The sequence below is a fragment of the Clostridium sp. chh4-2 genome (genome assembly GCF_002899675.1).
Taxonomy (GTDB): domain Bacteria; phylum Bacillota; class Clostridia; order Lachnospirales; family Lachnospiraceae; genus CHH4-2.
The window spans coordinates 57,672-173,014 of the sequence record NZ_PKUU01000013.1 but is presented as its reverse complement, the minus strand read 5'-3'; the positions used below and the strand labels follow the sequence as shown (position 1 = coordinate 173,014).

Genomic DNA, 115,343 nt, shown 5'->3' with positions numbered 1-115,343 from the left:
TTAACAGCTTCCTGGAACCGTTCTTTCTCTTCAGGAGACAATTCTGTGATCTCGCTGCCGGCTGCACGCACTTTTTCTTCCGAAGTTTTTTCTCTTTCAGCCCAAAGCTGTTTTTCATACTTTGCTGATTCCAATGCGCATTCTTTAATGATAGCCTGGTCCTCCGGTGACAGTTTATCCCATGTGGACCGGGACACTAATTGAAGTTCCGGAACACGGTTGTGCTCATCTATTGTGAAATATTTTGCTACTTCATAATGATTGGTTGACTCATAAGACGGCCAGTTGTTTTCGGCGCCGTCGATAGCGCCCGTCTGCAATGCGGAATAAACATCTGCATAAGCCATAGGAACCGGATTCGCGTCAAGAGCTTCGATCATGCCCCTCATCATCTCAGATTCCTGAACACGGATCTTTAATCCTTTCATATCCTCCAGTTTTTCGATCGGACGAACGGAGTTATAGAAGTTTCTGGCGCCGCCGTCATACCAGGATAAGGCTGTCAGATCGGAACCGTCAAAGGAATTGATGAAATCTTCTCCGATTTCACCGTCCAGGACTGCCCACATATGATCTGCGTCACGATACAGATAGGGGAGAAGGAGAACATTTAACTTAGGTACCAATTCTGCCAAAGGGGATAAGGACATGCGCGCAAAATCAATCCCGCCAAACTGAAGCTGTTCACAAACTGATTTCTCATCGCCCAGCACACCGCCTGCCTGTATATCAATCTGTATTCTTCCATTTGTCTTCTCATTGATTAATTCTGCAAATTTATAGGCGCCTTGTGTGGTAGGATAATCTTCTGCCTGGTTTTCCGCATATGTAAATACAAATTCAGGCGTTCCAGATGCTTTTTCAGATTGAGTTCCCACCTGCTTACCGGAACCTACGCAGCTTGTCAGTAATACCGCCATAGCCGCCCATAACGCAGTGCTTAAAAGTTTTTTTCTCATGAAAACATTTCCCCTTTACCCTTCAGTATACCACACCAGCTTCAATCAGTCACCTACACCGAAATCTGTATTTTCGTACAGCACTTCCACAGAAGGATCTTCCTTCAGCCAGCTATATTCCTCTATAAACCATTTTACCAACTCAGGGTCCTGCTTAACCGGGGTCGTATTGTTCGTAAACACATTTATGGTTCCCAGCTTAAAATGCTTTTTCACCATTCGGATATCATAATCAATCATTTCCTTAGTCTGCCCCTTGATTCCAACCATAATACATGGAGAATCAAAATATCGGGCAACTTCTTCCGGCGAACGGAAATCCGCATGTTTATTCAGCACTTTTTCCCGAAATTCTTCATTAAAGGTTTCCACTCCTATTTTAAATGTGATGGGAACGCCCATAAACTCTTTCATCCATTCCAGCTTGTTCCGGTAAATCCAGTGGCTTTCAAAGAATAATCTTCCGATCTTCTTTTCTTTTACAATTCTCCTGATTTCTTCCAGCGTAGCCTTTGGCAGTTCGAAACAGCTGCCGGAATTAATCACTTCCAAAACTCCGGTTTCTCCTGTAACATGGGACAGAATCTCTGAGTTTAAGGATATCATTTCCTCCTCATTTTTAGAGTTGTCGTCTATATAATCGCAAAAGGTACATTTTCCCCATGCGCAGGGAAATGCTTTCAGCAGAACAATTTCCCTCTGATTTTTATCTGTAATAATGTTATACCGTTCCACGGGAACGCCCTCCTCTCAAATAAGCCTTCATGTCGCTTGTCATGCAGGACAGAAATACTAACACAAGGGCCGCCGAAATAAACCGGTCCGCATATTCCGTCACAATCTGTACCACAAATGCGCTCACCACCAGATTGCAGCCCAGATGCTTCAGGCCCTGGACAATAATCGAAGAGCCGGAAGAGGTGACACCTCCAAAAACATAAGCAGAAATAACCGAACTCACCATCGTTCCGGGCAAAGTAATGGCTGCTGTTCCAAACGGCATCTTCATTCCGCGAAATGCGGATGTCTTAAACAGCAGTCCTGCCATCATTCCTGTAATCATCCCGGACGGCATGAAATAAAGGGCGTACACATCAGAAGTAATCCCGCTGATAAATGCCCCTCCGGCCGCTACAGCCATGCCATACCAGGGACCCAGAAGGGCTCCGGCCAGAATTGTTCCAATGCTGTCCAAGTACACCGGGAGTTTCATACAAAGGGCAATATAAGCTCCAATGATGTTGAGCGCAATGCAAAATGCCCCAACCGATAACTGCATAACACGGCTTTTTTTCATCACAGGCCACCTCCTGTCACCATGATCTGATCCAGTACCCGCCGTATTTCTTCATCTTTTCCTTTAAAGACCCGGCTCAGAAACATGGTCATAAACTCTTTTTCATCCACCTCAGTCAATATGCGGCTGTTGGGACCCTTATGCCAGAAATCCATAGCATCCACCACAGTCTGTCCGATACACATCCCTTCGGTTTCCACTGCCGTGTAACTGTCAAATCCTCCGCATATATCAGGGTTGATAAAATAGACCACCGCCAAAGGATCATTGATCACACAACCGATTACACGCTCATATTTCCAATGGAAATCAAAATAAAAACGGGTTATCGATTCGACCAGCTCTCCGGTTCTTTTATCCAGAACCTTCATATATTCCAATATATTAGGTGTTAATACAATCTTTCGGGTCACATCCAGACCGATCATATGAATCTTTTTTCCCAGTTTTTCATAAACATAACCGGCCGCATGGGGATCACACCAGTAGTTGTATTCCGCCACCGGCGAGCAATTGCCATGGCTCTTATAACTTCCTCCCATGGAAACAAACGTATCCAGCCGTTCAAATGCCGCCGGATCTTTCATAAGCGCCTTGGCAACGTTGGTCAAAGGCCCGATGGCGATGATGGATAAATTTTCCTCATTTTGAAGAGTCTCCAAAATGAAATCCACCGCTCCCATTTTCCATTCCTTTTCTGCTTCAAGCTTCAAACCGGATTCTCCCAGTCCGTCCATTCCATGTGTATCCTGCGCGCTCACATATTCCCTGGCTAAAGGCTTTTCTTCACCGCAGTATACCGGAATATCTGTCCTGTCCATAAATTCCAATATTTTCAAAGCATTTACCGCCCCTATATCCGGCGGCACGTTACCGCAAACCGTAGTGATTCCTACTACGTCCAGTTCCGCTGAAGACAAAGCCAGCATAAGAGCCAGGCTATCGTCGATTCCGGGGTCACAGTCAATTATTATCTTTCTTTTTTGCATTGTTGTCTCTCCTTTTCATCTTCATTCTGACGGACATTTCTGCCCATAATTAAGAAAAGAAAAGCAGCAGGCAAGAATTCCATGTACAGGATTCTCCGCCTGAGGCGGGCCGTTTATCGGTATTATGCTTAACATAGTTGATATAAAAAAACCGCATCCTCTAAGGATGCGGCAATCAAGCACGCCGTATTTCTCCGGCCACCTATTTTTCTGCATACACAAAATACTATGTAGGCAAAATACTTTCTGCATACATAGACTGATTTTTGCGTTTCAATCCTTAGTTTTTTATACTGGGAAGTTTTCGAACCAGTCCAGAGCATTGCCCTGATTTTCAATGCAGAGAAAGTATATCAAAATTTATTCTGTTTTGCAAGCATATTGCTCAACCTGGCAACGATAATGTAACCGTTCAGCCGGCGCAGATATCGGAAGGCGGAACGGTTACGTTTTATCATATAGAGCTAAATATTCACCGATATTTTCAATCTCACCAATAATTGAAACAAATGTAAGTTTCAAGTACCATTCTGGAAATATATCTGAACGGAAATGCAGCATTTCAAAACCATTGATTGTAAAACAATTCTTCTTTTCATCAACAAGAGTATCTTTCATTCGTAACTTTAATCCTGAATCCAAAGCCGCAACCGATATTATTTTATTCGTTTGGAGTTGAAATAACTGAATTATTTTATAAAATTTCATCCCATTAATTTCTACTATTGCTTCCGGGTCATCGATATATTTTTGGTATATGACCTCTAAGGACTCTGTATTTTCCGGATCATAAGGATTTTTCAAAATCTCAAAATGTGAATGTTTCTTTTCCTTCATCTGGTATTCCCTACTTTAATTCCACTCAACTGCAGCTTAGAATTTTTACAGCACAATTTTTTCCGTTTCCCAAAGTGCCCCATAATACGGCTTGGAACAGGCAGCCTCTTTCTCTATTCGACCGACTGCTAAACATAATGCTGTCTCAGCAAGTTTGTCATCAAAAAACTGATATTCAACAACAGGAACAGCCCATTCCATATCCCGGATAATATATATGATAAAGCCGTTAGAGTTACCATACCAGCCCAAATCTAATATATAATTTTCCGGAAACTTGACTCGCAGTATATCTTCATCATCCATACATCCGGAACAAAACCGCACTTTCCCAGATTTAAAATTTACGGATTCAAACATCATTTCACCCTCACGTAAGTGCCTCAATTACAGAGTTTCTCTGTCAAGTCCGCCTGCGAATTGTCACTTAATAAGCTAAGATCTCATATCCATCTTCCGTAACCGCCACAGTCACTTCCCACTGCGCGGACATGGAGCCGTCTTCCGTATATACAATCCAGCCATTGTCATCGTCCACAAACACCTCATCCGTCCCCATATTCACCATCGGTTCAATGGTGAATACCATTCCGGGAACCATAAGCATCTCCGTGCCTCTGGGCGTCACATAGCTCACATAAGGTTCCTCATGGAATTCCAGCCCGACACCGTGGCCTCCGATATCCGCTACCACAGAATATCCGTTTTTCACCGCATGTTCATGGACCGCCTGGCCCATATCGCCCAGAAATCCCCATGGCTTTACTTCCTTTAATCCTAATTCCACACATTCCTTCGTCACATCCACCAGCTTCTTCAACTCCGGATGAACTTCTCCGATACAGAACATTCTGGACGAATCTGAAAAATATCCTTTATAAATGGTGGAAACGTCCACATTGACGATATCCCCCTCTTCCAATATGTCCTCTTCCGACGGAATCCCGTGACACACCTGATTATTGATCGAGGTACAGACGCTTTTCGGAAATCCTTCAAAATTAAGGGGCGCCGGAATTCCTCCAAGCTCCGTGGTCTTTTCATACACCATCCGGTCGATCTCTTCTGTAGACATTCCCGGCTTTATATTCTGTGCCACATAATCCAGCACCGCAATATTGACTTTTCCGCTTTCCCGGATTCCGTCAATCTGTTCTTTTGTCTTAATGATGCGGTGAGACGGCACGATATGTCCCTGTCTCTTATATTCCTTAATCTTCTCATCAAATTCCGCATGGCAGATTTTATATTTTTTCCCGCTGCCACACCAGCACTTATCATTCCGTCCTAATACTTTCAGCATAGTTTCCTCTCTTTTCATTCGATACTACTATAGTATCACTTTTCCCTTCAATTGCAACCATGCTTTTTCTCATCCATCTTCCCTTTTTATAGAAGCCAAATGACAGAACGGTTCCGATCACCCATCCGATCGGCCAGGACATCCAGATTCCATTGGTCCCAAACGGAATCATCAGAACATAGGCCAGAATCACCCTTAAAATCAGATCGCTGAAGGTGGCGATCATAAACTCTTTCATGGATTCCGATCCTCTCAGCACACCATCCGCCAACAGTTTTATGGAAATAATAAAATAAAACGGCGAAACAATTTTCAAAAACGCGGCCCCTGTCTCCATGGCCAGCTCACTGTCCCGATTCATAAATAATCCCAGCATCCCTCTGCTGAACAGGAAAAATGCCGCAAAAAACGGAACTGCAATCGTAAATGCCAGCTTCATTCCGGCTCCCAGCCCCTTCTTCACCCGGTCGTAACATCCGGCTCCCATATTCTGAGCGGTAAAACTGGAAATACCGTTTCCAAGCGTAGTAAAGCTGGTAATGGTAAATGTATTCAGCTTCGTTGCCGCAGAATATCCTGCGATCACAGAAGAGCCGCAGGAATTAACAAGACTCTGTACGAAAATATTTCCAACAGATATGAAACTCTGCTGCAAAATGCTGGGAACTGCGATCAAGCTGATCTTTTTCAGCATCATAAAGGAAAACTTAGGCACTTCTCCCTCCGTTTTCACCATTTTTAACCGACTTCCTAAAGTGACGAGCGCCAGCACACACGCCGCTCCCTGCGCTGCAAAAGTAGCCCAGGCCACACCGGCCACTCCCCAGTGAAATACGGCCACAAATAAGGTATCCAGCACGATATTTCCTATAGAAGAACCGATCAGAAAATAGAGGGGAGTTTTGGAATCCCCCAACGACGTGAAGATACCGGTGGCCACGTTATATAAAAACAGGAACAGGAATCCTCCGATATAGATTCTAAGATACAAGTCTCCATCCGCAAATATGTTCCCCGGCGTGTTAACCATAATCATCAAGCTTCTGCTGCCCAAAAGCCCTGCCACAGAAAGCGCTGCTGAGAGAACTAAAGAGGCAATCAGCGTGGTAAAAACCGCTGTTTTCATCTGCTTATACTGCTTTGCCCCGAACAACTGGGAAATCACCACCGAACAGCCGATATTGCTTCCCACCGCTACCGCCATGAAAATCATGGTGATCGGATAAGATGCCCCTACTGCCGCCAGCGCGTCCTCGCCCGCAAATTTTCCTGCGATGACGCTGTCTGCGATGTTGTAAAGCTGCTGGAAAATGACGCTGACAAACATTGGAATGGTAAATTGCCACAACACTCTTTGAGGATTTCCCTCCGTAAGATCCTTTATCATACTTTCCTCTCTTTCGCCGCCATAGGCGGCATTTAATCTGGGAGTTTGGACTGCTTTTTATCCAAACTCTGCGAGTGAAAGAATGTCCCTTCTTTCACTCTGCCCTCTCTTTCGCCGCCATAGGCGGCATTTAATCCTTAATTGCTTTTTAATCCGAAATGGATTATACTATGAATCAATCAATAAATAAAATCAATGGTTTCTATATACTCCATAGATATTATCGATGATATTTGCTGCCATTCACAGTCCCTGCAAAACTTCCCAAACCCAAACGAACGACATCGGCCGCCGGGACTGTGAACAGTAACTGATATTTTCATGAATTACAGAAAGGAATAATCATGGCCGTCAATTTCGAGCTATACCGCACCTTCTATTTTGTAGCTAAACATAAAAATATCACCGCTGCCGCCAAGTCCCTCTATGTGACCCAGCCAACGGTAACCCATGCAATTCAGCTTTTAGAGCGGGAATTGGGCTGCACCTTATTTCTCCGTTCCCAAAAAGGGGTCACGCTGACCCCGGAAGCAAAGATACTTTTTGACCATGTCTCCGCGGCCTATGAACATTTAATGGAAGCGGAAGAACGCTTAAACGCCTTAAAGGAACTGTCCACAGGAACGCTCTCCATCGGAGCCAGCGAAACCACACTCCACAATTATCTGATCCCTTATTTAGTCCGCTACAGAAAAACATTTCCTCAGATACATCTCAGAATCTCCAATTCCAACACCCCGGAAACAATCAATGCAATCCGGTCCGGAACTCTGGATGTTGCCGTCCTCGTGATGCCAAAGGGAGATCAGAATCCGGAGCTGGACGTCACGCACCTGTCCGGCTTTACTGACATCATTGTGGCAAATAACGATTATAAAGAGCTGAAGGGCCGCCTTGTTTCACTGAAAGAGCTGCTTTCCTATCCGCTGGTCTGCATGGGAAACGGCACCGTCACCCGGGATTATTTAAACCAGCTGTTTGCCGATCATCATCTGGAACTGAGGCCAGATATCGAACTGGCCACTTCCGATCTGATCGTTCCTATGGTGCTAAACGGGCTAGGCATCGGCTTCGTCCCCGAAACCTTTGCAGACAACTATCTGACAGATAACTCCCTGTTCCAGATAAACCTAAAAGAAACGCTTCCCAAACGGGAAATCTGCCTGATCAGCAAACCGGATGCCCCCCTGTCCATTGCAACAGAAAACTTCAAAAAAATGCTGTGCGGATAAACGCACAGCATTCTAAACGATCAGCAACACATCATCTATATTTCTTTAAATTCTTTTACTCTCTCAAATTCCGCCTGAATCTCCTCAGACGGCTCCTTCGTCGCCAGACTTACAACCGCAATCACCGCGCAGCTGATGGCGAAACCAACTACCAAAGAATACAATCCTGTCGCAGTACCAAGAGTCGATCCGTTGACAAGAGGTATGTAATCCCAGATGATTACAGTCAGACCGCCGCTGACCATACCGGCAATTGCACCTGCCCGGTTGCAGCGTTTCCAAAACAGGGATAAAAGCACCAGCGGGCCAAACGCCGCTCCAAAACCTGCCCATGCATTTGACACCAGCCCCATAATGCTGTTGTTCGGGTTCAATGCGATAAAATAAGCGAGCACAGCCACGATGATAACCGTAAAACGGCTTAACGTAAGCACTTTTGAATCTTCCGCCTTTGGATTTACCACTCCCTTATAGATGTCTTCAGACACAGAGGCCGCCGTAACAAGCAGCTGGGAATCAGCCGTTGACATAATCGCAGCTAAAATACCGCAGAGGAAAATGCCTCCGATAAAAGGAAAGGCCAAATCTTCCGTAAATAATTTCATAATAATTTTAATAAATACATTTTCAGCCGAACCGGCAGCTTCTGTTCCTAAAATTACAGGCATCAGATATGCGCGGCCGATCACGCCCACCGCACTGGCAAATCCCAATGAAATGGCAACCCACACAATGCCGATCACTCTGGATTTTCTCAACTCCTTCTCAGAACTGATAGCCATGAATCTTGTCAGAATATGAGGCATTCCGCAGTAACCCAGCCCCCATCCAAGGCTTGAGATAATGCTGACCGCGCTCAGGTTTTTACCGCCGCTCTGGAACAGATTCAGATAAGAAGCCGTCCCTCCCGTCACGCCGCTCTCCCCGATCATAGCAACCAGATTAGAAGGAGAAACAATGATCAGCGCCAGAATCGGCACCAAAAACAGTCCGCATAACATCAGCATTCCCTGAATAAAATCAGTCACACAGACAGCCATAAAACCGCCTAAAAACGTATAAACCAGAATAACAATCGCTCCGATAGTAAGCGCTACCTGATAATCAAGGCCGAATACCACATTGAACAGCTTGCCTCCCGCTGCCAGGGCGGATGCCGTATAAACCAGGAAAAAGATTACGATAAATACAGATGAAACCGTTAAGAGAATCTTTGATTTATCCCGAAACCGGTTTTCAAAATAAGCCGGAAGCGTCAATGAATTATTGGCTTCAATCGTATATCTTCTAAGCCTGGAAGATATCAGAGTCCAGTTAAACACCGTACCGATAAAAAGGCCGATGGCAATCCAGCATTCTCCCGTTCCCGCCAGATAGATGGCGCCGGGCAGACCCATTAACAGCCATCCGCTCATATCGGAAGCCTGGGCCGATAAAGCGGCAACCCAGCCGTTCAGTCCTCTTCCTCCTAAAAAATAATCTTCCGTATTTTTAGTCTTTTTTGCATATCCCGCACCGATCATAATCATACCGATCAAGTACACCCCAAAAGCAATCAAGACCCACACAATTGATTTATTACTCATACTGGTTCCTCCTAAAGTGCATTTTAAAACCTATTCTACCATAAGAAAGAAAAAATTTAAACTAAAAATTATTTATGCGTTATAATAGAAGAAACGGAAATAGAAGAAATGCAAATGACACCGACGTAAATATCATCCAACAGAAAGGATCAGACCTATGCCAAATTTCTCACACGAGCTCATTCCCCTCAACACAATATCCGGCTTCTCTGTCCGCCCCGGCCTTTATGAAGAATACGGAGCCCATCTCATCCCAGGAGGAGTCAGTTTTACCATCCATTCCCACCAGGCCACATCCTGCGAACTCCTCCTGTTTCATCACGAGGCCATGACTCCCTATGCCCGGATTCCCATACCGGAATGTTACCGGATCGGCAACGTGTATTCCATCATCGTATTCGATCTGGACATTGAAGATCTGGAATACGCGTTCTGCATCGACGGGCCATACGATCCTGCCAAAGGCCTTATCTTTGACAAGACAAAATACCTGTTAGATCCCTATGCAAAAGCGGTAACCGGACAGGGCACCTGGGGAAGCAAACCCGAAAGCGGATTTCAATACAAGGCCCGGGTTGTGACCAATAATTTTGAGTGGGGCGACTGCAAACAGCCCCAGATACCTTTAGAGGATTTAGTGATCTATGAACTTCATGTGCGGGGTTTTACCAAGCATGAATCCTCCGGCGTGGCTGCGTCCGCCCGCGGTACATTTGCAGGCATTATGGAGAAAATCCCCTATTTAAAAAGCTTGGGAATCAATGCGGTGGAGCTGATGCCCATATTTGAATTCGACGAGATGAGAGATCCCAGGACTTGTGAGGGAGAAGTGCTGCTGGATTACTGGGGATACAACCCGGTCTGTTTCTTCGCGCCCAACACCAGCTATGCTTCCGTAAAGGAATATAACCGGGAAGGCCTGGAATTAAAAGAGATGATTAAAGCGCTGAATCAAAATGGAATCGAAGTTTATCTGGACGTGGTATTTAACCATACGGCGGAAGGCAATGAGCACGGCCCCTTCTTCTCATTTAAAGGATTTGACAATCAGATTTACTACATGCTGACCCCGGAGGGATATTATTATAATTTCAGCGGCTGCGGCAACACCTTAAACTGCAACCACCCGATTGTCCAGCAGATGATCCTGGACTGTCTCCGCTATTGGGTGATCCATTACCGCGTGGACGGCTTCCGGTTCGATCTGGCCTCCATTTTAGGAAGAAGCGAGGACGGAACCCCGCTAAATAAGCCGCCTCTTCTGGAAAGCCTGGCCTATGATCCGATCTTAGGCGAGGTTAAACTGATCGCAGAAGCCTGGGACGCAGGCGGCCTCTATCAGGTGGGCACCTTCCCGTCCTGGAACCGCTGGATCGAATGGAACGGAAAATACAGGGATGATGTCAGAAGTTTCCTAAAAGGGGATGAGAATAAAACCCACGACGCGGTTTTGAGAATTACCGGTTCCCCTGACCTCTATCCCCCAAAACAAAGAGGTTCCAACGCCTCCGTCAATTTCCTGACCTGCCATGACGGCTTCACCCTTTACGATCTGTACAGCTACAACAGGAAACACAACGAGAAAAACGGCTGGAACAACACCGACGGCGACAACAGCCACAACAGCTGGAACTGCGGGGAAGAGGGTGAAACCAATTCCCAGGAAGTAACAAAACTGAGAAAGAAAATGATAAAAAATGCATGTGCAGTCCTCCTCTGCAGCCGCGGAATCCCCATGTTTTTATCCGGAGACGAGTTCTGCAACACCCAGTTTGGCAACAACAACGCCTATTGCCAGGATAATCTTATCTCCTGGCTGGACTGGAACCGCCTGAAAGAACACCAGGATATATTCCTGTTCTTTCAAAAAATGATCGTCTTTCGCAAAAAGCACCCGGTCATCACCCGGGATACTCCGTCCTGCTCCATGGGATTTCCATCCATCAGCATCCACAGCTCTATGCCCTGGCGGCAGCCCGAAAATTACGAGCGCACCTTCGCCGTCCTATACGCCGGGAAAAATGCCTCCGGCACAGACGACGCCGTCTATATGGCCGTCAATGCCTACTGGGAAGAAGTTGCCATCGAACTTCCGGCTCTTCCCAAGGAATACTGCTGGCTGCTGACCGCCAATACCGATACTCAGGAGGAGGAAGACATCAAAGATCCATTGGCCGGACTTTCATTTACAATGCCGCCCAGGTCAGCCGCTGTTTTTTCTATGGCTGAACGCCAGTTTCTTTGATCGACCCGATTATTTCGGAGGTTAACCGCTCGCATAACTCCATTACGGTATGAATCTGTTCCTTGGTGATTCCGTCAATGTGAATACCTCCGGCCACACATACATTACATCCCACAGCCCGACTCAGCCGTTCCGCCATTATCTTCATCACTACCTGGTCTTTATGTTCCGGAAGCGCGGCTTCCCGGACATTTCCACCGGCATCACAGCAGACGGCCGCTCCGATGTGCGGGGTGTCACCTCCGGATAAAAACACAAGCAGATCATTTCCTGCCTCAGTCAGATGTGCTTCTGTTTTTATCCGGCCTTGCTCTGCGGTAAAATCCATTTTCATTTCATCCATATCCTTTCTGTCACAAGGATGGGGCGGCGCGTTATCCTTCCCATCTCACAAAATTTTCATACTCATATCCCATATGATCCATGATCTTCCCAACAATATGGTTAGTGGCGTCTTCGATGGACTCGGGGTGATTATAATAACTGAGCATCGGAGGCAGAATCGTCACTCCCATCCGGCTCAGTTCCAGCATATTTTTCAAATGAATGGTGCTCAAGGGCGCTTCTCTTGCCACCAAAATAAGCGGGCGTCTCTCCTTTATCATCACATCTGCCGCCCGCAGAAGCAGATTTTCACTAAAACCATTCGCAATGCCCGCCACGGTTTTCATGCTGCTTGGGACCACCACCATGCCGCCGCATTTCCAGGAACCGCTGGCCATTGGCGCGCCCAGATCATGATTATCCCAGATCCGGTCCGCCCATTGCCGCAGCTCCTCTTTCTCCATCCCGCATTCCTGTCTGAGGGTCATTTCCCCGCCCTTTGTGATCACCAGATGAATCTCCGCCTCTTTTATCTCTTTCAGCGCTTTTAATAACGCCACGGCTATGGGCGCCCCGCTGGCCCCGCTGATTCCCACCGCCCAACGTTTTCTATCCATACTTATCCCCTCTTTTCCAAACGATTAACTTTACAAAGACTCCAAAAACACCTACAATATATTCCATAATGGAATTAATAGATGAGCAAATACAACAAAACGGAGGTATTCCGAATGAACATTCTCAGGCTGAACTACCTGATAGCGGTTGCGGAAAGCGGCAGTTTTTCAGAAGCTGCACAGCAGCTATATACCACACAGTCATCCGTATCAAAACAGATCATAGCTTTGGAAAAAGAGCTCCATGTCCGCCTTTTTGACCGGACCAGCCGGAAGGTTGAACTGACCGAACAGGGAAAAATCGTTCTTTCCCACGCAAAAAAACTGACCGCAGGCTACAATGACATGATGGCCCAGCTTTCCGCATATGAGCAAAGCTGTCGAGGACACCTGTCCATCGTCTCCATCCCGGTCATGGCACAATATCAGATCACATCCATACTGGCAGATTTTAACCGTCTTTTTCCCGATATCACACTGAACGTGAAAGAGATGGAAACCTTTGAGATGCTTTCCGCCTTAGAAAACGGATCTTACGACCTGGCCTTTATGCGCAGTGAGATGCTGGACGATTCCTACGAAACATCCAACATCTGCAAAGACCGATTTGCCACCGTTCTTCCCCTGAACCACCCGCTGTCATCCAGAGAGGAAATCTCCCTTTGCGAACTGAAAGACGAATCTTTTTTACTCTTAAACAAAGGCACTCTCCTATACTCCTCCTGTATAAATGCCTGCCAAAAAGCGGGATTTTCTCCCAAAGTAACCTATACCGGAACCAGAATTGAAACGATTGTGGAACTGGTCATTCAAAATATGGGCGTTTCCCTCATGATGGAACAGGCCGTTTCCTATCTTCAAAACCAAATGATCCGAATCGTCCCCCTTACGGAACACATTGACAGCTATATTTCCCTCGTCCGGCTGAAAAACCGTACCATGTCTCCGTCCGCCGCCGCATTTTGGAACTATGTAAAAAGCAGGAATTCCTGATTATTCCAGCCACTTTTTATAATCCACCTCTAAAAATTCAGCCCGCTTAAACCGCTCTTTCTGGCCAAATGGAACCGTGCAGTCAAAAATCGTCTTACAGCTGATCCCACGGTCCGCAATGCCGGAATAATACTCCGGGGACTGGGACGGATCTAACGGATGGCATCTGACGCCCGGAATCATAATTGTATCCACATTTCCCTGATACCTTGTATTCAATGCCCAAAGCACATCATTTGTATCGAAGATATCCACATCCTCGTCCACCAGGAATATATGCTTCAGCTCCGGAAACGCGGAAAATGCCAGCAGCGCTGCCTGTCTCTGCCTTCCCTCATCGCTCGGCACGCTCTTTTTAAACTGTAGCACAGCCATGTATTTGCCGCCTCCGGCAGAATGGGCGTAAACATTCAAAACTTTCCCCGGCATCGCCCGTTCCACCAAATCCAGAATGCTGGCCTCCGTAGGAATTCCCGCCATGGTAACATGCTCCTCGCTGGGCCCGATACAGGTCTGCATGATGGGATTCTGTCTGTGTGTCACCGCTTTAACTTTGATCAGCCAACACTCGCTGCTGGCCGGCCCTGTATATCCCGGAAATTCCGGCATGGCATATCCGGTGCGGCTGTTCTGGTCTTCCTGAACCCGGATTCCCGGCTGGACTTCCCCTTCAATCACGTATTCCGCATTGGCGATAGCATGTTCCGCCACAGTAACGCAGGGAGCCAGCTCTACCGCCTTCTTTCTAAGAGCCCCGGCGATTGCCAGCTCATTATAACCCAATGGGGTTGTAGGCGGTTCAAAACAAGAAGCTATTTCTATTGCCGGATCTACCCCGATGCTGACAGAGATCGGCAGCGGTTTTCCCAGCTCTTCCGCCCTCTCTGCCATAGCTCCGATATGCCTTGCTCCCGGCGTGAAGAAAATGCTGAGCTCATCCTTCCCCTGAATACATAAACGGTGAATGGTCACATCTGAAATCCCGGTATCCGGATGGGTTGCATAACACATTCCCATAGTAATATAAGGCCCTGCATCCTGAGGCGTATTGGTAGGAGCAGGCACCAGCTTATTCAAATCAAAATCCGGCTCAGAAGCCAGATGCACAACTTCCTGGCATTTCGGCTTTTCCGATATAACCGCCGGCTGAATGGGATGATTAACGCTGTCTCTTAAAACCCAGCCCAATTCTTCCGGTCTGCATCCTAAAAACATAGCAGCCCTCTGCCGGCTTGCTAAAAGTCCAATGGCCACTCTCGCTCCGGGATGGCCGTTCACCCGGTTAAAAATCATGGCCGGCCCCTGTTTAGTCGGCCGCTTCACCGTCCCTCCCGCCCCAATATAACGGTACACACCGGACAACTCCGCCATAGGCTCCACCGGAACATCAGTTTCCACCAGCTGACCTTCCATCTTTTTCAAATATTCCAATGCGGTTCTCAAATCACAAATCTCTTCCATTATTGCCTCCTGACATTATCTTTTATAGATGTTTTCCTTTAACCTCTATTATAAATTCCCGCCTTCATGGAGACAATTCAGTTTTAGCGCTCATCTATTCCAATATAGAATAGATAAACCCTCGCATTAAAATTGTTGTTTAACTGAGTTGGCGAATGGTACGCACGGAATGGGGAGGCGGAGCCGGGAGAGGCAGGCCGGAGGAGCCGTCCGAACCGGGGAAGGAAGATGCAGCCGTATGGGATTCGGGATTCGCCCCTAAGAACCACTAAGGTCCGTAAGGACAGGACGAGGCAGGCCAGCGCCATTCGCAGTGAACTCTTTATGACTTCGCTGCTCAGAGGCGCTTTAAAAACTGAGACGGAAATCAGTTTTTACCTGCCTCGTTCTGTCCTTACGGGCCTAAGTAGTTCTAAAGGGGTTCCATACGATCCCATACGGCTGCATCTTCCTTCCCCGGTTCGGACGGCTCCTCCGGCCTGCCTCTCCCGGCTCCGCCTCCCCATTCCGTGCTGGTTTTCGCTAGCCTGGTTAAAAGCAATGTTATACATTGGTATTTACGTAAAGCCAAATTTATATAGATCACGAAGAGATTTTCGGAAATGCCTTCAGGTTTTACTTTAATCGTCAAGGCATTTCACAAAATGACCTCACCCTTTACATTAAATGGTGAAGGCATTTCTGAAAAAGCCTTCACCCTTGATGTAAAAATTTACGCTACCATCCACCAAATCTTTTTTTCCTCAGCCAGCCAAGCAACAGCCGGAAAGAAGGGGAAACCTGGGCGGGCGGCGGAACTGGAGAAAGGCAGGGGATCGTGTGCAGACCCTTAGTAATACTTGGTCGGCAAGAGTGGAAAAAGGCAGACAAATACTGAATTCCGAATCAGTATTTGAGGCGCCACTGAACGATGAAGTCATAAAGAGTTCATCGTGAATGGCGCCGCGCTGCCTTTTTTCGCTCTTGTCGGCCTAGTATTACTTAGGGTCGTAACCCGAATCCCCTGCCTTTCTCCAGTTCCGCCGCCCGCCCAGGTTTCCCCTTCTTTCCGGCGTTTCTTAATTAAATAAAAAATTTAATCTTATGCCTCTACAAATACGTCTTTTCCTAAACCGCAGATCGGGCAAACCCAGTCGTCCGGAATATCTTCAAACGCTGTTCCCGGTGCGATACCGCCGTCCGGATCACCTACTTCAGGGTCATACTCATATCCACATGGTTCACAAATATATTTCTTCATATTAAAATACCTCCTGTTATCTATATTTTCTTCTTTTGATGTTTATACTATACCAGAGATCATTCGATCATTCTGTTGCATTTGCAACATTTTTAAAAATTAATGAAAATTTTTTATCACCCTCTAGTATTTGCTCTTTCACTGATTTTATTTATCCTTCTATTCCCACTTTTCTCCAATTCAGCCGTCATTTTTCTATGACACCTCAAATTCATAACGGAGAATGGTCTGATAGATATCCTCTTCCGACCGGCACTGCTCCAGATCATGAATCAGCGGAGTGGTCTTCACCATGCGGACCAGCGTGACCACAGCCGGAATATGCTCCTTAGAATCCTTACTGGCCAGGAAAAATACCACCTTTACCGATTTATCCCCGAACTGCACCGGCTGTTTATTAACCAAAAGGCTTAAACTGGTCTGATGGATTCCTTCATTTCCCTTTCCGTGAAGCAGTGCAAACGCCCCGTCCGACACCGCGTAAAAGCCCTGTTCCTCTATAAAATCAATGGTATTCTGCACATAGCTTTCTTCTATAAAAGACCGGTCCTGCAAAAGCCGTGCGCTCTGTGCCACCGCCTGTTTCCAGGTCAGCTTTAAATCCACCAGGCGGATGCAGTCAAATTTCAGGAAATTGGTAAAATTCTTGGCGCTGTTGACCGATTTCACCGTCTGATACCCCAATTCCTTTTCAATCACTTCCATAACCCGTTTCCGGTTTGCCTCATCCAGAAATGTCAGTTTTTCCTCTATGGAATAATAGCTGGACAAAATCATTTTTCTTGGTATCCCAAGCTTATCGAGAGCCGCGCGGTCCTCCATCTGCAGAATCGGATTCAGCAAAATACACGGTTTCGGCAGTTTATTGTTGAGCTTCACGGTGGTCAGCACATAATCGATGGCCGCCCAATCCGGATAAGAGGTGATCTTATAGAGCGGAATAGTATCAATAATATGGAGCTGGTACTCGCTGAGCAGCGACTCCTTCAGCATCGTCGTGGTGCCGTATCCATGGCCGCAGACCAACAGCACCCGCTTATAGGGCGCTCCCTTCATCCTCTTAATGCTGGCCATAAAACAAATGGTCAGATACACCAGTTCATCTTCGCTGGTGATCTCACACAGCGTATCCAATTCCCTGCAGACTTTTGAAAGGATTCCGTATAACTGCTTCTCTTCCTCACCCATCAGCTGCATCATATTGTCCCTGATATCGATGTGGTTTTCGATCCTCTGAATCAGCGGTACCATGTGGTTTAATAATCCTTCCAAAAGGGTTTTATCCTTATCCAGAGGCATTTCCAATTCCTTAGACATCCGGGAAATGAGGGAAAATGTAACCGATTCCGCCCGGAGCAGATCCACATTTCCGTTTAACCCGGCAAACTTATTGGTGAAATCAAACAGTTTTGCCATGAGCCTGATATTGTTTTCCCCCACCGGCATGCCCAGAATCTGTTCCAGCTTCACCGAAAAACGGTCAAATTTCTCCTTATCATATTCCGTTTCCACGGGAAGATCCAAAGGATATTCCTTATTGTGGATAATAAACCAGATCACGACCATGATATTGGACATATACCAGGAGTAGGACGCCTGGGTCAGCGTGCATTTTAATTCCTCCAACAGGGCATTTACGGCCAAAACCACGTTGGGTATGGAAATCCCTTCAAATGCCTTGTGTATAATATGAATGCAGTAAAATTCATAGGAATTATAATTAGTAAATGGATTGATCAGATAATTGATATATTTCTTAAATTCCTGGTTCAGCAGGCTGGTTCTCTTCTTTCTGGGACCGGCCAGATAAAAATGATCGGAGTACTCAATGCTAAGGCCATCCTTTTTCAGTTCTTCCTCTAAGGCCGCCATATCATTTTTAATGGTGGATCTGGACACCTTAAACAGCTCGCTGAGCTGGTTAATCTTTAAATCTTCATTTCTGAGCATCAGAATAAGAAGCAGAATAGACATCCGCTCCTTGCTCGTATAAACCACTTCCGATTCTTCTTCCAACAGGCTGATATCCAAGTCCTTGGGATAAATCAGCATTCCTTTCGAGCCCTTTTCAATAACAGGAAGTTTTTCCAGAGACAGGGCATCGTTGATCCGGTCAATATCATACCGGATGCTGCGTTCCGACAGCTTCAGCGCCGCCGCCGCTTCCTTATAGGTCGTCTTCCTGCTGATGCTCAAATACCGTACAATGCTAAGCATTCTTCCACTAAACATAAGCCCCCGCCATTCCGAATGTAAATTATGATAGAAAAAGTAATTGTGAAAATACGGAACAATTACCAGAAAGAGGAGAATGCTCCCCATCTCCTCTTTCCAAATACTCCCCTTATTAATGAAACCTTACTGAAATGTATCCTGAATCTTCTTCATTACAGCGTCTGATTTCTTGATTAAATCAGAAACTCCCATTTTCAGAACCTTTTTCCCTTTAAAACGGTCCAGACCTTCCAGCGCCACGTCATTTACCAAAACCACGCATACAGCCTCATCGATATCCTTCTGGGTCAGCTGGTTTTCAACGCCTGCGCCTCCCTGTGTTTCAATCTTCACATCGATTCCAAGCTTCTGTCCTGACAGTTTAAGAGCCTCCGCTGCCATATAAGTGTGTGCTACCCCAGATGGGCAAGATGTAATTCCTACTACTTTCATATATTTTCTCCTTCCGCCATTTCCGGCTTATTATAATTCATCAAATGTGATTTCGTCTAATCCGTCATCGTCTGATTCCACCTTTGCAGGTGAATCGTCCATGTTGTTCTTCTTTAATAAGTTTACCATAAGTGCGGTCACTAATCCACCTGCTAATACGGAAATTACATACCAGATACGTCCTTCTACAACCGGCAGAACGATAATTCCGCCCCAAGGAGCATGATTCAATACTCCGGTTAAGAAAGGAATGATGTTTCCGACAACAGCGCCCACAATCAGAGACGGGATAACGCGCAGCGGATCATTTGCTGCAAATGGGATCGCTCCCTCAGTGATTCCCACACACCCCATGAGGATTGCGGCTTTTCCTGCTTCTTTTTCTTCTGCGTTATATTTTTTAGGTGCTAATAAAGTTGCGATTCCCATACCGATAGGAGGTGTACAGATTGCTACGCCAACGCCGCCCATTAAGTAAGGAAGGGTATCCACCTGTGTCTGTGCAAATAAGGTTGCTACTTTGTTGATAGGGCCGCCCATATCAAATGCCGTCATAGCGCCCAGAATAGATGCTAACGGAACCTTGCCCACGTCGCCAAGACCGGATAACCATGCGGTCAGTGACTGCATAATAAATGCGATCGGAGTACCGATACCCCATACGATAATACCGCCTGTAATAAATGTTCCTACCAACGGGTAGATGAAAATGGAACCCAATGTTTTCAAAGAAATCGGAAGCTGAATTCTCTTTAACTGTTTTACAACCACACCGGCGATTAAACCTGCCGCCATACCGCCCAGGAAACCTGCGCCCATGCTGTTGGCAAGATATGCGCCGATCATACCGGGAGCCAAACCGGGTTTATCCGCTATGGAATAAGCGATGTATCCGCCGAGAACCGGAACGAATAAAGTCAGTCCGCCAAGACCGATCTGTGCCAAACCGGCCAGCCAGCCTTCCGTAGGAGTTGCAGCTCCCGCCGGATTCAGCATAACCGAGATAGAAAATAAAATACCGCCGGCTACAATAAATGGAATCATATGGGACGTACCCGTTAATATATGTTTTTTAAGAATCTTAATCTGCTCTTTCATATTAATTACCCCTCCAAAACTTCTACAAGAATTTTAAATACCTCATCTTTTGTGCTGTTTCTCAGTGATTCCCTGAAATCCTCATGCATCAGCTTTCTGGACAGATTCGCCAGAATCTTCATGTGGGTATCCCCTGCTTCTTTGGCCGGAACTGCGATCAGGATCACCAGATCGGCCGTTTCCCCGCTCTCCTCATTCCAGATCACCGGCTTAACCGTTCTTCCAAAACAAACGGAAGCTTCCAGCACATGATCGGTCTTTCCATGAGGCAGACCCATTTCAAATCCTACGTAAGTCGGCGCGATGGCTTCCCTTGCCAGCACATCCTCAAAAAATACTTCTTCATCCGTAATCTTTCCCGCCGCGTGAAGTTCCTTCACAAGAGCTCTGATTACATCCTTTTTCTCTGCTGCGTCAATATCAAATACAATACAATTTTCACTGATTAACTGATTCATACCTTACCTCCAACCTATTTCTTTCCAAGCGCTTTGGTTTCTCTCGTTCTTACATGTCTTATCATAAACTCCCCGGGCCCATTTGAACAGATAGAACATTTGCAAAAAATTTTTACACAAATTTACCCCCTGCCCGCTGCAAATAAGAACGCGCCGGCGGCCGAAAACCATTCCCTGATTTTCAACCGCCGGCGCGCCCGGCTTACAGACAGGCTCCTGTATCCCGCCTATCTCTCCTCTTCCCAGATAAAATTTTCCCGGGTCATATCATTTAACATATCGTCAATATCCGTCCTATACCTGTGATCCGGCCGATTCCTCTCCCACAGCCGGTATGCGCTGCTTCTCCTCACTTCCTTAGCATCCACAGCCTCGCCGCGGCAGTAATCATAATAAATATCCGCATACAGCCCGGTCATGGCTTCCCGGTGTTCTTCCGGCAGGTTTTCAAGCTCCCGATCCACCTTTCCCGCCATCACCTCTTTTAAAAACCAGCGGCTGTATTCATTAAAATGGAGCAGGTTCTCATCGATTTCCCCTTCCTGCCGCCTGGCCCATGCTTCCACATCCACAGATTTCACATGATAGCTGAGGCTTCCATCCTCCCCCCATTTCATCACGCCGTACTGGCAGGGAGGCATGGCAAAGGAGGTATTGATGATCTCACTGATTCCATATGCGTCCACATCCGCTCCCGGCTCCGGCCTATGCTTTTTTATCCTCTGTAAATGCATATGTCCGCTTAAAAACACCGGAACATCATTGGCCTCTAAAAGATCCACCACATCCATATTATCGTCCATCTTGCACTCGGTGGTATACAAACGGCTTTGATCCAGAATGTTGTGATGGGCGGCCGGTATCACCTGAATCCCCAGCTCTTTGGCCGCATCAAACTGCTCCTGCATCCACAAAAGTGTCTCCGGCTTTATCCTTCCCACCACCAGATTTTTCGGCTCATACTGACAGGAATCCAGCATCATCAGCCAGTTTTTATCATCCAGCTCCCATATATAACTCAAAGAATTTTCATCCCTGGCCAAAGCTTCCTCATAACCGAATTCGCCATAGATTTCCGCAAATTCCTCCGGCCCGATGTCTTCCGCCTTCCCGGCCTCTTTCCCTATGTAAGATTTCGCATTTTTCGTATTGATATCATGATTTCCCGGAATCACGACTACGTCAATTCCCGCTTCCTCCACACGTTTCAGCTTCTCAGCCAGCTGCAGATGGCTTTCCTTTTCCCCATAAAAAGTCAGATCGCCTCCCAAAACCAGCGCCGTAGGCTCTGCCTCAATCACTTCATCTAAAAATGCATCAATAATAGGAGAAACATAAGGAATAATCTTGCCGTCGTCCGCCGCAACTCTCTTTTTAAACGCCTCGCCGTCATCGAATAAAGAATCCGCAAGCAGATGCAGATCGCTGGCAAATATAATCTCCGGCGGCCCTTTCGGCTCCTCTTCCACCTGTTCCGGTTCCGCTTTTTCTGTCCTATGCCACCCCTTTTTCCATGCAGGAATCGTTTCCTGCGGGGCCGTCTCCTCCTTTCCATCGGAAGGAGTTGCCTCTTTCGTCTCTTCCTCCGCCTCAGAAGGCGTAGCCTCCTCATATCCGCCCGTTTCCGTAGTTTCCTCTATCACAACCGGATGATTCGGCTCCGCAAGCTTAGATACGATATATACGATTCCAAAACAGCCCGCCAACAGAAGAATATAGGTGAGCAGAGTTAAAAATCTATGTAATTTCATATTTTACCTTTCCATCGTTCAATTCCAAGGTATTATCTTAGCATACAACTATGGGTTAGTCAAAAAATATGGAGGGTTTAAAACTTAATATTTGATTAAGATTCATGTAAGCATTTATGCGGCTTTCCGGGAGTATTTGTTGCTATCGTGTTGCTAACGGATTAATTACCTTTACTGAAACCTTGGTGATGTCTTCCATTGCGTTTCTGCATGTTTGAATTCAGCCAGCAGCCGTACGGCGCATATTCCCTATAGGATAACTATATTATTGAATAGTTGAATATTTATTAATAAATTAGTAACCGTTCATCCTGCCGGAGCAGGCGCAGGTATCAGAAGGCTGAACGCTTACATAAATTATTGTATTAAATAATAAGAATATTGAATTTGTATGAAAAATAAGGTATAATGTAGTACAAACTTATATAAAAATATTGAATAGCCTGATATTTTCTTCCAAGAGGATATTATAGGCACATAAAAGTAGGGGGGAAAGTTATGGCTTTAATAAAATGTCCTGAATGCGGGAAACAAATATCGGATCAAGCAGAAAGTTGCCCTAATTGCGGATATCCTATTCACGGCTCGAAGGATCTTAAAGAAGTAGTTGAAATACAAAAAACAATACAAAAGATAGAGAAGGCCAAAAAAACTAAAAATATTTTGATTGGCTCACTCATTGCAGCAATACTCATAATAGTGATAGGCGTTTCATATTATCAGTCTACTTCGTTAGAGAGAAGCAAAAAGAGATTGGAAGATTCAAAACAGCGGTTTGAAAATTCGGTTCAAGAATTAGACGAACTGGAAAGACAGCTGGACGAAAATCAAAGACTGATAGATCAATATAACAATAGTAATTAAGCCGCCATTCATGAAGCATTGGAAGGCGCAGATCCGGCGCAATCGCCAGATCGTACAATAATACTGCAGCCAATGTTGGGATACAGAGTTACAAGGTTAGTTTTTGGGGAGGTCATAATGGCTTCCCATTTTTTATTTTTCCCCTGATCCCGGATACTGGAGTGCTCATCCCGTTCTAAAGTAAACGTAACCGGCACTATAATCATACGGGTACCATATTTATTCTCCAAACAAAACTTTAAATATTATTAAAAAAAGTGAGAATTTGTACTATTTTTGTTATATAATTAATAGATAAAATAGGAAAGGAAAAGTATGAATACATTTTTCATACAGGAAATATTATGCCCTTTGTTCCAGGCATCTGTACTCAATGCGGTGCCACCATATCTGTAGATAATGAAAGTGATTGTATGGTATGTCCATACTGTAAAACACCGTTTATTTCTGAGAAAGCTATTCACAATTTTAATAATATATACAATATTAACGCACAAAATGTATATATACAAAATGGCTCAGCAAATAATGATTTTGATATAGTCGCCGGCGTTTTAAATAGCTATAAAGGGAAAAGCAGAGATATCATCATTCCACAGGAGGTATTTGAAATTGAAGACCACTGCTTTCCTAGCAATATAAAAAATGTTGAATTTCCAAATAACCTGGAAAAAATCGGATCTGCTGCCTTTGATCAATGTTATATGCTGGAAAAGGTAGAACTTCCTAATAGCGTTAAGTTTATAGGAAGTTATGCATTTAGAGGCTGTACAAGTCTGACTGATATTTCACTCCCTAATACTTTAAAAGAGATAGGAGCAGGCGCTTTTGAAAATTGTACCAGCCTGCTGAGCATTACGATTCCCAATAGCGTAATCCGGATCGGAGAATCTGCATTTCGTAATTGCAGAAATTTAAAGACCATAACTATTTTAGGTGATTTAAAAACAGATATCAGACACATCTTTCCTAAATGTGAAAATGTTACGAAAATAGTGATCGAGGGTGAAATGATACGCGGTTCTTTCGGTGAATATGATAGTTTTCCCAAACTTCAGGCAATTACCAGCAGCAAAAAGCAAATAGAGGTAATGGCCCTTAATAATCCCAGTTCGCCTATCTATAGCGTATTCTTCTCAAAATTAACGGAAGAACAAAAAGAAAATCTGGCCTTAGAGTACCTGGGATCAAAATTTTCTATGGATTATCTGCGCTTTCATAAGAGATGTATTCATTGTGGCGGTAATATCGCAAAGTTTCGTGGTTATTGTAAAATATGTGGTAAACCGGTTGAATAGGATAGCAGATCATAATTAAGAAACAGATATGAACTATATTTTTAAGCAAAATTTATTTATATCACCTGAACTGAACGTTTTACTGAATAAACGAAAAACACCTTATCGTTCAACGCTTCCTTTCTCAGCTTTCTGAATCAATTCCATCATTTTTTCTACATCAAAAAATCAGGTCTGGTAAACCCAGACCTGATAACTTATAATATTACATCTTCTTATTACTCTTCCAATTCCACTACCCAATCAGCCTGTTCAAACAAACCGCTCCATACGGGCGAATGCTCATCCGGTATGCATTATTTTCTCCAATGGCTTTTTCCATATAAGCCACATATTCATCCACAACCTCGTTAGGAAGCATAGCCATAATAACGCCAGCAAAACCGCCTCCATGAACCCGGCACGCTCCAACCTGCTTTTCTGCGATAAACAGTTCTGTCAAAGCGAGAGCGACTGTAATCCCCTGCTCCTGGTAATTGCTGTTGGTAAAGCAGTTCTGAAGCCATTTCCAGGAAGAATTTCCGGATGCCGTGATATTTTTAAGGAAATCATCAAAGCGGTTTTCTTTCAATGCCGCCACTTCCGCCTCTACCCTTTTGTTTTCCTCGAAGAAATGAAGAGCACGTAAAACAGAACGATCACCTGCAAATTCACGCACTTTCTGAAGATTTTCAATAACATCCTGTTCCGATATTTCCGAACAATATTCTTTTCCAAAGTATTCAGCCACCTTTTTCATCTCTATAGGTACAGAAGAATAATCCTCGCTCAAATCCGCATGGCCTTTTCCCGTATTCACGATAATCAGGCTGTGATTATGAGCTTCGAAATCAAATGCGATCTTTTCCACCACCGGAACCGCCGGTTCCATGAAATCAATGGTGATTAAGCCGCCTACCGCACAGGCCATCTGGTCTAACAGGCCTGACGCCTTATTCCAGTATTTATTCTCCGCATATTTTCCGATATGGGCATATGCAACCGTGTCAATTCGTCCTTCATTAAAGAACTCATTAATCATGGAACAGAGAAGCATCTCAAATGCCGCCGAAGAACTCACTCCCGCAGAGCTGATCACATTACTGGTAATATAAGCGTCAAATCCGCCAATCTCATACCCCGTATCCTTAAAGCCTGCCAGCAGCCCCTTAACCAAATCAATGGTTCCCGCCATCTTTTCGCTGGGTTCCAAATGGTTTAAATCAATGCTGAAACTCTGATTAAATGTTTCGCTTATAATATTCACCTTAGAAGAATTGTTCTTCGCCGCCACCCCGACACAATCCAGATTAATACTTCCGGCCAGAACCTTTCCATGATTATGGTCCGTATGATTGCCGCTAATCTCTGTACGGCCAGGTGAACTAAACAAAAGCATATCCCGAGAAGCAAATGCTTTCGCAAATTTATGTATCAGATCTTCATAGCGTGCTAAGTTATCGGCAATCTTGTTTTCCCCGTACAACTCCGCCATCAAAGCCTTCGCCTTATCCTCCTGCAATAACTGGATCAACTCATTTTCTTTCATGATCGTATTCTCCTTTTCCCTGAATGCCAACTGTATTGAGCCACTCGTCCGGCCAACCAGTCATTGACAAAAGTATATCACAGCCAGCCATACAAGGACAATATAATATTCTCCGAAAATGTTATATTTTTTAATCATCTATCCCCCCCCAACTGGCTAAAGCTTTAAATTGTTATTTAACGGGGTTGGCGAGAGGGACGCACAGAATCGGGAGGCGGAGCCGGGAAAGGAAGAGCACAGGGGCCGTCCGGGCCGGGGGAAGGAAGATGCAGCCAAATGGGATTCGGGATTCGCCCCTAAGAGCTACTAAGGCCCGTAAGGACAGAACGAGGCAGGCCAGCGCCATTCGCAGTGAACTCTTGATGACTTCGCTGCTCAGCGGCGCTTTAGAAACTGAGGCGGAAATCAGTTTCTACCTGCCTCGTTCTGTCCTTACGGACCTAAGTAGCACTACAGGGGTTCCATACGATCCCATTTGGCTGCATCTTCCTTCCCCCGGCCCGGACGGCCCCTGTGCTCTTCCTTTCCCGGCCCCGCCTCCCGATTCCGTGCTGATTTTCGCTAGCCCAGTTAAAAACAATGTTATTGAATTGGTATTTATGTAACGCCTAATTTACATAGATGATGAAGGGATTTTCAGAAACAACTTCGGGTTTTACTTTAAACGTCAAGGCATTTCGCAAAATGACCTCACCCTTTACATTAAATGGTGAAGGCATTTCAGAAAAAGCCTTCACCCTTGATGTAAAAACTTACTCTCCCATCCATCAAATCTTTTTTCCTCAGCTAGCCAAGCAACAGCCGGAAAGAAGGGAGCATCCGGGCGGCCGGCAGAAATGAAAAGGCATAGGGGATCGTGTGCAGACCCTTAGTGATACTTGGTCGGCAAGAGCGGAAAAAGACAGACAAATACTGAATTCCGAATCAGTATTTGAGGCGCCCTTGAGCGATGAAGTCATAAAGAGTTCACCGCGAATGGCGCCGCGCTGCCTTTTTCCGCTCTTGGCGGCCTAGTATCACTTAGGGTCGTAACCCGAATCCCCTATGCCTTTTCATTTCTGCCGGCCGCCCGGGTGCTCCCTTCTTTCCGGCGTTTCTCAGTTAAATAAAGATTTCCTCATAATTTCTTAATCAATTTTATTTTTTGTTTATAGCGTGGTCAAACTTTCGCCACAATTTCAGGCTATACTTATAAATGTAATAAGGAAGCCAATCCTTTTCATTTATATAAGCTTCGGTGCATGAGTAATCAGACCCCAGCCGAAGCCCCTTATCTTCAATGAAGATAAACTTTTTCATACTCAGCCCGCAAAGTTCCCCCACTTTGCGGGCCCTCCTTATGTTTAGGGTACTTTTTTGTTAGGAACGAATTTTGCCTGGTTCATGACTGGGTGCTGCAGTTTTATGGCTCCTTTGTTTGGACAGGCCATCACGCAGCTTCCGCAGTAATAGCATTCTCCCGGATAGACGACAATCGGATGTTTTCCCTTTTCAGGGTTTGGAAGGAAGATATCCACCTGGCACACGTTGGCGCACTGATTGCAGCCTATACATAAGCTGTCATCAAATACAATGGGCCTGGCGCTGCAGGGAACTACGGATGCTTCAAATTCTTTCATTCTGACTTTTCCTCCTTACCTATATAATCCTGATTTCTCTTTTCATACTCCGTTTCCACATCACCGAAATATCCCAACGGCACGCGTCCCCGCACCGGCTTTCCGTCTTCCATGCGGATGGTGTAAAAACAGCGGTCCTCTTCAGGGTCTTCCTGAGGGAAATCGCTTCTTTGGAAGCAAAGCGGTTTCGAACTGGATTCCCGGAACAGACAGGCCTGCAGGATCATCCTGGAAACTTCCAGAATATCCAGCACCTCGTGGGTTCTCATCAGATCATGAGGATTTTTGCAGGAAAGCTGGGGCACAATCTCCTCTTCATAGCCGTTCAGCACGTTTAAGCCTTCCTCCAGCAGCTCTCTGCATTTGATTTCGCCGCAGTAATTCTGCATCGCTTTGGAGATTGCCATGTTCAGTTCTCTCCACTCCAAACCGTCTTCCACATTCAAAGGCGCATAAAGACGGGCTTTTTCCTTTTCAACCACTTCCCGGTCCGCCTCAGTGATATCCACATTTTCTATGGCGTCGGCCGCCTTTCTTCCCGCATAATATCCGGTGGCCGCAGCAAAACCGCAGCAGTCGGATGCGAACAGCTGGTCTCCGGCCGCATAGATACCGTCGATATTCGTCTTCAAATCCCAGTCATGCATGATGCCGCCCGGTGCTCCGAACAGCTGTCTCTCTTGTCCTAAAAAGCTGGCCGACTGCCATCCGGTTCCATAGCTCTGAAGCATATGCCTGGTGGGGTCAAATCCGCGTTCCGTGTAATTTTCCAGAATCGGAATCTTCGTCTTTCCTTCCTCTCCCACCATCATGCCCCAGATCACTTTCCGTTCCATTTCCGGCATACGGCTTAAATCCGCATAAAATGGGAGCTTATACCCCCGTTTCATCAGTTCTTCAAAGTCCAATGTCTCTGGTCCGCGGTACTCGTATTTGGCCTCGTCAATCACTCCGCCTTTTAAGAAAAATTTCTGTCCGGGAGCCGGGTAGTACCGTTCCGACACGGTTTTTAATTCATTTCCATCCCGGTCAACGTAAGGAATCTCCACGCCTCTGGCATCCACCATGGTAGCCGCATACCATGTATTATGGTTATTTCCGGCCCCGTAAGGAGGAAAACTTCTGCCTGCTGCGGAAAATTCCCCTTTTACGGATTTTTCCATCATCGTAAATTCGATTCCTGCCCGGTATCCCATGGCATGACCGCTTCCGATACTTTGGGTCGGCCGGAATTCACATAATCCGACCAGATCCGGGTTGAACAGCCACACTCGGGCAGGACGTGACATGGTGAGTATGGTGGCCTTGGATTGGAAAATCATAAATTTTCCGGTGCGGACATTCATTCCCATAGCTCCGGTTCCACGCTTCTTTCCGCCGATCACTGCCGTCAAAAGTCCGGTAGCCTCCGTCCGGTCATAGACCTTCACGCCCAGACGCAGCAGTTCCTTATAAAGCGCCGGTTTAAACGTGCTCCCCCACACTCTCAGGGTGAAACGGTTTTTATAATCATAGGCAAACATCAGCTTTGTTTCATCATCCCTGAATTCAGCGCCTTTAAACTCATCTTCCGTATCCCGGATTTTGCCACCAAAGGATTCCATATCCAGAAGGCGGTCATATCCTTCCCTGCATTCAATATAATGGGCGATTCCATTGCTGTAATAATCCTGTTCTTCTATATATGCTTCCGCGATTTCCTTGGGCGTTACTTTGGAACAGGGATTGCTGCAGGCGGATTCCCAATGGTCAAATCCGCTTCCCGCAGAACCGCTTCTCACCGTAGCTCCCTTTTCCACCAAAACAACGGATTTTCCCTTTCTGGCCGCCGCGATCGCCGCATAACAGCCTGCCAGGCCGCCGCCAAGCACCAGCACGTCGCTGTTGACAACCTCTTCCTGATCCGTTTCATTGCCATAAGGCCATTTGTATGTACTCATTGATTTTCGTCAACTCCTGTTTTTCTATTTTCTGATTTTTGCCCCTTTATCATTGAGGCTGACCACCACCAGCACAACCGTGGATACCGCATAGGCGATCATCAAGGATAAATCCACATTGATAATTCCATATAAAGGACCTGGAATACCGATGAAAAATGATACCACACCCACGATACCGCCTGCAACCGCCGCCGCAAATGCCCCTTTTCTCGTAGCCCCTTTCCAGAGCAGACCGCCTAAAAGAGGAATTAAAAGACTTCCCATATAAGGATAGTTAAATATAATCATAGCGTCCAGAATATCCGTCATCTTAAATGCAAATAAAATTCCCGCAATGCTTCCGCCAAACACGGCAATCTGAGAAATCGTCTTAGCCTTTGGAAGTTCATCTAAATTCTCCACCTCAGGATGCAGAAACTTATTATACAAATCCCTGGAAAATGAAGCCCCTAATGACAGGATCACACAGTTTGCACTGGACATAGCCGCTGAAAGAATGGCCGCAATCACGATTCCTGCCAGCACTGGAGGTAAAACTCCGGTAGCCGCTATGGTAAAGATTCCATCCGTTACGCCCGGGAACAGTTTAACCGCCGCAGCTCCCACGGTAGAACACAAGGTTCCGATGATGATAACAATAATTCCTCCGCCGATGCAGCCTTTGGTAGCCGTTTTCGCATCCTTAGCCGACTGTATCCTGGCATAAGCGTCGTAAGACACTGAGATGGAAAGGAAAAACGGCAGTACAAGATAGATAAATTTCGTAAACATGCCGGAAGGAATAAATGGCGTCGCATAGATTTCCCCAATGCTTCCCCCCGCATGCACATACTGGATCAGAGTCGCAATAGCCAAGATCGGAATGCCGATCACAATGATGGTAGTCTGGATCACATCGGTGAGAACCACGCCCCACATACCTCCGATGGTGCAGTAAATCAGGATTACCACTGCGGTAATCACAACGCCCACTTTAAACGGAATGCCAAAACCCGCCAAAATTCCTCCACAGGCCAAAAGCTGAGCGATAAAAATACCGAGAAGGCTGGGAACATTGCTGAGCCATGCCCACAGACGGATTCCCTTGCTGTCGCCATACCGCTGTGCAAAGAAATCCAGGGGCACATACCCTTCCTGCTCCCGCAGCCTTCTAGTCGTTAAAAGCCCGGCCAGAATCAGGCCGCCGCCACAGCCGATGGAATAATAGATTCCAGGCCAAATTCCATAGTTATAACCATTTGTCGCACTGCTCAGCACAATTCCAACCCCGATTTGTACTGCCGCCAGTGTAATGGCTGTCATAATACTGTTCAGATTCCGGCCCGCTACCAGAAAATCCGATGCCTTTTTATTTTTTCTGCTGGCATAGATTCCTGTGCCTATCATGGATAACAGGTAAATGGCACAAACAGTCACAATAATTGTATTGCTGCTCATAAAAAAATCCCTCCTAAAGTTTTTAAAATTATGCTGCAATTCACAGCCATAGTGGGCACTGCCGTCAGTCCAGGCCCGGGCTGTGAATTGCAACATAATTTTACCATTTAACGCGTTAAATTGCAATAGACATTTTGCAAAATGCAAAACGCAAAATGCATAATACCTCAGTCATCAAAAGTAAAATCCGTCTCAGCGCATGATATGATCCGCTTGAACCGCGTATTTCTGTATGTTACAATAAATGCAGACAACCATTTTATCACCAAATGTAACGATTCAGAGGGGTATCTTCTTGCATGGCCCATGGCCATACAAGAAGCATCGGAGGTTCCTCCGATGTGAATATTGATACAAAAATCCGCTTACAAGCAAGCTTGACACTGATTTTTGTATCAATATTCCCGTCCTCTAAACCGTTATCACTGAATTACACAAAACTTGCTGAAATGAGGAATTCTATGGCATTAAATAAAAGCACACTATCAGAACAGATCTATCAGATTTTAAGAGATGATATTTTAAAACAGAACATCCGCTGTGGGGAAAAGCTGACCTTAAAGCTTTTGATGGAACGTTTCCAGGTAAGCTCCACCCCTATCCGGGAAGCCCTGACCCGCCTTTCCCAGGATCATTTAGTCAGCTACTATTCCAATATCGGGGTCAATGTCATCGATTTGAAGCCAAAAGATTTAAAAGAGATTTATGAATTTATGGGCGATTTAGACGGGCTTGCGATCCGCTATGCCCATGCACATTCCCATCATGACCAGGTAGCCGAAGCGGTCAGACTGGTGTTAGATAAGGCCGGAAAAGCCATAAAAGAAGATGATGCGGATAACTGGTGCTTCTATTCCGACCAGTTCCACCTGGAATTTTACGAATTCTGTCAAAACTCCCATCTGAAAGAATCGGCGGCGCGGATGCGCAGCCAGCTGACCATCTTCTCCAATCAGTATGGAAAGGATGCCGGAATTCAGGCTGATATTCAAAAAGAACACGAAGCTATTTTTCAGAAATATCTGGATGGAGACGTTGAAGCCGCGGTCCAAATGATGAAGACGCATCTGGAAAATTCTTTAAAACATGCGCTGGCGCTGGTCTGACCCGCCGGCGCTCTCAATTTTCACACCCAAAAAGGAGACTTCCCGATGAACTGGAACGGAAAACCCTACTATTCCCTGGACTGCTATTTGAAACAGACATTTGGTGAAAAAGTATATAAGCTGGCCTTAGACGGCGGCATGACCTGCCCCAACCGTGACGGCTCCATAGGCACCGGCGGCTGCATCTTCTGCAGCGAAGGCGGTTCCGGTGATTTTGCAGAGAAGATGGCTTTCCCCGGACTTACCGCCCCGGATATCACCCGTCAGATCGAAGCAGCCAAAGAACGTGTCAAAAACAAAATAAAAAGCGGGCGTTATATCGCCTATTTTCAGTCTTACACCAATACCTATGCTCCCGTAGAATATCTGGAGCAGATTTTTACAGCGGCCATCCTTCATCCGGATATCGCCGCTATCTCCATTGCCACCAGACCGGACTGCCTTCCGCCTGAAACCATCCGTCTTTTAGCCCGTTTAAACCGCATAAAACCAGTATGGGTGGAACTTGGGTTACAAACCATTCATGAAAAAACCGTAGACTTTATCCACCGGGGATATCCTCTTTCCTGCTTTGAAGCTTCCTTAAAAGAGTTAAAATCCGCAGAGCTCACCGTCATCGTCCATGTGATCCTGGGCCTTCCGGGCGAGACAAGGGAGATGATGTTGGACACGGTCCGCTATCTCAGCAATGCCGGAATCGATGGAATCAAGCTTCAGCTCCTTCATATATTAAAGGGTACAAAGCTGGCAGAACTCTATGAGCAGTCTCCATTTCCAACCTTTTCCATGGACGAATATATCGACCTGGTTATCGACTGCATCTCCATTCTTCCGGAAGATATAGTCATTCACCGGCTCACAGGCGACGGACCAAAATCCCTGCTGATCGCCCCTCTTTGGAGCGCAAATAAGCGCCTGGTCTTAAATACAATGACCAGACGCTTTAAAGAACGCAATATCCGTCAGGGCTGTATGCTGTGAACCCCTCCATCTTCATCAATTGATATGTCAAACGAAATGCTTTCCATATAGTTATAAAATTCCCGGTGCTTCGACGCATCCAAGGTCCGCGTATATCCGGCGCTGGATGTGCCGGGAATCAGCGACAGAGAAACATCTCCGTCTGAAAGTTCTGCCTGCAAAAGCATGGTTTTCGGAATGCTGCTTCCAAACACGAAATTTCCCATGCTGTAGACTATCGGCTTTCCATTATAGTATTCAATGCCCTGAAGCACATGAGGATGGCTTCCGATCACCAGGTCCGCCCCGGCATCTATATACTGCCTGCCCATGGTTTTCTGATAGGTTTCCGGCTTTTCATTCCGCTCAATTCCCCAGTGCACATATACAACCAGATAATCGCACTGTTCTTTGGCGCTCTCTATCTCCTTTAAAAGCTGTGTCGGATCATAAGTCAGGAACAGTCCGCTTCTATTCTCCGTGGCCGTCCAGTCCCCATAGGGCACAACTCTTGACGCGCCAAGAAATCCTATCTTTTTCCCCTGAACTTCCATGACCTCCAGCTGTTTGGCGCGGTTTAAATCATTTCCCGCTCCCACATACCGGATTCCGGCCTCATCAAGCGTCAGACAGGAATCCTCCAGCGCTTCTCTTCCGTAATCCAAAGTGTGATTATTGGCTAAAGTCACAATATCAATTCCCATCTCATGAAACATGGAAATCTTTTCAGGCGGAAGGCGGAACGTATATGTCTTATCCGCAGCCGTCCCTCTTGAACTGAAAGGAAATTCTTCATTTACCATAAATATATCCGCCTCAGCGATGCGGTCCAAATAATTCTGATCCAGAACCCCGCTGATCCCTCCGGCCTTATTATATGCGTTCAGCACATGATCCGACAGATAGATATCTCCGGCAAACAAAAGCTTTATGTCTTCCGGCGGCGCCTCTGTTTCCGGTTCCGTCGGTTCCGGTTTTGTCGTCTCCGGCTCTGTAATCATAAGAACGGGAGCATCCGTTGAAGACAGCTCTCCTAACGTACCCTCCTGCTCCTTTGCAGGCGTTTCCCCGCCTATGGGAGAAGTTTCAATCTTATCATAAGAAGGTGTGGTTTCCATAACCAAACCGGCGGCTGCCCAGATCACTCCGACAGCCGCCAATATAAGGACAATCCCTATTATTAATGTTTTAACTCTATTATTCTCTCTCATAATTCCTATTCTATGGCCAGAACGATTCCGCCGTCTCCGGCATATACGGTGGCAACTCCGGCAGTTTCCGTGATCACAACCTCTTTAAAAGAAGCTTTGCCGCACAATTCCTCTTTCACCGCTTCCGCGCGCCGGGCATTATTGCAGTGGGCGATGACCGCCCGTTTCTCTGTGGTATCTCCCGCATCCTTAACCGCGATCTCGACCATGCGGGACAACGCTTTATTAATTCCGCGCGCCTGATCCAGCTTAATGATGGTTCCCTTATCAGCTCCCATCACCGGCTTAATATTGAGCGCCGTTGCGAAAAATGCCTGGAGCCCAGTCAAACGTCCGTTTTTCCTGAGAAATTCCAGGGTTTCCAGAACAAAATAAGTGTTCATCTGGTCTCTGGTCCTGCTGACCTCGTCCACCACCTCTTCAAAGCTCTTACCGGCTTCGCACAATTCCCTGATCTTGAGGGCCAGCAAAAGTTCACCGGAAGATGCGGATAAAGAATCGATCACTGCGATGTTCTTAGAACCATGCTCTTCCACATACAGCTCTTTTGCCAATGCGGCGCTGTTATAGCTTCCGCTCAAATGATTGGATAAGGTGAGCACGAATACCCATTCCTCATCGCACTCATAGGCCTCTTTAAAGCTCTCCGGAGAAGGGCAAGCCGTCTTAGGACAATTCGGGCTTTCCTTCACCAATTTTAAAAATGCTTTCTGGTCAAATGTCTGGTCATCTATTACCTGGGTATCATCCACCTGTAAAGTTAATGGAATCATCTGAAAACGAGGATCTTTTTTAAGTTCTGCAGTCAGATCCAGACAGCTGTCCCCAATAATTTTATATGCCATGTTTACCTCTCATTCTGCCGCCATCGGCGACGTCTTACTTATTCATCCGAGGAGACAGCACAATCTCTGTAAATGAAAGATATCACACTTCCTTCACGCTTCCCCTTATATGCAACTACGATTGTATGTAGTTTTGATTACTATATATCATTATAAGGAGAATAGATCAGAAAGTCAAGCCATATTCATCATCATGATTTCGTTGCTTCTGGCAATAAATTTGGTCATACGTTCCGGAGTTAAGCTGCCATGGCTGAGAAGGGCCAAATCATACAGCTGTTCGCAGATTTTAGAAGTATTCTCTCCCTCTTCATGAGATAAAACATACTGTACCAATTTATTGTTGGCATTTAACACAAGGGTCTCGCCTGCGCCGCCGAACATGGACGGGTCCATTCCGTACATATTGTACATCTTCATCATATCCTGCATACGTCTGCTTTCTTCCGATACGGTGATCATGGAAGACGTCTCTTCATTTTTCAGTTTCTCCACTTTGATTTCCAGCTTGTCATTGTTCAGCGCTTTCTTAAAGATTTCAGAAAGTTTTTCGGAATTGGCTTTAAATTCCTCATCGTCTTCCTTCACTTCTTCTTTGAAGTTATCATTTAAATCAGCGTCGATGCGCAGGAACTTGAGGCCTTCATTCTTCTGCTCCAGATGGCCGATAAACGGGCTGTCGATATTGTGTTTCATCATAACCGCGTCTAAGCCTTCTTCTTTAAACATGTTGATATACTGGCTCTGTTCTTTTTCATCGGTCACATAGAAAATGGTATTTTCATGCTTTTCCTTATTCTCTTCCAGGCAGTCTTTTAAGGTCAGGTATTTGCCGTCCAGATTTTTGAACAGGATGTAATCATTCATCTTCTCGGCAAATTTCTCGTCCTTTAAGCATCCGAATTTGATAAACGGGCTGATATCATCCCAGTATTTTTCATATGCTTCACGGTCTGTTTTGCACATGCCGGACAACTTGTCGGCAACTTTTTTCGTAATGTAATCGGAAATCTTCTTCACAAATCCGTCATTCTGAAGCGCGCTTCTGGACACATTTAACGGCAGGTCCGGACAATCGATTACGCCCTTTAACAGCATCAGGAATTCAGGGATAACTTCTTTAATATTATCTGCGATAAATACCTGGTTATTGTAAAGCTTAATGGTTCCTTCGATGGAATCGTACTCGGTGTTGATCTTAGGGAAGTACAGAATTCCCTTTAAATTAAACGGATAATCCATGTTCAGGTGAATCCAGAACAGCGGTTCTTTATAATCCATAAATACCTTGCGGTAAAATGCTTTATATTCTTCTTCCGTGCATTCATTCGGATGTTTATTCCAAAGAGGATTCACGTCATTTAACGCTACGGGACGTTTTAAAATCTTGTATTTATCCTTGGCAGGAGAAATTTCCACAACTTCTTTTTCGCCGTTTTCATTCTCCTTTTCCTCTGTTTTGGCTTCCTCGTGAATGGTTTCCACGATTGTATCTTTCTCTGTCAGTTCATCCGTTTCAATGGTTTCGTACTCCGGTTCTCCGGCCGCATTGTTAAGGAAGATCGGCACCGGCATAAAGGAACAGTATTTCTGGATCACTTCTCTTGCGCGGTATTCGTTGGCAAACTCATAGCTGTCTTCGTTGAGATACAGGGTAACCGTGGTTCCGCAGGTTTCCTTATCCCCTTCGCCCATGGTAAATTCGGTTCCGCCTTCAGACTCCCAGTGCACAGCCGCCGCACCGTCCTGATAAGACAGCGTGTCGATGGTAACACGGTCCGCAACCATGAATGCGGAATAGAATCCCAGACCGAAATGTCCGATAATCTGCTCTTCATTGGCCTTGTCCTTATATTTATCCAAAAAGTCCCTGGCTCCTGAAAATGCGATCTGGTTAATATATTCTTCCACTTCCTCAAATGTCATACCCATACCGTTATCAGTAAAGGAAATGGACTTTTCATTGGCGTCAACGCTGACCTGAATCTTGAATTCCAGATCTTCCGGCTTTGTATATTCTCCCATCAGTTCCAGCTTTTTCAGCTTTGTGATGGCGTCACAGCCGTTGGAGATTAATTCCCTGTAAAAAATGTCATGGTCTGAATACAGCCATTTCTTAATAATTGGGAATATATTTTCACTGTTAATTGATAAGCTTCCTGATTTTGTGCTCATAACATTCACTCCTTCTCAATTTTAATCGCTAATCCATATTTTAATACCAGGAGTTATAAATGTCAACAAAAAATTAGCACTCATTTAAATTGAGTGCTAATAAACTTAGGATTCCTGATAAATTATCTGATGATTTTTCAAAAAACGCCTGACCGATTCATCCCATTCCTGTTCTAAGCTCTTATCGAGCGTAAAGAAATTAAGAGAAGTTCCAGTCACACAGTAAAGTTCTTCATTTTCATATCGAATATTCAGATACAGTCCGTTTACCTGTTCCGCGTTCATGGAAAGGCCGGAAGAGGCGATGAATTTCTCCACTCCGTCCGGCGGCATCTGAAGGGTGATTGCAAAGCTTCCCGGAAGTTTTTTCCCCTTAATCAGCATAAAACAGATGGGGCGTATCACATTCCAGGATGAAAAATCTTCGATCTGCTTCTCTTCCAGCTCTTCCTCCGAATAATAGCCCATTTTAATGTGCCCGTCTATGTGGAAGGTGTTGTAAGTCGATACCGACGCTTCTCTCAGCAGAAAACGGTCGAACGTCTCCCCCACGAACAAATGCCTGGTAAATGCCCCAATTTCATCAATCTTTAACGCTACCATACCGCTGACTCTCCTTCTGTACTATTCTTTCTATCAAAAATTTACATGAAGCCTGAAGGCATTTTCGAAAATGCCTTCACCCTTAATGTAAAAAACAGGCTCTTCCACTCCGCCCCCCGCTGTGTTATAGTTATCTGGTATTCAGATAATATATTCAGATAAAAAAGGAGGTCCTACCTGTGAACGAAACTGACACTATCCGGGAACTGCACCAGATGCTTCTGGCATCCACTTCCCCCTATCACTGTATAAAAGAAAGCTCCCGCAGACTTTTGGAAGCCGGATTTGAGCCCTTAACTTTAAGCGCTCCCTGGAACGTAATCCCAGGCCGCTCTTATTATGTAAATGTATACGACTCCACCCTGGCCGCATTTTCCATCAGCGAAACTTTGGGAGAAACGCCGTTTTTAAGAATTGCCGCTTCCCATACCGACTGGCCATGTCTGAAGATCAAACCGTCTCCTGAAGTGACTTCAGGGCGTTACGGAAAACTGAACGTGGAAGTCTATGGAGGGCCGATTTTGAGCACCTGGCTGGACCGTCCTCTGTCCATGGCCGGAAAACTGTGTTTGAAAGGAGAAAATCCGTTTCAGCCGGAAGTCCGCTTTGTGGACTTCAAACGCCCGGTACTCACCATTCCCAACTTAGCCATCCACATGAACCGGGAAGTCAATAACGGAGTGGCGCTGAAAGTGCAGTCCGACATGCTCCCGCTTCTTACCATAATAAACGATGCCCTGAATAAAGACCACTATTTCCTGGATCTTCTGGCAAAAGAGGCGGACGTCTCCCCGGACGACATTCTGGACTTTGAGATCTGCATTTACAATGATGACGAGGGAACCCAATTAGGCCTTGACAACGAATTTTTCTCAGCTCCCCGGCTGGACAACATCACATCCGTCCAGGCCTGCTTAAAAGGCATTATAAACAGCCGTCCAAAACAAGGCATCAACGTGATCGCTTTATATGACAACGAAGAGATCGGAAGCCGGACAAAACAGGGCGCATCTTCCACTCTGATGGAACATTTGCTGGAAAAACTGTACCTTTCCCTGGGCCTTACAAAGGAAGCGCTTCTCAACAGCCTGTGGAGCGGTTACCTGCTTTCCTTAGATGTGGCCCATGCGGTTCATCCAAATCACAGCGAAAAATGCGACATTAAAAACCAGGTGTACCTAAACGACGGTTTCTGCCTAAAACTGGCTTCCAGCCAGGCTTATGCCACAGATTCCGCGGCAGTGGGTGTCATTGAATCCATCTGCGCCGACCATCAGATCGCCTATAAAAAGTTTTCCAACAACTCCGACATCAAGGGCGGTTCTACGTTGGGAAGCATCTCTTCCGCCTGCTTAGGAATCCGCACCATAGACGCCGGCGTCCCGATCCTGGCCATGCATTCTGCCCGTGAAGTTATGGGCATCAGGGACCAGGAAGCGTTAGAAGCCGTTACCCGCTGCTTTTTTAACGCTTAATTTGCCTTAATTAGGAAAATATTCCTGATATAATTCAAAGAAATTGGTGGTTGTTGTGCCGTCACCTTTTGTAAACGCCGGCTGGTTCCATACCTCTGAATCCAGTTTTATGGGATTATCCGGCGTAAACTGATCATAGACCTGGCGGAACGCCTGGTTTTTCCGTTCTTTGAACAATTCTTTTTTGCGCTCCTGGGTGGCATTCTGATCGTAATCATTGACACACTGAAAGATGTAATACCTGCTGCCGGAAGCAATTGGCTGGCTGATCTCTCCCGCCATCAGTCCAAATGCTGCGTCCTCCAGCTCTTTTGCAAGATCTCCTCTGCCGATCTTCTGATTCATCTCTTCCTCTTCCGAATACGTCTTGGCTATATCCGCAAACTTGACGCCCTCTTCCTGAAGCTTTTGGTACGCCTCTTCCGCCTTTTCCCTTTCCGAAGTGACGATCTCATTGACCTCAATTACCTTTGCCTCATTGTCGCTCACTTCCAGGTTCAGGTCTTTAGTCAGCTCATTTACCACTTTGTTGGCCAGATGATATTCTTCATACATCTTTTCCACATCTTCCCGGGTCACATTCATAAAAGCGATGTCTTTGTCCGTAAGCCCTGTAAAATACTCCTCGGAAAGCTGTCTGACCGTTTCTTTTTCCGCATTATCCAGCTCAATCCCCTGCTTATCCGCAAGCAGGTTCATGGTCTTCATATTAATCATAAAATTTTTTACTTCATTTAAAAGATAGGTCTGAAATGTGGTTCCCTCGTCGTCCACCTTAACGCTCCATATCTGATCCGTGTATACATCCTGATACCGGTTTTTTTCCGTCGTAATTATGATCATGGTCTGAGCGTCCGAATATCCTTTGGATTCCTTTAACTCAGACATGCTCGGCAGATTGCCTCCGCACCCCGCCAGCATCAGGCTGGCCAGGATAATGGCGGCTTTCTGCTTCAATCCCTTACCTTTTCTCATCCTAACCTCATTTCTTCCGCAGCAATCCTGCTTCCCTGATTATGCTTCTCCACAATAATCTGATGTTCGATCCGTTCTTTCAGCTCTTCCACATGGGAAATGATTCCGATCATCCTTCCTCCGCCGCCCAGCGCGGTCAGAATCTGGATCGCCTGGCTCAAAGATTCCTCGTCCAGCGCTCCGAACCCTTCATCCACAAACAGCGTCTCCACCTGGATTCCGCCTGCAAACTGCTGTACCACATCAGAAGTTCCAAGTGCCAATGCCAGAGCGGCCTTAAAGGTCTCCCCTCCGGAAAGGCTTTTCACCGATCTCTTTTTGCCCGTGTACTGGTCAAATACTTCCAGCTCCATACCTTCCTTGCTTCTGCGGTCCCGGGTTACCGGAAGGCGGTTCAGTTCATAACGCCCTTCCGTCATAGCCGTCAGCCTCTGATTCGAAGCCCGCAGAATATCGTCCAGATAGACGGAAAGCACATACTGCTCAAACACCAGATTTCTGTTATTGTATCCGTTGGCCGCCCGCTCCACCTCTCTAAGAGAGCCGTAAACCTGTTCCAGCTTTTCCTTTTCAGACAGATGGCTTTTCAGCACGGAAATGGCCTTTTTATTATTTTCCAGCCGGGCGCCTGCCATCTCTTTTTCCCGGTTGATCCTTCTCCGTTCCTGCTCAAGCTCCGACAGGGTGCGGCTTAAACTGCCCACATCCTTTTTTTCCTTTTCCCGCGGCGCTTTCAGCGAAGACCGCAGCTGCGCGCAGGAGGATTTCAGCCCTTCTAAGCGCAGGTTTCCGTTCTGATAGCCGCTTTCGCATTTCCTGATCTCCTTTTCTTCTTCTGAAGCAAAGGCTTCCAGTTCGCTGATCCGCTCCGCCAGCTTATCCCCGGCCTCCTGGCCTCCGTCTTCCAAATTCCATTCTTTCAGCCCCTCTTCTAAGGATTTCAGGGCGCCCACCATGGAAGCTGCCTGGGTCTGCGCCTCCATAGCCTTATTCCAGGCTTCTTCATAGATTTTTTTCAATTCTTTGACCCGGTTCTCCGAAGGAACGTCCGCCTCCATGCCGGCCGGAGCCGGATGATGCGTGGAACCGCAGACAGGACAGGGAACCCCTTCCTCCAAATCCATGGCTAAAATCCCGGCAGACGCCTTTTTATACCTGTCGTCCAGGCGCTCATATTCTAATTTCTTTTCTTTTGCCGCGCCGTCCAGCTTCAGATATTCTTCCTGCTTTTTCATTAAAAGCTTTTGCTGCTTCTGCCACTGGGCCAGCTGTTTTTGCTGGCCTGCCAAAAGCCGCAGAAGTTCCCTGGACTGTTCCAGTTTTTTCTTTCTTGCCGGAAGCTTTTTAAACTCTTTTTCCAGCTCTTTTACATCCTCTTTTAATCGATCCCGCTCCGCCCGCAGCTCCTTTAACCGCGCACATCCCTCTTCATACTGCTGGATCAGGAAATTCCGGTGCTTCCACTGTTCCGCCTGCTGTACCGTCTTTTTATAAGCTGTCTCCTGTTCCTGCCAAAGCCGCTCCAGATCTTCCCTGATCTTTCCCAGACGTTCCTGTTCCTCTTCGGCCGCCTTTACAATCTTTCCGTAATTCCGGTTCTTTTTCCCTAAAAGCTCAGCAAACGCTTCGCCTTCCACCCGGATAGAGGATGCCACCTCGTCGGACCTGTGCTTTTTTTCTTCTATCTGCACATAGATCCGCTTCACCTCCGAAGTCAGCGACGACGCGATGCAGTCGTAAAGCCTGGTCTGGAAAATATCCCGGAACACCTGGGTCCGCTCTTTGGAGCTGGCCGTTAAAAGCTGCTGGAATTCCCCCTGGGCAATCATGGAAATCTGCTTGAACTGGCGGTAATCAAGACCTAACAGTTCCTCTATCTTTTCCGTTACCGAGCTGCTGCCCGATGCTAAAAGCTCATCTCCGGCATACAGCTGGCCGGCTTCATTTTCCGTGGTAAATCCCTCTCCGCGCAGTTTTGGCCTGTCATATCTGGGATTTCTGAACACTTTATATTCAATGCCCTTGTGAAGAAAGGAAAGTTCCACATAGGTGGGAGTTTCCGGCACGGCAAAATCGCTTCTCAAACTGTCCTTCTCCCTGATGCTTCCGCTCACTTCCCCATATAAGGCAAATGTAATTCCATCAAAAATAGTGGTTTTCCCCGCGCCTGTAGGTCCGGTTATTAAAAAAAGGCCTTCCCTGCAGATTTTACCGAAATCCACCGTTTGTTTTTCTTTATAAGGCCCCCAGCCGCAAAGTGTCAATGACAATGGTTTCAATTCACCGCCTCCTTTGCCTGTTCAATGGCTTCTGCCGCCATTTCCGCCTGTTCCTCACTAAGTTCCTTTCCCATCACATCCCGGAAAAAGTCGGAAAACAACTCAAACGGGGATTTCTTATTCACTTCCACCGCATGAAAGGTTTCCGTTTCCCTCTCCTGATTCCGCTTCTCAATCTGAAGCTGCATCACATTGGGATACACGCTTCTCAAGGTGCCGATGGGATCGATCAGTTCCTCTTCGTTGGTTAAAACCGCCAGGATATAGTCAAAGCAGTCTTCCTGTTCCGCAACATCGGGAGCGATCAGAGCCGACAGTTTTCCCTTAATCTTTCTCATATCATGAATTGGAGTTAAAGCCTCCTTTTTTAAGGAAATGAGCCCTTTTGACGTCATCTCCCCCACCAGCACATGCTTTTCATGATGCGCCTCTGAAAAGGAGTATTTCACCGGGGAGCCGGAATAATAGACCGGTTTTCCCCCAATCTGCTGTCCGCCGTGGATATGTCCCAAAGCCACATAATCGAATGCGTCGAAATCGGTGACCTCCACCTGGTCCGTGCCGCCTACAGATACCCTGGACTCGGAATCGGATAATTCCGGTTCCTTTCCCTGACTGACCACAAACTGATGGGCCAATAAGATATTCGCCCCCTGCTCATCGTACTCCACGTGTTTCAGAATCTCATTCATGGCGTCTTCATGGTTTTCCAGCTCTGTCCGGTATAAGGCTTTTACGAAAACCGGCTTTGCGTATGGAACCATATGCACCCGGACATTTCCCGATCCGTCCTTAAAATCCACATAGCGGACCCTCTCTTTCAGGCTTCCTTCCATATAAAGCCCCTTATGTTCCAGAATCCGTCCTGCAAACCCGATCCGCTCCGCGCAGTCGTGATTTCCGGCTATGGAAAGGACTTTAATCCCCGCGTTGACAAGAGTTGTCAGGAACTCATCCAGAACCGATACTGCAAATGCGGGCGGTATGGACCGGTCATACAAATCTCCGCAGAGAAAAACCGCATCCGCCTGCTCCCGGCACGCTATCTCAGTAATCTGGTTTAACGCATGAATCTGTTCCTGAAGCATGGAGAAACCGTTTACCACTTTTCCGATATGGAGATCTGATGTATGGATAAATTTCATGTACTTCCTCGTTTCTTACTGTTCATGTTTCACTGTTCTTCAACAAGAAGTTTTAGAATCTTTAAAACTCCGTCATTTACATTGGTATCCGCCTGAAAGCGGGCCGTTTTTTTCACTTCAGGCCTGGCGTTTCCAATGGCAAAGCTGTAGTATGCCCGTTTTAACATCTCAATATCGTTCAGCTGGTCCCCAAAGGCCATGGTTTCTTCCGGAAGGATCTCCAAGCTTTCCTGAAGCACTTTTACCGCTTCACCTTTGTTTACCCCTTTTGCCATGCAGTCCATCCACATGTCCCCGGATATGGTCATCTTCAGCTTGTCCTTATATTTTTCCCTTAACTCCACGGTGCCGGCTTCCACCGCCTCTTTTTTATATACGGATACCTTGATGAACTGGTCTTCCACCTTTGTAAGGTCTTCCACCATCTTCACCCGGAATTTGTACCCTTCCACCATCCAATCCACAAAACTCTGGTTCTTTGTCTCCATGTAAACCACATCAGGACCGCTGACCATGACTTCTAAATCGGTTCTCTTTCTCACATCCTCAACCATGTCCATCACAACCTGACGGTCCACGGTGTTTAAAAACAGATTTCTGCCATGGCATCCGATATAGGCGCCGTTATCCGACAAGTAGAAAATCTTTTCATCGATCGGTTTAAAAACCTGTTCAATGCTGGCCCACTGTCTGCCGCTGGCCGCCGCAAACTGGATTCCCTGCTTTCTCAGCTGTAAAATCACATCAAATAACTCCGGATTAACCGCATTGCCTCCGTCTTCCAGCAATGTTCCGTCTATATCAGAAACTATTAATTTTATCATCTCAAACCTCTCAATCTTCTGCACATCCGCCAAATTCTGCGATTGGCAGTTTTTTCGCGTTACAGAGCATTCTATTCCTTATAAACAATAACATAAAAGGGCATCAGCCGCAATGGCTGACACCCCGATTTTTACTTCCAAAAATCTAATAAATTTTCAAACGCCCCACCATAGGAGTATCGTCGTCATCTTCATCGGAAGATTTTAACTGCAGTCTCATGGTATAAGTAAAATCCGCCAGATAGTACAAAAGCAGGAAAAGCGCTACTCTTTTCTGATAGCCGTAAGGGATATTCCCCACCATGCTATGTACAAAACCGTTGAGGAAACGGAAGAATAAAATTCCTAAAAATCCCCATGCCAAACTGCTCTGCAGGCAGATAATTCCTTTGTAATTAAAGGATTTCTTACTGTAGTCCCACCAAAAAGAACCGAACAGGTGAATCATCATTCCGGCTGTGATCAGCTCCATCGTGGTTGCCATTATCATGCTGGCAAGATACAGCTTAACCGGTTGGTCTGCAAACGGCTGAAGGAGCAGGCAGGCGCCTATCGCTCCAAAACCATATATGATGCAAAAAGGACCATGCCCGAATCCCCTGTTTAATACCGGCGTTTTATTCTCATAGCTTAAAACCACACATTCTAACAGATATCCCATAAGACTGAAAGCAAAAAACCAATTGATCATATGATATATGGTCACGGCTGTCCCTCTTTTCCTTAACATATTCTTAACGGGTTCAGTATAATATAGAAAAACCTGGATTGCAAGGAAATTTTTCTTACAATTCCCGAAAAAGAATCAAATTGTTTCTGCTCAGCCTCCCGTTGTTTGTGATCTCCTAAATTTACACAAAAAAGACCTTTTAACGTCTCAAACGTCTAATAAACCGAATTCATAAAAAGGGCGATCAAAATACCAAGCACTGCCCCTGCGAATACCTGCAAAGGCGTATGTCCCACAAATTCCTTTAATTTCTGCTGGAACTCCACGTTGCTCAACTTCAAAAAATCCTGTTCCAGAAGGATATTTAACAGCTTTGCCTGTTTCCCTGTTTCCTGTCTCACGCCAATCGCATCATACATAACAACCGCAGACAACACAAAGCAGATCGCAAATTCAAACGAACTCACCCCGTACTGATAAGCCGTAGATGTGGTCAGCGCACAGACGGTGGCCGAATGAGAACTCGGCATTCCGCCGGACCCAACCATTCTCTCCGCCGAAAACGATTTATTAAGCGCAAAATCAATGATGGTTTTTAATACCTGCGCTACCGTCCATCCGGTTACCGCACTGATTAAAACCTGGTTACTCAGTATCTCTTCCCAAAAAGTCATGGTTTTCTCCTATATCCAAAAGCAGTCTGTACTATGCAATATGTCCCTGATGCAGTGCATGAACCATCCAGCGCTTCGCATGAACCGCCACCTCCGCCATTCCGCAGAATTTATCCGCATAAACGATGGACATTCCTTCCCTGCTGCGCGGCGGGATAGGTGTCAGCGGCCACATGTGACGGAGAATCATATTCTTCTCCATCTCCGTAAGTTTAAAATATCTGGAAGCGTTCTCCATAGCCACTCTCGGATGGGTAAGTCCGTGAAAATGATTCCCCGTCTCCCTGGCATGGCTGTGCCAGTCATATAGAAACAGATCATGAAGCAAGGCAGCCCTTGCGGCCTGCCTGTAATCCCAGTTAAACTTCCGGCAGATGCAATAACTCATATAAGACACCTGAATGCAGTGGGCCTTACAGGTAGTATTGCCATGCTGGATAAACTGATCCATTGAATGAAATACCGGATTTTCCAAAATATCCTGTACGCAGTCAAGATATTCCGGATCATCCTCATATTTTTTTTGCTTCACCCAGGATTCGTCGGAAGCCCACTCTTTCGCGCGCTTCCGCTCTTCCCGCATCATCCTATAACCTCTCATATATTAATATCCAATCAACCAGTCATACAGCTCCTGGTATTTAAGGGCCGATGCATTCCATGAATAATCCTTTGCCATGCCGCGGTCAATTAACTTGTTCCATTCGCGTTTTTTATCATAATAAACATGTTTCGCATAATTAATGCTTGCAAGCATCTCATGAGCATTGTAGTTAGCAAATGAAAATCCTGTTCCAGTGCTTTCAAATTCATTGTATGGATCAACGGTATCCTTCAGGCCGCCTGTCTCCCTGACGATCGGCACCGTGCCGTATCTGAGAGCCATCAGCTGACTTAAACCGCAGGGTTCAAACAGGGACGGCATCAGAAATGCGTCGCACGCCGCATAAATCTTATGAGACATCGGTTCGGAATAGTAGATATTGGCGGAAACACGGCCGCCGTACTTCCACGCATAATGGCGGAACATATTCTCGTACTTCTCATCTCCCGTGCCTAAAACAACCAGCTGGAGGTCTTCGGTACACATCTCATCCATCACGCACTGAATCAAATCAAGACCTTTTTGATCGGTAAGCCTTGATACGATTCCTACCATAAATTTCTTTCCGTCCACCTGAAGTCCAAGCTCTTCCTGAAGCGCTAATTTATTCTTGATCTTCTCTTTCCGGAACGTCTTCGCATTGTAGTTCTGGACAATGCTGGCATCCGTTTCCGGGTTAAATTCATCGTAATCAATGCCGTTGACAATGCCGCGGAGACTGTTGGAACGGGCTCTCATCAGCCCATCTAAGCCTTCGCCGTAAAACGGCATCTTAATCTCTTCTGCATAAGTATCACTGACGGTCGTAATGGCATCCGCAAAAACGATGCCGCCTTTTAACATATTGCCGTCTTTATATGCTTCCAGTTTATCCGGAGTAAAGTAATAATCAGGAAGGCCGGAAAACCTCTGAATGGTCTTCACATCCCACACACCCTGGAATTTCAAATTATGAATGGTCAAAACAGACTTCATATTGCGGAAAAATTCTCCGCCGCGGAAACGGTCCTTTAAATATACAGGGATCAGCCCTGTCTGCCAGTCGTGGCAGTGTACGATATCCGGCTGAAAGCCGATTACCGGAAGCGCCGACAGCGCCGCATTACAGTAAAAGGAAAACTTCTCAAGGTCATACAGCCAGTCGCCGTATGGTTTTGGTCCATTAAAATATCCCTCATTATCAATAAAATAGAAGGTTATTCCCTCATGAACATATTCCAAAATCCCAACATATCTGCTCTGTCCCATATAATCCATATAGAAATGGCTGATATAATTCATCTTGCTGCGCCATTCCTCTTTTATGCACAAGTACTTAGGGATCATAACCCTAACATCAAAATATTCTTTATCAAAACACTTGGGTAAGGAACCAACTACATCTGCCAAACCTCCGGTCTTAATAAACGGCACTGCTTCTGAAGCAATAAACAATATCTTCTTCATGCGAAAACCTCCCTCGCCAACGGTCTGCCGCTGATACGCAGACTCTCATTAGGGATAGTATACAATATTTTTGAGAATTTAGGAAGTGGAAAACGATAATTTATCGTTATAATCTCTTATAGTCCAAACGGATTTTATCAGAAATCAAAGCGATGAATTCCGAATTCGTAGGTTTGCCTTTTCCATTGCTGACCGTATAACCGAAAATTGCGTTGATCGTATCCATCTTACCTCTGCTCCACGCCACCTCAATCGCATGGCGGATCGCCCTCTCCACACGGCTTGGCGTAGTCTGGTGCTGTTTGGCAATATTGGGATACAAAACTTTTGTAACGGATGTGAGCATCTCCTGATCCGCAACCGAGATTGCGATGGCATCTCTCAGATACTGATATCCTTTAATATGCGCAGGGATGCCGATTTCATGAAGCATTTTTGTGACATCATTTTCCAGATTCTGCTCCATATAGTCATATTTATCCGTATACGGCTTAATCCGTTTATTCTCCAGACAGGTCATTCTGTCTTTTCTTCCCTTTTCCGCTACCTGACGCACTTTTGTGACAATCATCTTTCTGGAAAATGGTTTCATTATGTAATAATATGCACCCATGCGGAACGCTTCTTCGGTCATATTCTCACTTCCGGCCGCAGTCACCATGATAAACGACGGCGACTTCTTCAAAGAATCGTTGTTTTTCACCTTTTCCATCACAGATATTCCGTCCAGTCTCGGCATAATAATATCCATAAGAACAACATCCGGCTTTGTTTTCAAAATCATGTTATAAGCGTCTTCTCCATTGTCAGCCTGGCCAACAACATTAAAACCCTCTTCCCCTTCCAGTATATCACACAGCACCTCTAACGTCTGTGGGTTATCATCTGCAATTGCAATATTTAATTCTGCCATACTCCTATTCCTCCTGTTTGTTCCTTTTTGTACACTGATTATAGTATCGGAAATTAAAAATCCGCAATGTGATTCCGTCGCAATATTCGACATTCCGACAGGATTTTTACCCCTATCGCATTTCGTCATCTGCCGTCTGATTTTCCCGAAAAGCAGTTTTCAAGGGCACCGGCGACAGATTGTTAAAGATTAAATTCGACCAAATATCATAGCACTTTTTGACGAAAACTTAAAATCTCCCGCCTCCAAAAATAATGTCGCATTTTATCCCATATCTATACAAACGAAAAACCACCCCATCCATAACAAAAACAATTCTCTTTCTCCTCCTATCCCCCCCCTTGCCATCCCTCCACTCTTTTTCCCTTCCCACCGCCAACCAGCAGCATCGGCCCCATACCTTCAGCGGGGCGGGGACGTGAAACGGCGGCGGATGGGAGCCGGCCCCTTGGGTTCGCCGAATGCGGGGCGGGGCATCGGTCAATACCGGTGGCTTTCGTAACGATTCGAAGTGACTTAGCAGAAAAAGAGGAAAAACCGAAGGCGGATTCCGGCGCTCCATGCCGGAATCCGAGCGCACACGGCGGTGAAGTTATAAAAAGTTCACCATAGTTTGCGCGATCCTTCGGTTTTTCCTCTTTTTTTGCTTAGTCACTTCCATCGTGGAGACAGTCACCGATTTTGACCGATGCCCCGCCCCACATCCGGCGAACCCAAGGGGCCAGCTCCCATCCGCCGCCGTTTCACGTCCCCGCCCCGCTGAAGGTATGGGGCCGATGCGTACCTTACGCCTCGTCCTCGACCTCGTAGGAGATGGTGGGTTTGGCTTTACCGGATTTTAAGCGCAGGTGGGCGAATATAAATGCCACCACAATCGTAATCACATTCAAGAGCACGATCTTAATGGTTGTGGCTCTCATCTTGGAGTAGAACTGTACGATGGTCACTCCCAGTGAAAGGAACAGCAGTGCGCCGAACGCGTACATCGGCATATGGAAATTGGATTTCTTCCAGGCTTCCGGGAACATCTTAGGAAGCTTGAAACACATAACGGTATTTAATGCTGTAATGCAATAACCGATAATCAACACGATGGTTGTGATCTGGTTGATCTTAAATCCTGTCACGATCGGAATGATGGTTACCACATAGAAAAGAAGCTGAAGCTTCCATGGAGTACGGTATTTCGGATGCAGGTCCGCTAAGGATTTCGGGAACCAGCCGTCTTCACACATCTGCATTAAAGGCTTTGTAACAGAACCCAGTTTGGAATTCAATGTGGTTGAAATTGCAAATAATGCTCCGCCTACGATGAAGAATAAATACAGCGGTCTTGGGAAAATTTCTGCTGCAACTACGGTCAGGGATTTTCCTGCCACTTGGTCTACCGGAAGAACGCCGGAAGCCACGGTTGCAATCAGGCCGTATAATATAGCTACGGAAAGTGTGGATGCGATCAGTACAAACGGAATATCCTTTTTCGGGTTTTTACATTCCGCAGACAAACTGAAGATCATGTTCGCACCTCCGGTTGCAAAACCTAAGGTCGCCGCCGCCGAAAGAATACCGGGAACTCCGTCTGTCATAAAGTTGCCGTCCGCATTGGAAAAATAATTTGCAAAATCCACGTGCGGCATTCCGAACACTACAAAAAGCAGAAGCGCAAACAACAGCACGCCTACCATCAGGTTCTGAACCTTAGCCATGATGTTGACTCCGAAAAAGTTCAGGATAAAGAAAATGGTTGCCACGCCGATGGCCACAGCCATATGCGGCAGTCCCGGAAACAGGGACAGAAAATAATCCGCAAACGACAATGCAAACATGGCGATTGTAATATTTTTAAAGATATAAACGATTGTATAAGCGCCGGAGAATTTTTCTCCCGCAAAAAGCCCGATCTGCGTATAGTCACCGCCCCGGAAACGCAGGCAGCTGGATACAAAAATCATAGGTATCAGGTTGCAGATCGTAAAAAATGTAGAAATCAGGAATGCGATGTTGGCAGACCTTCCTGTAAGCGCAATACCGGTTCCCATCTGAACCATAATACCCGATCCGATAATGCTTCCGATGGCAATGCCCATCAGCTCTTTCTTACCCAGTACCCGTTTTAAGTCTTTTGTTGACGACAGTTTTTCACTCATATGTATTTCCCTCCAAATCTTTTTTAATCCTCATCATACGACGGAACCATATCCGCCGGAATCGGCGTATAACTTCTTTCTCCCTTATCCTCCTCAAGTTCTTTTTTTGCGGCTTCGATCACATCTTTTCTGTCCGTGAGCAGATCATAAGCGGATGCCGCCATAATCTGTCCCGCCCTTGTCATACCTTTGGCCGCCGCCGTGCTTCCATACGCCGCACACGCCTGCCAGCTGTGTCCGTTTACCATCACCGGACAGCAGGTCACGGTTAAGTTTACAGTCGGTGTGATCCAGGATACGTCTCCCACATCGGTGGAACCGCCTACCGTAACGGACTTATTTCCCCGCCTCAGCGGCTTTGGAAGCATGGAGTGGGTCACCTCGTCCGGCGATACTCCATGCCCTTCACAGACCTGTTTCAGCGTGCCTTCCGGGTAAGTGGCCGCCAGGTCGTCAAACAGCTTTAACTCCTCTTTTGTGTATTCCGGCCACGGACATTCCTTCAGATTATCGTAAACCAGATCGCTGAGAGCATAATTTGGCAGCCGGTTGTGGTAAATGCTCTTCACCTGATATTGCACAGTTGTTCCGGTCATCATGGCCGCTCCTTTAGAAACATCCGCCAGCCGGGCAACAATCTCCTGAAGCTGTCCGATCTGAGGCGCTCTCACCGCATACCGGACGGAGGCCTTTCCCGGGACGATATTAACCGCTTTTCCGCCGTCCGTGATGATATACTGGATGCGGGCCGCGCTTATCACATGTTCTCTCAGATAATTTGCGCCCACATTCATCAGCTCCACCGCGTCCAGAGCGCTTCTTCCCAGATGGGGATTGGCTCCCGCATGGGCCTCAGTGCCTGTAAAATAAAACTCCAGCAGCTCGAATGCGCTGGACTGGGTCAGCGCCACGGCGTCGTCCCCTGACGGATGCCAGTTCATACAGCAGTCCACATCGTCAAACAGCCCTTCCCTTGCCATAAATGTCTTGCCGCCGAAACTCTCCTCCGCCGGACACCCGTAATATCTGACCGTACCCGGTATTCCTTCTTCCCTCATCACTTCCATCACCGCCGCAAATCCGGCCAAAGATCCGCAGGAAAGCAGGTTATGGCCGCAGGCGTGGCCATAGGCGCCTTCCTCTAAAGGTTCCTTCCTGGCGCTCACTTTCTGGCTGAATCCCGGCAGGGCATCCAGTTCGCCCAGAAAGCCGATTACCGGTTTTTGGCTCCCGTATTCCGCCACAAATGCGGTGGGCGCACAGGAAACGGGAAATGTTACCCGAGCTCCCAGACGTTTCAGATATTCCGCCTGTACTGCGGCCGTCCGCTTTTCCCGAAAGCCACCTTCCGGGTGTTTCCAGATATCCAGCGTCATTTCCTCCAATGCGGCCCTGTGCATTTCTATATAATGTTGAATCCGTTCTTTTCCCATATAATCCTCATCCTAAAAATCCTGTCAATCGTAATACGGTTCCATATCGTCAGGGATCGGCACATAGCTTTGGCCGTTTTTATCGTGTTCCCATTCCTCTTTTGCCTTGGCAAGCACCTCTTTTTTATCCGTCATCAGGTCATAGGCCGTAGCCGCCAGAACTTCTCCTGCCCGTATCATCCCCTTAGCGGCAAAGCTGGTTCCGTAGCAGGAAGTGCCCTGCCAGGTGTGCCCGTTTACCATCACAGGACAGCAGACCGCAGTCATATTGAGAGTCGGCGTAATCCAGGACACATCGCCCACATCGGTGGAGCCTCCGCCTATCTTCTCCTTGCTTCCCATCTTGACCGGACGCGGAAGCAGATTGTGTTTTACCTCGCTCATATCCACGCCGTAACCTTTTACCACCCGCTCCACGGTTCCCGGGGGATAGGCGGCCGCCATGGAATCCGCAAACGCCAGTTCCTCTTCCGTATACTCGCAGGGCGATGCCGTCAGGAAGTTTTCATAGGCCAGATCGGCAAGAGCCGCATTGGGAAGGCGGTTGTGGTAAATGCTTGTGATCACACGCTTAACCGTTGTTCCCGTCATCAGAGCGGCTCCCTTTGAAATATCGTTCAGCCGTTCTGCAATATCCAGCATCTGCTCCACCTTGGGCGCGCGGACCGCATACCGCACCGCAGCTTTTCCGGGCACGATGTTGACCGCCCTTCCTCCGTCCGTGATTATGTAATGGACTCTGGCGGAAGGTATGATATGCTCTCTCAGATAGTTGCAGCCCACATTCATCAGTTCCACCGCATCCAGTGCACTGCGCCCCAGATGAGGATTGGCGCCCGCATGGGCTTCAATACCCGTAAAATAAAAATCCATCGTTTCCAATGCGGTGTTGTTGGAATATCCGGCCCCGTCTTCCCCTGACGGATGCCAGCTCAGACAGCAGTCCAGATCGTCGAACACTCCTGCTTTTGCCATAAAGGATTTTCCGGCCAGATTTTCTTCCGCAGGACAGCCGTAATAACGGACCGTACCTGTAATGCCTTCCTGTTTCATGGTTTCCATCAGGGATACAAAGGCCGCGATACTTCCAACACCCAGCAGATTGTGGCCGCATCCGTGCCCTCTCTCCCCTTCCTTAACAGGCTCTTTATAGTTCAGTCCTGCCTTCTGGCTCAGATCAGGCAGAGAATCGAATTCACCCAGAATTCCGATAATGGGATGTCCCTCTCCGTATTCCGCCACAAAAGCCGTATCCAGCTTACCGACAGGATTTGTAATCACAGCCCCTTTTCCCGCCAGATAATCCATCTGCAGCCTGCTGGCAAAATGTTCCCTGAATCCGGCTTCCGGCCGTTCCCAGATATCAAGAGCCATCTTTTCAAGTACTTGTCTCTCTTCCTCCAAACATTTTTTAATCGTTTCTTTTCCCAAATGACCCCTCTCCTTTTCTTTTAATACCCTCATTTTACAAAAACCGACATTTTTCTCACAGGATAAGAACCGGATATTTTGTATAAAAAACGGATAGATTCCATGCCATTCAGCTGAATCTATCCGTTTTTTATATGTAATGTCTGTTTTTTTCAGTATCTTCTTCCACTTATTTTCAGTATAATGTTCTTAATAAATAAAGGAGGTATTTACCATGCAGGGAACCATAGCATTTGAAAAGATCCAGTCAGTCAGACCTGCCCTAAACCAGCTCTCGATAAATATATGGCGCCATCCGGAAGGCCCTTATCAGGAGGTGAAAGCCTGCGGCTGGACCGCAGCTTTGCTGGAACAGGAGGGATTTTGTGTGGAGACGGGAGCCTGCTCCCTTCCAACGGCAATCATCGCACGGTGGGGCAGCGGCCATCCGGTAATCGGATTTTTCGGCGAATATGACGCGCTCCCCGGCCTGAGCCAGCAGCTTTGTCCTCAGCAGGAGCCATTTCTGGATCAGGAATACGGACACGGCTGCGGACACAATCTGTTGGGAGCCGCCCATGTGGGCGCTGTCATCGGATTAAAAGAAGAGATGGAACGCACCGGATGTTCCGGAACCATTGTCTTTTACGGATGTCCGGCGGAAGAGCTTCTGACCGGAAAACCGTTTATGGCGAGAGAACATGCTTTTGACGATTTGGATCTGGCCATATCCTTCCATCCGGCAACCGTAAACTTTGTATATCAGGGAATTAATGCAGGCGTTCAGTCCGTGGAATTCCACTATTATGGAAAAAGCGCCCATGCGGGAGCTGATCCCCAAAACGGCAGAAGCGCCCTGGACGCGTTGGAACTGACCAACGTGGGCGCGCAGTATCTGAGGGAACATGTGACGGAAGACGTCAGGATTCATTATGTGATAAAAGAAGGAGGAACCGCCCCCAACATTGTGCCGGACAAGGCTTCCTCCTGGTATATGATCCGCGCTCTCAGTATGGATAATTTAAACAGTGTATACGAGCGCCTTGTAAAAACAGCAAAAGGGGCGGCCGATATGACAGAAACAACCGTTGAGGTTAAATATCTGGGCGGCTGCTATCCCACCATGCAGAATCAGGTACTGGCCGACCTGGTTTATGACTGTATGCACCGGATTCCATGGGAGCGTTTTGACCGGGATGACCAGTTATTCGCCAAAGCGCTGACCGCCCCCATCTCTGAAAGCTGTGATAAAGCGGCCCGCTCTTTCCAACTGGAAAAAGGCGGACTCCTCTATGAAGGAATCCGCCCGATGAGAGCCTTTAACAGCTCCGGGTCTTTTGATATGGGAGATGTATGCCACATCGTTCCCACCGTCATGTTTTCCACCGCCTGCCGCCCTGTGGGCGTTCCAAACCACCACTGGCGCACCACGGCCAGCTCCGGTTCGGGAATCGGCGAAAAGGGCATGATAAACGCTGCCAAGATCATGGCTTTATTCGGTATCCGGGCCATGACCGATCCTTCGGTCTGTGAAAAAGCGCGGGAAGAATTTCTCCGTTCCATGGACGGACAGGTCTATCACTGCCCTATTCCTGACGGACTTTCACCTTTCCCATCCATCTGAATGGCCGGAACAGCCTTATGAAGCAGCTGCAAAAAGGTCTGGTAGCTTTGCTCCGGCGTCAGCCCGCCTTCATGGGAAATGGCCTTTACCGCCGTATGGTAGGCCACGTCCACGGCTGAATCATAAGGCGACAGCTCTCTGGTATACATGCCGGGAAGCAGGGAATTAAAATAATATTCCCCCACATTGAAGTCACCAAAGCCTTCTAACTTCAGGCTCTGGTAGGATGCATCCGCAGTATCCTGCTTCCAGCATAAAAACTGGCTGCAGGATACTTCTTTGTTGGCCTTTGCTCCTTCCTCGGAAAGAGCCATGTATTTGACAAATTCCCACGCGGTTTCCTTGTGGGTTCCCGCAGATGGGATCGCGCACACGCAGCCGCCCCATTTATAGCTGCCCTCCGGCGGAATCATCAGTTTCCAGTCGTTCTTATCATTTTTTGAAAATGTCTTGTTCTGGGTCAGCCACATGCTCCATGGAGAAAACAAAAAACGGCCCTTTTCAAACTCGTCGTACCATTCCTTCGAGCACTGGGACATATCGTCCACCAGCCTCTCTTCATATAAAGAATGAAGAATCCTGAAATAGTCTAAAAACCGTTCCGGCTCCACCAGGCGGTCGTTCTCCACATAGGGCTTCTCCGTCTGATTGTACAGCACCGTAGCCACATCTCCCAGACTGCTGAATAAAAAGAAAGGTTCCAACGCCGTTTTCTTGTATTCGGCTCCCCGCTCGATCAACTCTTCCCAGGATGTAAACGCCCGGTCCACCTCTTCCGGTTCCGACAGCCCGAAAACACGCTCCATCATCCCGGAACGGTAAGCCAGTCCGGAAGCCGCCAGATTATAAGGCGCCGCGACGACGGTTCCGCTCTTCGAGGTGATATAGGGAAGACTGTCTTTTGGCAGCGTATTCCGGTCCAGGCCGTAAGCTTCTGATTCCAGGTCCTCCCAGATGTCCAGGTTTAAAAAATCTCCTGCAAATTTGTCCTGAAGCAGACAGATATCCGGCAGTTCCTCTGAAAATGATATGGCACTGCGCAGTTTTTCCGCATATTCATAGTTCGGGACATTTACATAATTGATGGACAGATTCTCCCTGCCTTCTGCAAACCCTTCAAATAATTCTACCAGCGAATCGTCCCAGTACCATACAGTCAGCACTTCCGGTTTATCCGGCTCCGCCGCCACAGCTGCATTCTCTGTCCTCTTATTCACCATCCAGAACAAAGTACATGCATAGATAAGCGCCAGCGCCCCAATTACAACAAGTGTTTTCTTAAACATCGTCTTCCCCCTGATCTTTCTTTTCCCCTCCGCTCTCATCTGCCGGTTCCTCCATATAAGGAATGCAGATCAGAACCATGGTTCCTTTCCCCTTTTCACTGTAAACCTCAAAACTGTAGTTTTCCCCGTACAGATATTCCAATCGGTCGCGTATGCTTCCAAGTCCTATGGAATGCACCCCTCCGTCGCGGCTTTCCACGCCGGTTATCAGGCGCGCTCTCAGCTCTTCTTCCATGCCAACTCCGGTATCCGATACGCAGATGCGCAGCATGTTATTCTCCTGCTCCGCAGAAATCTCCACCACTCCTGATTCCTCGCTCGGCGCAATGCCGTGGTAGATGGCATTTTCCACCAGCGGCTGAAGAATGTTCTTGGGAATGAATGCGCCCTTTACATCGGGATTTATATTGTAAATAATTTCAAATTTATCCTTATACCGGTAGGACTGGATCGCCCCGTAAGCATCCACAATTCCCAGTTCCTGGGAAAGCGGAGCCGTAATCTGTCCCTCATAAGCCGCCATGCTGTCCTGAAGTATCAATATCAGGGATTTTACCATCGTCTCGATATCCTTATCCCCATTCCTTCTCGCCAGGTAGATTACGGAACTCAGCGTATTATATAGGAAATGAGGGTGGATTTTTGACATCAGCATGTCAAATTTAATCTTTTTCTTGATCCTTTCATCCTGGATCTTTTGTTTTACATGTTCATCTATGCTCTTCACCATGTCGTTGAAATGGCAGCTCAAAAGCTCCAGCTCATCCCCGGTTCGTATGGAAAGCTCCGGCTTTCCTCCCGCCGCAAACTCCTGCATGGCCCGGGATATTAACGCCACCGGAGCGATGATCTGGCGGATATAGAGAAATACCGCCATGCCAACCACCAGCACGGTTAATGGTGTATATAGGAAGAAAAACCGGCGGATCGGCTCTGCATCCCGCTCGATCTCCTCTTTGGAGGTATAGGCAGCCACGATCCAGCCGGAAGGCTCCAGCTTCTGATAAGTGACGTATCCGTCCCGGTATTCCGTCTGGTAACATCCTTCTATATACTTGCTTTTGCTCCCTTCTTTCAGCGCGCTCCCAATGTCCTCGGGGCAGTCCATATACCCGGCAATGGGGACTCCTTTTTCTCCGTCATAGATCAGATATTTCCTGTCATCCCCAAAAAAGCCTTTCATCACCGTGTCAAACTGAGCCGCGTCCAGGTTCAGCAGCAGCTCCCCGGTCCGCAAAACCGGAGTATTGCTGTCCGCTATGTAACACCGGTAGGTGATAAAATCCCGCTCCTTGGCGATTTTAATCGGATGAATCCGGCTGTAGCACTGGTTCCTGCCGGCCATTTCCTGATACCATTCCTCATTTAAAAGCCCTTTAAAATAATCCTCATACGGACTGTAGCTCCAATACACCCCGTCGCGGCAGATCAGCACCGCGCTTCTGATATAAAGGCGGAGCTTGATCATATTCTTGATCTCCTGGTTCATCGTCTCGATCTGGTAATAATCCGGCTCCGGAATCTTTAAGAAATCCTGGATAATAGGGCTGACCGCAATGTTCTGTGCCAGAAACTGAGTATCCTGAAGCACGGTCTGCACTCCCATGGCGCACTGGCTGGTGATTCCCGCATCCTGCTGACTGCGGTGGCCAACCAGAAGCTTATAGCAGTACTGGTATACAAACGAATTGCCGATCAGCGTCAGGATCAGTATAAGCACGGCAATTCCGGCGCTGGTCTTTTTCTGGATGGTCATCCTGAATTTTCCGCTCATTTTCCTCCGTCCCCCTGCCGTCCAAATGCGGACGGAGGCACGCCCATGATCTGACGGAACGTCATGCTGAAATACTGGCTGCTTTTATAGCCCACCATCTCGGCCACCTCCCCGACCCGGTATTCCCCGCTTTCCAACAGGTTCCTGGCCTGTTCCATCCGGTAAGCCGTTAAATATCTGGAAAATCCCTGGCCCACCTCCCGTTTAAACAGCTTGTTCAAATATTCCCCGTTAAAGCCCAGCCGGTCCGCCGCATCCTGCACGGAGATATCCTCCCCGAAATGATCATGGATAAAACGGATGGCCTTTCTAACCCGGGAACTGTATACATGACAGCCGAACTCCACAATATGATGGGAAAATCCGGTAAATGTCTCCCACACTTCTTCTGCGCTCAAACACCCCGCCAAATCCTCCCGGAACTGCTGGATCTGTTCAGCGGAGCAGAAGTTATTTTTGCGGTACTGAAGGACAGCCGCATCCATTAAAGAAGTAATCTGCCGGAAACCGGCCAGGCTGTAACGGCAGCGGCAGAACCGCTCCATCAATCCTTCCAGTTCTTCCAGTATGGCATCCACCGTCATGCCTGTCATTCCCTGTCGGATTTCTTCCAATTCGTCCAGTTTTAATTCATTTTCATCGATCTTCTCTTTAATCCGCTCATACTCCGCAATTCTGCCGTGCCCCTGGAATATGGTATAGGGCATCAGGCCGTCCAGACACTGATAAGCATAAATCAGCTGATCCGGATGCCTGACCCCGTAAGGCATATATAGAATCGTCGGCTTTCCCTGTCCGTCCGCTCCCAGCCGTTCCTCAAACCGGCAGGCTAAGCCGTACATGGTCTGTCTGTATCTGCTCTCACTTGCACACCTGTCATCCATCAAAACCAGCACCACCACCTGTCTGCCTTTATGAATGATGGTCAGACAGCTGCAGTCTTCCTTAAAATCTTCCTGTCTTCCCATGGAAAATTTGGCAAGGCAGTCCCTGATCCTGTAACATTCCCTGTTAATTCCCGACAGCTGGTCCTGCATTCCCGGAACCGCCAGCCCTTCCTGAGGCGCCACCACCATGAGCCCCAAAATACAGGAACCATAATCCTCCAGCATTTGCTCAAGCATCCTTTTCGCATTCTCATCCTGAGGAGCGCTTAAAAACTGCTCCAGCTTCTGCTGGCTGCTCATCACGGAAATGCTCCGGTTGCTGAAAAAACGGCTTCTGACCTTTAAAAGCTCCGCCGTCAAAGTCTCTTCATTCAAGTCATATTTTAAAACATAGTCGGACACTCCCAGCCGGATCGCCTCTTTGGCATAGTCGAAATCAGAATAGGCCGTCAAAAGCAGCATCTGAACCTGGGGCATGGATTCTTTCACCCTGGCAACAAAAGCCAGACCGTCCATACACGGCATGCGGATATCCGTAATGATAAAATCAGGACGGCAGGCAGCCAGATGGCTGTAAGCCGCTTGGCCGTTTCCAAACACTCCGGTGATCTCAAATCCCAGCTGTGCCCAGTCCACCAGTTTCTGTATGTCTTCCAACAGCAGCTGGTCATCGTCCACCAGCATCACTTTGATGAGCGGCATACTGCCTGTTTCATTTATCATCTGTTTCCCCTCTTCCTATGTAAATCGAACCGTTCTGTCTTCATTATAATATGTGCAATCCGGTTTATCAACCAGGCCTTTATGGAACTGAAAAGGGTGGCGAAGATCCGCATCATGCAGACCACGCCACCGCTTCCTTATTTATTTTAAGCATTCAAAGAACAGCACCCCAGCGTGCATCCGGTTGCAGTGGCGGCACATCCGCCTAAAGCCGTCTCTCTCAGTTCGTAGGGCAAACCCCGTCCCACATTTAACATGGTATCCAGCATCTCGTCTAAGGGAATCAGCTGGCCGATCCCGCTGAGCGCGATTTCTGCACAGGTCAGGGCATTGGCGGTTCCCACCGCATTCCGGCTCTGACACGGGCATTCCACCAATCCTCCGATGGGATCACAGACCAGGCCCAAAAGATTCATGATCGCTGTGGAAGCTGCATTCAGGCACTGTTTGGGCGTGCCGCCCATCAGCTCTACGGCGGAAGCCGCAGCCATAGCGGAAGCCACTCCCACCTCGGCCTGGCAGCCGCCTACCGCTCCTGCAACCGTAGCGTTGCGCATGGCCAGATAGCCCACTGCGGACGCGGTAAACAGAGCGTGGATCACCTCTTCATCCGTAAGATTGTATTCTTCCTGAAGGGATAAAAGAAGCCCGGGCACAATTCCTGAGGAACCGGCCGTGGGGGCCGCTACGATAAGGCCCATGGAAGTATTCACTTCCAACACGGCCATGGCGTAGGTGATCGCCTTTGCCAGCACGTTTCCACAGATGGAAGCTCCCGAAAGGCGGCGTTTCTCCAATTTCTCCGCCTCTCCCCCGATCAGGCCGCCGATGGATTTTACCGGCTCTGTTAACGGTTTGTGGGAGGATTCCCTCATGATCGAAAGGGCTTTTTCCATGCGCGCATAGATATCGTCTCTGCTCACTTCCGTCAGATCGGTTTCCCTCTGCATCATGACTTCCGATATGGACATCTCATGTTCTTTGCATAATTCCAGAAGTTCTCTTCCTGTCTTAAAATCCATAATCTTAGCCTCCTATATCTGTACCAGCATGGTATCATGAACATTGGGATTTTCCTTGATATGGGAAATCACTTCATTCGGAAGGCGTTCGTCGGATTCCACGATGCTGTAAGCGGTGGCTCCTTTATCCTCCCTGAATAATTTCATAAAGGCAATATTGACATTGCAGTCGCTTAAACATTTGGTGATATGGGCTACCACTCCCGGTTTATCCTGATGAATCACGATAACCGCGCTGTACTCTCCTGTAAAGTCCACTTCAACCTGGTTGATTCTCGTGATCCTCACCTTACCGCCGCCCAGGGATTCGCCCCGCACGGTCAGCACATCGTGCTTTTCATTTTCCAAACGGATGTCCACGGTATTGGGATGTACCTCTTTCTCCCGTTCGTTTGTGGTAAAGGTATAGGCAAGTCCCCGTTCTTTCGCAATCGCAAAGGAATTTCTAATGCGGATATCATCGGTTTCAAACCCCATGATTCCTCCCAACAGGGCGCGGTCGGTTCCATGTCCTTTATACGTTTTTGCAAATGAACCATAGAGAATAAAATCAGCTTTCAGAACCGGACCGCTGATCATCTTCTGGGCGAGCAGGGAAATCGCCACCGCTCCTGCGGTATGAGAACTGGACGGTCCTATCATGTTGGGTCCCAACACATCAAATGCGCTTATAAATGCCATATCTTCATGCCTCGTTTCTGTTTATTTTTCCACAGCAGCCACAGGCACATGGCTCACCGTCGCAGCTGTTTCTTCTTTTAAAATGAATCTTTTATAAATGGAATCCACAATAAGGGCAATTCCACCGTCTCCGGATACGTTACAGGCTGTGCCGAAGCTGTCCTGAGTGATATAGAGCGCGATTAAAAGGCTTGCAAGAGCGCTCTCCGTTCCGATTCCCACCAGCGGCAGAAATGGAAGCGCCGACATGATGGAACCGCCCGGAGCTCCCGGAGAAGCGATCATCGCGATTCCAAGAGTCATGATAAACGGTACAATAATTCCCAGATTGATTTCCATATTGCTCATCAAAAGCACGCTGGTCACACAGCAGGTAATGGTTATCATGCTTCCCGCCATATGGATATTGGCGCACAGCGGAATTACAAAATTGCGGATTTCCTTACATACTCCATTATTCTCAGAACACTGAATATTAACCGGAATACAGGCCGCAGATGACTGGGTTCCAATAGCCGCCAGATATGCCGGAATCTGGTTTTTCAGCACGGAAACAGGATTTCTCTTTCCAATAGTGCCTGAAATACAGAATATCACAACAAGATACAGCAGGTGAAGGATTATAACTACCAGGAAAACTTTCCATAAAACAGATAAAATCACAAATGTCTGTCCGCTCACCGTCATATTGGCAAATGTCCCCATAATATAGAAGGGAAGCAATGGAATGATGGCCGTATTCAGCACCTTATTGATAATTTTTGAAAATTCATTCAGCACATCATAGCAGGCGTTTCCAATCTCTTTTCCTCTCATGGAACTGATGCAGAGCCCCAGAATAAATGCCAGCGCAACCGCAGCCATCACATCCATCACCGGCGTGATCTGAAGCTGAAAATAAGTGGAAAGCATTCCGTCCTCCGGATTCCCGATGGACTGAATCACCTCTGAGCTGATAAAATGAGGAAACAGATTGATTCCCACTAAAAATGCGGTTGTGCCCGCAATCAGCGTAGAGGCGTAAGAAAGCAGCGCCGTAATTCCTAAAAGCTTTCCCGCTCCCTGTGTCAGATCCGCAATCCCCATCGTTACAAATGCCAGAATCATTAACGGAATCACAAACTTCAGGAAGGAACTGAACAGCGTTGAAAACGTGACAAATACACGGATCACCGCATCCGGCATAAAGCTGCCGATCAAAATACCTAAAATAATACCTATAATCAATTTTGGAACTAACCCCAGTTTTTTCTTATTCCCCATGACTTCCTCCTACATAAAGTTATCCTGTTTTCTTTTTTCATTTTGGCTGCTGTACAGTACCTGCCGCACAGTAACATAATATCTGAATATTTGTGCATCATGCACGATTGACGTCAATGTAATTTTAATATAACATGGGAATATGCATTAATCAAATTCATGGTTTTTATTAATATGTTTAATATTTTTAATAGTCTGACAATTTCATACAAGAATACCGGACAATTGCACAAAATGGAAGATTCAGGAAAAACGAAAGATAAAGGAGAATGAAAGATGGAAACGCGCCAAATCTATACATTCATTAAAGTGGCTCAGCTGCAGAGTTTTTCTAAGGCGGCGGAAGAATTGGGCTATTCCCAGTCCGCGGTCACTGTTCAGATCAAACTTTTGGAAAATGAGCTGGAAACCCGCCTGTTTGACCGTGTGGGAAAAAAAATCACCCTGACTCATCAGGGTGAACAATTTTACGTATACTCCAATAATATTTTAAAAGAGATGTTCGAGGCGAAAAAAGCCCTCCGCGGCCAGGGGCCGTTAAGCGGTGTGCTGAGAATCGGAACCATTGAATCCTTATGTTTTTCCAAATTTCCTCCCATTCTCCACTATTTTTACGAACACCATCCCAATGTTACGGTACAGATCCTCACCGGATCACCGGAAGAGCTGATCGATATGATGGAGCACAACAAAGTGGATATCATCTATCTTCTGGACCGCCCCCTCTATCACACAAACTGGATTAAAGTCCTGGAGAAAGAGGATGAAGTGGTTTTCACCGCTTCGGTTCAGTCACCATTTGCAGGTAAAAAGGGGCTGGAACTCAAAGATATTCTTCAGGAACGATTTGTTCTCACTGAAAAAGATGCCAACTACAGGAAGGAACTGGATGTTCTGCTGGCATCCAAAGGCTGCCAGGTCACGCCGTTTCTGGAAATCAGCAATACAGAATTTATCATCAATCTGGTAAAACAGAATATGGGCCTTTCATTTCTGCCTCATTTTACCATAAAAGAAAGCGTCGCTAATCACCGGCTGGCAATTCTCGACGTTTCGGATTTTCATATTTCCATGTGGCGGCAGATCATCTACCACCGCGACAAGTGGGTGACCCGGGAAATGACGGAATTCATCCGACTTGCTCAACTTGATTTCTATCAGCCTGATATTTGTGAATCATCTGAATGATCTGAGCTTTCGTATATGGTTTGATGATAAAACCATAGGCACGAATCTGCCAGGCCTCTAAGGAAAATCCGGGAATGCCGGACAGTAAAACCACTTCCGGCGGGTCCGGAAGCTCATAGATAGACTTCGCCAGGCTGATTCCGCTGATGTCCGGCATGACCACGTCGGAAAAAACCATATCAACCGGATTTTCTTTTACATAGCACATGGCTTCGATGGCTTCATCGAAGCTGGCGCAGACTTCTACTCCGTCTATTTCGTTTAGAATTTTTGTCAGTTTTTCTTTTAAGTCGATAGAATTATCCACTACAATCGTTTTAATGCTCATAATTTCCTCCCTGGCTGCCTATATGGCAGCTTTAACTTTTTTTAATTGCGCAGAGTAAATAAAATTTGCGCAATTTTTTGGTATAGCGATGCAGACAATAATGGGCTGCAATTTAACTTATGTTTGATAGCTGGATTATGTCAGTCATTTGGATGGATGATTGTTTAAATTAATTAATGATTGCCGTTAAAAATGAGGGAACATCGGTGAAAAACTGTATCAGGCTTGTTTGCAGGCATGTTTTTGCATTGATACTTTTATGGAGGTCCTCAGATGATTATTGAATGACAGCTGGTATTACAGGAAGACGGGCTGTCCTAATTGGTTATATTATTGGTTATTGTACCGCTTCTCATACCTCCGGAGCATTTGACAGATACTCTCATAACAGGCGGTGTCCTTACTTTTAGATGGTATTCAAAATAGTTTTCTCTGGTCTGCTTTGACAAAATTCCAAAAAAGCTGACAGGTTAAAGTGTTAGAATACTTTAGCCAGGATGACAAATAATTGTATAGGGTCATCAGCGGGGTGATTGTGGTTAGTATAAGTGTTCCGATAAAACTGTATAGGAAGAATTATATCTTTACCACATCAGCTATATAAGGGGCGGGTAAAATAACCTTCGGTATGTCGAAATGAAGGCTTATGTCAGAAGATGGATGGTGAAAATAGATAAATGGTTCTCTTGAAGTATTTTAATCCACACCCTCTTCGCAGAAGGCGACTGCCGTAATGCTTTTCCCAGTACCCTGTTCCATATTTCAATCCACACCTTCCTCACAGAAGGCGACTTAGAACAGGCACGACAGATTGTAGAGGACAACGAATTTCAATCCACACCTTCCTCGCAGAAGGCGACATTAACGGATATTGTTAAGTTTCAGAATGGTACATTTCAATCCACACCTTCTTCGCAGAAGGCGACGTAATACGGAAGGTCTGCTCGATGGAATCCGTATCCATTTCAATCCACACCTTCCTCGCAGAAGGCGACCTATGGAATTAGTCCAGGATTAATAACAAGATTATTTCAATCCGCACCTTCTTCGCAGAAGGCGACCTACATCAAGGCTTGGCTTACGTTGCCCGTTCTCATTTCAATCCACACCTCCTTCGCAGAAGGCGACTTTCGCCGCACATGTTGGTTTTGTTCTGATATTGATATTTCAATCCACACCTTCTTCGCAGAAGGCGACGAGGAACCGTTGAGCACTTTTAAGCGGGTGAGTATTTCAATCCACACCTTCTTCGCAGAAGGCGACAATATGCAGAATCCCAACACACCATACAAAAACATTTCAATCCACACCTTCTTCGCAGAAGGCGACCCGGAAAAGGCCAAGAGAATACCAGACAATAAAATTTCAATCCACACCTTCTTCGCAGAAGGCGACCGCACTCCCATGTGCAGTAGTGGTTGCATAGGCATTATTTCAATCCACACCTTCTTCGCAGAAGGCGACGGACATGAAAGGAGGTGGTTAGGTTGAAAGCCTTAATTTCAATCCACACCTTCTTCGCAGAAGGCGACTGGACTGCAACGGAACTGCCGTCATATCGCGGATTTCAATCCACACCTTCTTCGCAGAAGGCGACGCCGGATGCAAGCGCAATAAGCTGCCGGATTCCCTGATTTCAATCCACACCTTCTTCGCAGAAGGCGACAGCAAATTCTTGCAAAATAATCATCACAATTCCTAAAAACACACAAAATTAACTTTTTCTTCTTAATATTAATTCTTTATTTCAGACTATACAAAGGTATCCCTTTATTCTTTCTTTGAAAAATCAGGTGCGAATCTCCCGGGATTTTTATGTTCACTTGACATTCGCACCTATGCATCAATAAACTATCTGACAATTCTCCTGCATAGCATAATTAAAAAATCAACGGCTCTGTTACATCAAATCCTGGTTTTGCGCCAATATGTTCCACCTTATTCTTATAATTATTGCCGAGATAATAAAATCGAAGGCTATCTACATTCTTATCAATAATCCCCTCTAATATCGCTTTAACCTCTCTGCATTTTGCTGCATCAATATTGCATTCAAAAACAGAATTTTGTACCCGCTGCCCATAGTTAACACATTGTTTTGCAACTCGGCGCAAACGGCTTCTTCCGGCAGCATTTTCCGTATTCACGTCATATGTAATAAGCACGAGCATAACTACAACACCTACTTCCACAAAAACGGCGGATATTCATCCAAATCGCCTCTAATATATCGAGCCAGCAGCATGGCCTGCACGTATGGAACCATCCCCCATTCTATCTTCTCATCCAGGAACGGATGTTTTATGGTTTCCTGTTTCTTAGCCTGCCATTGGGACAAAAATAGTTTTCTCGTATCGTCATCCATAATGACAGCCCCATTCTCCTTTTGCGTGAATCCTTCCTTGGTTATCATCCGTTTATTGACCAATGTGAGAACGAATCTGTCCGCCATGACGCTGCGGAATTCTTCCATCAGATCAAGTGCCAATGACATCCTCCCCGGCCTGTCGGTATGAAGAAATCCCACATAAGGGTCCAAACCTACAGTTTCAAGAGCCGCCCCGCACATTCCCGTAAGAAGGGTATAGGCAAATGACAGCATTGCATTCACACGGTCCAGCGGGGGACGTTTATTTCTGCCATGAAAATAGAATTCCTCCTTCTGCTGAAGAATTAAATCATCAAAAACAGAAAAATATACGGAAGCGGCCTCTCCCTCCAATCCCCGAAGTTCCCCGGCATTCTCACATAACCTGATTTTTCTTAAACTTTCCGCTAAGAATGAGGATTTTGCTTTCAGCTTATCCGAATCCAATCTCATTGGATAATCCCTGGCCGCCCGCTCTAAAACCCAACGGGAATTAAATACCTTGCCAAGAATACAATTTCTCGCTATTGCGATGGCTTCCTTATCATTTTCACTGAGGCGGTATTGCTGCTTTCTCAGGGTAACATTTCCCCGAACTTCCCCGCTTACCCTGGCAAGAAAACGTCCATTGGCGGACAGAAAGCTCAAATCAATATTTTTCTGGACACAGGCACCCATGAGTGCCGGACTGGCCCCCTGATAACCAAATGTAATAATTGCTTCCAGGTTATGAAGAGGAACGCGGCCAATCTCCCCATCTTCTGAACGGATTACTACATTCTCCCCATCCAAAGAAAGATAACGGTCAGGAGAAGTAATATATAATGTGTTCAATAAATGTTTCATACGCCCTCCTCCTCGTTCAGATTCCTGTTGATGTAATCCGCAGCGCTCTCATGTCTGCCAAGCATAGGAAGACAAATATCTTTGAGGGAGCATGCGTTGCAGCTTTTTGTCCGCTTTGCCTTTGGCGTGTATCTCCTGTCATAATATTTATGCATTTCAAGGAAAATGTTCCTGGTTTTGATGCGGATTTCTTCATCAAATACAAATTTTTTCCTGCGCCTGGTCTCTCCATAGTAAAGATAGCCATAAGGGATGCAGCAGCACAGCATTTCTTCCAGACACATGGCCTGGGCTGTGAGCTGAAGCAGATCGATGTCATCTTTTTTGGGTTCTCCACGTTTGTATTCTATCGGAATCACCTCAAACAGGCCATCGCGGCCGACTATCGAAATTCCCTCCTCGCTTTTGTGAAATTCCACGATGTCACATTCTCCGCTTACGCCCATTTCCCTGGAATGGACCGGCATCGCCCTGGATATAATGATGTCTCCGCGCTTTTCACCATTTGATACATCATGAGCCCTTTCATGCATCAGTTTTCCTTCCACGGTTCTCACATTTTCCTGCCATTGAAGCTCAATATATGCTAATGCCCACTGCCTTCTGCAAAATTCAAAGTGCTGAATCCCTGATAATTGAAGCCAATCATCTTCCTCATACAATTCCATATACCTCCGGTTTTACACATGGAAGCTCCTCAACTTTGATATCGTAATCCTCAAAACTTCTCGGCCGGTCCGTCAAAGGTGTGATTTTTACACTCCGATGAATCTGTGCGGTCGATACGGCCGGCGTCTTTTCCTTATGCTGCCACCAATACAACCGGCACACTTCCATACTGCCTTCCGGTCTGGCTGAGGAAGCGTCATTTTCAAACAGAGTTTTTAAAGCCTCCTTTAAACATTCGGCATCATCCTGGGAAAAGCCCGTTTTTTCAGCCAGCTGTACATTAACACTTCCCTTTACCACATAAAGGCCAAATCCAACTCTGTATTTCATCCCCATGGTATCGGAAGCCTTGCTGTCCTTTCCCGCCTCACTATTGACGCTTTTTGTAATCTGCATGCTGATCGTATCTACCGGAGATACGCTGACAGCCTGGTGGATGGACACCGGTCCCCTGATTCCAAGAGAGACTTCCACACCTTTGAAAGCAAATACCTGCCCAAAGCTGCGCACATCAATCCATTCACGGCATGCAATTTCACTGCATTTCTGTTTATTGGCATTTTTCTTTTTATCTATTTCCTTCTTTAATTCAGCGCATCCATCCGCCCGATCTTTTAAGCTGTTATAAGAGTCATCCGAACGGTCATCTGACTGAACAAAAACACGCTGCCCCATATCCTGAAAACGGTTTCGGATTTTCCGCTTAATGCAGACATCCGAAATCTCTCCCAGCCCGTCTATGGAAATCCTGGGCTGGTTTCCATTAAGCGGATCTCCATTAGGATTCGCATTGGTTGCGGATACCAGCAGCACAAAATCAATTTTTCCTTTCAGTTCATTCATTGTTCTTCCTCCCCTTTCCAGTTACGCAAATCATATGACTGACTATGAAATCCGAGCAGATATAATCCATTTAACGGTTCATCACATTCGAATTTTTCAACCGTAAATTTACTGGCCACATCATCTAGCAGGTTCATATATTTATTCCGTTCTCCCGGTTTCAGTCTCTGTAAATACGGCTGCAGTTTTTCCTCCAGATTTTTCCATGTGCTGAACGGCCTTTGGGAAAATGCCGTCATATAGCGCTTTGCATTTGTTGTTCTTCCATCTTCTCTGTCATATGTCCGATACTCAATACGATCTGCTATGGCAAGCATCCTGCCATAAAGATAGTTACGATTATCACATTCCTGATCTACAGCCACACTCCATTCCTCCCCTTCGCGTTCTTTTCTCTGCTTTTTTATCAATGAACAGGCTACGGAGACTACCCGTTCCCAATTATACCATGAATCATATAATACCGGGGAGGATGCCTTTTTCAGCGCCAGATTTACTATATCCTCCGGAACCGGCTGTCTCTGTGAAATGCATGGAAGCAGCCGTTTTACCAGCTGCGCGTAAAGAAATGCCTTTCCCTCCAGCGTCAGCAAGCCATTTCGCTCCACTCCGTATAAGATCTCAGCAATATCTTTTACACCGGCCATTCCCATGTATGAATGAAATTTCTTATTTTTCAATTTTATATAAAGCCATTCACAGCTTTCATGCCAGTACTGAATATTTTCAATATAACGGGAGGTCTCCATAGACTTGAATCCGGTCATCGCCAGGCGGCCCGTTGTCGCTGCGTCCAAAGATATCATCACGGTTCTGGAACCCGGCTGTAATTTTCTTTCATATCCTCTCATCGCCGCTTGAAAATGCTGCGCGCCTCTCATGTCTGTTCCCGCATATGGGGCCGGCTCATATATCTCCTCTTCATCTCCCCATGCTTCTTCATAATTATCGCAGACAGCATCTGTATCCGCATAAATATCCGGAATTTTTCTTAAATCGGATTCCCATATAACAACATAAAAATCATCCCATTTATATCCCTGTTTGCGGATTATCCATTTTAAGGCATTATGTGCCTTTTGCGATGTCTCATAGCCAATTGCAAACGCCTCGTTTTTGTCTTTAAATCTGCCGCGGAATGTATAATTCTGTTCGTCATTTGCGGATATCAGCTTCGCTCCATCCCCTTCATGACGGATTTTTTTTGGATGTAAATAGGAAACCGATGTTATTTCTCCGGAAAGATAACATAAGTCCTTTATGCTCTGCTGGGATCTGCAGTAATCTATAAAGCTCTGCTGCAAGGTCTGATCCAGCCAGCATTCTGAACGAAATTTTCCAGTTGTATCCGAAAGAAGGTTCTCTTCTTTCTCAAATGACTGCATGATTCTGAATCTGACAAAGGCGTCTGTTTGGGAGACATTTTGTATTTTCTCTTTATCAGTAATTTTCCCTTCTTCGTCCGGATGCAGGACATTACACCTGATTAAATCGTGAATCAGGGTACCTTTTTCCAAGTAAAGATAGACTGCATCCACTTTTTCATGGGTAAAACATGATTCGCGCCACTTCCGGAGTGATTCCATATAGGCAGCATAGTATTTGCTGTAATCCTTGCCTTTTTTTACTGTACAATATGCCATATAGTCGCCGGCCAGGTATTTCAGCTTATCACAGAGCGGATGAGGCTCAGGATTACCGGTTCTCGCAAGAGATTTATCCGTAACCGGTATGATTGTAAGCTTGTCCGAATCATCCACCGGTTCTGCGTTCAGAAATGTACCCGTTTTATCAATTGTAACTGTAATCTGAGCTGTAACGGTGGTATGAAAAATAGGGAGCAGAATCAACGGAATTTTTTCCTCTCCCTTTTTCGTATGATACGATTTAGACAACACCTTACCGACACTCTCACGATTTTTCTCATATAGATCGCAAAGTTCTTCTATCCAGTTCAAGCCTCAGCCTCCTCTCCGGTAAATTCCATAAGGCCGCTGAATTCATTTTCACCAAAAATCTTGATCTCAGCTTCATGTATATGGCGCTTCTGCGAACATTCTTCCGGGCGCACAAATTCAATGATACCTCCCTTTTTCATGACCGGCCTCCAAAATCGGACGGTCATCTGTCCTTTATCCTCAGGGAGTACGGCTTCATCCGCATATGTAATCCCATGGTACATGAAACCATAGGAGATTTCCCCTTCCATATCATCGTAATAACTCTTTTCCTCTCCAAACACACAAGGCTCCACATATCCCTGACATTCTCTTGTTCCGAGAAAGATATCCCGCCTTCCTCCTCTTGAGATCATTCGCTTTGCAATATTGTGATGTTTGTGCTCATTCCGGTCGGCAGCCATCTCCGGCCGATTCTCATTCCATTCAAAATGTGCACGAACCTGATAACAGACATTTTTCAGGTAAGTATAATAGGATAAATCATTTCCCCCATTATAGTTAATTGGCCTTATGCTCTTTGATTCTGTCTGAATCGGCTTCATAACCCGCACTTCGTCTATGATCCAAACTATAGTCGGCTTCCAGTAAACGCTTTGAAGAATTCCTTTTAAGGCCTCGTAGGTAGGGATATGATAGGAGCACTTCTCGCCGCCCACACGCATAACCGGATCTGAAAAAAGCGCATAGTCACCGGATATCTGAAACTCTACGGTGTTTCTGTGTTTCATTGGCATCACCTCCGTAAGATAATTTGAGTTATATTGACAGCGAATTTATAACAGGTTGTTGTATCAATAAGTTTATTTTCTGGTTTCTGCATTCAGGGGGATGAGGCTGGAAATGCATTTGGTAATAATTGGGCAATGTAATTTTATATGTATTGTGTGGTGTGTTTTAATTGGACGAGGCTTCGGGGAGGCTGGCAGGTCCATGGTCATTGTGGCCACTCCTGATAGGTATTTTAATTCATGGGCGCTTTGTTGGAGATGGCATTGAAGCGAATATACCTGGTTCCTTTTCTGTCTCGTTTCTATCCATAACCTACTAGCAGAAGCTGGCGCATGTTGCGAATGACTTTACAGGCATATGTTTTATTTCAATCCACAGCTCCTTCGCAGAAGCTGACACTATGTTGTAAATTACGCATATGGAAAAGGAATATTTCAATCCACAGCTCCTTCGCAGAAGCTGACGTTATTGCAACAGGCGGAGATTTCCACAGCGTATTAATTTCAATCCACAGCTTCTTCGCAGAAGCTGACCTTTTTGAACCAAATCCTACTATCTGGATAAAAAATTTCAATCCACAGCTCCTTCGCAGAAGCTGACAGAATGGAGGAAGATATGGCTCTATTAAATGAACATTTCAATCCACAGCTCCTTCGCAGAAGCTGACCTTTTGGCTGTATCTCCTGTTCCGATTCAAGTTGCATTTCAATCCACAGCTCCTTCGCAGAAGCCGACGTTGGAAGCATATCTGGAAAAGTGGGATCTCAACATTTCAATCCACAGCTCCCTCGCGGAAGCCGACACTGTTGTGTATGGTGGACTAGATGAGCAGATAGCATTTCAATCCACAGCTCCCTCGCGGAAGCCGACTTACAAAATATAAGGATGTAATTGTTATTACAACATTTCAATCCACAGCTCCCTCGCGGAAGCCGACATACGTGATGTGTGCAGGGCAATTGGATAGGAGGTATTTCAATCCACAGCTCCCTCGCGGAAGCCGACTACAAATATAACCATAATTTTTATTTCATTCCAGTTTCATTTATACAAATTATACAACATTTCTTCCAATCACACAATCCGCCGCTTCCTATTATTCATTTATTCACAAAATCTTCCAACAAATCAGGTGCGAATCCCCCCCCTATATTTCATGTTCACTTGGCATTCGCACCTGCACATTAACAGCATCTCCTTGTTCCTTTAAAATATCATCTCCGACATGCTGCATGGCGTATCTGATACGCCTGTTTCCGGACTGTAATAATCCCGGCTCAGCACAAGTATTTTCCCATCACAGGCGGGATATATAGCATTGCCAATTTTTCGTCTCATTGATTCAGAGATACCAACCGTATAACGCTGCAACTTCCTTAGTAATTTTCTTTGTTCGGTGACAGTCAAGTAGGGGTTGCTCAGATTGTCTATTGACGTTCTTGCCTCCTGATAGTATTCCACGATCACATCTATTTTTCCATCCTCCGGTATTACCTTAAACAAATCGCCCGCCGTTTTAAATGCCTGATTCATCATGCGATTTGACAATTGTCTGTTATGGCTTCTCAGATATTCATTCCTTCCAATCTGGTTCACCGAAAGCAGATTCACCAGGTTCGCTCCATCATCCCCGGCAGCGACGCCTTCCACATTTACATTGTATTTCATCTCCTCCCTCCGCTGATAAAAATACCGCTGATAGTAAAGTTCCATAGCCCGCATTGAGGTCAAGCTGTTTCCCATGTATTCCGGATTTATCCTATACTGATACAACACCTCTTCCGAAGCAGTCTGCGCTTCTCTGATGTCCGTCAATCTTTTAATATTCTCCGCCTGTGGAGACATTTTTACTATGTAGACATTACCATTTTCGCGTTCTCCATGGCGGTTGCAGCGTCCTGCTGCCTGAATCATACTATCAAGACCGGCTAAAGAACGGATCACCGACCTGAATGAAATATTTACCCCCGCCTCAATCAGCTGTGTACTGACACAGATGATATCCTTTTTCTCATCCAGTTTTTCCCGCAGCCCCGCCAAAACGCTGCGCCGGTTTTCCGCGCACATATTAGTGCTCAGATGGATCACAATGCAATCCTTCCCTTTTCGTTTCTTTAATTCCTCATATACCGCTCTCGCACAGTCCTTCGTATTAACAACAATCAACACCTGGCGTTCTTTTATAAAAATGTCTTCCGCAAAATCACAAAGTCTGCTTATATCCATTCCCGAAACAGCCCGATCCGTACAATCTATCAGCGATGTTCGTTTAAATACATCCGCATAACGTTCTGTCAATGGACCGGAAATCATATCTTTCGGGGGACAAAGGCGTTTTACTTCAAGACGGTCCAGAAGCGGCTGGGTAGCTGAACACAATACAACCGTCGATTTACCAAATACCGTCAAGAAATTAATAGCCTGATTAAATAATTCCGTTATTTTTACGGGCAGCGCCTGAATTTCGTCAAATATAATCACGCTGCTGCAAATACTGTACATACGCCGGATATTACCGGTTCCGGAAGAAAACAATGTATTGAGGAACTGCACTGCTGTGGTACAGATGATCGGCGATTCCCAGTTTTCAGTCAAAAGAGCATATTGTTCCTCCTCTTTCTCATTTTCCTGAATCACATTGCTGTGATGTTCCAGAACAATATCTGCTCTTCCAAGAGCCGCCTTGATATCTTCCGCATTTTGTTCAAGGATTGAATTATATGGTGCGATATAGATAATATGCTTTTTCTTATATGCCGCCGCATGGTGAAGGGAAAAACGAAGGCTGCTTAAAGTCTTTCCCCCTCCGGTGGGAACAGTAAGGCGGTAAAGGGAGGCAGAAGAAGCCGCGGCTGTAAGGCATTGTTTTGAAATTGCCGCTCTGGCCGCATCTATATCATTTAACACCGTCATTTTCCGAATATGGTTTTCCAGATTAACGATACACGCTTCCCATATGGCCTTCATTTCCTCATCCGCCAAAATACGTTCACGTTTCCTTCCCTGCATAAAAGAAGCCGTGTCTGTACGGTCGCCTTCGATCACCAGAGACAAAAGAATCCTTTCATACATGCCAAGAAAAAAATCCCGATGGTCATAAGCCGGACCATTATCACTGCTTTTCTCAAATTCCAAAATTTTCTTTTTTATCGAGTTTCCTGATTCATAGGCAAGCCTGCACTGTTCTTCTAATTTTGAGCTGTCATGCATGGCGAAAAAACGTTCTACTGCCTGTTTAATTTCTGCCTTATCATCAGAAGGCAGCTCAAACAGCAGATGTCCGTTTACCGGAGATAAACAGTCTCTCAGACCATGATGGGAATAGACTGCCGCCTGGATCATCTTTGACGCAAGAGTACCAGGCAGCAGCCTTTCTATGATACGGCCTCCTGCGCCAGAGTGATTGACTTCTCCTCTATGTACCTCATTTATTCCATCTACGGCTTGACGTATATAATCCTGGAACTGATCGCTGTATTTCCCCCGGTCATGTAAAAAGCCGGCTAGCCAGGAGAGGGCGGCCAATTCCTCAACAGGACATTTTTCTTTTGCTGCCTGAGCGGCGTCTTCGCAGTGCTCATCTACTGTTTGTATTTGATTTGTTTCTTTTATCTTATGTGCAATATAAGTATCTATATTTTCTCCCGGAACCTTCACTGCTTTTGTACTTCCCCCATTCCGTATCCCAATGAAGTTTTAGCTCCAATTCCATAATCTGTAAACATGCACTCTACTAAATGATCGATCTTTTCTTCACACTTTTCTCCAAATGACTTATCCGTAAAAGCAAAATTTATTTCAAATTCTGCATCATACAGGCAGGTAAAGAATAAAGGATACAGTTTCTGATCATCCGTAGGTTCCGTTTTTCCCTCATAATACGCTTTATAATGTGGTGTCTGAACATCAAGCCCCAGCATAAATTTCATAGGAAACGTATCAAAACAGATGAGTTTGCCTTCTGTCTTCTCCATTCCCTCTGCAGCTGAACCAAAAATTTCCCGAAACTCAGGATCATTTTCTGCCTGCTTCTCGTCTCCTTCAAATTTTTCCCATATCCAGCAATTTCTCAGAGTCCCTTTTATTGTGCTCGCAGGAATATAGGGTACGCCATATATATGATGCAATTTCATCAGCAGAATATTGCTGTAAGGCGAAATACCTCCCATCCCCAAAATAAGCTTGTCAAAGGGCTTAAATCCATATGACTTTTTATATGGAAAGCTTTCTGCTATAATTTTATTTCTCTCATTTACCATATCCAATATCTTTTTCAACTCATTGCTGCAGAACTTGTCTCCATTAACAGGCGCATTGCTCAATTCTTTAAATAGAAGGGATTCTCTGCTTTCAATTGGCATCTTATTAGGCACTTCTTTCTTTTTATAGAGAAAAAAGCGATTATGAGATAAATATGGATTAACTGCAATAATATTCCTTTCCACATTTTTAATGAATTCACATGAATCACTCGGAAGCTCTATTTCAATAGAAATGTTTTTATCAGTCATCCTTTTTTATCATCCCTTCCGCAAATCTTTTAATCCAAATACATAAAGACATAATTTCATTTGTATAAATCCGATATGAGGTGCTGTTCATAGATGTAATCCGCTTCATCAAATCCTCCTCTTCTTCTCCAAATTTACTTTTTGTCCAGTTATTTAGAAACTGATACATATCCCTATATGCCGGACTGCTTTCTTTAGATTTAAGAAATGCAACAGACGCTCCTAAGCCATTCACCTGCAGCATTGATGGAAACGATCTCGCAAGACTGCGAAGCTCCCTGCCATCCGTCGAATGTTTCGATACCTCTTCATATACATACTTTGCCATCTGACTGTGTACATTAGTCTGCATTTATTTTCCTCCTAACTCCCAAAAGCTTCTCATAATCAGCCCTTTGCCCAGAGTGCTGTCAGCGCCAATTTGAAATATTTTTTGTTTAAACAGCCTTTTAAATTCTTTCTTAGCGTCATCGGCAGACAACCGCTGATCCCGATCCAGCTTATCCTGAGGCATATATGTATCAGTAAAGAACAAAAGATTATATAATATACAATCCGACGGCAGAAACTCTTCTGTAAAAAGAGCATTATCTGCTGCTGTTCCCGTTAACGAATTAATTTTGATTCTGGTATTAATTTCTGTAGAGTGCTTAACAAAATCGGTAAAATCATTGTCGTTAAGCATCACCGCATGATTAATAATACGTTCTCTTACCAGTTTACTGTCCGGAAGATAAGGCTCCAACATCTTAACGAACTTCAGAAACTCCGAATTTGTCTCTGTACAAAACGTATAATCCTCCAGCATAATTTTTGACCGGCCTTTCACTGTCTGTACAAGCCTGTCTAAATTGGTAACAAACGATTTTCCCTCTTCCGGCTCTTTAAGGTCCAGAATTATCTCTGTTCCACCGAGCATCTGATAATCTCCAAAAAATCTCTGAATTGCCATCGGGCATGTAATCCAGGCAAAAACTCCCAGCACAGACTTAACAGGAAAAAACAGCAGACGAGCATCGGAAAATGAAATTGCCGATGCATAATCCCCGCCATTAGGTTCTCCAAATATCTGATTGATCCTTTTTTCTTCGTCATTATTGGTTATTGCATTCCGAATGCTCCCCTTTAAAGTAGAGGCTTCTATTTTGGGGAAACCGGTATGAATCTCCCTTTGAATCGGAAGATCCACATAACTTAACTCAGTCCCGCTTCCTGGGTGAGTAGGTGTCAAGGTAGCAAGCATCATAATCATAGACGCATCAAACATTATTAACTCCTCCTGTCATTTGTTTACCGACAAGTGCGTATCCAAATCCCCTGTCGCAATATCTGGTCCTATTAATCATCTTATAGTCAAATCCCATGTTATCTCTATATTCACTAATACATTTCTTATGGAATAACTTTAAAGCATCCTCGAAGCTGCCGTTTAGTATTTCAAAATAATACACACTGCCCGCCGGTACTGCATAACGCATTTCTTTCGGTCTGTAACAATTTTCTAATTTATCATAGCCAAAACCTCCGCATAGAACCTTTCGGCCTATACAAGCACTGATTAATTTGACTGTAATTTTACGTTTTTTATCTTTAAACCATCCGCATTTTGTAGTTTCATCAATCCAAGATGGAAGCCAGCCATTTTTAAAAATAGCTGGTGTAGCCAGATAAAGCTTAAAATACTTCGATTCATCCGGTTGAATAAGAATATCCAGCTGATAGTCAGATTTCTTCAGCCTGGCCGTCTTACCTTCTCCGCCAAGCTTTATTATGGCCTGATCATCCACCATTTCTTCTGAGTTCACTTCGACAGCAAGTTTAAGCCCATGATCAGGTCTTATGCTTACAGATTGGTAAAGCTGTTTATTTTTTGCAGTTCCGCTCTCAGAATCTATCTCTATCCCTATTTTAGGCTCTGCCTTGATATATTTATCATCTATTTTCAATCCCTCTGTCTCAAGATAATCATTATTTAAATATTCAGCCAGACTTTTCTCCGATAGGTACAGGTTTTCCCACCCCTCTTCTTTTTTCAGATTATTTTCAGGTATATATGGCATATAATCCAGAGGATAATTTGACATTGGCCTTTTTTTTAATTTCATCGATTTTAAAAAGTACGTATCTTCATGGCTTCTGCACGGATACAAATCAAGTGGCCTTGGAAAATAGAAACTATTTTCAAGCCAAAGGCCATTTATTCCGATCCTCATTCTCGGTCTCACAGCTTCTTTATTAAGCATTCGGAATGCGCCTGCATAGACGGACGGCATTGGCGGAAAACTGCTGATGACAGCAGATGTCTCACCTCCTGCTTCAAAAGGTACAGGCGTCCGAAAAAAGAAATTATCTGTTGGCTCTATTAAATAAATCATTCTCCCACCTCTCTTGCCAGAAAAGCAATTCCATTTAACGTATCAATAAAACCTTGTACACCGTAGTTTTCAGAATAAAAAAGCATAATATCCTTTAACAGCTCATTCTCATTAATTTTAGAAGGTTCATAATGGGATGCGGTCAATAATTCCCGAACCAAAATTTCTGCCAATTCCCGTCCGGGCATCTCTTTGGCGCTTATAAACTGCTCAAACAAATGACAGATATTAAAAATCAACGATTTTGAGCAGCCGGATTCTTTTAAAAGATTAATCAAATGCTTTACATCTTTCATACAATACAATCCACAAGCACAATCCATCTTATATGGAGGCATGCGCAGAGTCTCACCGCTTCTTTTTATAATGCCGATTGCAAATGCATTTTTAGGCTCAGAACCTTTCCATTGGAAGGTTTTTGCTTTTTTTACCATCTCATTTGCTAATGCAGCCACCTCTTTTAGAGGCTGCATGACATGAGCAACTGCTATCCCTGCCGAAAATGTACCTTCAATTTTGAATTGAAATACTTGGCGCATCGCCATTATACAGTCAAATAGCGTATTTACAGGCAAATACCCAAAAAAATCTTCTCCGCCCGCATAAACCGGCAGTCCTCCATGCTCCCGAAAAATACGCGGAACCTGTTTTGCAAAATCGCCTATCCTTTCGCTTAATTCTCTCTGCCCATTTTCATCTTCTTTTGACAAAAAATGTGTTCCCATATCGTCACCGTCAAACTTAACCAAAGCATAATAAAAACTAAGCCTTATTTCATTTTGCTGTATGTACTCATATAAAACAGCAGAAGCTCCGACAGCTTCATCCGAATATTCATCTGCTTCCAGATTATTGTTGGCCCTGTCATAGAGGGCATTTGCCACCTCATCATTCGGACAAATCTTTAATTCCGGAAAGACCTCTTCGTTAATTTTGTTTTTCAGCAGCATTAGGCGGATCGAATATAGCTCTATCTCCCTCCTGTTATACATTCGTTTAACAAGAGCAAGTGCTGACATAGCCTCGTTATTTTTTACCGCATATCGCACGGTAGCATTGGCTGTTAAATCCCAAACGGCCTTTGGATTAACATGTTCGGGGTAGGAAATACCTCTCTTTCGTTCCGCCTTTTTTGCAAAAATTGCGCTGTATTCAGGAAACAATATACATTTTCTCCCCCAAGGTTCTTTCGTCTGTGAAAGCAGCCGAATTCCCTTTACTGCCTGTATCCCTGAAAACAATTTTTTATATGCTTCAATATAGCAGCCGTCTTCACACTTTTCATATAACCAGTACACTTCTAAGTATTCTTTTAGCTGATCTTCTGCCAAAACAAGACCATCACCAGAGATACCTGCCGACTTTAAAATCTCTATACATCTATCCAAAAAACCGTGTTTTACATATACAGTCAGTTTATCGGCTAAATCCATTAATATTGTTTCCTCTATATCTGGGAACCGGACAATCATACGGTTTGGAATATCGCTTGGACCGGCGCTGCCGACTTGAGGAAATATGACCTCTGCATTATTATGCCTGCTGATCCAACTGACAGCCAGTTCCATCGTTTCCGACAAAAGCTTACTTCCGCCATACATATCTCTCGCTTTACGTGAATTTTCAATAAATGGCTGAACCGGTCCGATTGTAAAAAGGAATAAATAATTCATCTGTTCACCGCCTTTTCGTTCTTTTCTCCAGCAAATCTACAAATTCATCTCTGACCTTACAATCAGCATCAATTTGTTTACTTCTGTCAATCGCATTTACAAACGTATAAACCGGGCATACGCCTTCATCCGTATTAATAAAGCTGATCCACAAAGGTGAAGCAAGCCTTGGTTTCCCCCGTCCTGTTGCCGCAGCTTCCACAGGATTTTTAAATTTTAATTTATCATGGCATAATTCATCGATTGCTGTTAAATATGTCATAACCTTCTCTTGATTCATGCTTCTGCCAAATTGAATTTTCTGTATAACCGGCCGGAAAAATATTTTTGAGTTAAAAAGTGGGGTAATCTGTTCTTTTGACAGCATATAGAATCTTTCTGCATTTTCGTTTGAACACAGGCAAGCTGTTTGATTAAGTACCCGGCATATCCACTCTGCAGCTTCCGAAGAATCCACAAATCTTAATTCTTCAACTTTCAGACTCCCCCTGCCTTTTCTGCTGCGTCTTCCCAATCCACAGAGCATCACAGAAAGCATTGCCAAATCAGTATACCAATCAATATCAGCTTTCTGCGGATAAAAATCATATCCTCTTTCTGCTGTTATTGGCCTGCATTTAAGTGATATATATAAATTCCCCGTTTTCATGTACTCCATAAAAGGATTCAGCCCATTCTTTTTATCATGCAGCAGCAAATGCATAGAGCCTTCGCCTTTGCCTCCCCACACGCGGAGACGGACAGGTGAAGCCCAGCCATTTTCTCCTTCCGAAGGCAATGACACTTTGTTACCATTACCGTTGTCTTTCTGTCCGCTGTTTGACACTCCTCCAAATAATATGTTTTCATTCTTTAACAGCGTCTTTTTATTCTGCGGACAGGTAATTCGGTAAACATAACGCATAAGCCCTTTCAATTCGGCGGCTCTGAACTCCATCTTTTTCGGATAAGCTCCATAACTAAAAAGAGGGGTTATTAACGAACATGTAAACCTTCTCTCCTCCATCTACTCCTCCTCATTCTCACAGAACATTTCCGCATAAGCTTGATGCGGGAACATAATAGGATTATTAATCAGCATCAGTAACTGATTTATTTGAAAATTAAATGACAAGATAGAACATTCCTCACCAGCATTTGTTATTTTTAAATCAGACAGCGTATATTTGGAAAGATCTATACACTCATTGATCGCTTCCTTTTCCCTATTCGTTTCATAATGATTTAATTGCAAATACCACTCCTGAAGGTTGTCGATTGCCCAATGTACATGGATCTTATCTTCTTTGGCTATCAGCACAAAATCAAATAATTCTTTAAGCCTTTCGATACTTGCCTCTGTCTTATATCCACAAAAAATACGGATGGGTCTCGTGGATGTTTGAGTTGGCATCATGGAATTTCTGCTATTCGTTAATTTTCCATCTATACTTATTCCCGCTGCCATTCTCACGATTGAGTTTCTTGATGTCCGGAGTTGCTTTATACTGTCACACCAACGATCAAGAGTTGCTTTTGCATTGTCATCTTTACTATCGTTCGAAAAGCTCACGCGGCTACTTTTACACTCAACCACTGCTGCCACTGCTTCTATTGGAACAAACTTAAGCGTCTCATACTTAAATATATAGGGTGTATATGTATTATCAATAATTGCTAAATCAACTTCTCTGGAAATGCGCTTCATCGAATCAATTATAAATATGGAGTGTTCAATTACAAATTTTTTTGGTATGATCATCTGAAAAAGTTTTAGCCAGATATCTTCCCTGTTAATTCCTGTATTTAATTGAGAGTACCCATAATATAAACCCAGTTGACTAACTATTGATTCTTCTATGCTTTTGTAATTATCAATGATATTTTTAACAACCTCATTTGGATACTTCTGTCCAACATCTTCATTTGCTTCGTTCATGATCTTTTTCTCCTTTTGGTAAGTATTTGGTTTTATTATAATGTTTACATTCGTAAATAAACGAATAATTTATTATATTTTATCAAATTGTCGCTCCTTTTTCAATTGAATATTACAAATAGTTCTGATTTTTATTTTATTTTTGAAATTTGCAACTTTTTCATGCAGTTTTTTCATATAAATAAAGACTACTTGTATTTCTACAACCTGTTTCTATCATAATATTCGACACTTTCTTTTGTCTATTAGAAAAATAGATACACCTAATTATCAAAAAAATATCCCTCTATGAAAATCTCCTTAATTATCAGGAAGATTTTTCATAAGAAGATGCATATAATATTCCAGACTAATATCTATTTTTCATTATCAAAATGCACAAACAGCTTTTGTTTTTCTTTTCACAAGTTGTTTACTATTGACAATCCATTTTCCCAGGAGTATAATATCAGTAATAATTATTGTTTTTATTATTGTTAATTTTTTATTTATTATGGTTAAGCCATTGTCTGCCTTTATAGAAGGTTCAAGGCAATATACTACCGGAAGGGAGCCGGATTATGAAACGGGTTTTTGGAATTTTTGAAGCTGTATTTGATATATTTTATCTTGCTGCAGCGTTGTGTTTAGGACTTGTGCTTATTCTTACCGATGAGAACGGCGGAATGCGTTTCTTGGCAGGTATTATGGCTCTCGTATTGGCCTGTGGAGATGCATTTCATTTAATACCCCGGATTGCAGTGATTTTTACACAGGCAGAGGAAGGGATGCGGACTGCTTTAGGACGCGGAAAGCAGATTACGTCGATTACTATGACAGTTTTTTATTTGATGCTGTGGCAGATTGGTCTTTCATTTTCCGGCGGGATGGATGAACAATTCTGGTCTTATCTGGTGTATTTTCTGGCTGCTGTCAGAATTTTGCTCTGTCTGATGCCACAGAACCGGTGGACGGAACGGTATCCGCCGACCAGTTGGGGAATTGGGCGTAATATTCCATTTTTTCTGCTGGGTTTGGTGACAGCGGGGATGTTTTTTATACGGAGAGAAGGGATGCCGGGAATGGGGATGATGTGGTTTGCTATTCTTTTAAGTTTTGCATGTTATCTTCCGGTGGTGCTGTTTTCCAATAAGAATCCTAAGATCGGTATGATGATGCTGCCGAAAACCTGTGCTTATTTGTGGATGCTGGTTATGTGTCTGGCTTTGTGACAGATTCAGCCCAGTATTTACATCAAGGGTGAAGGCATTTTCGAAAATGCCTTCACCCTTGATGTAAAAAAGTCGAAGAAAGGGGGAATGTTGTGGTGATTTGGTCCGGTGTTGCCATTGGTGCGATTTCATTTCTCATTATCGGTATTTTCCATCCGATTGTGATCAAATGTGAGTACTATTTTACAGAACGAATCTGGCCGGTATTTTTGATCGGCGGCCTGATTTTCTGTATTCTGTCGCTGTTTGTCCATCAGATTATTCTGTCCGCGGCCTTAGCCGTAACGGGATTTACGATGCTTTGGAGTATCGGTGAACTGAAGGAGCAGACCGAGCGGGTGGAAAAGGGATGGTTTCCCAAGAATCCAAACCGCATTAACAAATGAGTGTTACTGCCACATAAATATATAAAAAGAAAGGAGTTTTATGATGAATGATCACAAAAGATTAACCAATGAGGTCGGCGCTCCGGTAGCTGATAATGAGAACGCCCTTACAGCCGGCCCGCGGGGGCCTGTCATGATGCAGGATGTATGGCTGATGGAAAAAATGGCTCATTTCAACCGGGAGGTCATTCCGGAACGGCGTATGCACGCAAAGGGATGGGGCGCCTATGGCAAATTCACCGTTACCCACGATATCACTCAGTATACCAGGGCTAAAGTTTTTAAACCCGGAACTGAAACCGAGCTGTTTATCCGTTTTTCCACCGTTGCAGGAGAACGGGGTGCCGCCGACTGTGAACGGGATATCCGCGGCGTGGCCGTGAAATTCTATACCGAAGAGGGCAACTGGGACCTGGTTGGCAACAATACTCCTACCTTTTTCATCCGGGACGTACATAACTTTTCCGATTTAAACCGGGCGGTTAAACGTGATCCAAGGACCGGGCGCAGATCCGCACAAAACAACTGGGATTTCTGGACACTGCTTCCGGAATGCTTCCATCAGGTTACGGTAGTGATGAGTGACCGGGGTATTCCTGCATCGTTCCGCAATATGCATTTCTTTGGCGAACACACATTTTCCTTCTATAATGATAAAAATGAACGCGTTTGGTGCAAATTCCATCTGAAAACACAGCAGGGAATTAAGAATTTATCCAATGAAGAAGCTGCAAAGATCAATGGAATGGACCGGGAATATCATGGAAAGGATCTGTACGACGCCATTGAACGCGGAGATTTCCCAAAATGGACTATGTATGTGCAGATTATGACAGAAGAACAGGCTAAGAATCACTATGAAAATCCATTTGACATCACGAAAATCTGGCGTCATGCGGAATATCCGCTGATCGAAGTGGGTGAACTGGAATTGAACCGCAATCCGGAAAATTATTTTGCAGAGGTGGAGCAGGCCGCTTTCAGTCCGGCTCACGTGGTTCCCGGCATCGGCTTCAGCCCGGATCGTTTCCTCCAGGGCCGGTTATTCGCTTATGGAGATGCACAGCGTTACCGCCTTGGTATCAATCATAATCAGATTCCGGTTAATCGTGCGAAAGTGGAGGTCAATGATTATCACCGCGACGGCGCCATGAGGGTGGATGGAAATTACGGCGGAGCACCCGCTTACTCACCCAACAGCTACGGCGCCTGGACCGCCCAGCCGGAAGTTATGGAACCGCCTCTGGATCTGGAAGGCGCTATGTACCATTATGATCCGAAAGACGATCCCACCGATGACTGTTTCCGCGCAGGAGGCGACTTATGGCGCGTGCTGACAGAGGATAAAAAACAGATTCTGATTGAAAATACTGCCGGAGATATCGCTCCTGTAACCGAAAATATTAAATACCGCCACGCTGTTCATTGTTATCTGGCAGACACAGAATATGGAGAACGGTTTACTGAGGCGGCCGGGTTGAATCTGGATAAGGTTATTGAACTTTCAAAACTTGACAATAACGGATTAATCCAGGCTACATTAACTCCTACTGTATAGATAGAAAAAGAACCGGCGGAACGCTCATGGCGTTTCACCGGTTCTTTTTTTGAAAGGCTCAGCCGAGATGTTTTTTGAAATTGATCTGCTGCTTATCACCCGCATATCCGCAGCGGCGGTAGAATTCATGGGCTCCGGTCCTTTCCGCTCCGGAAACCAGGCGGACAGCGGACGCTCCCGTTTCTTTCGCCCATGCTTCTACTGCTGCCATCATCGCTTTTCCAATCCCCATTTTTTTATAACCTCCGGACACGGCTATTCCCATAATATTTTTCATATGGGGCGCATAGATAACATCGTAATCGTTGGCATGAATATATCCAACAACCCGGTCCTGGTCTGCTGCAACAAAGATCTTATCATGACCGTTTGTTAAAATGTTCTGTAATTTCGCTTTTGTTTGATCCGGCGGATAATCATATCCCATTTCTGTGCGGTTTAATTCCTGAATTGCTGCGGCATCTTCCATGCGGCATTCCCTGATTTGAATATTCATATTGGCCTCCTTCTGAATATCAGAGACTGAATTTGAAAATAGAATTTAATTCCGGTTCTTCCCTGATATTTATGAAATTAAAAATTTCAATCCACATTTTGAGCCCATATATCGTTCAAAATGACACGGCAGCTTTGCTGCCTTATATCCGGTGCCGGATAGCCTTGACCTCATGTCAGTGGGGGATATATGCCCGCCACTGCCGTTAAGTTTGTTTTTGGCGATTCATCCCTCCACCTGCAGAGGTGAGGGAATTCTCGCTTATTTTGTTAAACACATTATAACGTAAATTATCATATTTATCCATTTTGTTTTACTAATCAGAGATATCTCATCATGCTGTAAAAAAGTTTAGGTTTAAACAACTATATATATTTGCTAAAATGGCCGTAATAGGTATCTAAATGAAATGCGTAAATGAAATACACAGAAAGGAATCCGATCAATATGGACTTAGAAAAGATGGGGGCATTTTTTGACAGACGGCTGGATATCTATGAAGACCACCAGCTCAACTGCATTGAATCTGCCAAAGAGTTTTACCCTTTCACGGCGTCTCTCCTGCCCCAAAAGCCGGACTGCCGTCTGCTCGATCTGGGCTGCGGGACAGGGCTTGAATTAGATGAATATTTTAAAATTAATCCTTCTGCCTCAGTAACCGGTATCGATCTGGCCTGCGGCATGCTAAAGGCCCTGGAGGCAAAATTCCCGGATAAACAGCTGACGCTGATCAATGGTTCGTATTTTGACGTGCCTTTTGGTGAAGCTGTCTATGACGCTGCCGTATCGGTAGAATCACTTCACCATTTTACCTTAGAGCAAAAAATCCCTCTTTATAAAAAGCTGCACCGGGCGCTGAAGAAAAACGGATATTTTATTCTAACGGACTACATTGTGGAAAAGGAAGAGGAAGAACTCCTGTATTTTTCAGAACTGGAAAGACTGAAACGGGAAAATGGGATCATTGACGGCGATTTCTATCACTATGATACCCCTCTGACGCGAAAGCATGAGACAGAAGCGCTGCTGGCAGGCGGTTTTTCCGGAGTTGAACTGCTGAAGCGATGGGGGGATACGAATATTTTGAAGGCCTGTAAGTGATAAAGTTTTTTATCATTAAAAATACTCCGAAAAAAGAGGACGGGAGGAAAGGCATTAAGACAGCCTCCGCCTCCCGTCCCATTCATCAATATATCTATACCAATGGAAATACCGTCATAATCCATCCTACCGACACAATACAGCAGATAATTGAAAAGATCCAGGACTGCTTGAACATAGATTTCTGATCATATCCTCCGCATTCCATCATATAGGGAATTGCAGCGGTTGCCATCGGTGTCATGAATGCGGACAGGCAGGCCGCCTGGATCAGTATCATCAATCCCACAGGGTTTGCGCCGATTGACGCACAGGTGGCGATTGCGATGGGATGAAAGATCAGCATAGTTCCCCGGTTTTGCATAACCTGGGTCAATATAAAAGGAATCAGGAAGAAAATAAAGCCGACGATGTAGGAATTTCCTCCCACCGCATCTACCATACCGGCAATATGGCCGCCAATCAGATCACCGGCTCCGGTAGCGCTCAAAGCTCCCGACATTGCCAGCGCACCCACAATCAAAAACAACATGCTGAATGGAATAGAGGCAGTGGCTTCCCTCGGTTTTAACACTCCGGCCAAAACCATTGCTAAAGCGCCGATCACAGTAATTTCCCAGTTCTGCATGCCGATCTGCTTTGCAAGCATGAGCGCAAGGGCATCCGCAAAGAAAATGATGATACCGGCATATTCCTGGAACGGTTTTAACGGTTCTTTGGCCGCTGCACTTTTCGCGCTGGCAGAAGGCGGCAGAATCGGCTCATCGGGAGCCAGTTTTGTAGCAAAAAAAGAACAATATATTACAGTGATAATCAGTAACGGAAGGCGTCCGATCATGGGGTCCAATATGCCAACCATATGTTCCAGATAACCATAGCTTTCCAAATAGCCGTTCAGTTCCGCTGCAACGGTAGCTCCCGCTCCAACCGGAAAGGTGCAGCAGGTTACAACCGTAGCTACTCCGATAGGAAACATGACCTTGCTGCATTTAATACCCATGTTTTCCGCAGAAGCAACGAGCATAGGCGCCACAATTCCCATAGCCACGACAGGGCTTTGGATAAATTGGCTTAAAATCATTCCGATCAATACATAACCAAACATCAGTTTATTCAAATTCCCTTTTGCTACCCGGGAAATCTGATTTGCCACGTTGGTGCAGAACTGGGTTCTGTTAAAACCGGCCGCTACCACACACATGCCGCCGATCATCACCACATTGTTGTTGGAAAAATAAGAAAGACCTTCCTTTGCATCCATACAGCCCGTTAAGATCAGAGCCATCATGGATACAATAGATACTGTGGCCAAGCTGTATTTTCCGCTGCAAAATCCAATCACCATAACCGCAAAAATAATAAGACATATTGTTAACTGACTCATTTGTACCTCCTCATACATTTAACTTTTTGTTTTTTCCCCTTTTATCCCCACTCTTCTCACTGATCACAAATGGAACCGTCCATATTCAGACGCGTCATAATTTTGTGCGGACGAAATGGGAACTTTTCTTCCAATTCCGGAATCACATCGATTCCAAGACCTTCTTCTTCCGGAACCTGAAGATATCCCTGTTCCAGCACCGGAATGTGATCCACCATATCGCACTGACGCAGTTTTATACCGCTTCCGGTCAAATGATCTGCCGTGGATGCCGCATAAGGATCAGGATATTCGCAGATGGCCACATTATCCGTGGATGCGCAGAAATGCACCAGCGCATTGGTCATAACAGGGCTCAGCGGATTGTGAGGCACCAGGCTGACATGGTGGGCTTCGGCCACTGCAGCAATCTTTTTCGCTCCGGAAAATCCACCGCAGACACCGAGCGATACCCGGATATAGCTGCAGGCTTCCCGGGCTAAAAGCATTTCAAACTCGTGAACCGTATGAATCCGCTCCCCTGTAGCAATGGGAATACGGCATTTTTTTGCCAGCAATCCCATAGAATCGAAGTTATCCGGGCGGATGGGATCTTCTAAAAACATGGGGTTATACGGTTCTAAACGGGCGCTTAACTGCACTGCCAGGCCCGGTTCCAAGCGGCGGTGCAGTTCCAGACACAGATCTATTTCTTCACCTACCGCTTCTCTTATCTTTCTAATTCGCCGTTCCGCCTTATAGAGCATTGCAGAATTACCGTCCCCATAGGCACTTGTACGCGGCTCATCCAGATACGGATTTAAATGTCCCAAAGCCGTATATCCTTCTTCTGCACCCTTCACGGCATTTTCTATCAGTTCCTCCTCGGTACGCCCTGATGTATGGTTGTATACCCGGACTCTGTCCCTGCATTTTCCGCCCAAAAGTCTGTAGACCGGCACATGATAGAACTTACCGGAAATATCCCACAGCGCAATATCGATGGCAGACATCGCTCCCATGACAGCCGCGCCCCGAAAATGAGAAAACCGGTACAAATACTGCCAGTGATGTTCAATATCCAACGGATTTTTGCCCAGCAGATATTCCTTCATCGTCCCAATCGCGCTGGCCGACGCCTCTAAAAAACCCCAGGCACCGCTCTCCCCCAATCCAACAATTCCTTCGTCCGTATAAATTTTACAAAACACGCTTCTGTTTGCACGCAATATCTTAACATCCGTTATTTTCATAAAAACCTCCTATTTGACCCGGTAGGGTTCCATAAGTTCACGGTTGATGTCCAGCCCTGCTCCGGGAGCCTGGCTTGGGCTTACCGTACCGTCCGCATTAAATGTGACCGGATTCTGAAATGCTTCATAAACTTTTTCATCATATTGGGGCGGGTAAAACTCAGCAATTATCGCATTAGGAACCGCACAGTCCAAATGGATATGAAGCTGCTGCTGTCCATGCGGGCTCATCACTATCCCATTGGCATCCGCATAACCAGCGATCTTTAAGTATTCTGTCACGCCTCCCAAACATGCGGCATCCGGATTTAAAATGCTGATGGACTGGGTATTAATTAAGTCCCGGAAACCAAAACGGGTTATCTCATTTTCTCCCGCCGCAATCGGAATATTGCTTTTGGCCGCCACCTTCCGGTATCCGTCATAATCATCCGCATCCACCGGTTCCTCAAACCAATATGGATGATATTCTTCCACCATTTTTGAAAATTCAACAGCTTCAAAAAAGCGGTAGCTGCAGTTGGCATCCAGCATCAGTTTTGTATCGTCCCCAACCGCCTGGCGAGCGGCTCTTACCCGCTTGGCATCTTCTTTTAGGGACAACGCTCCTACCTTCATTTTCATGGCGTTAATGCCCCAGCTTTTATATTCCTCCATCTCTTCCTGAAGCTCTTTAATCCCTTTGTCCTTTGCGTAATAGCCTCCCGCTATGTAGCAGGGAATCCGGTCCCGATAACCTCCAAGCAGTTTGTATAACGGCATTTTCGCCGCCTTGGCCTTGATATCCCACAGTGCAATATCAATGGCAGAAACCGTTTTACAGCTGGTACCTCTTCTCCCTATAAATTTCGGCACATAGATTTTCGGCCAGATCCGTTCATTGTTCAGCGGATCTTCTCCTATAATTGCCTGGCCCATACTCTCCGCAAATTCAATCGCCCAACTGCATCCGTATCCCGTAATTCCTTCATCGGTATCAATAATCAGCAGATTCAGCTCATTATGGGTGTAAATATGCTTTCCATTGGCAATTGGTTTTTCTTTTGGCCAACGGTACCGCTCTGTACGGACGTCTGTAATCTTCATATAAAAGCTCCCCCTTATGCTCACTTTTTCTATATCTTTTTGTGATTTTATGCTATCACGGGACTGCATCCAAGTCCAATACCGTTAATTCATCACGTTATCAGATCTTTTTATCCTATAAAGATTCTCTATAAACCAATAAATTTTATTAATTCCCTTTCCCATAATATAATGTGAAATGCCGTTACAGTTCACTGCCCATATCTGGGGGATCACAGAAGTTTTCTTTACATTTACAAAAATTCTCCTTATAATCAAAACATGAGAATTGTATAAAACAGATCAGGAGGATGTTTCATGCTTTATGAAAAACTGAACTATGTTCTCGCCATCGCAGAAGAGCGAAACCTTACCCGGGCGGCAAAGCGTTTGTTTATCTCCCAGCCAACCCTTACGTTGTATTTAAACCGCCTGGAGGCAGAACTTGGGGTCAAATTATTTGACCGCAGTAAAACCCCGATTGGTTTGACCGAAGCCGGAAATTATTATATTGGTGAAATGAAGAAAATCTACGCCTCAGAGCAGCTTTTGCGCAATGATATTAAGTTCATCGCCAACCCCTCCCAAACGTTGATTGTGGGAATCGGACAAGTGCGCGGGCATCACTGGCTTCCCATGATACTTCCTACCTTTTGCTCAATCTACCCCCAGGTTAATGTTCAGGTTGTTCAATCCACGGAACAATATTTAGGTCAGGCCCTCCATACTCACCACATGGATCTCGCTTTCGGTGCCCTTCCGGCCTCTGTTTCTGACCTGGAAGTGGTGGAACTCATGCACGAAAAGCTTTTTCTGGCAGCCCATCGAAAATACGGACTGATTCCGTCCGCTGACCGGAAACAGTATTCAGCCGATAACCCTTACCAAATATCCCATACCAAATTGGACGGACTTCCTTTTATCATCCCTCAGGTTAATAACGGGCTGTATGACAGCTATGAAAAAATTGTCCTGAATAATGAAATTCATCCGTCGCGGACTATTTCTGTTAATAACTTAAATACCGGACTTGAACTGGCCCTGAAAGGTCTTGGGGTTCAATTGCTCTCCGGTTCAATACTGCAGTGCGATCAAAATAAGAGGGATTTTTCAGAAATTCTGGATTTTTGTATTTTGGAAGATATGCCGCAGACGAGAAAATGTGTGGCGGCCTATAATGGGGACAGCGTGAAATTAAAGTTGATTTTAGATTTTATCAGAATTGTACAAAACGAAGTACTGCCTAACTGCAATTATATTACGGTTGATTCATGATTCCGGTTCCATTAAACAGGATTTCTATTAGATGAGACTGGAAAACCAGAACTTAACGGACTGTTAAATGCACACACAGAAAGATGGGACTTGGCATTAGGCTCCCAAGGGGGCCGAATGCCAAATCCCATCTTTCTTTTTTCTTCCGCTGTCCGCCCAGGTTTCCCCGCGCTTCTTACCTATGTTCTAAATAATCTCTTCCACCCCCGGATAGGAAGGCTGCGCCCCGGCTCTCGTGGTGGAAATCGCCGCCGCTTTTGTGGCGAATATCAGCGCATCTCTCATCTTATCGCCTCTTGCCAATCCCACCGCAAATGCGGCCGTAAAGCAGTCGCCCGCTCCGGTAGTATCCACGGCCTGCACCTTTTCGCCGGGAATCAGGCCAAATTCTCCGTTTTCATCTGCATACCGGCAGCCTTCTTTTCCCAGCGTGACGATCACATTTTTTACGCCCCGCCGTTTGAGTTCAGCCATGGATTCCCTGCAATCTTCTATTGCTTTTCCTGTCAGCATGCCAAGTTCCGTCTCATTGGGCTTAATGTAGTCAACGTATTGGAACAGTTCCTCCGGAAGATCCGGAACGGCCGGAGCCGGGTCTAAAATCACGGTTTTTCCCAGCTGATGTGCTGTGCGGGCGGCGTAAAGCACTGTTTCCACCGGAATCTCCAACTGGAAGATCACGATATCACATGCTTCAATCAGAGCTTTTTTCTCATCAATATACGCCTTATCCACCGTGCTGTTGGCGCCGGGAACCACAACGATGCTGTTGTCTCCGGATTCATTCACATATACCAGGGCAATGGCGCTGGAACCGTCTTCATTCCACTTCAAATCTCCGGTCCAGACGCCGGCCTTTTGAAGGCTGGCGGAAAGCTGTTCCCCATAAGAATCCTTTCCAACCGCACCCAGCATGGCCACATTCCCGCCCAGCTTTCCGGCGGCAAATGCCTGATTGGCGCCTTTTCCGCCCGGCATCAGCTTCATATTATCCGCCAGTATGGTTTCTCCCACCTTTGGATTGTGTTTAACGTTTATAATAAAGTCCATATTGATACTTCCGATTACCAATATCTTTTTCATATCTAGTCTCCTTGGTTTTCAGTCATTTATCCTTTCACGCCACTGCTGGTAACGCCCTCAACGAAATATTTCTGGAAAGGAATAAAAATCATAATCGGGATCAATGCCGATACTAAAGCTCCCGCATAAAGACAGGACCACAGCGTCTCCTGCTCCATTTTTAAAGATGCAAGTGCGATCTGAATGGTGCGGATCGCCTCTGAACGAGCCACCAGCAAAGGCCACAGATAGGAGTTCCAGGAATTCATAAACTGCATCAGAGATGCGGTGATAAACACCGGAACGGAGGCCGGAAGCATGATTTTCCGGTAAATCGTCATCCAGGAAGCTCCATCCACTCTGGCCGCTTCGATCAGGCTGGCCGGCATATCAGAGAAAAACTGCCGGAATAAGAACAGCATCAGACCATTGGCGATGGCCGGAACAATCATGGCCGCCCTTGTGTCCACCCATCCGATCGCATCGATCAGATTGTAAAGGGGCATCGCAATCGCTTCAAATGGGATCATAAAGGACACCATAAATACCGCGAATAAAATATTTTTAAACTTAAAATCAAACACGCTGAATGCAAATGCCGCAATGCTGTTGACTAGGCATCCGCAGGGAACCAAAACCGCTACAACGATTACGGTATTGACAATCGCCTTCAGGAAATGGAATTCTTTAAAAAGCCTTACATAGGATGCAAATGTAAATTCCACCGGAAGCAGAGTCCTGACAGAAAACGGCATCGCATATTTATAAAGCTCCGTATCGCTTCTCAGGGAAGAAGCCAGGGCATACAGAAGCGGGAACAGGGTCAAAAATGTGACCAGAATCAGTAACGCATAAATTAAAAATCTGCTGCTCTTTTTCATCGCGCCCTCCTCCTTTTCTCCGGTTTTTCCTTTTCTTCACCCAAAAACAGAAACTGAAATACGGCTACAAGCACAATCATAACAAGCAGAATAGACACAATCGCCGAACTTCTCGGACGGTTTGCATATCGAAACGCCGACTTATACGCTTCATACATCAGCACATTTGTTGAATTCTTAGGCCCTCCGTTGGTGATTAACTGCATGGGAGCAAAGAGAAGCATATTGGAAGTGGTATTTGCCACAGCCACGAAAAGCATCACTCGTTTCAGCAGCGGGATGGTAATTTTCGTAATTACGGTAAACCAACTGGCTCCATCCACTTTAGCCGCCTCATAAAGGGCAGGATCAATATTTTTAAGTCCCGCCAGGAAAAACATCATCCAATAACCGCAGCCTCTCCATGATACCAGGATTACAATACACCACAGAGCCTGATGTTCGCTGATTAAAAAACCCTGCATTCCTACGCCGATCATCTTTAAAAAGCTGTTGATAACGCCGCTGTTGTAGTTAAACATCAGCCCCCACAGCATCGCAGCCACCGTGGTGGAAATGGCAAACGGAAGATAATAAATCGTTCTGAATATACCGATTCCCTTTACGGAGACATTTACTAAAAGTGCCAGGCAAAAGGCAATAAAAATCTGCAGCGGGATGGTTACAATGTTAAACTTAACCGTCACCCACAGGGAATTCCAAAACGATTTGTCCGCAAACAGCGACTGGTACGTTTTTAGCGAAAAATGCCCATTGAATGTAAAACCTTCCACCAGAGAAAGCAGCACCGGGTACACCTTAAATATACATACCAGCAAAAAGGCCGGCATCAGCAGCAAATATGGTATAAATTTTGATTTTGTGCGCATAGTCCCATCCCATTTCTTTCCTAAGCCAGCAGTGCGGCGGCCCGTATCATATTCTTTCCATTCCCCGAACTGAATAATCCGTGCCTCCGCACTCCGCAGGCTTCATCGTGCAATGCTTTTATTTATAAACTTCAAATGCTGTATTTATCTGGGAAACTGCATCATCCAACGTGGTTTTTACGTCAGATCCATTTCTGACATCTTCCCAGGCAGCGTTAAGAATTGTGCTGTATTCATTGAATCCAGGTGTCATAGCGCGCAGAACCGCCGTATTGGCTGATTCATAAGCGCTGATCTTCAAATATTCAGGCGCTTCTGCATCCTGTTCGATTTGCTCCAGCAGTTCTACCTTTGTCGGAAGCTGATGGTAATTCTCATACCACAGATCCGCGCCTTCTCCGATACTCATCCATTTGATAAAGTCTGCCGCCTCATCTTTTTTCTCTGAATGAGCATTGATTCCAAAATGCCAGGAACCGGTAGGTGTTGCCGTCTTGTCCTCATATCCTTCAAAACATGGAACCGGAATCCATCCATAATGGTCCATGCCGTTTTTATCGCAGACAGAAGTGAGGGATGTGGTATCAACCATGAAAATTATCTTATCCGATATGAACAGGTTTCTCGTTTCATCTGCAGAAATACCTCTTGTAAACAATCCTTCGTTTACCAGATTCTGATACCAGGTCATCGCTTTCACCCATTCCTCTGAGTTAATCACTCCGTCCACCGTGTATCCGTCATCTCCGATATTTTTGCCGCCTAAACTATTGGGCAGCATATTCATCTGGTACACACGGCTCACCTGGCGCAGCTCCATTCCGTAGATTCCGTTGTTGTGCTCAGGATCCAGCACTCCGATCGCCTGACGCACCAGATCAGTCAGAGCTTCCCAAGTGATCCGGTTATCTACGGTAATGCCTTCCGGAAGAGAAACCCCTGCGTCCTCCAACAGCTTTTTGTTATAAAACAATACCTGAGAAGAGGTATTCATAGGCGGACAATAAAACTGATCTTCATAAGATCCGGCAGATACCGATACATCCGTAAGTTCTTTCTTTTCATCATCGCTGTAATACTCTTCAATAGGAGCCACCAGTCCCCGCTTGGCATAAGAAGTCGCCAGCGGCGCATCAACTGCAATTACATCATAATCTTTATTGCCCGATCCTATTTTTACTTCGATTACATCAGTCAGATCACTGAAAGAATATCCTTCCAGAGTCACGTTAACCCCTGTTTCTTCTTTGTATTTCGCTACGATCGGCTCTAAGGTGGAGACAAAATCCTTGTTTGTTATGTATACAATGTTCTGCCCATCCTCTGCTGCCGCTTCTGTTTTGGCTTCACTCTTTGCCTCTGTTCCCCCGCTTTGTGCAGAAGTGGCTGTTCCGCCGGAATTACCGCCGCACCCGCTTAACATAACCCCTGCCAGCAAAGCCGCTGTCATCGCTACACAAAAATTTCTTTTTCTCATAAGAATTCTCCTCCTTTATTATTTTACAAGTTTCCGGAACAAGTCCTGAAACAGCAAATCCCTGTTAATATAATAGACATATCTGATCATATGGCGGGACTGGTCAAACGCCCATTTGTGATCATATTCTGCGATGGGACTTGGAACGAGACGATCCATAAAATAATCTCGGTTTAACAGCCAGCCTACTGTGGTAACATCCCAAATAGGTTTTGTCCATACGTCGGGATACCCTTTTTCCTTGGCATATTCCAAGGTGGTCTCCACCAGATAATCACACAGTTCATTCTTTCCTCTCAGCCAGTATTCCAGTTCCGGCCCGCTGACTGAAAATGCGGATACCACGCCTCTGCAAGGCAAAAGAACTACAGGAACGCCGCATCCCAGCAATACTCTGACAGCAGCTACATCCTGACGCGCATTAAATTCATAATTGTCAGGCCACTCAAAGCCATTGCCGCCAAGCCACACAACTACCATCCGGTCTTTGATTTCAGGATTTATCAGCAACGCGGAGGATATATTGGTAATCGCGCCGATAGCCAGAACGTAGAGCGGATTTTCCTGAGTATAATCCATGGCCCGCCGTGCCAGATCATTTGCCGCGTCGGATTGAACCGGTTTGGTTTCACTTGGCAGGAACTGTCTGGAGCCCAGGTAAACTTTATCCATCATGTCCTCCCGGTCCAACAGTTTCAGCATCTTTCCGATCTCATCATAACTCTTTAACATTCCGTCTTCCGGACCATTTGACTTCTGGTTGAAAAATGGCGCGGCATAGACTGCCTTGACATTCAGCTTTTCTTCGGAACGGAGCATGTAAGCAAGCGCAAACTGGTCATCCACTTCATTGTAAGTATCCGTATCCAGAATTACATCCACTTTTCCTTCCGGCCACTTCAGCATTTTAACCAATTTTAGATTTTCTTCCTCCACGTTCATAACTGCCTTTTTAATTTCCATCATGCCAGGTTCTTCCATCCTTTCTCTGTTCGCATTCCGCGAAATACATGTCCAACGTGCTCTGCTCTACCAGGGCAGGCGTCACCCCATGGCGGGTAGTGGATAAACCGGCCGCAACGGTAGCGTAGCGCACAGCAGTTTCTATTTTATATTCTCTGGTAAGGTAAACAGCCAATGTTGCGGCAAATGCGTCCGCCGCTCCTGTCGTATCAACCGCATCCACTTCCAGAGCATTAAAATATTCGGAATGATCCCGGGATCTTAAATAACATCCTCTGTGTCCCAAGGTGATAATTACCGTTTCCACACCTTTATCAATAAAATACTGAGCCTGCTGCTCGTATGTTTCCAACTCGGGAAGCAGTCTGCGGATCTCCTTTTTATTCGGCATCAAAACGTCCACATTTTTTAAAAGCGTATCGCTCAGACGGTCCACAGCACATGGTTTTAGAAGAACTTTTACCCCATGTTTTTTGGCGGTCACAGCCGCATACTCTGCGACCGAGATCGGAAGCTCTGTTTGGATCAGACAGAAGGAAGCATTGGAAAACAAATCTTCATTTCTTTGAATATCCTCTTCCGTCAGATAGCAGTTCGCCCCTTCATAAACGCCGATGCTGCTTTCCCCGTCTTCCTGTACGTAAACATAAGCATGTCCTGTATCCGCATTGGGCGTTGTGGAAATACCGTTTATCTTCACACGGTTGCTTTTCATATATTCAAAAAGCACGCTTCCATCGTAATCCTTCCCTAATTTGCCGATCAGATAGACATCCGCTCCAAGACGGGATGCTCCGATCGCCTGGTTCATGCCTTTTCCTCCCGGGAACAATGCCCTGGACTTAGCGGTAACCGTCTCACCTGTCTCCGGGAAATTCTGATAGCGCAGAATCGTATCCATGTTGATCGTGCCAACTACCACAATATTGCGGCTTCTGACAGGAGATGTAATGCTGTTCATATGATTCCAGATGCAGGCCGGCTCTTCCTCTATGCCGTCCTCACTCTTTCCCTCTATCTTTTTGACAATCTGGCCTGCCGCTTTCTTTCCCAAATACTCATACGGCAGCATCAGTGTGGAGATCTGGGAAATGGGTTTTTCCTGCTTTCCTTCCTCTAAGGCAGCCACGGACAAGTCATCAGGAATTCTTATATTCATCTTGGCGGCACATTCGCTAACCTTTTCCGCCAGACTTGTACTGGAACAAACCACAGCCGTATACCGGTATAAAAGCTGCCTAAGTTTATTTAAATCTCCATCGTAGACTTGCGTCATCTCTTCCTCGAACGGAATATGATGTTCAAACAAGCTTTTTCCAAATCCCTGGAAAAACTGCTGGTTTTTCTCGCTGTTGTCATCGCTCAGGCAAATAATGCTGTTATGCTTCTTTTCAATCAATAATTCCGTCATCTGAAATGAAAATGCCGAAAAATCAAAACCTGTAACATCGATCGCCGTCCTGTGGCTGCAGTCAATCATATGATAAGGGATACCCGACTCCGCCAGATAGGCCCAGGACTCGCTTGCAGCATTCACCGAACGGTCCCACAAGATCCCTTTTACCTGATAAGAGCATAATCTTCTTAAATTCTCTAATTCTTCTTCCGATGACGATGCTAAACAGACTACGGAACTGTATCCCCAATTGCGGATTTCCGTAATCAGACAGGACATCAGATTTTCATGGTTCTGTCCTTTATCGACCAGGATTCCAATCAAATACGGAATACTGCTCCCTGTCGAACGAATCTTCGCATATGGAACGTAATTATATTCTTTTATGATGCTAAGCACCCTCTGACGGGTTGCCTCGCTGATATTATCATCTTTATTGTTTATGATACGGGATACTGTGGCCACCGATACATTGGCCAGCTCTGCGATTTCTTTTATAGTCATTTCTTCTCCATTTTATCTATTTTATATAGTTAACTGTTTTACTAAACTATTTTACTAGCTCTTTTCTATAAATTAACACATTCATTTTTATTTGTCAACATAAAGTTGCATTTCTTTTGCTTGATTTTAGCCATATTTTTTGTCATTTTTCACATATCCTTTTTGTTCTTATGATATAAAAAATCTATCATTTTCAGTTTTTGAACCCACGCTGTTGTTCAAAACCTTGAATATGATAGATTTTTGAAAATTAATGATTTAATTTGCTTTGGGTCGTCTGATCTCCAAAGCTATTTTTCACAGATTCCATCCACGTCTCAATCGCCTGAACCAGGATAAACTGCTGCTGTAAAACGGCGAAACCTGTTTCAGGGATTTCGGGACTATTTTCTTTCAAGCTGATATTTTCTTCCAAATATTGTTTCAATGTTTTTACATTTTCTTCGATATTATCCAAACACAATTTCTGCTTTTCCGGCGTAAGGCTCATCAGATTTACAATGACCGCATTGAAATCCAGGAAAATGTGGATGGGCTTTAAAGAGATGTCCATCATAATTTTCTCAAATTCATGTTCACCCGCATCGGTTAACGAATAAACAGCTTTTTCAGCCATCTTTCCCTCTTTTACAATGCTGCTTTTAATGAAGCCCTTCTCTTCCAGCTGGATCACCTTTTTATAGATTGACGGAGTGCTGATCTTTACCCATTTAGAAATATTGCGGTACTCCACTAATTTTTGAATATCATAGGCGCTTAACGCTTCTTTTTTCAGGATTCCCAGCACGATTAAATCGATTGTCGCCATAATAACCTCCTTTTTTCTTGACAAGTACTATAAATTATAGTAGTATATGTTTCTCAGTCGAAATACTATATTTTATAGTACTATACTTTACACTTCATGTCAAGAAAAGGAGAGTTTATCATGAATGGAAACAATAAGAAAATGGAATTATTAGGAAATGCGCCGATCTCCAAAGCGCTTTTAGCGTTGGGACTCCCTACGATGATCGGTATGATGATCAATGCGCTGTATAACTTAGTGGATGCTTACTTCGTAGGAGGATTGGGAACCAGCCAGATGGGCGCCATCTCAGTTGCATTTCCGTTGGGTCAGATTGTCGTGGGGCTGGGACTGCTGTTCGGAAATGGAGCTGCATCTTATATTTCCAGATTATTGGGACATGGGGATAAAGATATGGCCAATAAAGCTGCCAATACGGCTCTGTACAGCAGCATTTTTGTAGGAGCGGCGGTTATCATCGGCATCATTATTTTTCTGAATCCGATTCTGAAGGTTTTGGGAGCGACGGAAAGCATATTGCCTTATGCGGTTACTTATGCCAGCATTTACATAATTTCATCGATTTTTAATGTGTTCAATGTGACCATGAACAATCTTGTGACAAGCGAAGGAGCGGCTAAAACTACGATGTGCGCCTTGCTGGTAGGCGCGGTGCTGAATATGGTTTTAGATCCTGTTTTCATTTATACTTTAAATTTAGGCGTGGCCGGAGCGGCAATTGCCACAGCCATCTCACAAGCGGTTTCCACCTTGGTCTATCTGCACTATGTGTTCAGCGGCAAAAGTGTTTTCCATTTCAGTTTTAAGGAGTGCTGTTTTTCAAATGAAATCATGGCTGAAATATTTAAAATCGGGATTCCCACTTTGGTATTTCAGCTGCTGACAAGCCTTTCCATTACGCTCATCAACATGCGCGCAAAGGAATATGGGGATTCGGTGATCGCAGGAATGGGGGCTGTTACAAGAATTATTTCGATGGGAAGTCTGATGGTTTTCGGTTTTATCAAAGGTTTTCAGCCGATTGCCGGGTATAATTATGGGGCGAAGAAATATGAGAGGCTGCACGAAGCAATTAAAATCTCCGTCCTTTGGTCCACAGCTTTCTGTATTGTCTTTGGGCTGGCGGCAGCCGTTGGTTCGAGGGAAATTATCTCCCAATTTACAAAAGGCGACGCTGAAATGATCCGGATTGGGGAAAAAGCGCTGAGAGCAAACGGGATCTCCTTTCTGCTTTTTGGATATTATACGGTTTATTCATCGCTGTTTCTCGCACTTGGGAAGGCGAAAGAAGGCTTTATATTGGGAGCCTGCAGACAAGGGATTTGCTTTGTGCCCGTGATTTTGATTCTTCCGGTGATTTGGGGGATGAATGGGATTTTATATGCTCAGGTGGCGGCTGATGTGATTTCGGCGGGAATTGCCGGGATTATGGCCGGGAGGATACATAGGGAGATTGGCATGGGGAGGATGGAATTGGGACTTTAGGTTCTTAAATGCTGTACTTTCTATAATGTTTCAGGAATCAACTGTATACTGCTAATCTGATGACACAAACAACAAAGAGCCGGTTAATTCAATTTCACCGGCTCTTGTTCTATCATATTGAATTAGTGCCCACACGAAAAGGAAGGCTTTTGTGATTTTCTTGCACTGCTATTAATTGCTAAAACTTTCGTGGTCTTCTCCTGCTCTTCACTCACACCGTTCTGCCTGGAATCTGGCATTACTGCTTTTGAATTAACCGCTTCCAGTATAATCCGTAACTACTGTGCAAATGCGTCATGAAAGAATGTTTCCAATTTATCAAATGGGATGATGTCCATCTGATCGTATAAATCGGTATGAGAAGCGCCGGGGATAATCATCAACTCTTTATTATCTCCCTGTAACAGCTTATATGCTTCCTGGCTATACATGAGAGAATGTGCTTCTTCCCCGTGTACAAGCAGAACAGCGCTGCGGATTTCCGGAGCATATTCAAACAGCCGCATATTCATCAGAGAACCGCTGGCAGTTGCCGCCCAGCCATTATTTGCATTGACGGAACGGGGATGATAACCGCGCTCGGTCTTGTAATATGCAACATAATCTTTCACATATTGAGGCGCTTCTTCCGGAGCCTCTTCGGGAAGTCCTCCTCCCATTGTATAAAAACCGTTTTTATAGTCCTCTGTTCTTTGATGATTGTATGCTGCACGGTCCTCGTATCTTCCTTCTTCATCCACAGAATCAAAATATCCCAGCGCCGTATTTCTGCTCATATCATACATCGTCATTGCTGCCGTTGCTTTTATTCTTGTATCAAGTGCTGCAGTCTGCACTGCCATGCCGCCCCAGCCGCAGATACCGACAATTCCAATTTTTTCAGAATCAACATTTTCCTGTGTGGAAAGAAAGTCAACAGCCGCCTGGTAATCTTCAATATTAATATCCGGAGAATTGAAATCCCTTGGATATCCAGCACTCTCTCCTGTAAAAGAAGGGTCAAATGAGATAGCCAGAAATCCTCTTTTTGCCAGTTCCTGTGCATAAAGCCCGGAACTCTGCTCCTTCACTGCGCCAAAAGGGCCACAGACCGCAATGGCCGGAAGCTTTCCCGTATATTCTTTCGGTTCGTAAAGATCCGCAGCCAGAGTAATACCGAAATGATTAACAAATGTTACCTTTCTGTGGTTTACTTCATCACTGAGCGGAAAAACCTTATCCCATTCATCCGTGAGTTCGATTGGCTCCATTTTTATGCTGACATCCTTCATGTTCCCATAATTCATTGTCATCGCATCTCCTTCCTTTTCTGCCTGTGCAGATGTTTCTGTTTGTGATGTTGTTTCTGCCTGTGCTGCCGCTTCCGTCGGTGCTGATTCTGTCTGTGTCCCAGGCTTCGCACCGCATGCCGCCATAGATGCCATCATGGCTACGCAGCCAGTGACTGCTAAGGTTCTCTTCCATAATTTTTTCATTTCTTCCTCCAACTGTTTTTTAGTTTTTATTGAATCATCGGCATTCGCCAAAATTCCGTTTACATATTCTCCATCCACTGACGCAACGCAGTCTCTGATTCGCGGCCATTCAGCAGCTTTCCGTTTTTAATGACAGCGCCGGGGCAACTGTGTGACAGCTCCAATGCTGTTCTCCCCAGTCCGCTTCCGCCTGATGTAGCGAAAAGGATAATCGTCTTGCCGGCAAAATCGTAACTCTCCAGAAAGGTCTGAATGATGGTTGGCGCAGTATACCACCAGATAGGAAAACCCAAAAGAATTGTATCATACTCCGAAATAGGAGCAGCGTGATCAGCCAACTCCGGACGGTGGGATTTATCACTCATTTCCACCGAACTGCGGGATTTCTTATCGTTCCAGTTTAAGTCTGCCGAAGTGTAGGGAACGGCAGGTTTGATTTCGTACAAATCCGCCATTACAGCTTTGGCGAGATTAGCCGCCGCTTTGGCAGTAACGCCGCTGGCAGAGAAATAGGCTACTAAAATCTTGCTCATTAAAAATCCTCCCTTATTCCATTTTCTTTTCCCAATAACGAATTACATTCAATCCAGCCTGGTCTCCCAGAGTTTCCAGAGCCTGAATCTCATCATCAGATTTACCTCGCCGCACAGTCCCCAGCTTTCATATTCCTTCAAAACCTCAACCGGAATATGATATTTTTCACTTGCTTCATAGACTGTCACTTTTTCATCACCTCCATTTACAGGAAAAATTAGGCTGTTCCCTGTCTGGAACACTTTTATTGTAATCATAGAATTCTATAATGTCTAATGCTTATAATTCATCATTAGATATTACTTTTTCGTATATCAGATTCTACCGCCCCCTCCCAACCGCTTCCCAACCCTTCCCCCTGTTTTTCACCACAATAATCTTAAAATATAATCACATACTACCTTTGAGAAGGTCGTAAAAAATTTATCAGGGGACAGTGGGCTATGCTTCGTCCACTATCCCCTGCGCTTACGACAGACTTCTATATGTTTTGAGCCGCTAAAAGATATTCGGAATAACATTAGACAAAGCTCACTTCCCATCTATATAGTCAGCCTTGTTTGAGGTTCTACAGCTTGTTGTACTCTTCGTCGCTGACCGCTCTTGTGATGGATATTTATTAAAACCCAAGCTGACTAAGCCATGTCTGAATCCCACTGGTATTTCCAATCCGGCTTCCCTGAAGTACGGTGGAATCAGGACACAAGCCACGTATTGTCTGCATACTTGTACCAATCCCGCTTCCACCACTGGTGCAAAACGGTATAATTGTCTTGCCTGTAAAATCATAAGACTCCAGAAATGTATCGATCACCATAGGCGCATCTCCATGCCAGATGGGATATCCCACAAATATCGTATCATAAGTTTCCATCTGCTCTATCCGGGTAATCAGTGCCGGTCTTGCATTAGAATGAAGTTCCCGTTTCGCACGGTCAAGGGTTGTTTCGTAAGAACCGCTATATGGGGCTTCTGCCTCTAATTCCACAAGCCTCCCGCCCGTCAGCTGTTGGATCTGTTGTGCCGCCTGCTCTGTAGTTCCTGTCCTTGTGAAATGAACAATTAGCACATTTTCTCCTTTTGCAGTAGTTTCTGAACTGGCCGGCGTATTTTGCACAGCCCTGGTTTCCACACCGCTTGCCGAAATCCAGGCGCCATTCTCATTAACACGGTATCCATCCGGAGTCGTGGTATTGGAAAGCATCCATCCATTACCGTCAAAATAATAACATTCCGCAATTCCGTCCTGATTTCCATCCAGCCACTGCCAGCCATTCTGCACATAGGTACTGTCTTCGTTATCATACCACCATCGGTTTTGATTTGCTCCCGCTCCGGTTTTCCAAACACCTGCAAACGCAGTCACAGACATCGTCATGCTTATGAGAAGCGTAAGCAGTAGCAGCCATTTTCTTTTCATTATTTTCGTTCTCCTCTCATCCTATTTTTTCCAAAAGCCATGCATTTTGCAATCACATTTCAGCAATTTCTCCCCAGCTCGTATGCCATCTTAGGGTAGCCGGTACTGTTTGTCATGGAAGGACTTCCACAGCCTTTGCCCAATACCATTCCGGCGTCCTGGAAATTGAGATACTTGACAAGTGTGCGGTAGTGGGCCTCCAATGCATCAAATGTCCAGTCATCCGCATTCCACGCAACCGTAAGCAAAGCAGATTTCATGTTCTTCCTGTTAATACTACTGTTGTAAGCACAGAATCGGTCTACCACCGTTTTTAACTGCGCCGACATTCCGAAGTAATATAAAGGCGTGGCCAGAACAATCATATCGGCACTCAGGATCGCCTCCTTAATCTGCTCGTTGTCATCCTTCTGAACGCAAGGGCCGTTGTACCCGCAAGCGACACAGCCTGTGCAAGCATTTACCTTCTTATCCCTTAGATCAATCCTCTCAACAACATGTCCGGCCTCCGCTGCGCCCTGTGTAAAGCGCTCTGTCAAAATACTGGTAGAACCGCTTTTATTGGGACTTCCCTGTAAAACTACAATCTTCATGTTCCCTTTACCTCCTTCCATTTTCATTTCACCTTATTCTCTTCAAGCCATGTACTCACATCCGATGACAGGGACGAGCCGCCTGAATAGCTAACCGCCAGTCCCTCGCCAATCATTGCGTCCGGTGTCAGCTTTGCAATCACGGTCAGGCTCTGCCCAAATCTGCCGCCGCCATGGCTGCAAAATGGTATGATTGTCTTCCCTTTAAAGTCATATTCTTCCAGGAACGAAGCGACTGGCATTGGAATGGAGGCCCACCAGTTGGGATATCCAAGCAGAATGGTATCATACTGCTCCATGTTTTCCACCTGAGCCGCCAGCTTTGGCCGTGCCTGTGCATTTTGATCCCTCTGCGCTTCTTCCAGCACTGTATTGTAATCCTTGGAATAGGGTTCCACACAGGTAATTTCAAAGAGATCCGCTCCTGTCTGTACCGCAATTTCTTTTGCAATCCCTCTGGTATTTCCTCCCCAGCTAAAATAAGCAATTAAAACCCTTCCGGCATTCGTCTCTTTTTGCATTGACTGGCCGCTTACAAGAACACCTCCATCCGGCACTGCTCCTCTCACAAGACGAACGCCGACATTATAAGCGCCGCGTCCTCCTTGGGCGGTTGCACGATAAGCGGAACGCACATTCTTTGCAAAGTCATTCCAGCCTCCTCCTCTGCTGATATGGAGGTTTCCAGTATCTGCTCCTGCAGGATTTGTCTGCTGGCTGCTGCCATACGCTCCATATAAATCCCAAACCCATTCCCCAACATTGCCATGCATATTATAGAGCCCATAGCTATTTGGTTCAAAGCTGTCCACCGGAACGGTTTCATACCTGGACGTTCCGGGGCGTGTTTCTAAGCTGCTCTGGTTAAAATAGTTATCCTCAATCATATAGGGGTAGTTCCCCCAATAGTTGCATTTCTCTGAACTGATGGAGTCCTCTGTATGAAAGGGTGTTGTTGTCCCCGCGCGGCAGGCATACTCCCACTCTGCTTCTGTTGGGAGACGGTAACCGTCAGCACTACGGTTCCAGAAAATCTCATCTCCATCTATCTGATATGCCGGGATCAATCCCGCCTGTTCGCTCATCAGGTTGCAGTAAGTAATGGCATCCACCCATGAAATGCTATCTACCGGCAGTTTAGAACCATCAAAACTGCTGGGATTATTTCCAGTCAGCGCTTCATAGTCCTCCTGTGCCACTTCATAGGGACTCATATAGAAATCGCTGACCGTAACCGTATGCTGCTGTTCATCATCCCCTCTCCACGCTTCACTCTCCGGACTTCCCATCAAAAACGTTCCACCGGAAATCAAGACAAAACCATCGTTTATTTCTGTCTGGCTTTCCTTTTCCTCCTGTTTCTGATTGACTGATTGTGAGAGAGTTTCTTCCGCTTCCACAGGGGGCATGGCTTCCCATGAACCGGCTGGGGACATACGGTTTCCTCTCATCAGCCAGAAAATAACTCCTATGCAGACCAGGATTGGAATTAAAAAAGTGAGATATTTTGCCGTCTTATGTTTCATGCCGTTCCCTTTTAATCCTTTCATTTGTTTCTGTCCATAGTAACCGGCTGTTATAAACAATCCCATAATGAAAAGTGTTTCTAAAAAAAACATAGCAGCCGGCTTCGTTTCATCCCAAAAGACAAAGGCCGTTTTTAAGAACAGATAGTCTGGCATGTCCTGCTGTATAAAAGCATAGATACCGAATATGGAAATTGCAGCTGCCAGGCCTCTGGCAAGCCAGGTCAGTCCGTCTTCTGATTCTGATTTCTTCCGAAACTTTGTTCCCAGTCTTATCACCATTCCCCAATGTATCCCGGTATGCAGGGACATCAGGATCAGCCCCCAATGGGAAGCAAACAGGTGAAGTCTGCGGGACAGAATCATGCCTCCTGAAACAGGCAGCCACTCAAATACAAATCCACTCATCATGATACCGCTGATTATTAAAACAAACATATCTGCAAAAAGGAGCAAATTCATAACCGTGCCAAGACTGCGAAGCGGCGTGTAGTTCCCTTTCCCGATATTTTTTAACCAATTTATGTTTAACAGATGATGGAGGAGCAGCACAACGGCCATCGCCGTCCCAAGCCATTCATGAAATTCCTGGCCGGTCAATATTTCTGCCATCAAAACAGGAAGCATGACAAGCAGACATACATCCACCATCCTCTTTAATTTTGCCGTCTTCACCGGGCCATCACATCCAGTGAAAGACCATCAATCCAGCTCACCATTTCCTCATGTGAGATACCACTGCTAAGCCGTTCCCCATCCAGCCAGGTTACATCCGAAGCTGCAAGGTCATGCAGATTTCGTGCGCTGGAGCCAATCCCGCTGCCTCCGGAAGTGCAGAATGGAACAATCGTCTTTCCGCTGAAATCGTAAGATTCCATGAAGGTATCGATGATACGCGGCGCTTCTCCCCACCAGATTGGATAGCCCAGAAAGATTGTTCCGTATTGGTCCATATCCTCCACACTGCCGGAGATTACAGGGCGGGCGTCTTCATCATTCTGTTCTCTGGTGCTCCGGCTGTTATTGTCACTATAATTCAAGTCCTCCGATGAATACGGGATTTCCGGTACGATTTCATATAAATCTCCCCCGGTAACTTCAGAGATATATCCTGCCAGGGTCTTAGTAGTTCCCGTTGCGGAAAAATATGCGACCAGAATATCAGAACCCGCTTCCTTGCCGGTTTCCTCCATAACGGAAGCGTTCTCCCCGCTGCCGCTCTGCAGAGATTCCGTTTGCTGTACCTCGTTGACGGTTTCCTGTGAAGAAGCTGACGCTGTCGTGCCAGGAGCAGGCACACTGTCCTGACTGCCGCAGGCGGTCACAGCAAACACCATGGAACAGGCCCAGATGAACGATAGTATTTTTTTCATTGTAGAGTCCTCCTTCTCTTTGAACCTTACTTATGCGCTTTTTGAATTTTGTACCGCAAATAGTCCACGCGGTCTAACTGTTTCTGTTTAAAATGGAGTTCGTCAAGAGTCGCTCCCCGTTTTTTGTTTAACATATCCAGCCGTTCTTTTTCGGTTGAATCCCCTTCCAGAAGAAGGCGCATATAGGACTCAACCTCGCTGTTGTCAAAGCCAACGTCATGGAGCGTCATAATCATACTAAGCCTTTGTATATCCTGGTCATCGTACTGCCATACCCCCATCACTTTCTTTACTTCATCACACAGCCCCCAGCTTTCATATTCCTTTAAAACTTCAACCGGAATATGATACCGTTCACTTGCTTCATTGATTGTCATAGTTCCACCTCGCTTTTTACTCATGAAAATAAGGGTGCTCCATTCAGGAACACCCTCATCTTAATCCTTTTATGTTGTAATGTCTAATGCCTATATTTTATCATCAGATATTACTTTTTCGTATTGCTTTAAAAACTTTATAAAGCTGCTGGCGGCAGGGGAAAAGACCTGCTCTTTTTTCCAGGCCAGGGCTGTACTGCTTTCAAGGGAAGGGTATAGAGGAATAAAGCGCAGATGTTCAAACGTACAGTTCAGCTTAATTCCAAGCACGATACCCAGACGATTCTCCGCAAGCATCGCTTCATTGTATAGCAGATTACCGGTCGCAATAATTTTCACCTGGGTGTTTAAATCACCAAGCCATTTTCCAATACTGCTTTTCAGAAATTCACCTTTGGCGATGATTAACTGTCTGCCGATCAGATCCTCCGGCTGAATCCCTTCCTTTTGTGCCAAGTCAGAATCCGCACATACCCAGGCTCCCCAGCGTTCCTTTACCGGCATGGAAACAAAATCATATTTACGGATGTCAATCGGTTCTGCCATCAGTCCTATGTCCAAAAGCCCTCTTTCAATATGGTCATGGACATTTTCCGCATTTCCACTGTAAATCTCATACTGGACCAGGGGATGCTTCTCCGAAAAAGAAGAAATAATCTGAGCCAGTAATCTGGTGGCCTGAAACTCTCCGCTGCCAATACAAATTTTTCCGGTAAGTTCCTCGTCTCTCTGCAGCAGCTCCTGACGTGTTTTCTCTGCCATGGACAGCATTTCCTGCGCCCGGTGCTTCAGTATCATGCCAGATTCAGTTAAAATGATATTATGATTACTTCTGGTAAAAAGCTCTACCCCCAGTTCTTCCTCCAGCTGTGCAATCTGACGCGATAAGGTGGGCTGAGTAACATGAAGCATCTGTGCCGCCCTTGTAAAATTCTCCTCTCTGGCTACCGCCAGAAAATAATTCAACACCCGAAGTTCCATGTTCCCGCCCCCTTTTCGTGTCATTATATCAGAATACAAAACCTTTATCAATATTAACTCAAGTCGCTCCCATTGGTGGCAATCACTTTCTGATACCAGTAAAAACTGTCCTTGCGTTCCCTGGTTAAGTCACCGGTTCCGTCATCAAATTTATTGACATAGATAAAACCATATCGTTTCGCCATCTCGCCAGTGGACAGGGAGACAAGGTCAATGCAGCCCCATGGGGTATACCCGATTAAGTCAACTCCATCGGCAATCGCTTCGCCCATCTGCTCGATGTGCTGACGCAGATAGTCAATGCGGTACTCATCATGTATCTTTCCATCCCCTGCCTTCACGTCATGTGCTCCCAAACCGTTTTCGACCACCATTAACGGAATCTGGTACCGGTCATAAATCTCGTTCAGCGTCCAGCGCAAACCTTTGGGATCAATCTGCCATCCCCAGTCAGAAGCTTTCAAATAAGGATTTTTCGCCCCTCCCAACAGATTTCCGGCGGCGCACTCTACAGAAGGATCGGTGGAAACACAGAACGTCATGTAATAGCTGAATGTGTAAAAATCAACCGTCCCCTTTTTCAGTTCTTCCAAATCCCCCGGTTCCATCTTGATCTCCACATTATTTTCTTCGAAGAAACGTCTGGAATAGCTGGGATAACTGCCTCGTACCTGAACATCAGAGCAGAACCAGTTTACCATCCTCATGTGGCTTTGGACTGCCAGCACGTCATCCGGATTACAGGTATAAGGATAGTCCGGTAAAAATGCAATCATATTTCCCATCTTAAATTGAGGGTAGTTTTCATGGGCATAGTTCACAGCACGGGCCGACGCCACAAACTGATGATGCAGTGCCTGATAACGCGTCTGCATTGTGACGGGAGCTTCCAGGGAGGGACCTGTATATCCCTGAATGGTGCTGATTGCAATCGTTGTTCCAGTGAACAGCGTACCGCAGTTAATCTCATTGAACGTCAGCCAATACTTCACCTTATCCTTATAACGCTCAAAGATGACCTTACAATAATTCATATATAAATCGATCAGACGGCGGTCAGCCCAGCCGTTGTATTTCTCTGCCAGCGCATACGGGAGTTCATAATGGGAAATTGTCACCAAAGGCTCAATATGATGCTTCCTGCAGCAGTCAAACACCTTATCATAATAAGCCAGTCCTTTCTCATTCGCTTTTTCTTCTTCACCGGTAGGAAAAATCCGGGGCCAGTTGATTGACAGACGAAATACCTTAAATCCCATTTCAGCAAACAGAGCGATGTCCTCTTCGTAATGGTGATAAAAATCTATGGCTTCATGGGTAGGATAAAACAGTTCCGGATCCAGGCTGGAATCAACTCTCCGCGGGACCGTATGACTCCCATTGGTGATAATATCAGCAACACCGATCCCCTTTCCATCTTCATTCCAGCCGCCTTCACACTGATGAGCAGCAACTGCGCCGCCCCATAAAAAATTTTCAGGAAATTTCATATTCTTAACCTCCAATCACAATTTTATCATTTTCTATCACAACTTTGCCAACTTCGCTTTCATTGGCAACTAATACTGGTGTAATAACCGGGCAGCCGGCAGCCTTAATCTCATCTATATCAAACTCCAGCAGCAGCTGTCCCTTTTTAATTTTATCTCCATTACCGACATGGGCCTTAAATGGTTTCCCATTCAGTCCAACCGTTTCAAGTCCCACATGGATCAGCAGACTGACCCCATTGCTCGATTCCAGGCCCATGGCATGTAAAGTTTCAAATATGGTTACGCAGGTACCGTCAAACGGCGCATACACTTTTCCTTCTGAAGGCTCAACCGCAAATCCCTTACCAAGTATACCGCTGGAGAATGTTTCATCAGGTACCTGGCTGATTGAAACAACCTTTCCCGGTACGGGAGACTCAATCACAAGTTTCTTACCGGCTGCTGTTTCGCTGCCTGACGTTATCTGTGCAGAGTCAGAAGCAGGGACTGCCTCATCTTTATGTAAAACGTAAGCAAGCATAAATGATACCACAAACGGAACTGCTACGGCCAGAAGCGGAGGGATAAAATTCGGGGCTTCCGGATTCACCATTCCAAGGACAGCAAATACCCCAAGACCGAAACTATACATTTTCGTACCTGTCAGCATAATGATGGCCCCGGTAATACCCGCTCCGGCACAGGACAATACAAACATTTTAATGCGCGGAAGCGTCACTCCATAAATGGCTGGTTCTGTAATCCCGAACAGACCGGAAATAAACGCCGGGAGTGCAATGGATTTCAGCTTCCTATCCCTGGTTTTGCAGTAAATCCCCAATACAACACCAGTCTGTGCAAAGCAGACCAGGCAGGACATTGCCATAACCGCGTCCGGATTTCCTTCCAGAAGACTCATGAAAGAAAATGATGTCAGCGCAGTGTGGATACCAAATAAAACCATAACCTGGTACAATGCGGAAAATATAATACCGGCAAGCAGCGGAACTGTATCCAGTAAGGCGGTAATCCCCGTGTTCACCAGACTGCCCGCCATATTGACGGCCGGTCCAATCAGGGTAAATCCAAACGGGATAACAACCGCCAGAGTAATTACCGGTGTCACGAAATTGGCAACCACTTTGGGGATGTATTTGTTTAACCATCTTGCCAGTGGAATCGCAACGGCCGTAACTGCGATAACCGGCAGAAAGGAACTGGTATATGTGGCGTTAATTGTATGTCCAAACAATTCCAGGTTCACACCGTTAATCGTGGGATAGCAGAGAATCGCGCCAATAAGGGCACCCAAAAAACCGTCCCCCTTTAACGTCTTTGCCAGATTCATTCCCAAGAAAACCGGAAGGAAGAAAAATATCGCATCTCCCATTGCGCTGATGATTAAATCCAGTCCGCTTCCGGACGGAATCATACCAGTCATTTGAAGTACTGTCTGCAAGCCTTTTATGATACCGCCTGCACAGATCATATTCAGGCAGGGAAGAACAGCGCCGACGATCATATTCAGTACACGCATGGCCGGATTCACTTTCTGTTCTTCCTCTGCTTTTGTTTCGCTTCCTGCTCCATTCTGCATTCCCAGCTGCACACAAACCGCATCATACACATCTTCCACCGCATCGCCGATGACCGTCATATATTCACCGCCTCCATGGACAACGGAAAGCACCCCTTCCAGATTCTTCACAAGCTCATCGTCGGCCTTGCTTTCATCCTTTAGCCGGAAACGAACGCGGGTAATGCAATGACGGACGCTGTTGATATTCTCTTTACCGCCTATATTAGCGATAATATTTTTTACTACTTCATCATAATTCAGATTTTTCTTCTTTACCATATGACCCTCTCCCATCAATATAAATATGAACCTCTCCTATGATTTCTCTTTGTTTGCTGTTTCAGACTGCTGCTTTAACTGATAAATCAGATAATCCAGGCAGTCCAAGTTCCCTTGTCGCTCATGAATCTTATTTAGAAGAGCTCTCCGGTGTGCAGACAAAACTGTAATTAATTCCTTCCTTTGTCCGTTATCATATGCCTCCAGAAATTGCTGTATCTTTTCAGGCGGATAACAGGAATCGGTTAGTGTCTGCGCCAAGTCCCTTCTATTAAGCGGTAAATAAGACATATCCATCACCTCTGAAGTCATTGTAATAGAAAAATGTTGATATATCAAATACTTGTATTTTATATCCAGATATACTTGATAAGTATATCTTTTTTTGATACTATAATACTATAAATCCCTATAACACTATAGCTTCAGGATATTTCGTGGAAGGAGCATACAAAATTATGGAATTACGCACATTGAGCTACTTTTTGGCTGTAGCACGGGAAGGAAGTATTCTGGGAGCAGCCAATACTCTGCACTTGACACAGCCAAACTTATCCAGACAGATGAAAGAGCTGGAGCTTGAAGTCGGCAAGCAGCTGTTTATCCGCAGCAATCGGAATATTACCCTCACGGAAGACGGTATTTTACTGCGAAAACGCGCAGATGAGATTTTAACATTAGTCAAGAAGACGGAATCTGAATTGGCAAAAAGAGAGGAGGCCGTCAGCGGAGAGGTATATATTGGTTCCGGAGAATTCGACTCATTCCATTATTTCTCTACAGCCGCCAAACATCTGACAGAAAAACATCCCGACATCTGTTTTCATATCTATAGCGGCAACAGCATGGAAATATTGGAACGGCTGGAAGCAGGGCTTCTTGATTTTGGCCTTCTGATTGAGCCGGTGGATGTAAATCAATATGATTTTCTCTATCAGCCTGCTGCGGAATCTTGTGGAGTCATTATGAGGAAAGACGATCCTCTTGCACAAAAAGATGCAATCTGCCCGGAGGATTTACGGGGTCTTCCACTCATTATGCCAAGACAATTTATGGAATATGGATTCTTAACCAGATGGATTGGCGAAATGCCAGAGAAACTGAACATCATAGCCACAACAGATTTGCCCTATAATGCTACGATTATGGTTGCAGATGGAATGGGGTATTCCATCTGTATTGATTTTGATTTGTTTACTGGTACTTCTGACAGTAAATTGTGCTTTCGTCCCTTTAAGCCAGGACTAAACGCCGGGGTCTATATTGTCTGGAAAAAATACCAACCATTTTCAAAAGCTGCCCGGGCGTTTTTGGAACAGTTGAAAGAAGATATTGCCTTTTAACTGATTTGGCAGGCACTTAAAAACAGAACAGGAAATGCCGCTCATCATTTACAGCCTTCGACCTTTATTACATGAAAAAATCCTGTAAAAACATTTGCAGCTTTTACAGGATTTCCTATTAAAGAGAGATCTCAATGCTCAATCATATTCTCCACAAATATTCCATACCCCCTGGTCGAGTCCTGAATAAACACATGGGTCACCGCCCCAATCAGTTTCACACTCTGTATTATCGGGCTCCCCGACACGATTGAGTCAAATACGGGAAAACATTTTTAATATTTTTTTAATCACTTTCTTGTTCATTTCTTGCTCTCCGTTCAAGTACACTTTATTCTGACGGTTCTTCCATAGACACACTAACCCAATATTCGTACTGCCTTTTCCTTTGGCAAACTCATCTAATCACACTGTGTCTTCGCCTTTCGAAGTATCCATTCCTAACATAAACTTGTCAAAATCACTTTCGAATAAACGGTCTTGTTTCACTCTGTATTTTTCAAATTCGGATTCTGCGTGCTGTTTGGCAATCTCCGCAGAA

The 115,343-nt window shown here is 45.5% G+C and carries 104 protein-coding genes, 2 CRISPR repeat arrays and 1 riboswitch (2 of these 107 cut by a window edge); of the genes, 20 read left to right on the top strand and 84 right to left on the bottom strand.

Annotated elements, in window-relative coordinates:
* The 8 genes from C0033_RS15170 to C0033_RS15135 form a co-directional block, all read right to left on the bottom strand.
* Positions 1 to 959 carry the 5' portion of a TRAP transporter substrate-binding protein gene (locus C0033_RS15170; RefSeq protein ID WP_103228720.1) on the bottom strand. 70 nt of this gene lie to the left of the window's left edge, so the window shows 959 of its 1,029 coding nt (coding positions 1-959); the start codon lies at positions 957 to 959; its stop codon lies off the left edge, out of view.
* 45 nt (positions 960 to 1,004) lie between these two features.
* Positions 1,005 to 1,694 carry a radical SAM protein gene (locus tag C0033_RS15165; protein WP_103228719.1) on the bottom strand — a complete coding sequence of 230 codons (690 nt, stop codon included), beginning with the start codon at positions 1,692 to 1,694 and terminating at the stop codon, positions 1,005 to 1,007.
* Positions 1,681 to 2,256 (bottom strand): ECF transporter S component, encoded by a 576-nt coding sequence (locus C0033_RS15160; RefSeq protein WP_103228718.1) that lies wholly within the window; start codon positions 2,254 to 2,256, stop codon positions 1,681 to 1,683. The genes C0033_RS15165 and C0033_RS15160 overlap by 14 nt, the downstream gene beginning before the upstream one ends.
* Positions 2,256 to 3,245, bottom strand: a complete 990-nt coding sequence (locus C0033_RS15155; RefSeq protein WP_103228717.1) for a nucleoside hydrolase — start codon at positions 3,243 to 3,245, stop codon at positions 2,256 to 2,258. The genes C0033_RS15160 and C0033_RS15155 overlap by 1 nt, the downstream gene beginning before the upstream one ends.
* Positions 3,246 to 3,519: 274 nt before the next feature.
* Positions 3,520 to 3,564, bottom strand: a riboswitch (PreQ1 riboswitch).
* A 125-nt stretch (positions 3,565 to 3,689) separates the two neighbouring features.
* Complete coding sequence (locus C0033_RS15150; protein ID WP_103228716.1) at positions 3,690 to 4,082, bottom strand: hypothetical protein; 393 nt, start codon at positions 4,080 to 4,082, stop codon at positions 3,690 to 3,692.
* A gap of 45 nt (positions 4,083 to 4,127) precedes the next feature.
* Positions 4,128 to 4,388: a hypothetical protein gene (locus C0033_RS15145; protein WP_146043773.1), complete on the bottom strand. Its 261-nt coding sequence runs from the start codon at positions 4,386 to 4,388 to the stop codon at positions 4,128 to 4,130.
* A gap of 121 nt (positions 4,389 to 4,509) precedes the next feature.
* Positions 4,510 to 5,385: a methionyl aminopeptidase gene (locus C0033_RS15140; protein WP_103228714.1), complete on the bottom strand. Its 876-nt coding sequence runs from the start codon at positions 5,383 to 5,385 to the stop codon at positions 4,510 to 4,512.
* Positions 5,360 to 6,772 carry an MATE family efflux transporter gene (locus C0033_RS15135; protein WP_103228713.1) on the bottom strand — a complete coding sequence of 471 codons (1,413 nt, stop codon included), beginning with the start codon at positions 6,770 to 6,772 and terminating at the stop codon, positions 5,360 to 5,362. The genes C0033_RS15140 and C0033_RS15135 overlap by 26 nt, the downstream gene beginning before the upstream one ends.
* A gap of 344 nt (positions 6,773 to 7,116) precedes the next feature.
* On the opposite strand from C0033_RS15135, the gene C0033_RS15130 reads away from it, so the two are divergent.
* Positions 7,117 to 8,004 (top strand): LysR family transcriptional regulator, encoded by an 888-nt coding sequence (locus C0033_RS15130; protein WP_103228712.1) that lies wholly within the window; start codon positions 7,117 to 7,119, stop codon positions 8,002 to 8,004.
* A gap of 35 nt (positions 8,005 to 8,039) precedes the next feature.
* On the opposite strand, the gene putP is transcribed toward C0033_RS15130, so the two are convergent.
* Positions 8,040 to 9,590: a sodium/proline symporter PutP gene (gene putP, locus C0033_RS15125; protein WP_103228711.1), complete on the bottom strand. Its 1,551-nt coding sequence runs from the start codon at positions 9,588 to 9,590 to the stop codon at positions 8,040 to 8,042.
* 157 nt (positions 9,591 to 9,747) lie between these two features.
* On the opposite strand from putP, the gene glgX reads away from it, so the two are divergent.
* Positions 9,748 to 11,835, top strand: a complete 2,088-nt coding sequence (gene glgX / locus C0033_RS15120) for a glycogen debranching protein GlgX (RefSeq protein WP_103228710.1) — start codon at positions 9,748 to 9,750, stop codon at positions 11,833 to 11,835.
* On the opposite strand, the gene C0033_RS15115 is transcribed toward glgX, so the two are convergent.
* Positions 11,810 to 12,178, bottom strand: a complete 369-nt coding sequence (locus C0033_RS15115) for a hypothetical protein (protein ID WP_180994754.1) — start codon at positions 12,176 to 12,178, stop codon at positions 11,810 to 11,812. The two genes, glgX and C0033_RS15115, sit on opposite strands and share 26 nt — an antisense overlap.
* 31 nt (positions 12,179 to 12,209) lie before the next feature.
* Complete coding sequence (locus C0033_RS15110) at positions 12,210 to 12,776, bottom strand: UbiX family flavin prenyltransferase (protein WP_103228708.1); 567 nt, start codon at positions 12,774 to 12,776, stop codon at positions 12,210 to 12,212.
* 114 nt (positions 12,777 to 12,890) lie between these two features.
* On the opposite strand from C0033_RS15110, the gene C0033_RS15105 reads away from it, so the two are divergent.
* Positions 12,891 to 13,769 carry a LysR family transcriptional regulator gene (locus tag C0033_RS15105; RefSeq protein ID WP_180994753.1) on the top strand — a complete coding sequence of 293 codons (879 nt, stop codon included), beginning with the start codon at positions 12,891 to 12,893 and terminating at the stop codon, positions 13,767 to 13,769.
* Here C0033_RS15105 and C0033_RS15100 read toward each other — a convergent pair whose 3' ends face one another.
* The gene (locus tag C0033_RS15100; RefSeq protein WP_103228706.1) at positions 13,770 to 15,233 is read right to left on the bottom strand and encodes a UbiD family decarboxylase; all 1,464 of its coding nucleotides are present in this window, start codon (positions 15,231 to 15,233) and stop codon (positions 13,770 to 13,772) included.
* 409 nt (positions 15,234 to 15,642) lie between these two features.
* The gene (locus tag C0033_RS27090; RefSeq protein ID WP_180994752.1) at positions 15,643 to 15,816 is read right to left on the bottom strand and encodes a hypothetical protein; all 174 of its coding nucleotides are present in this window, start codon (positions 15,814 to 15,816) and stop codon (positions 15,643 to 15,645) included.
* A gap of 16 nt (positions 15,817 to 15,832) precedes the next feature.
* Between C0033_RS27090 and C0033_RS15095 the strand changes: the two genes are divergently transcribed.
* Positions 15,833 to 16,063 carry a hypothetical protein gene (locus C0033_RS15095; protein WP_103228705.1) on the top strand — a complete coding sequence of 77 codons (231 nt, stop codon included), beginning with the start codon at positions 15,833 to 15,835 and terminating at the stop codon, positions 16,061 to 16,063.
* Positions 16,064 to 16,311: 248 nt separating this feature from the next.
* On the opposite strand, the gene rd is transcribed toward C0033_RS15095, so the two are convergent.
* The 6 genes from rd to C0033_RS15065 form a co-directional block, all read right to left on the bottom strand.
* Complete coding sequence (gene rd, locus C0033_RS15090) at positions 16,312 to 16,470, bottom strand: rubredoxin (RefSeq protein ID WP_103228704.1); 159 nt, start codon at positions 16,468 to 16,470, stop codon at positions 16,312 to 16,314.
* 195 nt (positions 16,471 to 16,665) lie between these two features.
* Positions 16,666 to 18,687, bottom strand: coding sequence for a PTS sugar transporter subunit IIA (locus C0033_RS15085; RefSeq protein WP_278320756.1), 2,022 nt, complete (start codon positions 18,685 to 18,687; stop codon positions 16,666 to 16,668).
* 141 nt (positions 18,688 to 18,828) lie between these two features.
* On the bottom strand, positions 18,829 to 19,137 hold the full coding sequence (locus tag C0033_RS15080; RefSeq protein WP_103228703.1) for a PTS fructose-like transporter subunit IIB: 309 nt from the start codon (positions 19,135 to 19,137) through the stop codon (positions 18,829 to 18,831).
* A gap of 30 nt (positions 19,138 to 19,167) precedes the next feature.
* Positions 19,168 to 20,235, bottom strand: a complete 1,068-nt coding sequence (locus C0033_RS15075) for a PTS fructose transporter subunit EIIC (protein WP_103228702.1) — start codon at positions 20,233 to 20,235, stop codon at positions 19,168 to 19,170.
* Between the two features lie 5 nt (positions 20,236 to 20,240).
* Positions 20,241 to 20,693 (bottom strand): fructose PTS transporter subunit IIA, encoded by a 453-nt coding sequence (locus tag C0033_RS15070; RefSeq protein ID WP_103228701.1) that lies wholly within the window; start codon positions 20,691 to 20,693, stop codon positions 20,241 to 20,243.
* Positions 20,694 to 20,920: 227 nt separating this feature from the next.
* Complete coding sequence (locus C0033_RS15065; protein ID WP_103228700.1) at positions 20,921 to 22,444, bottom strand: metallophosphoesterase; 1,524 nt, start codon at positions 22,442 to 22,444, stop codon at positions 20,921 to 20,923.
* 498 nt (positions 22,445 to 22,942) lie between these two features.
* Between C0033_RS15065 and C0033_RS15060 the strand changes: the two genes are divergently transcribed.
* On the top strand, positions 22,943 to 23,308 hold the full coding sequence (locus C0033_RS15060) for a zinc ribbon domain-containing protein (RefSeq protein WP_103228699.1): 366 nt from the start codon (positions 22,943 to 22,945) through the stop codon (positions 23,306 to 23,308).
* A 344-nt stretch (positions 23,309 to 23,652) separates the two neighbouring features.
* Positions 23,653 to 24,606, top strand: a complete 954-nt coding sequence (locus C0033_RS15050; RefSeq protein WP_103228697.1) for a leucine-rich repeat domain-containing protein — start codon at positions 23,653 to 23,655, stop codon at positions 24,604 to 24,606.
* Positions 24,607 to 24,841: 235 nt separating this feature from the next.
* Here the strand turns inward: C0033_RS15050 and C0033_RS15045 are convergent, their stop codons facing one another.
* Positions 24,842 to 26,134 (bottom strand): galactokinase family protein, encoded by a 1,293-nt coding sequence (locus C0033_RS15045; protein WP_103228696.1) that lies wholly within the window; start codon positions 26,132 to 26,134, stop codon positions 24,842 to 24,844.
* 169 nt (positions 26,135 to 26,303) lie between these two features.
* Between C0033_RS15045 and C0033_RS27085 the strand changes: the two genes are divergently transcribed.
* Positions 26,304 to 26,444 (top strand): hypothetical protein, encoded by a 141-nt coding sequence (locus C0033_RS27085; protein WP_180994751.1) that lies wholly within the window; start codon positions 26,304 to 26,306, stop codon positions 26,442 to 26,444.
* A gap of 311 nt (positions 26,445 to 26,755) precedes the next feature.
* Positions 26,756 to 26,974, top strand: coding sequence for a hypothetical protein (locus C0033_RS27080; RefSeq protein ID WP_180994750.1), 219 nt, complete (start codon positions 26,756 to 26,758; stop codon positions 26,972 to 26,974).
* Positions 26,975 to 27,477: 503 nt separating this feature from the next.
* Here the strand turns inward: C0033_RS27080 and C0033_RS15030 are convergent.
* From C0033_RS15030 to C0033_RS15020, 3 genes are read right to left on the bottom strand one after another with little or no spacing between them, the layout of a single operon-like run.
* Positions 27,478 to 27,753, bottom strand: coding sequence for a 4Fe-4S binding protein (locus tag C0033_RS15030; protein ID WP_103228693.1), 276 nt, complete (start codon positions 27,751 to 27,753; stop codon positions 27,478 to 27,480).
* A complete protein-coding gene (locus C0033_RS15025) occupies positions 27,750 to 29,693 on the bottom strand; it encodes an FAD-dependent oxidoreductase (RefSeq protein WP_103228692.1) in 1,944 nt (647 codons plus the stop codon). The genes C0033_RS15030 and C0033_RS15025 overlap by 4 nt, the downstream gene beginning before the upstream one ends.
* A gap of 24 nt (positions 29,694 to 29,717) precedes the next feature.
* Positions 29,718 to 31,133: a sodium:solute symporter family protein gene (locus C0033_RS15020; RefSeq protein ID WP_103228691.1), complete on the bottom strand. Its 1,416-nt coding sequence runs from the start codon at positions 31,131 to 31,133 to the stop codon at positions 29,718 to 29,720.
* 461 nt (positions 31,134 to 31,594) lie between these two features.
* Here C0033_RS15020 and C0033_RS15015 point away from each other — a divergent pair, with 461 nt between their 5' ends.
* Positions 31,595 to 32,239 carry a GntR family transcriptional regulator gene (locus C0033_RS15015; RefSeq protein ID WP_103228734.1) on the top strand — a complete coding sequence of 215 codons (645 nt, stop codon included), beginning with the start codon at positions 31,595 to 31,597 and terminating at the stop codon, positions 32,237 to 32,239.
* Between the two features lie 45 nt (positions 32,240 to 32,284).
* Entirely contained in the window at positions 32,285 to 33,220 is a 936-nt protein-coding gene (locus C0033_RS15010) for a TIGR01212 family radical SAM protein (RefSeq protein WP_103228690.1), read from the top strand.
* On the opposite strand, the gene C0033_RS15005 is transcribed toward C0033_RS15010, so the two are convergent.
* From C0033_RS15005 to C0033_RS14990, 4 genes are all read right to left on the bottom strand, one after another.
* The gene (locus C0033_RS15005) at positions 33,202 to 34,410 is read right to left on the bottom strand and encodes a CapA family protein (protein ID WP_103228689.1); all 1,209 of its coding nucleotides are present in this window, start codon (positions 34,408 to 34,410) and stop codon (positions 33,202 to 33,204) included. The two genes, C0033_RS15010 and C0033_RS15005, sit on opposite strands and share 19 nt — an antisense overlap.
* Before the next feature lie 5 nt (positions 34,411 to 34,415).
* The gene (locus C0033_RS15000) at positions 34,416 to 35,255 is read right to left on the bottom strand and encodes a DegV family protein (RefSeq protein ID WP_103228688.1); all 840 of its coding nucleotides are present in this window, start codon (positions 35,253 to 35,255) and stop codon (positions 34,416 to 34,418) included.
* A gap of 174 nt (positions 35,256 to 35,429) precedes the next feature.
* Complete coding sequence (htpG, locus tag C0033_RS14995) at positions 35,430 to 37,430, bottom strand: molecular chaperone HtpG (RefSeq protein ID WP_103228687.1); 2,001 nt, start codon at positions 37,428 to 37,430, stop codon at positions 35,430 to 35,432.
* A gap of 105 nt (positions 37,431 to 37,535) precedes the next feature.
* Positions 37,536 to 38,033, bottom strand: coding sequence for a DUF5721 family protein (locus C0033_RS14990; RefSeq protein WP_103228686.1), 498 nt, complete (start codon positions 38,031 to 38,033; stop codon positions 37,536 to 37,538).
* A 179-nt stretch (positions 38,034 to 38,212) separates the two neighbouring features.
* On the opposite strand from C0033_RS14990, the gene C0033_RS14985 reads away from it, so the two are divergent.
* Positions 38,213 to 39,508 carry a M18 family aminopeptidase gene (locus C0033_RS14985; RefSeq protein WP_278320755.1) on the top strand — a complete coding sequence of 432 codons (1,296 nt, stop codon included), beginning with the start codon at positions 38,213 to 38,215 and terminating at the stop codon, positions 39,506 to 39,508.
* 6 nt (positions 39,509 to 39,514) lie between these two features.
* Here the strand turns inward: C0033_RS14985 and C0033_RS14980 are convergent, their stop codons facing one another.
* From C0033_RS14980 to C0033_RS14925, 12 genes are all read right to left on the bottom strand, one after another.
* Positions 39,515 to 40,483, bottom strand: a complete 969-nt coding sequence (locus C0033_RS14980) for a peptidylprolyl isomerase (protein ID WP_103228685.1) — start codon at positions 40,481 to 40,483, stop codon at positions 39,515 to 39,517.
* Positions 40,480 to 42,762, bottom strand: coding sequence for an SMC family ATPase (locus C0033_RS14975; RefSeq protein WP_103228684.1), 2,283 nt, complete (start codon positions 42,760 to 42,762; stop codon positions 40,480 to 40,482). The genes C0033_RS14980 and C0033_RS14975 overlap by 4 nt, the downstream gene beginning before the upstream one ends.
* On the bottom strand, positions 42,759 to 43,907 hold the full coding sequence (locus C0033_RS14970; RefSeq protein ID WP_103228683.1) for an exonuclease SbcCD subunit D: 1,149 nt from the start codon (positions 43,905 to 43,907) through the stop codon (positions 42,759 to 42,761). The genes C0033_RS14975 and C0033_RS14970 overlap by 4 nt, the downstream gene beginning before the upstream one ends.
* Before the next feature lie 29 nt (positions 43,908 to 43,936).
* Positions 43,937 to 44,731 carry an HAD family hydrolase gene (locus C0033_RS14965; RefSeq protein ID WP_103228682.1) on the bottom strand — a complete coding sequence of 265 codons (795 nt, stop codon included), beginning with the start codon at positions 44,729 to 44,731 and terminating at the stop codon, positions 43,937 to 43,939.
* Between the two features lie 145 nt (positions 44,732 to 44,876).
* Entirely contained in the window at positions 44,877 to 45,422 is a 546-nt protein-coding gene (locus C0033_RS14960; RefSeq protein ID WP_347501134.1) for a putative ABC transporter permease, read from the bottom strand.
* Between the two features lie 194 nt (positions 45,423 to 45,616).
* Positions 45,617 to 46,075 carry a divergent PAP2 family protein gene (locus tag C0033_RS14955; protein WP_103228680.1) on the bottom strand — a complete coding sequence of 153 codons (459 nt, stop codon included), beginning with the start codon at positions 46,073 to 46,075 and terminating at the stop codon, positions 45,617 to 45,619.
* 31 nt (positions 46,076 to 46,106) lie between these two features.
* Complete coding sequence (locus tag C0033_RS14950; RefSeq protein ID WP_103228679.1) at positions 46,107 to 46,676, bottom strand: HD domain-containing protein; 570 nt, start codon at positions 46,674 to 46,676, stop codon at positions 46,107 to 46,109.
* Between the two features lie 3 nt (positions 46,677 to 46,679).
* On the bottom strand, positions 46,680 to 48,125 hold the full coding sequence (gene glgA / locus C0033_RS14945; RefSeq protein ID WP_103228678.1) for a glycogen synthase GlgA: 1,446 nt from the start codon (positions 48,123 to 48,125) through the stop codon (positions 46,680 to 46,682).
* A gap of 106 nt (positions 48,126 to 48,231) precedes the next feature.
* The gene (gene spo0A / locus C0033_RS14940; protein ID WP_103228677.1) at positions 48,232 to 49,038 is read right to left on the bottom strand and encodes a sporulation transcription factor Spo0A; all 807 of its coding nucleotides are present in this window, start codon (positions 49,036 to 49,038) and stop codon (positions 48,232 to 48,234) included.
* Between the two features lie 785 nt (positions 49,039 to 49,823).
* Entirely contained in the window at positions 49,824 to 51,185 is a 1,362-nt protein-coding gene (locus C0033_RS14935) for an APC family permease (RefSeq protein ID WP_103228676.1), read from the bottom strand.
* Between the two features lie 23 nt (positions 51,186 to 51,208).
* Positions 51,209 to 52,618 carry an amidohydrolase gene (locus C0033_RS14930; protein WP_103228675.1) on the bottom strand — a complete coding sequence of 470 codons (1,410 nt, stop codon included), beginning with the start codon at positions 52,616 to 52,618 and terminating at the stop codon, positions 51,209 to 51,211.
* Positions 52,619 to 52,642: 24 nt separating this feature from the next.
* Positions 52,643 to 54,049, bottom strand: coding sequence for an amidohydrolase (locus tag C0033_RS14925; protein ID WP_180994749.1), 1,407 nt, complete (start codon positions 54,047 to 54,049; stop codon positions 52,643 to 52,645).
* A gap of 214 nt (positions 54,050 to 54,263) precedes the next feature.
* Here C0033_RS14925 and C0033_RS14920 point away from each other — a divergent pair, with 214 nt between their 5' ends.
* Entirely contained in the window at positions 54,264 to 55,652 is a 1,389-nt protein-coding gene (locus C0033_RS14920; protein WP_103228673.1) for an amidohydrolase, read from the top strand.
* On the opposite strand, the gene C0033_RS14915 is transcribed toward C0033_RS14920, so the two are convergent.
* The 6 genes from C0033_RS14915 to C0033_RS14890 form a co-directional block, all read right to left on the bottom strand.
* Complete coding sequence (locus C0033_RS14915; RefSeq protein WP_180994748.1) at positions 55,607 to 56,938, bottom strand: extracellular solute-binding protein; 1,332 nt, start codon at positions 56,936 to 56,938, stop codon at positions 55,607 to 55,609. The two genes, C0033_RS14920 and C0033_RS14915, sit on opposite strands and share 46 nt — an antisense overlap.
* The gene (locus C0033_RS14910) at positions 56,931 to 58,712 is read right to left on the bottom strand and encodes a sensor histidine kinase (RefSeq protein WP_103228671.1); all 1,782 of its coding nucleotides are present in this window, start codon (positions 58,710 to 58,712) and stop codon (positions 56,931 to 56,933) included. The genes C0033_RS14915 and C0033_RS14910 overlap by 8 nt, the downstream gene beginning before the upstream one ends.
* Positions 58,709 to 60,322, bottom strand: a complete 1,614-nt coding sequence (locus C0033_RS14905) for a response regulator (protein ID WP_103228670.1) — start codon at positions 60,320 to 60,322, stop codon at positions 58,709 to 58,711. The genes C0033_RS14910 and C0033_RS14905 overlap by 4 nt, the downstream gene beginning before the upstream one ends.
* Positions 60,323 to 60,468: 146 nt before the next feature.
* The gene (gene sdaAA, locus C0033_RS14900) at positions 60,469 to 61,344 is read right to left on the bottom strand and encodes an L-serine ammonia-lyase, iron-sulfur-dependent, subunit alpha (RefSeq protein ID WP_103228669.1); all 876 of its coding nucleotides are present in this window, start codon (positions 61,342 to 61,344) and stop codon (positions 60,469 to 60,471) included.
* Positions 61,345 to 61,356: 12 nt separating this feature from the next.
* Positions 61,357 to 62,025, bottom strand: a complete 669-nt coding sequence (gene sdaAB, locus C0033_RS14895) for an L-serine ammonia-lyase, iron-sulfur-dependent subunit beta (RefSeq protein WP_103228668.1) — start codon at positions 62,023 to 62,025, stop codon at positions 61,357 to 61,359.
* A 21-nt stretch (positions 62,026 to 62,046) separates the two neighbouring features.
* Positions 62,047 to 63,288: a dicarboxylate/amino acid:cation symporter gene (locus tag C0033_RS14890; protein WP_103228667.1), complete on the bottom strand. Its 1,242-nt coding sequence runs from the start codon at positions 63,286 to 63,288 to the stop codon at positions 62,047 to 62,049.
* A 276-nt stretch (positions 63,289 to 63,564) separates the two neighbouring features.
* Between C0033_RS14890 and C0033_RS14885 the strand changes: the two genes are divergently transcribed.
* On the top strand, positions 63,565 to 64,476 hold the full coding sequence (locus C0033_RS14885) for a LysR family transcriptional regulator (protein WP_103228666.1): 912 nt from the start codon (positions 63,565 to 63,567) through the stop codon (positions 64,474 to 64,476).
* Here the strand turns inward: C0033_RS14885 and C0033_RS14880 are convergent.
* The 15 genes from C0033_RS14880 to C0033_RS14810 all read right to left on the bottom strand — a co-directional run bounded on the left by C0033_RS14880 (position 64,418) and on the right by C0033_RS14810 (position 82,697).
* A complete protein-coding gene (locus tag C0033_RS14880; protein WP_103228665.1) occupies positions 64,418 to 64,804 on the bottom strand; it encodes a response regulator in 387 nt (128 codons plus the stop codon). The genes C0033_RS14885 and C0033_RS14880 overlap by 59 nt on opposite strands.
* 693 nt (positions 64,805 to 65,497) lie before the next feature.
* Positions 65,498 to 66,470: direct repeats of the CRISPR family, unit length 33 nt; unit sequence ATTTCAATCCACACCTTCTTCGCAGAAGGCGAC.
* A gap of 214 nt (positions 66,471 to 66,684) precedes the next feature.
* A complete protein-coding gene (gene cas2 / locus C0033_RS14875) occupies positions 66,685 to 66,975 on the bottom strand; it encodes a CRISPR-associated endonuclease Cas2 (protein ID WP_103228664.1) in 291 nt (96 codons plus the stop codon).
* 11 nt (positions 66,976 to 66,986) lie between these two features.
* Entirely contained in the window at positions 66,987 to 68,018 is a 1,032-nt protein-coding gene (gene cas1c, locus C0033_RS14870) for a type I-C CRISPR-associated endonuclease Cas1c (RefSeq protein WP_103228663.1), read from the bottom strand.
* The gene (gene cas4 / locus C0033_RS14865; RefSeq protein WP_103228662.1) at positions 68,015 to 68,686 is read right to left on the bottom strand and encodes a CRISPR-associated protein Cas4; all 672 of its coding nucleotides are present in this window, start codon (positions 68,684 to 68,686) and stop codon (positions 68,015 to 68,017) included. The genes cas1c and cas4 overlap by 4 nt, the downstream gene beginning before the upstream one ends.
* Complete coding sequence (cas7c, locus tag C0033_RS14860) at positions 68,673 to 69,530, bottom strand: type I-C CRISPR-associated protein Cas7/Csd2 (RefSeq protein WP_103228661.1); 858 nt, start codon at positions 69,528 to 69,530, stop codon at positions 68,673 to 68,675. Before cas7c ends, cas4 begins: the two co-directional genes overlap by 14 nt.
* Positions 69,527 to 71,488, bottom strand: coding sequence for a type I-C CRISPR-associated protein Cas8c/Csd1 (gene cas8c / locus C0033_RS14855; protein WP_103228660.1), 1,962 nt, complete (start codon positions 71,486 to 71,488; stop codon positions 69,527 to 69,529). The genes cas7c and cas8c overlap by 4 nt, the downstream gene beginning before the upstream one ends.
* Positions 71,485 to 72,225 (bottom strand): type I-C CRISPR-associated protein Cas5c, encoded by a 741-nt coding sequence (gene cas5c, locus C0033_RS14850; protein ID WP_347501131.1) that lies wholly within the window; start codon positions 72,223 to 72,225, stop codon positions 71,485 to 71,487. The genes cas8c and cas5c overlap by 4 nt, the downstream gene beginning before the upstream one ends.
* 292 nt (positions 72,226 to 72,517) lie before the next feature.
* Positions 72,518 to 73,225: a CRISPR direct-repeat array (repeat unit 33 nt; unit sequence ATTTCAATCCACAGCTCCTTCGCAGAAGCTGAC).
* A gap of 201 nt (positions 73,226 to 73,426) precedes the next feature.
* Positions 73,427 to 75,877 (bottom strand): CRISPR-associated helicase Cas3', encoded by a 2,451-nt coding sequence (gene cas3 / locus C0033_RS14845; RefSeq protein WP_242984511.1) that lies wholly within the window; start codon positions 75,875 to 75,877, stop codon positions 73,427 to 73,429.
* Complete coding sequence (cmr6, locus tag C0033_RS14840; protein ID WP_103228658.1) at positions 75,874 to 76,731, bottom strand: type III-B CRISPR module RAMP protein Cmr6; 858 nt, start codon at positions 76,729 to 76,731, stop codon at positions 75,874 to 75,876. Before cmr6 ends, cas3 begins: the two co-directional genes overlap by 4 nt.
* Positions 76,724 to 77,083 (bottom strand): type III-B CRISPR module-associated protein Cmr5, encoded by a 360-nt coding sequence (cmr5, locus tag C0033_RS14835; RefSeq protein WP_103228657.1) that lies wholly within the window; start codon positions 77,081 to 77,083, stop codon positions 76,724 to 76,726. Before cmr5 ends, cmr6 begins: the two co-directional genes overlap by 8 nt.
* Entirely contained in the window at positions 77,084 to 77,998 is a 915-nt protein-coding gene (gene cmr4 / locus C0033_RS14830) for a type III-B CRISPR module RAMP protein Cmr4 (protein ID WP_103228656.1), read from the bottom strand.
* A complete protein-coding gene (gene cmr3 / locus C0033_RS14825) occupies positions 77,991 to 79,106 on the bottom strand; it encodes a type III-B CRISPR module-associated protein Cmr3 (protein WP_103228655.1) in 1,116 nt (371 codons plus the stop codon). The genes cmr4 and cmr3 overlap by 8 nt, the downstream gene beginning before the upstream one ends.
* Positions 79,103 to 80,779 (bottom strand): type III-B CRISPR-associated protein Cas10/Cmr2, encoded by a 1,677-nt coding sequence (locus tag C0033_RS14820; RefSeq protein WP_103228654.1) that lies wholly within the window; start codon positions 80,777 to 80,779, stop codon positions 79,103 to 79,105. Before C0033_RS14820 ends, cmr3 begins: the two co-directional genes overlap by 4 nt.
* Positions 80,780 to 80,783: 4 nt before the next feature.
* Positions 80,784 to 81,785: an RAMP superfamily CRISPR-associated protein gene (locus C0033_RS14815; protein WP_103228653.1), complete on the bottom strand. Its 1,002-nt coding sequence runs from the start codon at positions 81,783 to 81,785 to the stop codon at positions 80,784 to 80,786.
* Positions 81,786 to 82,697, bottom strand: coding sequence for a DUF6602 domain-containing protein (locus C0033_RS14810; RefSeq protein ID WP_103228652.1), 912 nt, complete (start codon positions 82,695 to 82,697; stop codon positions 81,786 to 81,788). It lies immediately after the preceding gene.
* 560 nt (positions 82,698 to 83,257) lie between these two features.
* On the opposite strand from C0033_RS14810, the gene C0033_RS14805 reads away from it, so the two are divergent.
* The 3 genes from C0033_RS14805 to C0033_RS14795 all read left to right on the top strand — a co-directional run bounded on the left by C0033_RS14805 (position 83,258) and on the right by C0033_RS14795 (position 85,852).
* Positions 83,258 to 83,908, top strand: coding sequence for a hypothetical protein (locus C0033_RS14805; RefSeq protein WP_103228651.1), 651 nt, complete (start codon positions 83,258 to 83,260; stop codon positions 83,906 to 83,908).
* Positions 83,909 to 84,003: 95 nt separating this feature from the next.
* Positions 84,004 to 84,294, top strand: a complete 291-nt coding sequence (locus C0033_RS14800; RefSeq protein WP_103228731.1) for a DUF4491 family protein — start codon at positions 84,004 to 84,006, stop codon at positions 84,292 to 84,294.
* 43 nt (positions 84,295 to 84,337) lie between these two features.
* Positions 84,338 to 85,852, top strand: coding sequence for a catalase (locus tag C0033_RS14795; RefSeq protein ID WP_103228650.1), 1,515 nt, complete (start codon positions 84,338 to 84,340; stop codon positions 85,850 to 85,852).
* A gap of 58 nt (positions 85,853 to 85,910) precedes the next feature.
* Here the strand turns inward: C0033_RS14795 and C0033_RS14790 are convergent, their stop codons facing one another.
* Positions 85,911 to 86,348 carry a GNAT family N-acetyltransferase gene (locus tag C0033_RS14790; RefSeq protein ID WP_103228649.1) on the bottom strand — a complete coding sequence of 146 codons (438 nt, stop codon included), beginning with the start codon at positions 86,346 to 86,348 and terminating at the stop codon, positions 85,911 to 85,913.
* Positions 86,349 to 86,765: 417 nt separating this feature from the next.
* Here C0033_RS14790 and C0033_RS14785 point away from each other — a divergent pair, with 417 nt between their 5' ends.
* Complete coding sequence (locus C0033_RS14785) at positions 86,766 to 87,449, top strand: class I SAM-dependent methyltransferase (RefSeq protein ID WP_242984510.1); 684 nt, start codon at positions 86,766 to 86,768, stop codon at positions 87,447 to 87,449.
* A 94-nt stretch (positions 87,450 to 87,543) separates the two neighbouring features.
* Here the strand turns inward: C0033_RS14785 and C0033_RS14780 are convergent, their stop codons facing one another.
* Genes C0033_RS14780 through C0033_RS14770 form a run of 3 tightly spaced genes read right to left on the bottom strand, consistent with a single transcriptional unit; the run spans position 87,544 to position 91,151 of the window.
* The gene (locus C0033_RS14780) at positions 87,544 to 88,833 is read right to left on the bottom strand and encodes an SLC13 family permease (protein WP_103228648.1); all 1,290 of its coding nucleotides are present in this window, start codon (positions 88,831 to 88,833) and stop codon (positions 87,544 to 87,546) included.
* A gap of 56 nt (positions 88,834 to 88,889) precedes the next feature.
* Complete coding sequence (locus tag C0033_RS14775) at positions 88,890 to 90,065, bottom strand: mandelate racemase/muconate lactonizing enzyme family protein (protein WP_103228647.1); 1,176 nt, start codon at positions 90,063 to 90,065, stop codon at positions 88,890 to 88,892.
* 9 nt (positions 90,066 to 90,074) lie between these two features.
* Positions 90,075 to 91,151, bottom strand: a complete 1,077-nt coding sequence (locus C0033_RS14770) for a mandelate racemase/muconate lactonizing enzyme family protein (RefSeq protein WP_103228646.1) — start codon at positions 91,149 to 91,151, stop codon at positions 90,075 to 90,077.
* A 297-nt stretch (positions 91,152 to 91,448) separates the two neighbouring features.
* Here C0033_RS14770 and C0033_RS14765 point away from each other — a divergent pair, with 297 nt between their 5' ends.
* Positions 91,449 to 92,405 (top strand): LysR family transcriptional regulator, encoded by a 957-nt coding sequence (locus tag C0033_RS14765; protein WP_103228645.1) that lies wholly within the window; start codon positions 91,449 to 91,451, stop codon positions 92,403 to 92,405.
* A 186-nt stretch (positions 92,406 to 92,591) separates the two neighbouring features.
* On the opposite strand, the gene rbsK is transcribed toward C0033_RS14765, so the two are convergent.
* The 7 genes from rbsK to C0033_RS14730 form a co-directional block, all read right to left on the bottom strand.
* Positions 92,592 to 93,488 (bottom strand): ribokinase, encoded by an 897-nt coding sequence (gene rbsK, locus C0033_RS14760; RefSeq protein WP_103228644.1) that lies wholly within the window; start codon positions 93,486 to 93,488, stop codon positions 92,592 to 92,594.
* A 26-nt stretch (positions 93,489 to 93,514) separates the two neighbouring features.
* Positions 93,515 to 94,348: a carbohydrate ABC transporter permease gene (locus C0033_RS14755; RefSeq protein ID WP_103228643.1), complete on the bottom strand. Its 834-nt coding sequence runs from the start codon at positions 94,346 to 94,348 to the stop codon at positions 93,515 to 93,517.
* A complete protein-coding gene (locus C0033_RS14750; protein WP_103228642.1) occupies positions 94,345 to 95,217 on the bottom strand; it encodes a sugar ABC transporter permease in 873 nt (290 codons plus the stop codon). Before C0033_RS14750 ends, C0033_RS14755 begins: the two co-directional genes overlap by 4 nt.
* Positions 95,218 to 95,335: 118 nt before the next feature.
* Positions 95,336 to 96,694 carry an extracellular solute-binding protein gene (locus C0033_RS14745; protein ID WP_103228641.1) on the bottom strand — a complete coding sequence of 453 codons (1,359 nt, stop codon included), beginning with the start codon at positions 96,692 to 96,694 and terminating at the stop codon, positions 95,336 to 95,338.
* Positions 96,695 to 96,712: 18 nt separating this feature from the next.
* A complete protein-coding gene (locus C0033_RS14740; RefSeq protein WP_242984509.1) occupies positions 96,713 to 97,657 on the bottom strand; it encodes a nucleoside hydrolase in 945 nt (314 codons plus the stop codon).
* Entirely contained in the window at positions 97,647 to 99,557 is a 1,911-nt protein-coding gene (locus tag C0033_RS14735) for a PfkB family carbohydrate kinase (RefSeq protein WP_103228640.1), read from the bottom strand. Before C0033_RS14735 ends, C0033_RS14740 begins: the two co-directional genes overlap by 11 nt.
* 250 nt (positions 99,558 to 99,807) lie before the next feature.
* On the bottom strand, positions 99,808 to 100,365 hold the full coding sequence (locus C0033_RS14730) for a PadR family transcriptional regulator (RefSeq protein ID WP_103228639.1): 558 nt from the start codon (positions 100,363 to 100,365) through the stop codon (positions 99,808 to 99,810).
* A 120-nt stretch (positions 100,366 to 100,485) separates the two neighbouring features.
* Here C0033_RS14730 and C0033_RS14725 point away from each other — a divergent pair, with 120 nt between their 5' ends.
* Positions 100,486 to 101,850, top strand: a complete 1,365-nt coding sequence (locus C0033_RS14725; protein ID WP_103228638.1) for an MATE family efflux transporter — start codon at positions 100,486 to 100,488, stop codon at positions 101,848 to 101,850.
* A gap of 278 nt (positions 101,851 to 102,128) precedes the next feature.
* Here C0033_RS14725 and C0033_RS14720 read toward each other — a convergent pair whose 3' ends face one another.
* The 11 genes from C0033_RS14720 to C0033_RS14670 all read right to left on the bottom strand — a co-directional run bounded on the left by C0033_RS14720 (position 102,129) and on the right by C0033_RS14670 (position 113,459).
* The gene (locus tag C0033_RS14720) at positions 102,129 to 103,325 is read right to left on the bottom strand and encodes an alpha/beta hydrolase (RefSeq protein ID WP_180994747.1); all 1,197 of its coding nucleotides are present in this window, start codon (positions 103,323 to 103,325) and stop codon (positions 102,129 to 102,131) included.
* A gap of 59 nt (positions 103,326 to 103,384) precedes the next feature.
* Entirely contained in the window at positions 103,385 to 103,858 is a 474-nt protein-coding gene (locus C0033_RS14715) for a flavodoxin (protein WP_103228637.1), read from the bottom strand.
* Positions 103,859 to 103,906: 48 nt separating this feature from the next.
* Positions 103,907 to 104,116 (bottom strand): hypothetical protein, encoded by a 210-nt coding sequence (locus tag C0033_RS27785; RefSeq protein WP_347501128.1) that lies wholly within the window; start codon positions 104,114 to 104,116, stop codon positions 103,907 to 103,909.
* Positions 104,117 to 104,478: 362 nt separating this feature from the next.
* Positions 104,479 to 105,279 carry a flavodoxin gene (locus tag C0033_RS27460; RefSeq protein WP_242984508.1) on the bottom strand — a complete coding sequence of 267 codons (801 nt, stop codon included), beginning with the start codon at positions 105,277 to 105,279 and terminating at the stop codon, positions 104,479 to 104,481.
* Positions 105,280 to 105,338: 59 nt separating this feature from the next.
* Positions 105,339 to 105,872, bottom strand: a complete 534-nt coding sequence (locus tag C0033_RS14700; RefSeq protein WP_103228726.1) for a flavodoxin family protein — start codon at positions 105,870 to 105,872, stop codon at positions 105,339 to 105,341.
* Between the two features lie 23 nt (positions 105,873 to 105,895).
* Positions 105,896 to 108,049: a flavodoxin gene (locus tag C0033_RS14695; RefSeq protein WP_180994746.1), complete on the bottom strand. Its 2,154-nt coding sequence runs from the start codon at positions 108,047 to 108,049 to the stop codon at positions 105,896 to 105,898.
* A 20-nt stretch (positions 108,050 to 108,069) separates the two neighbouring features.
* On the bottom strand, positions 108,070 to 108,771 hold the full coding sequence (locus tag C0033_RS14690) for a flavodoxin (protein ID WP_103228635.1): 702 nt from the start codon (positions 108,769 to 108,771) through the stop codon (positions 108,070 to 108,072).
* Positions 108,772 to 108,797: 26 nt separating this feature from the next.
* Positions 108,798 to 109,172, bottom strand: coding sequence for a MerR family transcriptional regulator (locus C0033_RS14685; protein WP_347501127.1), 375 nt, complete (start codon positions 109,170 to 109,172; stop codon positions 108,798 to 108,800).
* Between the two features lie 66 nt (positions 109,173 to 109,238).
* A complete protein-coding gene (locus tag C0033_RS14680) occupies positions 109,239 to 110,129 on the bottom strand; it encodes a LysR family transcriptional regulator (protein ID WP_103228634.1) in 891 nt (296 codons plus the stop codon).
* 53 nt (positions 110,130 to 110,182) lie between these two features.
* Complete coding sequence (locus C0033_RS14675; RefSeq protein WP_103228633.1) at positions 110,183 to 111,619, bottom strand: family 1 glycosylhydrolase; 1,437 nt, start codon at positions 111,617 to 111,619, stop codon at positions 110,183 to 110,185.
* 4 nt (positions 111,620 to 111,623) lie between these two features.
* Positions 111,624 to 113,459 carry a glucose PTS transporter subunit IIA gene (locus C0033_RS14670; RefSeq protein ID WP_103228725.1) on the bottom strand — a complete coding sequence of 612 codons (1,836 nt, stop codon included), beginning with the start codon at positions 113,457 to 113,459 and terminating at the stop codon, positions 111,624 to 111,626.
* A gap of 458 nt (positions 113,460 to 113,917) precedes the next feature.
* On the opposite strand from C0033_RS14670, the gene C0033_RS14660 reads away from it, so the two are divergent.
* Positions 113,918 to 114,802, top strand: coding sequence for a LysR family transcriptional regulator (locus C0033_RS14660; protein WP_103228631.1), 885 nt, complete (start codon positions 113,918 to 113,920; stop codon positions 114,800 to 114,802).
* A gap of 131 nt (positions 114,803 to 114,933) precedes the next feature.
* On the opposite strand, the gene C0033_RS27780 is transcribed toward C0033_RS14660, so the two are convergent.
* Entirely contained in the window at positions 114,934 to 115,005 is a 72-nt protein-coding gene (locus tag C0033_RS27780) for a SpoIVB peptidase S55 domain-containing protein (protein WP_242984513.1), read from the bottom strand.
* 202 nt (positions 115,006 to 115,207) lie between these two features.
* Positions 115,208 to 115,343 carry the 3' portion of a virulence RhuM family protein gene (locus C0033_RS14650; RefSeq protein ID WP_103228630.1) on the bottom strand. It continues 905 nt past the right edge of the window, so the window shows 136 of its 1,041 coding nt (coding positions 906-1,041); its start codon lies beyond the right edge, outside the window; the stop codon is at positions 115,208 to 115,210.

Bases quoted from the DNA above. Each gene is read 5' to 3' on its own strand.
- sdaAA (WP_103228669.1), bottom strand. From the start codon at position 61,344: ATGGATTTTAAGACAGGAAGAGAACTTCTGGAATTATGCAAAGAACAT.
- C0033_RS14890 (WP_103228667.1), bottom strand. From the start codon at position 63,288: ATGGGGAATAAGAAAAAACTGGGGTTAGTTCCAAAATTGATTATAGGT.
- C0033_RS14670 (WP_103228725.1), bottom strand. From the start codon at position 113,459: ATGGTAAAGAAGAAAAATCTGAATTATGATGAAGTAGTAAAAAATATT.
- glgA (WP_103228678.1), bottom strand. From the start codon at position 48,125: ATGAAGAAGATATTGTTTATTGCTTCAGAAGCAGTGCCGTTTATTAAG.
- C0033_RS14785 (WP_242984510.1), top strand. From the start codon at position 86,766: ATGAAATACACAGAAAGGAATCCGATCAATATGGACTTAGAAAAGATG.
- C0033_RS15115 (WP_180994754.1), bottom strand. From the start codon at position 12,178: ATGGATGAAATGAAAATGGATTTTACCGCAGAGCAAGGCCGGATAAAA.
- C0033_RS15045 (WP_103228696.1), bottom strand. From the start codon at position 26,134: ATGAAAGAAAATGAGTTGATCCAGTTATTGCAGGAGGATAAGGCGAAG.
- C0033_RS14770 (WP_103228646.1), bottom strand. From the start codon at position 91,151: ATGAAGATTACAGACGTCCGTACAGAGCGGTACCGTTGGCCAAAAGAA.
- C0033_RS14805 (WP_103228651.1), top strand. From the start codon at position 83,258: ATGAAACGGGTTTTTGGAATTTTTGAAGCTGTATTTGATATATTTTAT.
- C0033_RS14810 (WP_103228652.1), bottom strand. From the start codon at position 82,697: ATGAACGAAGCAAATGAAGATGTTGGACAGAAGTATCCAAATGAGGTT.
- C0033_RS15095 (WP_103228705.1), top strand. From the start codon at position 15,833: ATGCCTTCAGGTTTTACTTTAATCGTCAAGGCATTTCACAAAATGACC.
- C0033_RS14685 (WP_347501127.1), bottom strand. From the start codon at position 109,172: ATGAGTAAAAAGCGAGGTGGAACTATGACAATCAATGAAGCAAGTGAA.
- C0033_RS14960 (WP_347501134.1), bottom strand. From the start codon at position 45,422: ATGATCAATTGGTTTTTTGCTTTCAGTCTTATGGGATATCTGTTAGAA.
- C0033_RS14765 (WP_103228645.1), top strand. From the start codon at position 91,449: ATGCTTTATGAAAAACTGAACTATGTTCTCGCCATCGCAGAAGAGCGA.
- C0033_RS14980 (WP_103228685.1), bottom strand. From the start codon at position 40,483: ATGAGAAAAGGTAAGGGATTGAAGCAGAAAGCCGCCATTATCCTGGCC.
- C0033_RS15065 (WP_103228700.1), bottom strand. From the start codon at position 22,444: ATGAAATTACATAGATTTTTAACTCTGCTCACCTATATTCTTCTGTTG.
- cmr4 (WP_103228656.1), bottom strand. From the start codon at position 77,998: ATGTTTGATGCGTCTATGATTATGATGCTTGCTACCTTGACACCTACT.
- C0033_RS15050 (WP_103228697.1), top strand. From the start codon at position 23,653: ATGCCCTTTGTTCCAGGCATCTGTACTCAATGCGGTGCCACCATATCT.
- C0033_RS14795 (WP_103228650.1), top strand. From the start codon at position 84,338: ATGAATGATCACAAAAGATTAACCAATGAGGTCGGCGCTCCGGTAGCT.
- C0033_RS14775 (WP_103228647.1), bottom strand. From the start codon at position 90,065: ATGAAAATAACGGATGTTAAGATATTGCGTGCAAACAGAAGCGTGTTT.
- C0033_RS27460 (WP_242984508.1), bottom strand. From the start codon at position 105,279: ATGAAAAGAAAATGGCTGCTACTGCTTACGCTTCTCATAAGCATGACG.
- C0033_RS14955 (WP_103228680.1), bottom strand. From the start codon at position 46,075: ATGACTTTTTGGGAAGAGATACTGAGTAACCAGGTTTTAATCAGTGCG.
- C0033_RS14930 (WP_103228675.1), bottom strand. From the start codon at position 52,618: ATGGGAAAAGAACGGATTCAACATTATATAGAAATGCACAGGGCCGCA.
- C0033_RS14700 (WP_103228726.1), bottom strand. From the start codon at position 105,872: ATGAAGATTGTAGTTTTACAGGGAAGTCCCAATAAAAGCGGTTCTACC.
- C0033_RS14905 (WP_103228670.1), bottom strand. From the start codon at position 60,322: ATGATAAATGAAACAGGCAGTATGCCGCTCATCAAAGTGATGCTGGTG.
- C0033_RS15005 (WP_103228689.1), bottom strand. From the start codon at position 34,410: ATGAGAGAGAATAATAGAGTTAAAACATTAATAATAGGGATTGTCCTT.
- C0033_RS15015 (WP_103228734.1), top strand. From the start codon at position 31,595: ATGGCATTAAATAAAAGCACACTATCAGAACAGATCTATCAGATTTTA.
- rbsK (WP_103228644.1), bottom strand. From the start codon at position 93,488: ATGAAAAAGATATTGGTAATCGGAAGTATCAATATGGACTTTATTATA.
- C0033_RS15150 (WP_103228716.1), bottom strand. From the start codon at position 4,082: ATGAAGGAAAAGAAACATTCACATTTTGAGATTTTGAAAAATCCTTAT.
- C0033_RS14920 (WP_103228673.1), top strand. From the start codon at position 54,264: ATGCAGGGAACCATAGCATTTGAAAAGATCCAGTCAGTCAGACCTGCC.
- C0033_RS15075 (WP_103228702.1), bottom strand. From the start codon at position 20,235: ATGAAAGAGCAGATTAAGATTCTTAAAAAACATATATTAACGGGTACG.
- C0033_RS14935 (WP_103228676.1), bottom strand. From the start codon at position 51,185: ATGAGTGAAAAACTGTCGTCAACAAAAGACTTAAAACGGGTACTGGGT.
- C0033_RS14780 (WP_103228648.1), bottom strand. From the start codon at position 88,833: ATGAGTCAGTTAACAATATGTCTTATTATTTTTGCGGTTATGGTGATT.
- C0033_RS15060 (WP_103228699.1), top strand. From the start codon at position 22,943: ATGGCTTTAATAAAATGTCCTGAATGCGGGAAACAAATATCGGATCAA.
- C0033_RS14660 (WP_103228631.1), top strand. From the start codon at position 113,918: ATGGAATTACGCACATTGAGCTACTTTTTGGCTGTAGCACGGGAAGGA.
- C0033_RS15025 (WP_103228692.1), bottom strand. From the start codon at position 29,693: ATGAGTACATACAAATGGCCTTATGGCAATGAAACGGATCAGGAAGAG.
- cas5c (WP_347501131.1), bottom strand. From the start codon at position 72,225: ATGCCAATGAAACACAGAAACACCGTAGAGTTTCAGATATCCGGTGAC.
- C0033_RS14750 (WP_103228642.1), bottom strand. From the start codon at position 95,217: ATGCGCACAAAATCAAAATTTATACCATATTTGCTGCTGATGCCGGCC.
- C0033_RS14990 (WP_103228686.1), bottom strand. From the start codon at position 38,033: ATGGTAGCGTTAAAGATTGATGAAATTGGGGCATTTACCAGGCATTTG.
- C0033_RS14970 (WP_103228683.1), bottom strand. From the start codon at position 43,907: ATGAAATTTATCCATACATCAGATCTCCATATCGGAAAAGTGGTAAAC.
- putP (WP_103228711.1), bottom strand. From the start codon at position 9,590: ATGAGTAATAAATCAATTGTGTGGGTCTTGATTGCTTTTGGGGTGTAC.
- cmr3 (WP_103228655.1), bottom strand. From the start codon at position 79,106: ATGATTTATTTAATAGAGCCAACAGATAATTTCTTTTTTCGGACGCCT.
- C0033_RS15155 (WP_103228717.1), bottom strand. From the start codon at position 3,245: ATGCAAAAAAGAAAGATAATAATTGACTGTGACCCCGGAATCGACGAT.
- C0033_RS14690 (WP_103228635.1), bottom strand. From the start codon at position 108,771: ATGAAAAAAATACTATCGTTCATCTGGGCCTGTTCCATGGTGTTTGCT.
- cas4 (WP_103228662.1), bottom strand. From the start codon at position 68,686: ATGGAATTGTATGAGGAAGATGATTGGCTTCAATTATCAGGGATTCAG.
- C0033_RS14745 (WP_103228641.1), bottom strand. From the start codon at position 96,694: ATGAGAAAAAGAAATTTTTGTGTAGCGATGACAGCGGCTTTGCTGGCA.
- C0033_RS15105 (WP_180994753.1), top strand. From the start codon at position 12,891: ATGAACATTCTCAGGCTGAACTACCTGATAGCGGTTGCGGAAAGCGGC.
- cmr6 (WP_103228658.1), bottom strand. From the start codon at position 76,731: ATGACTGATAAAAACATTTCTATTGAAATAGAGCTTCCGAGTGATTCA.
- cas2 (WP_103228664.1), bottom strand. From the start codon at position 66,975: ATGCTCGTGCTTATTACATATGACGTGAATACGGAAAATGCTGCCGGA.
- C0033_RS15110 (WP_103228708.1), bottom strand. From the start codon at position 12,776: ATGGATAGAAAACGTTGGGCGGTGGGAATCAGCGGGGCCAGCGGGGCG.
- C0033_RS15000 (WP_103228688.1), bottom strand. From the start codon at position 35,255: ATGGCATATAAAATTATTGGGGACAGCTGTCTGGATCTGACTGCAGAA.
- htpG (WP_103228687.1), bottom strand. From the start codon at position 37,430: ATGAGCACAAAATCAGGAAGCTTATCAATTAACAGTGAAAATATATTC.
- C0033_RS14915 (WP_180994748.1), bottom strand. From the start codon at position 56,938: ATGTTTAAGAAAACACTTGTTGTAATTGGGGCGCTGGCGCTTATCTAT.
- C0033_RS15145 (WP_146043773.1), bottom strand. From the start codon at position 4,388: ATGGATGATGAAGATATACTGCGAGTCAAGTTTCCGGAAAATTATATA.
- cas7c (WP_103228661.1), bottom strand. From the start codon at position 69,530: ATGAATGAACTGAAAGGAAAAATTGATTTTGTGCTGCTGGTATCCGCA.
- C0033_RS14680 (WP_103228634.1), bottom strand. From the start codon at position 110,129: ATGGAACTTCGGGTGTTGAATTATTTTCTGGCGGTAGCCAGAGAGGAG.
- C0033_RS14725 (WP_103228638.1), top strand. From the start codon at position 100,486: ATGAATGGAAACAATAAGAAAATGGAATTATTAGGAAATGCGCCGATC.
- C0033_RS14790 (WP_103228649.1), bottom strand. From the start codon at position 86,348: ATGAATATTCAAATCAGGGAATGCCGCATGGAAGATGCCGCAGCAATT.
- C0033_RS27080 (WP_180994750.1), top strand. From the start codon at position 26,756: ATGATGAAGGGATTTTCAGAAACAACTTCGGGTTTTACTTTAAACGTC.
- C0033_RS14740 (WP_242984509.1), bottom strand. From the start codon at position 97,657: ATGGAAATTAAAAAGGCAGTTATGAACGTGGAGGAAGAAAATCTAAAA.
- C0033_RS14885 (WP_103228666.1), top strand. From the start codon at position 63,565: ATGGAAACGCGCCAAATCTATACATTCATTAAAGTGGCTCAGCTGCAG.
- C0033_RS15130 (WP_103228712.1), top strand. From the start codon at position 7,117: ATGGCCGTCAATTTCGAGCTATACCGCACCTTCTATTTTGTAGCTAAA.
- C0033_RS27785 (WP_347501128.1), bottom strand. From the start codon at position 104,116: ATGATTACAATAAAAGTGTTCCAGACAGGGAACAGCCTAATTTTTCCT.
- C0033_RS14695 (WP_180994746.1), bottom strand. From the start codon at position 108,049: ATGGTGGATGTATGTCTGCTTGTCATGCTTCCTGTTTTGATGGCAGAA.
- C0033_RS15140 (WP_103228714.1), bottom strand. From the start codon at position 5,385: ATGCTGAAAGTATTAGGACGGAATGATAAGTGCTGGTGTGGCAGCGGG.
- C0033_RS14965 (WP_103228682.1), bottom strand. From the start codon at position 44,731: ATGATAAAATTAATAGTTTCTGATATAGACGGAACATTGCTGGAAGAC.
- cmr5 (WP_103228657.1), bottom strand. From the start codon at position 77,083: ATGCAGACTAATGTACACAGTCAGATGGCAAAGTATGTATATGAAGAG.
- C0033_RS15010 (WP_103228690.1), top strand. From the start codon at position 32,285: ATGAACTGGAACGGAAAACCCTACTATTCCCTGGACTGCTATTTGAAA.
- C0033_RS14820 (WP_103228654.1), bottom strand. From the start codon at position 80,779: ATGAATTATTTATTCCTTTTTACAATCGGACCGGTTCAGCCATTTATT.
- C0033_RS14910 (WP_103228671.1), bottom strand. From the start codon at position 58,712: ATGAGCGGAAAATTCAGGATGACCATCCAGAAAAAGACCAGCGCCGGA.
- C0033_RS15080 (WP_103228703.1), bottom strand. From the start codon at position 19,137: ATGAAAGTAGTAGGAATTACATCTTGCCCATCTGGGGTAGCACACACT.
- C0033_RS14675 (WP_103228633.1), bottom strand. From the start codon at position 111,619: ATGAAATTTCCTGAAAATTTTTTATGGGGCGGCGCAGTTGCTGCTCAT.
- cas1c (WP_103228663.1), bottom strand. From the start codon at position 68,018: ATGAAACATTTATTGAACACATTATATATTACTTCTCCTGACCGTTAT.
- C0033_RS15135 (WP_103228713.1), bottom strand. From the start codon at position 6,772: ATGATAAAGGATCTTACGGAGGGAAATCCTCAAAGAGTGTTGTGGCAA.
- sdaAB (WP_103228668.1), bottom strand. From the start codon at position 62,025: ATGGCATTTATAAGCGCATTTGATGTGTTGGGACCCAACATGATAGGA.
- C0033_RS15030 (WP_103228693.1), bottom strand. From the start codon at position 27,753: ATGAAAGAATTTGAAGCATCCGTAGTTCCCTGCAGCGCCAGGCCCATT.
- C0033_RS14730 (WP_103228639.1), bottom strand. From the start codon at position 100,365: ATGGCGACAATCGATTTAATCGTGCTGGGAATCCTGAAAAAAGAAGCG.
- C0033_RS14720 (WP_180994747.1), bottom strand. From the start codon at position 103,325: ATGAAAAAATTATGGAAGAGAACCTTAGCAGTCACTGGCTGCGTAGCC.
- C0033_RS15070 (WP_103228701.1), bottom strand. From the start codon at position 20,693: ATGAATCAGTTAATCAGTGAAAATTGTATTGTATTTGATATTGACGCA.
- C0033_RS15085 (WP_278320756.1), bottom strand. From the start codon at position 18,687: ATGCTTAGCATTGTACGGTATTTGAGCATCAGCAGGAAGACGACCTAT.
- C0033_RS14715 (WP_103228637.1), bottom strand. From the start codon at position 103,858: ATGAGCAAGATTTTAGTAGCCTATTTCTCTGCCAGCGGCGTTACTGCC.
- glgX (WP_103228710.1), top strand. From the start codon at position 9,748: ATGCCAAATTTCTCACACGAGCTCATTCCCCTCAACACAATATCCGGC.
- spo0A (WP_103228677.1), bottom strand. From the start codon at position 49,038: ATGGCAGAATTAAATATTGCAATTGCAGATGATAACCCACAGACGTTA.
- C0033_RS15020 (WP_103228691.1), bottom strand. From the start codon at position 31,133: ATGAGCAGCAATACAATTATTGTGACTGTTTGTGCCATTTACCTGTTA.
- C0033_RS14755 (WP_103228643.1), bottom strand. From the start codon at position 94,348: ATGAAAAAGAGCAGCAGATTTTTAATTTATGCGTTACTGATTCTGGTC.
- C0033_RS15160 (WP_103228718.1), bottom strand. From the start codon at position 2,256: ATGAAAAAAAGCCGTGTTATGCAGTTATCGGTTGGGGCATTTTGCATT.
- C0033_RS14735 (WP_103228640.1), bottom strand. From the start codon at position 99,557: ATGACTATAAAAGAAATCGCAGAGCTGGCCAATGTATCGGTGGCCACA.
- C0033_RS14815 (WP_103228653.1), bottom strand. From the start codon at position 81,785: ATGGAGGAGAGAAGGTTTACATGTTCGTTAATAACCCCTCTTTTTAGT.
- C0033_RS14950 (WP_103228679.1), bottom strand. From the start codon at position 46,676: ATGAGAGGTTATAGGATGATGCGGGAAGAGCGGAAGCGCGCGAAAGAG.
- C0033_RS14880 (WP_103228665.1), bottom strand. From the start codon at position 64,804: ATGAGCATTAAAACGATTGTAGTGGATAATTCTATCGACTTAAAAGAA.
- rd (WP_103228704.1), bottom strand. From the start codon at position 16,470: ATGAAGAAATATATTTGTGAACCATGTGGATATGAGTATGACCCTGAA.